88 protein-coding genes, 5 tRNA genes and 4 pseudogenes (2 of these 97 only partly in view) are annotated in these 115343 nt (G+C 47.8%); 41 read left to right on the top strand and 56 right to left on the bottom strand.

Annotated elements, in window-relative coordinates:
* Together tamL and Tanf_RS04710 are read right to left on the bottom strand one after the other, a co-directional pair.
* On the bottom strand, positions 1-891 hold the beginning of the coding sequence (gene tamL, locus Tanf_RS04715; RefSeq protein ID WP_046825050.1) for a translocation and assembly module lipoprotein TamL. Its footprint begins 1419 nt before the window's first position; only the first 891 of its 2310 coding nucleotides appear in the window; its start codon is at positions 889-891; its stop codon lies beyond the left edge, outside the window.
* Entirely contained in the window at positions 884-5593 is a 4710-nt protein-coding gene (locus tag Tanf_RS04710) for a translocation/assembly module TamB domain-containing protein (protein WP_052449002.1), read from the bottom strand. Before Tanf_RS04710 ends, tamL begins: the two co-directional genes overlap by 8 nt.
* A 106-nt stretch (positions 5594-5699) precedes the next feature.
* Here Tanf_RS04710 and Tanf_RS04705 point away from each other — a divergent pair, with 106 nt between their 5' ends.
* The 7 genes and pseudogenes from Tanf_RS04705 to Tanf_RS16335 form a co-directional block, all read left to right on the top strand.
* Positions 5700-6443: a glycosyltransferase family 2 protein gene (locus Tanf_RS04705; protein ID WP_046825049.1), complete on the top strand. Its 744-nt coding sequence runs from the start codon at positions 5700-5702 to the stop codon at positions 6441-6443.
* A gap of 5 nt (positions 6444-6448) precedes the next feature.
* Positions 6449-8425 carry an ArnT family glycosyltransferase gene (locus Tanf_RS04700; RefSeq protein ID WP_140230702.1) on the top strand — a complete coding sequence of 659 codons (1977 nt, stop codon included), beginning with the start codon at positions 6449-6451 and terminating at the stop codon, positions 8423-8425.
* 16 nt (positions 8426-8441) lie between these two features.
* Complete coding sequence (locus Tanf_RS04695; RefSeq protein WP_046825047.1) at positions 8442-9275, top strand: deoxyribonuclease IV; 834 nt, start codon at positions 8442-8444, stop codon at positions 9273-9275.
* Between the two features lie 35 nt (positions 9276-9310).
* A complete protein-coding gene (locus tag Tanf_RS04690; RefSeq protein ID WP_046825046.1) occupies positions 9311-10255 on the top strand; it encodes an alpha/beta hydrolase in 945 nt (314 codons plus the stop codon).
* Positions 10256-10425: 170 nt separating this feature from the next.
* Positions 10426-10509 (top strand) — tRNA-Leu (locus Tanf_RS04685).
* A 227-nt stretch (positions 10510-10736) separates the two neighbouring features.
* Positions 10737-11051: pseudogene (locus tag Tanf_RS14170) on the top strand (Fic family protein); the annotation flags it as partial.
* A gap of 266 nt (positions 11052-11317) precedes the next feature.
* A pseudogene (locus Tanf_RS16335) lies at positions 11318-11413 on the top strand (IS4 family transposase); the annotation flags it as partial.
* A gap of 464 nt (positions 11414-11877) precedes the next feature.
* On the opposite strand, the gene Tanf_RS04675 reads toward Tanf_RS16335, so the two are convergent.
* The 6 genes and pseudogenes from Tanf_RS04675 to Tanf_RS04650 all read right to left on the bottom strand — a co-directional run bounded on the left by Tanf_RS04675 (position 11878) and on the right by Tanf_RS04650 (position 20925).
* The gene (locus tag Tanf_RS04675; protein ID WP_080948549.1) at positions 11878-15066 is read right to left on the bottom strand and encodes a type I restriction endonuclease subunit R; all 3189 of its coding nucleotides are present in this window, start codon (positions 15064-15066) and stop codon (positions 11878-11880) included.
* Between the two features lie 182 nt (positions 15067-15248).
* Complete coding sequence (locus tag Tanf_RS04670; protein WP_046825044.1) at positions 15249-16412, bottom strand: DUF3800 domain-containing protein; 1164 nt, start codon at positions 16410-16412, stop codon at positions 15249-15251.
* A 10-nt stretch (positions 16413-16422) separates the two neighbouring features.
* A complete protein-coding gene (locus tag Tanf_RS14165) occupies positions 16423-17517 on the bottom strand; it encodes a restriction endonuclease subunit S (protein WP_080948548.1) in 1095 nt (364 codons plus the stop codon).
* A 71-nt stretch (positions 17518-17588) separates the two neighbouring features.
* Positions 17589-18059 (bottom strand): annotated as a pseudogene (locus Tanf_RS04660) (virulence RhuM family protein); the annotation flags it as partial.
* Positions 18046-19611: a type I restriction-modification system subunit M gene (locus Tanf_RS04655; RefSeq protein ID WP_046825043.1), complete on the bottom strand. Its 1566-nt coding sequence runs from the start codon at positions 19609-19611 to the stop codon at positions 18046-18048. The gene Tanf_RS04655 and the pseudogene Tanf_RS04660, both read right to left, overlap by 14 nt.
* Positions 19612-19701: 90 nt before the next feature.
* Positions 19702-20925, bottom strand: coding sequence for a site-specific integrase (locus tag Tanf_RS04650; RefSeq protein ID WP_046825042.1), 1224 nt, complete (start codon positions 20923-20925; stop codon positions 19702-19704).
* Between the two features lie 428 nt (positions 20926-21353).
* On the opposite strand from Tanf_RS04650, the pseudogene Tanf_RS04645 reads away from it, so the two are divergent.
* Positions 21354-21980 (top strand): annotated as a pseudogene (locus tag Tanf_RS04645) (TonB-dependent receptor); the annotation flags it as partial.
* Between the two features lie 479 nt (positions 21981-22459).
* Here the strand turns inward: Tanf_RS04645 and Tanf_RS04640 are convergent.
* From Tanf_RS04640 to rpsU, 21 genes are all read right to left on the bottom strand, one after another.
* On the bottom strand, positions 22460-23524 hold the full coding sequence (locus Tanf_RS04640) for an AMP-binding protein (protein ID WP_236684387.1): 1065 nt from the start codon (positions 23522-23524) through the stop codon (positions 22460-22462).
* Positions 23493-24602: an o-succinylbenzoate synthase gene (locus Tanf_RS04635; protein ID WP_046825040.1), complete on the bottom strand. Its 1110-nt coding sequence runs from the start codon at positions 24600-24602 to the stop codon at positions 23493-23495. The genes Tanf_RS04640 and Tanf_RS04635 overlap by 32 nt, the downstream gene beginning before the upstream one ends.
* The gene (gene menB / locus Tanf_RS04630) at positions 24602-25426 is read right to left on the bottom strand and encodes a 1,4-dihydroxy-2-naphthoyl-CoA synthase (RefSeq protein WP_046825039.1); all 825 of its coding nucleotides are present in this window, start codon (positions 25424-25426) and stop codon (positions 24602-24604) included. Before menB ends, Tanf_RS04635 begins: the two co-directional genes overlap by 1 nt.
* Positions 25427-25444: 18 nt before the next feature.
* Positions 25445-27181, bottom strand: coding sequence for a 2-succinyl-5-enolpyruvyl-6-hydroxy-3-cyclohexene-1-carboxylic-acid synthase (gene menD / locus Tanf_RS04625; protein ID WP_236684386.1), 1737 nt, complete (start codon positions 27179-27181; stop codon positions 25445-25447).
* Positions 27178-28323 (bottom strand): isochorismate synthase, encoded by a 1146-nt coding sequence (locus Tanf_RS04620; RefSeq protein ID WP_236684385.1) that lies wholly within the window; start codon positions 28321-28323, stop codon positions 27178-27180. The genes menD and Tanf_RS04620 overlap by 4 nt, the downstream gene beginning before the upstream one ends.
* Before the next feature lie 395 nt (positions 28324-28718).
* Complete coding sequence (locus Tanf_RS04615) at positions 28719-30254, bottom strand: helicase HerA-like domain-containing protein (RefSeq protein ID WP_046825037.1); 1536 nt, start codon at positions 30252-30254, stop codon at positions 28719-28721.
* Between the two features lie 24 nt (positions 30255-30278).
* Complete coding sequence (gene rpoC / locus Tanf_RS04610; protein ID WP_014225277.1) at positions 30279-34556, bottom strand: DNA-directed RNA polymerase subunit beta'; 4278 nt, start codon at positions 34554-34556, stop codon at positions 30279-30281.
* A gap of 28 nt (positions 34557-34584) precedes the next feature.
* Positions 34585-38397: a DNA-directed RNA polymerase subunit beta gene (gene rpoB, locus Tanf_RS04605; RefSeq protein ID WP_014225276.1), complete on the bottom strand. Its 3813-nt coding sequence runs from the start codon at positions 38395-38397 to the stop codon at positions 34585-34587.
* Between the two features lie 116 nt (positions 38398-38513).
* The gene (gene rplL, locus Tanf_RS04600) at positions 38514-38888 is read right to left on the bottom strand and encodes a 50S ribosomal protein L7/L12 (RefSeq protein WP_014225275.1); all 375 of its coding nucleotides are present in this window, start codon (positions 38886-38888) and stop codon (positions 38514-38516) included.
* A gap of 42 nt (positions 38889-38930) precedes the next feature.
* Entirely contained in the window at positions 38931-39458 is a 528-nt protein-coding gene (rplJ, locus tag Tanf_RS04595) for a 50S ribosomal protein L10 (protein WP_014225274.1), read from the bottom strand.
* Positions 39459-39480: 22 nt separating this feature from the next.
* Positions 39481-40176, bottom strand: a complete 696-nt coding sequence (rplA, locus tag Tanf_RS04590) for a 50S ribosomal protein L1 (protein WP_014225273.1) — start codon at positions 40174-40176, stop codon at positions 39481-39483.
* Between the two features lie 14 nt (positions 40177-40190).
* Positions 40191-40637 (bottom strand): 50S ribosomal protein L11, encoded by a 447-nt coding sequence (gene rplK, locus Tanf_RS04585; protein WP_014225272.1) that lies wholly within the window; start codon positions 40635-40637, stop codon positions 40191-40193.
* Positions 40638-40698: 61 nt separating this feature from the next.
* Positions 40699-41241, bottom strand: coding sequence for a transcription termination/antitermination protein NusG (nusG, locus tag Tanf_RS04580; protein ID WP_014225271.1), 543 nt, complete (start codon positions 41239-41241; stop codon positions 40699-40701).
* Positions 41242-41252: 11 nt separating this feature from the next.
* Positions 41253-41441: a preprotein translocase subunit SecE gene (gene secE, locus Tanf_RS04575; protein WP_014225270.1), complete on the bottom strand. Its 189-nt coding sequence runs from the start codon at positions 41439-41441 to the stop codon at positions 41253-41255.
* A gap of 16 nt (positions 41442-41457) precedes the next feature.
* A tRNA-Trp gene (locus Tanf_RS04570) sits at positions 41458-41530 on the bottom strand.
* A 48-nt stretch (positions 41531-41578) separates the two neighbouring features.
* Positions 41579-42766: an elongation factor Tu gene (tuf, locus tag Tanf_RS04565; RefSeq protein WP_014225269.1), complete on the bottom strand. Its 1188-nt coding sequence runs from the start codon at positions 42764-42766 to the stop codon at positions 41579-41581.
* Between the two features lie 59 nt (positions 42767-42825).
* Positions 42826-42897 (bottom strand) — tRNA-Thr (locus tag Tanf_RS04560).
* Between the two features lie 119 nt (positions 42898-43016).
* Positions 43017-43090 (bottom strand) — tRNA-Thr (locus Tanf_RS04555).
* Positions 43091-43182: 92 nt separating this feature from the next.
* On the bottom strand, positions 43183-43482 hold the full coding sequence (hpf, locus tag Tanf_RS04550; RefSeq protein ID WP_014225268.1) for a ribosome hibernation-promoting factor, HPF/YfiA family: 300 nt from the start codon (positions 43480-43482) through the stop codon (positions 43183-43185).
* Positions 43483-43493: 11 nt separating this feature from the next.
* On the bottom strand, positions 43494-44393 hold the full coding sequence (locus tag Tanf_RS04545; RefSeq protein ID WP_046825036.1) for a tyrosine-type recombinase/integrase: 900 nt from the start codon (positions 44391-44393) through the stop codon (positions 43494-43496).
* Between the two features lie 75 nt (positions 44394-44468).
* Complete coding sequence (gene rpsU, locus Tanf_RS04540; RefSeq protein WP_014225266.1) at positions 44469-44660, bottom strand: 30S ribosomal protein S21; 192 nt, start codon at positions 44658-44660, stop codon at positions 44469-44471.
* Positions 44661-44838: 178 nt separating this feature from the next.
* On the opposite strand from rpsU, the gene Tanf_RS04535 reads away from it, so the two are divergent.
* A complete protein-coding gene (locus tag Tanf_RS04535; RefSeq protein ID WP_046825109.1) occupies positions 44839-45360 on the top strand; it encodes a gamma carbonic anhydrase family protein in 522 nt (173 codons plus the stop codon).
* Entirely contained in the window at positions 45357-46493 is a 1137-nt protein-coding gene (locus Tanf_RS04530; RefSeq protein WP_236684384.1) for a CapA family protein, read from the top strand. The genes Tanf_RS04535 and Tanf_RS04530 overlap by 4 nt, the downstream gene beginning before the upstream one ends.
* A 3-nt stretch (positions 46494-46496) precedes the next feature.
* On the opposite strand, the gene Tanf_RS04525 is transcribed toward Tanf_RS04530, so the two are convergent.
* Positions 46497-47729, bottom strand: a complete 1233-nt coding sequence (locus Tanf_RS04525) for a 3-deoxy-D-manno-octulosonic acid transferase (RefSeq protein WP_046825035.1) — start codon at positions 47727-47729, stop codon at positions 46497-46499.
* On the bottom strand, positions 47729-49249 hold the full coding sequence (gene gltX / locus Tanf_RS04520) for a glutamate--tRNA ligase (protein WP_046825034.1): 1521 nt from the start codon (positions 49247-49249) through the stop codon (positions 47729-47731). The genes Tanf_RS04525 and gltX overlap by 1 nt, the downstream gene beginning before the upstream one ends.
* A 276-nt stretch (positions 49250-49525) precedes the next feature.
* Between gltX and Tanf_RS04515 the strand changes: the two genes are divergently transcribed.
* The 6 genes from Tanf_RS04515 (at position 49526) to Tanf_RS04490 (ending at position 56311) form a co-directional block, all read left to right on the top strand.
* A complete protein-coding gene (locus Tanf_RS04515) occupies positions 49526-50527 on the top strand; it encodes a hypothetical protein (RefSeq protein WP_140230701.1) in 1002 nt (333 codons plus the stop codon).
* Between the two features lie 121 nt (positions 50528-50648).
* A complete protein-coding gene (gene recO / locus Tanf_RS04510; RefSeq protein ID WP_046825032.1) occupies positions 50649-51377 on the top strand; it encodes a DNA repair protein RecO in 729 nt (242 codons plus the stop codon).
* A gap of 147 nt (positions 51378-51524) precedes the next feature.
* Complete coding sequence (locus tag Tanf_RS04505) at positions 51525-52109, top strand: superoxide dismutase (RefSeq protein WP_014225258.1); 585 nt, start codon at positions 51525-51527, stop codon at positions 52107-52109.
* Positions 52110-52176: 67 nt separating this feature from the next.
* Positions 52177-52248 (top strand) — tRNA-Arg (locus Tanf_RS04500).
* Positions 52249-52660: 412 nt separating this feature from the next.
* Positions 52661-53941 (top strand): serine hydroxymethyltransferase, encoded by a 1281-nt coding sequence (gene glyA, locus Tanf_RS04495; protein ID WP_046825030.1) that lies wholly within the window; start codon positions 52661-52663, stop codon positions 53939-53941.
* Between the two features lie 36 nt (positions 53942-53977).
* On the top strand, positions 53978-56311 hold the full coding sequence (locus Tanf_RS04490; protein WP_046825029.1) for a family 20 glycosylhydrolase: 2334 nt from the start codon (positions 53978-53980) through the stop codon (positions 56309-56311).
* A 155-nt stretch (positions 56312-56466) separates the two neighbouring features.
* Here Tanf_RS04490 and Tanf_RS04485 read toward each other — a convergent pair whose 3' ends face one another.
* On the bottom strand, positions 56467-59376 hold the full coding sequence (locus tag Tanf_RS04485; protein WP_161794938.1) for a hybrid sensor histidine kinase/response regulator transcription factor: 2910 nt from the start codon (positions 59374-59376) through the stop codon (positions 56467-56469).
* 308 nt (positions 59377-59684) lie between these two features.
* On the opposite strand from Tanf_RS04485, the gene Tanf_RS04480 reads away from it, so the two are divergent.
* From Tanf_RS04480 to Tanf_RS04425, 13 genes are all read left to right on the top strand, one after another.
* On the top strand, positions 59685-59888 hold the full coding sequence (locus Tanf_RS04480; protein WP_046825028.1) for a hypothetical protein: 204 nt from the start codon (positions 59685-59687) through the stop codon (positions 59886-59888).
* Positions 59889-60194: 306 nt separating this feature from the next.
* Positions 60195-60515: a hypothetical protein gene (locus Tanf_RS15465; RefSeq protein ID WP_046825027.1), complete on the top strand. Its 321-nt coding sequence runs from the start codon at positions 60195-60197 to the stop codon at positions 60513-60515.
* A gap of 7 nt (positions 60516-60522) precedes the next feature.
* Positions 60523-60789: a hypothetical protein gene (locus tag Tanf_RS15055; protein ID WP_161794937.1), complete on the top strand. Its 267-nt coding sequence runs from the start codon at positions 60523-60525 to the stop codon at positions 60787-60789.
* Between the two features lie 220 nt (positions 60790-61009).
* On the top strand, positions 61010-61189 hold the full coding sequence (locus Tanf_RS15050; RefSeq protein ID WP_161794936.1) for a hypothetical protein: 180 nt from the start codon (positions 61010-61012) through the stop codon (positions 61187-61189).
* Between the two features lie 250 nt (positions 61190-61439).
* Positions 61440-62630 (top strand): TMEM43 family protein, encoded by a 1191-nt coding sequence (locus Tanf_RS04460; RefSeq protein ID WP_080948546.1) that lies wholly within the window; start codon positions 61440-61442, stop codon positions 62628-62630.
* A gap of 22 nt (positions 62631-62652) precedes the next feature.
* A complete protein-coding gene (locus Tanf_RS04455) occupies positions 62653-64092 on the top strand; it encodes a bifunctional metallophosphatase/5'-nucleotidase (RefSeq protein WP_052448998.1) in 1440 nt (479 codons plus the stop codon).
* Between the two features lie 135 nt (positions 64093-64227).
* Complete coding sequence (locus Tanf_RS04450; protein ID WP_014225246.1) at positions 64228-64449, top strand: hypothetical protein; 222 nt, start codon at positions 64228-64230, stop codon at positions 64447-64449.
* Positions 64449-66278 (top strand): DUF2207 family protein, encoded by a 1830-nt coding sequence (locus tag Tanf_RS04445; protein ID WP_046825022.1) that lies wholly within the window; start codon positions 64449-64451, stop codon positions 66276-66278. The genes Tanf_RS04450 and Tanf_RS04445 overlap by 1 nt, the downstream gene beginning before the upstream one ends.
* Positions 66279-66431: 153 nt before the next feature.
* Positions 66432-66974 (top strand): LemA family protein, encoded by a 543-nt coding sequence (locus Tanf_RS04440; RefSeq protein ID WP_014225244.1) that lies wholly within the window; start codon positions 66432-66434, stop codon positions 66972-66974.
* A gap of 57 nt (positions 66975-67031) precedes the next feature.
* Positions 67032-68120: an Ig-like domain-containing protein gene (locus tag Tanf_RS14155; RefSeq protein WP_236684383.1), complete on the top strand. Its 1089-nt coding sequence runs from the start codon at positions 67032-67034 to the stop codon at positions 68118-68120.
* Positions 68121-69078: 958 nt separating this feature from the next.
* Positions 69079-69204, top strand: coding sequence for a hypothetical protein (locus Tanf_RS15780; protein WP_256122214.1), 126 nt, complete (start codon positions 69079-69081; stop codon positions 69202-69204).
* 304 nt (positions 69205-69508) lie between these two features.
* A complete protein-coding gene (locus tag Tanf_RS13770; RefSeq protein WP_052448997.1) occupies positions 69509-70639 on the top strand; it encodes a YARHG domain-containing protein in 1131 nt (376 codons plus the stop codon).
* On the top strand, positions 70626-72041 hold the full coding sequence (locus tag Tanf_RS04425) for a hypothetical protein (protein ID WP_046825021.1): 1416 nt from the start codon (positions 70626-70628) through the stop codon (positions 72039-72041). Before Tanf_RS13770 ends, Tanf_RS04425 begins: the two co-directional genes overlap by 14 nt.
* 119 nt (positions 72042-72160) lie before the next feature.
* On the opposite strand, the gene hflX is transcribed toward Tanf_RS04425, so the two are convergent.
* The 6 genes from hflX to Tanf_RS04395 form a co-directional block, all read right to left on the bottom strand.
* Positions 72161-73396 carry a GTPase HflX gene (gene hflX / locus Tanf_RS04420; RefSeq protein ID WP_046825020.1) on the bottom strand — a complete coding sequence of 412 codons (1236 nt, stop codon included), beginning with the start codon at positions 73394-73396 and terminating at the stop codon, positions 72161-72163.
* 42 nt (positions 73397-73438) lie between these two features.
* Positions 73439-74320, bottom strand: a complete 882-nt coding sequence (locus tag Tanf_RS04415; protein ID WP_041590805.1) for a helix-turn-helix domain-containing protein — start codon at positions 74318-74320, stop codon at positions 73439-73441.
* 115 nt (positions 74321-74435) lie between these two features.
* Positions 74436-75179, bottom strand: a complete 744-nt coding sequence (locus tag Tanf_RS04410) for a CDP-alcohol phosphatidyltransferase family protein (RefSeq protein WP_014225235.1) — start codon at positions 75177-75179, stop codon at positions 74436-74438.
* Positions 75180-75183: 4 nt separating this feature from the next.
* Positions 75184-75858 (bottom strand): phosphatidylserine decarboxylase family protein, encoded by a 675-nt coding sequence (locus Tanf_RS04405; RefSeq protein WP_014225234.1) that lies wholly within the window; start codon positions 75856-75858, stop codon positions 75184-75186.
* 54 nt (positions 75859-75912) lie between these two features.
* Positions 75913-79137, bottom strand: a complete 3225-nt coding sequence (locus Tanf_RS04400; RefSeq protein ID WP_014225233.1) for a UvrD-helicase domain-containing protein — start codon at positions 79135-79137, stop codon at positions 75913-75915.
* Positions 79131-79466 carry a translation initiation factor gene (locus tag Tanf_RS04395; RefSeq protein WP_014225232.1) on the bottom strand — a complete coding sequence of 112 codons (336 nt, stop codon included), beginning with the start codon at positions 79464-79466 and terminating at the stop codon, positions 79131-79133. The genes Tanf_RS04400 and Tanf_RS04395 overlap by 7 nt, the downstream gene beginning before the upstream one ends.
* Positions 79467-79639: 173 nt before the next feature.
* Here Tanf_RS04395 and ruvA point away from each other — a divergent pair, with 173 nt between their 5' ends.
* The 4 genes from ruvA (at position 79640) to Tanf_RS04375 (ending at position 90983) form a co-directional block, all read left to right on the top strand.
* Positions 79640-80230 carry a Holliday junction branch migration protein RuvA gene (ruvA, locus tag Tanf_RS04390; RefSeq protein WP_046825019.1) on the top strand — a complete coding sequence of 197 codons (591 nt, stop codon included), beginning with the start codon at positions 79640-79642 and terminating at the stop codon, positions 80228-80230.
* Positions 80230-87678: a T9SS outer membrane translocon Sov/SprA gene (gene sov / locus Tanf_RS04385; RefSeq protein WP_046825018.1), complete on the top strand. Its 7449-nt coding sequence runs from the start codon at positions 80230-80232 to the stop codon at positions 87676-87678. The genes ruvA and sov overlap by 1 nt, the downstream gene beginning before the upstream one ends.
* A 133-nt stretch (positions 87679-87811) precedes the next feature.
* Complete coding sequence (locus Tanf_RS04380; RefSeq protein WP_087879691.1) at positions 87812-89791, top strand: DUF349 domain-containing protein; 1980 nt, start codon at positions 87812-87814, stop codon at positions 89789-89791.
* Positions 89775-90983 carry a hypothetical protein gene (locus Tanf_RS04375; protein WP_046825017.1) on the top strand — a complete coding sequence of 403 codons (1209 nt, stop codon included), beginning with the start codon at positions 89775-89777 and terminating at the stop codon, positions 90981-90983. Before Tanf_RS04380 ends, Tanf_RS04375 begins: the two co-directional genes overlap by 17 nt.
* Before the next feature lie 38 nt (positions 90984-91021).
* On the opposite strand, the gene Tanf_RS04370 is transcribed toward Tanf_RS04375, so the two are convergent.
* A complete protein-coding gene (locus Tanf_RS04370) occupies positions 91022-92056 on the bottom strand; it encodes a FecCD family ABC transporter permease (RefSeq protein ID WP_014225227.1) in 1035 nt (344 codons plus the stop codon).
* Between the two features lie 375 nt (positions 92057-92431).
* The gene (locus Tanf_RS04365; protein WP_014225225.1) at positions 92432-93643 is read right to left on the bottom strand and encodes an ATP-binding protein; all 1212 of its coding nucleotides are present in this window, start codon (positions 93641-93643) and stop codon (positions 92432-92434) included.
* 966 nt (positions 93644-94609) lie between these two features.
* On the opposite strand from Tanf_RS04365, the gene Tanf_RS04355 reads away from it, so the two are divergent.
* The 3 genes from Tanf_RS04355 to Tanf_RS04350 all read left to right on the top strand — a co-directional run bounded on the left by Tanf_RS04355 (position 94610) and on the right by Tanf_RS04350 (position 97277).
* Positions 94610-95743, top strand: coding sequence for a Fic family protein (locus tag Tanf_RS04355; protein WP_046825016.1), 1134 nt, complete (start codon positions 94610-94612; stop codon positions 95741-95743).
* 81 nt (positions 95744-95824) lie between these two features.
* On the top strand, positions 95825-96043 hold the full coding sequence (locus tag Tanf_RS14150) for a hypothetical protein (RefSeq protein WP_060827879.1): 219 nt from the start codon (positions 95825-95827) through the stop codon (positions 96041-96043).
* A 106-nt stretch (positions 96044-96149) separates the two neighbouring features.
* Positions 96150-97277 carry a metallophosphoesterase gene (locus Tanf_RS04350; protein ID WP_046825015.1) on the top strand — a complete coding sequence of 376 codons (1128 nt, stop codon included), beginning with the start codon at positions 96150-96152 and terminating at the stop codon, positions 97275-97277.
* A 113-nt stretch (positions 97278-97390) separates the two neighbouring features.
* Here the strand turns inward: Tanf_RS04350 and serS are convergent, their stop codons facing one another.
* The 4 genes from serS to rplU form a co-directional block, all read right to left on the bottom strand.
* On the bottom strand, positions 97391-98662 hold the full coding sequence (gene serS, locus Tanf_RS04345) for a serine--tRNA ligase (RefSeq protein WP_014225221.1): 1272 nt from the start codon (positions 98660-98662) through the stop codon (positions 97391-97393).
* Positions 98663-98735: 73 nt separating this feature from the next.
* Positions 98736-99278, bottom strand: a complete 543-nt coding sequence (locus Tanf_RS04340) for a C40 family peptidase (protein WP_046825014.1) — start codon at positions 99276-99278, stop codon at positions 98736-98738.
* 150 nt (positions 99279-99428) lie between these two features.
* Positions 99429-99707: a 50S ribosomal protein L27 gene (gene rpmA, locus Tanf_RS04335; protein WP_014225219.1), complete on the bottom strand. Its 279-nt coding sequence runs from the start codon at positions 99705-99707 to the stop codon at positions 99429-99431.
* Between the two features lie 20 nt (positions 99708-99727).
* On the bottom strand, positions 99728-100045 hold the full coding sequence (rplU, locus tag Tanf_RS04330; RefSeq protein ID WP_014225218.1) for a 50S ribosomal protein L21: 318 nt from the start codon (positions 100043-100045) through the stop codon (positions 99728-99730).
* A 282-nt stretch (positions 100046-100327) separates the two neighbouring features.
* Between rplU and glmM the strand changes: the two genes are divergently transcribed.
* The gene (glmM, locus tag Tanf_RS04325) at positions 100328-101716 is read left to right on the top strand and encodes a phosphoglucosamine mutase (protein WP_046825013.1); all 1389 of its coding nucleotides are present in this window, start codon (positions 100328-100330) and stop codon (positions 101714-101716) included.
* Between the two features lie 129 nt (positions 101717-101845).
* Positions 101846-102388, top strand: coding sequence for an RNA methyltransferase (locus Tanf_RS04320; protein WP_046825012.1), 543 nt, complete (start codon positions 101846-101848; stop codon positions 102386-102388).
* On the opposite strand, the gene Tanf_RS04315 is transcribed toward Tanf_RS04320, so the two are convergent.
* From Tanf_RS04315 to pheT, 5 genes are all read right to left on the bottom strand, one after another.
* Complete coding sequence (locus Tanf_RS04315; RefSeq protein ID WP_046825104.1) at positions 102365-102979, bottom strand: DUF4294 domain-containing protein; 615 nt, start codon at positions 102977-102979, stop codon at positions 102365-102367. The genes Tanf_RS04320 and Tanf_RS04315 overlap by 24 nt on opposite strands.
* A gap of 4 nt (positions 102980-102983) precedes the next feature.
* Positions 102984-103658, bottom strand: coding sequence for a peptidylprolyl isomerase (locus tag Tanf_RS04310; protein ID WP_046825011.1), 675 nt, complete (start codon positions 103656-103658; stop codon positions 102984-102986).
* 53 nt (positions 103659-103711) lie between these two features.
* Positions 103712-104617 (bottom strand): glycosyltransferase family protein, encoded by a 906-nt coding sequence (locus Tanf_RS04305; RefSeq protein WP_046825010.1) that lies wholly within the window; start codon positions 104615-104617, stop codon positions 103712-103714.
* A 248-nt stretch (positions 104618-104865) separates the two neighbouring features.
* Complete coding sequence (locus Tanf_RS04300) at positions 104866-105588, bottom strand: YebC/PmpR family DNA-binding transcriptional regulator (protein ID WP_014225212.1); 723 nt, start codon at positions 105586-105588, stop codon at positions 104866-104868.
* Between the two features lie 27 nt (positions 105589-105615).
* Positions 105616-108159, bottom strand: a complete 2544-nt coding sequence (pheT, locus tag Tanf_RS04295) for a phenylalanine--tRNA ligase subunit beta (protein WP_369057627.1) — start codon at positions 108157-108159, stop codon at positions 105616-105618.
* An 85-nt stretch (positions 108160-108244) separates the two neighbouring features.
* Between pheT and trmD the strand changes: the two genes are divergently transcribed.
* The 3 genes from trmD to susR all read left to right on the top strand — a co-directional run bounded on the left by trmD (position 108245) and on the right by susR (position 111572).
* Positions 108245-108919 (top strand): tRNA (guanosine(37)-N1)-methyltransferase TrmD, encoded by a 675-nt coding sequence (gene trmD, locus Tanf_RS04290; protein ID WP_046825103.1) that lies wholly within the window; start codon positions 108245-108247, stop codon positions 108917-108919.
* A 47-nt stretch (positions 108920-108966) separates the two neighbouring features.
* Entirely contained in the window at positions 108967-109869 is a 903-nt protein-coding gene (locus Tanf_RS04285; protein ID WP_046825008.1) for a CPBP family intramembrane glutamic endopeptidase, read from the top strand.
* A 98-nt stretch (positions 109870-109967) separates the two neighbouring features.
* The gene (gene susR, locus Tanf_RS04280) at positions 109968-111572 is read left to right on the top strand and encodes a SusR family glycan utilization regulator (RefSeq protein WP_169746454.1); all 1605 of its coding nucleotides are present in this window, start codon (positions 109968-109970) and stop codon (positions 111570-111572) included.
* 10 nt (positions 111573-111582) lie between these two features.
* On the opposite strand, the gene Tanf_RS04275 is transcribed toward susR, so the two are convergent.
* The 7 genes from Tanf_RS04275 to Tanf_RS04245 form a co-directional block, all read right to left on the bottom strand.
* Positions 111583-112023 carry a nucleoside deaminase gene (locus Tanf_RS04275; protein ID WP_046825007.1) on the bottom strand — a complete coding sequence of 147 codons (441 nt, stop codon included), beginning with the start codon at positions 112021-112023 and terminating at the stop codon, positions 111583-111585.
* Positions 112023-112250: a hypothetical protein gene (locus tag Tanf_RS04270; protein ID WP_046825006.1), complete on the bottom strand. Its 228-nt coding sequence runs from the start codon at positions 112248-112250 to the stop codon at positions 112023-112025. Before Tanf_RS04270 ends, Tanf_RS04275 begins: the two co-directional genes overlap by 1 nt.
* Before the next feature lie 30 nt (positions 112251-112280).
* Positions 112281-112862, bottom strand: a complete 582-nt coding sequence (locus tag Tanf_RS04265) for a hypothetical protein (protein ID WP_046825005.1) — start codon at positions 112860-112862, stop codon at positions 112281-112283.
* Between the two features lie 238 nt (positions 112863-113100).
* The gene (locus Tanf_RS04260) at positions 113101-113562 is read right to left on the bottom strand and encodes a hypothetical protein (RefSeq protein ID WP_140230699.1); all 462 of its coding nucleotides are present in this window, start codon (positions 113560-113562) and stop codon (positions 113101-113103) included.
* Between the two features lie 31 nt (positions 113563-113593).
* Positions 113594-114403 (bottom strand): hypothetical protein, encoded by an 810-nt coding sequence (locus Tanf_RS04255; RefSeq protein ID WP_046825003.1) that lies wholly within the window; start codon positions 114401-114403, stop codon positions 113594-113596.
* A gap of 105 nt (positions 114404-114508) precedes the next feature.
* The gene (locus tag Tanf_RS04250; RefSeq protein ID WP_080948545.1) at positions 114509-114913 is read right to left on the bottom strand and encodes a barstar family protein; all 405 of its coding nucleotides are present in this window, start codon (positions 114911-114913) and stop codon (positions 114509-114511) included.
* 242 nt (positions 114914-115155) lie between these two features.
* Positions 115156-115343, bottom strand: the 3' end of a protein-coding gene (locus Tanf_RS04245) for a DUF8192 domain-containing protein (protein WP_046825001.1). It continues 283 nt past the right edge of the window; the window shows 188 of its 471 coding nt (coding positions 284-471); its start codon lies off the right edge, out of view; it ends in the stop codon at positions 115156-115158.

The raw sequence follows: 115343 nt of genomic DNA, 5'->3' as shown, positions 1-115343 counted from the left end.
TAACACGGAAGGTTTTACGCGCAATCTATTCTCATAATAAATGGTAAGGTCTTTATAAGAGATGCTGTCGGTGGGCATCTCGTTATCGTAGCCACTCAGATAAATGGAGATGCGGCCGATATACCACGGACGCAGCAAGGTTTCCGGAACGCCCTGTTTCAGTCCGACCCGAAGATCGACCTTTTTTTCGCGCAACGACGAATCCGCCTGATAAATGATGTATTCGGGACGAAAGAAATAATATCCGTTGTTTCGCATAATCGTGGCGAGACGTTGTCGCTCAGCTTCCAACGTCTCTATGCTAAAACGGTCGCCTTTGCGCAGAAGTCGCTTATCTTCCTGCAGCTTCAGCAGTGTGTCACCCCGATTTTGCATGCGCCGGTAAAAGATCGAATCGAGCGTATAAGGTTCGTTGAGGGTAATCTCGTAACGCACACCGGCCTTAAGCGAATCTTTTTTATTCGGTACGATCTCGCAGGATGCCGTCCCTGTAAAATAGCCATTCTCACGTAGCAGATTCTGCGCCACACGTGCCCGCGTAGCCGGCGTAACCGTTGAGATAAAGACCGGTTTTGCGGCAAGCCAGCGAAACATCCATTCATGAAACGCTCCCTTCTTGTTGACATGCGCATTATACATCCACAGCCCCAGCGGAAACGGGGTACGCTTCGACGAACTGCCCAGTAGCGCATTGTTGGGCGGATATGCGAGCGCTTCTTCCACCTTGCCCAATACCTCATCGGCTTCACGGACATGCTCCCGATCGGTCACTGTAATACTCTCGATGCCGGTATACAATACCTCGCCCTTCGGCAAGTTCTTCGTCGTCGAACATGCACACAACCCGCCCAAAAGCAACCCTACAATTCCCGTGCCGATCCAGCTATTCATCTTTTTCCTGCTCCTCTTCATTTTTCTCTGACGAATCATTGTCCGGCTCATTCCTGTACGAATCATCTTCCCTTCGGATAGCCGGTTGTCTGCGAAAATCAAACAGATCCCCAAACCGTCTCGTTTTACGACGGAAGATCACCTCCACCCCTCTCTTTCGGATTTCTCCTTCAAACAGGTTCTCGTAATCTTTCTGACTGAATATTCGGATGAAACGGGATCCTTCGGTATCGAGACGATATTCGAGCGATGCATCATCGACATAAAACCGGTCGCCAGTCACCGGATCATTAGTCGAATACCTCATCCCCAGCGTGGTGTATAAACGATCGTTCATAAAACCTTTATAAAAACGTCCGAGATAATCGATTCGCCGGCCTTTTCCGTCGGTACCGTCATACGTATTCACATCGAAAGAAAAAGGCACTTCTCCCAGCAAACTGCCAAGCATATTATTGATTTCGCGCTGCAACAAACTGCTCAAGGCAGCCCCGACATCCATTCGCTCTGTTCCAGCACCGTCACCGGCCAAGTAAACCCCCGTCACCAGCAAACTGATCGCCTGCTTACTGCGTTCCTCTTCTCCCATGGCAGCCAACTGGTTCTGCACGGCGCCATTGTTCGGCGCTTCCAAAATAAATTTCAACGCCATCTTTTGCAACTCCTGCCGCACCTGAATGCCGGTATTGAAATCGACCATCTGCGACTGACCATCCAAATTGACCGACGAACGTAACCGACTTAAAGCGGTAAGGTTCAGGAACGGATTCATCGGATTGCCTCGCCATTCGACATAACTGCCATCACGAATCGTAAAATCGGTCAATGGAATGACCGGAATGCTGTATCGAACCAGTCCGTCCGATATCGTATAACGTCCGTTCAGCCTCATATCACCCAGTGAAGTGTACTGAAACGACAGATCGCCGCCTCCTTTCAGTTCGATACGGTTCGACTGTTCACCGCCCAAATCAATCTTCAGACGGACAACGGGGTCGATGCGAACAGTCATGAGCATATCCATACTTCCCACCGACGGAAGCGGCTGAACAGTCTCAGCCGTGCTCAAGGTCTCGCCCCACCGACGACGCTTGGGAATCGTATCGGAGAAATACGTAAACGTGACGAGATCGGCAAAGTTATCACGACTCTCCAGTTTAGACTCCGGAACTACATACGTCAGGTTTGTACTGCCGAGCACATGCAGATCGCCTCGCATGTACATGGCACGCAACGGCCCTTTCAGAGTGGTATTCAGATCGACCAGCATCTTGCCATAAATCATACTTCCCGGCTCTTTGCGGGTGTCCAGCAGCTGCATGTTGTTTGCAGTCAGCCTTAAATTAACGGTCTCGTGCATCGGACGACTGATATCTACTATTCCATTAATGATAAACGGATTGTTTCCATTCGTATAAATACTGTATTTATTAAAACGAATCTTGCTGTTTTTCATTTCTATTTTACGGTCGTCGAAACGGAGATCCGTTCCGGCAGCCGTCACGTATGCAAATGCCGAGTCCAATTGCAGATGACCGTTCCATGAAGGTTTTTTGTTTGTTCCGGCCAAAGTCATTCGCCCATTCAGCCATCCCTGCATACGGCCTGTTTCGCCCAGAAAAGGATTCAACATCTTCAATGGCAGCTGGCTGAGAGTCATGGTGCCGCTTACCTGGTGATTTTTTGACGGCTGATAAAGAGCGGAGAGCATGGCGATTTCAGCTTGATTGTGGAAGAAGTGTGCGTCAAACTGATGTCTGTCGTTATCAAGCGGCAGATATACCCCGTTCAACAACAGCTCTCCCATGCTCCCTCCCTGATAAACGAGATCATCGACGCTGGCATCGGTCGCCACCATAAACGATTTTTCCATCGGCACATAGCGCAGTGCCACGTTGGCTAACCCTCCCATGACAGGGATCGGGGCGAAGTGCGACACTTTCTCTAAATTTATCTGACTGATTTCGACGGATAGTTCATCCATTTTTCCGTTTGTTTCCGTCGAATGAATCCACAAGGAGGCATTCTGTTCACCGATCAGCTTCAGGTTGGCCGATATATCTTTCAGAGTGCGTATCTCCATGTAATTGTCTTTGTTGAGTATAAACGGCATAAAACCCAGCACGGGATTTTCGGGGAAAAACTCAAAGCGGAAACCTTCAGGTTGTTTGGTGGCGCGAGCACCGAACCGGAGTCCCGTCTCCCCGCGGGCATCCCGATAACTGGCTTCGATATCGGCCATTCCGGTTTGAAGCCGGCCGTGTACACCGGCCGTAAACGGTTTCTGCCGTCGAAATCTGTTTTTCGTCACATCACAAGTGTAGCGCAATCCATCGATCGAATCTTGCCGGATGCTCAAACGTACCGTATCAATCTTGATCGTGTCTTTCATGAGCGAAAGCAACAGTCCGTTCGCATTGACCCCATCCTGCGGAGATGTCGAAGCCCGAAACGAAAAACGATCGAAAGAGAGATCATTCTCCTGCAAATAATTCTGCAACGGGTTATCATGCCCTGCTTCAACCTGTAAATCAAGCTCGGGCAATAAGGGTGTCAGATGCTGCAAATATGCGACGGTATCTTTCTTCATTTGCTTCTGGAAATCATCCGACACCTCCGTCAGTTTGCCGATAAGAGCTTCCAAATCGGTATTTCCTGTCAACACCATCCCAAGGTCGCCCGCATGGAATGAAACGCGCGTCGTATCTTCGTTGCACGCCGCATGCAGAGTCAGCGTTTTCGGCCTTACCTTCTGTTTCTCCATTGCCATCTCCCAGTTACCGAGCGTCACGTCCAGTCGATGTCGCTTCTTCAAGTCCGTATCGATTTCCGAGAAAAGTTGAAACGAATTGGATAGAGGTTTTTCCGTTACGTTCAACCCGTGCAAATCCAATGTATCCATGTCGACAATCAACATCCCTGCAATTTTGTCTTTACGTATATTTCCATCGAATGTGACCGTTCCCTTCAGATACGGATAAGCGCTCGCCATCCGGGCATTTGCCTGATGATTGCGATAAGTACCTTCTACCGAGATGCCCGAAATATACCGATCTTTGTATTGCAACCCCTTCAGTTCTCCATCAAATATAAGATGGGTCGCTTTCGAGAAAAAGTCCGTCCCTTTTCCCTCGGCACGTAACGAGCCTGTCACATGGAATATCGAATCTTCAGGCAGGAAACGTATCAAATTCAGACTGTCAATCATCAGATCAGCTGCGTAAGCCTTCTGAAAAGCATGATACTTTCCTGAAAAACGAGCCGATCCATTTCCTTCGGAGAGCAACATATTCGCCTGATAAACCCCGCGAGTTAATGTCGCAGCCATCTTCAGTCGCAAACTGTCCGGAATATTGATGCGTCCTCCGGATAAGGCCGGCAGCCATGTTTTCAGCCATTGCTTGTTTTGCATCTGCACACTCAGAGACAATTCTCCGGAACGATATACGTCATCCGTCAACCGTTCTGCCGCGCCATGTGCATCTATCCGGAACGCGCCGGGCAAGGCGCCCTGAAACCGGTGAACATACAACTGCCGCATATTACCCTCGACGGCCGCATGAAAAGTCAGTAACGTGTCGGGATATTTTTCTTCTAAAAAGGACACATGTTGGCCCATCGGCACGAAAACATCTTGCAAATGGACTGATGCCTTAAGTTCAGCCTGCAGACGACCCAGCGGGTCTTTGGCCAGAGAGTTCCAGGGAACCATCGCTCGCAGTTCAACCAGCGAACGAGGTAAGCGCAGTTCGCAATACGGGACGGATAATGCGATGTTGTCGCTCCATACACGGCCGGTAAAGGAAGTAATTTGCAAGCCCGAACGTTCGTTCATCGAACACGCGCGAAGATGAGCTCTGATATCCGGCTCACGGTAAAAGACTGAGTCCAACTCCAGATTGATTTGAGAAAGTAGCAGATGCGACGGATCAAAGCCTTCGGCAGGAGGTCGGTCGCTGGCATCATAAGAGACAAAGCTGTCTGACAAATCCAGTTTTGACACGCTATACTGCCCCGCACCCAAATCGACGGCGCCATTTGTAAGTGTCGCTTCCCCGATGAGAGTCTCTAAACGGAGAGAATCTGAAGGCATGCGTAACCGGAATGCAATCTGTCGGAGACGAAGGCGATTGGCCAGAATCGTCCAATTGACTTGCGTATCTGTCGTATCCGATGACGCTGAAAGCGAATCAATTTGCAACGTTATATCGGCATCAGTAATCGAAAGCTGGTTTAACATGGCTTTTTCTTTCGACAGATACACCCGCCCTCCATAGGTCATAAGCTCGCCGATGTGACCTTCAACACTCATGCCTTCGAGCCATTGCTTCGTACGGACGGATACATCCGTTATCAACACGGATGATACCCAAATTTCCTTGTCGAGTAAGGGCAACGGACGAATTTTCACGGACAGTTCACCGACAGAAAACAACGTGTCTTGCGATGCATCTTGCACCGATACCTTCTGTAGCGTCAGGTTCAATGGGTACGACAAAAGAATGCGACCTGCACCGATCTTCGTGCCCAAAGCCTCGGAGGCGTATTGCGTTACATGCTTCAAGGCGAAGTTTTGAACGGCAGGGACATACAAGAGTAATGAGAGAATCGACACCAGCAATACGGGCGTCAGCAGCAGCCAGGCAATTCCTTTTACCCACTTATTTCCCCCTTTATTCTTGTGCTCCGTTGTCGTCTCCATCCTTTAAAACCTTGCAAAAATACATGGAAAAAACAGATATTCATAGCATGCACGATTGTTTTTCCAGCGTAAAGTCGTAATTTTGCGTCCGCTATTAAAACAACAAATGATACGAGGAAAAGTTATAACCGTAGTCATGCCGGCTTATAATGCCGAACAAACATTGCGACAGACCTATGCAGAAATTCCTTTCGATATTGTCGATCATGTCGTATTGGTTGATGACGCCAGCTCGGATCATACGTCCGATGTCGCTCGTGAGTTAGGGATACGGTACGTCATCAAACACAAAAAAAACAAAGGCTACGGAGGCAATCAGAAGACTTGTTACGACAAAGCACTCGAGATCGGTTCCGATATTGTGGTGATGCTTCATCCCGACTATCAGTATACACCGCTTCTGCTAACGTCCATTTGCTATATGATCGCCAGTGGACTGTATCCTGTAGTCATCGCTTCGCGTATCCTCGGCAAAGGAGCCCTTGCGGGAGGAATGCCGCTTTATAAATACGTTGCTAACCGTTTTCTGACCTTCATACAGAATTTGTTGATGGGGCAGAAACTGAGTGAATATCATACCGGGTACCGGGCCTTTACAAAAGAAGTATTGCTGGCGGTTCCCTATGAGAGAAATTCGGACGATTTCGTTTTCGACAACCAGATGCTGGCGCAAATTTTCTACTGGGGATTCAGTATCGGCGAAGTCAGTTGTCCGACCAGATACTTTGAGGAAGCCTCGTCCATCAACCTGAGGCGAAGCATCACATACGGCTGGGGCGTATTGGGCGTATCGTTCGCTTACCGTCTCCAAAAGATGCGGCTTGCTGATTTTAAATTATTCAGACCTTGAACGCGATGAACAAACTAAAAAAGCACAAACAGACAGAGGTACACCAACACGAAAATAAGGTGTACAAGCCTCGTCCCGATCAGGGAACATACACCCGAATCAACCGTTTTTTTGAACGGCACGAACGTATATTCTTTGTCATTTCGATGATTTTGGGAGCGTTGATGAGCATCCTGCTTTTCGATATCAAAGTCAGCCTCAGCGGCGACGACTGCGACTATATTATAAACGCTCAAAACTTCTGGCGAGACTTCCGGTTTCCGGGATTCCGCGGGCCGCTGTATCCGATCGTCCTTGCTCCGTTCGTCGGCGTGTTCGGGATCAAGCTGATCCTGCTTAAATCGCTGTCGGCCGTTTTTATTCTGCTTTCACTCTGGCTCACATATAAAAGTTTCCGGGGCATCGTTCCCGCACTTGTACTGATGCCTGCGCTATTGCTTACAAGTCTTTGCTCGTTCGTCTTCTTCTATGCAAGCCATACGTACAGCGAACCGATGTTTATGCTGACTCAGGCGCTTTTTCTCTACTTCTTTTCCAATTATTTTTTGCGTAACGGCAATGTGTCCTACACCCTGAAAACAGACTGGGAAAAATACCTCATCCTCGGCATGCTGGCACTGTGTATGGGGCTTACACGCAGCATCGGATATGCTGTTATAGGAGCCGTAGCTCTCTTCTTCATGGTAAAGTTACGATGGAAAGACTTGTTGTATACGGTTGTTGCCACTGTGCTTGTCTTCGCGGCGTTTCAACTCTTCAAAACCGTTGTTTGGCCTGAAGCCGGTAGCGCTTACGATATCCGAAACTATTTAGCGAAAGACTACTACGCTCCGAGCCAGGGAATGGAAGATTGGGCAGGTTTCATGAACCGCTTTCTCATCAATTCGCAAATCTACCTTTCTGCTTTCTTATGCCAGATGATGGGAGTCATTCCGGAAACTCCCAGCAACCTGCCCCAAACAGATGTATGGCGCACCGTGATCATATACCTGCTCTATTTTTCGGGACTTGCCATCGTATTCAGACGGAATATGGCGCTACTGTTCGTGGGAATCTACATCGGCGTGATGAACTTTGCGAGCTTTGTACTGCTCCAAATCATCTGGGGACAAGACCGGCTGATCATGATTTATTATCCGTTGATCCTTCTGTTCCTGCTCGGAGGACTGTGCTACCTGTTTCAATCCAAACCGTTAAGAAAATTTTTCTTTATCTACCCGGTGTTATTGTTTGTCGTATGCGGAGGTACACTCATCATATCAAAGAATCGGGTGGCGCGCAACATCCCCGTCTTGCAGCAGAATATGCTTGGCGAAACACTTTACGGCCTCACGCCCGACTGGCAGAATTTTATCAAGGCAAGTCAGTGGGCTGCCCACAATCTGGAGAAAGATGCCGTTATCGTCAGCCGTAAGGCGTCGATCTCAAAGATTTATGCCGACCGTGATTTTACAGGACTACCGGCAACATTGACGGTCCCGCTCGACACCCTGGAATATCTGAAAAAGAATGAAAAAGCCCCGTTTATTATCGCTGTCGATAAACATGCATTTTATGGAGAACAACTTCAATACGTCATCACTTCCGTGACCCCTGTAAACATCGGGGGAAGAGAGGTCCATCAGATAGGCATCTATCTGATGGACGACAGTTTAAAAAACCAGACTTCAGAAATGTTGAGAGATGCAGGTGCGACATACACGAACGACCTGGAAGATTTTATACGGGAATGCCGAAAAGTTGATCTTGTAACCCTGCGTATCTATGATCCTGATATGATGAATCGCTACCTTGTAGAAAGAGGCATCGATTATCTGCTATTGCCCCAACTCCGTCAAGATCCGACACAGAATAACGGTATATATATCAATAGCATCCATCGCTATGTATGGTTTATCTCTCAAAAGTATGAAGGACGGTTTCAGACCGTGAAAACGTTTGGTACGTCGGAGCCATGCGAGATCGTAAAATTTATTCATTAAAAAGAACAGAAACAGCATGTTTAGAATCGGTTGTCATTTATCGGCCTCCAAAGGATTTCTGGCCATGGGCAAAGAGGCCGTGAGTATCGGAGCCAATACCTTTCAGTTTTTCACACGCAATCCAAGGGGAGGAACGGCCAAACCTATCGATGAGAAAGATGTAGAGGCCTTCCTTCAACTGGCTAAGGAGCACGATATTTCTTCCATCGTGGCACACGCGCCTTACACCCTGAATGCCTGCGCTGCCGACGCTGGTCTGCGAAAATTTGCGACGGAAACCATGGCTGACGACCTGCGACGGATGGAATACGTACCCGGGAATTTCTACAACTTCCACCCCGGAAGCCATGTAAAACAGGGGGTAGAAATCGGCATCGACTACATCGTCGAAATGCTGAACCGGATCCTGAAACCGGAACAACGTACAACCGTTCTGCTGGAAACCATGGCCGGCAAAGGAAGCGAAATCGGCCGTTCGTTCGAAGAGCTGCGTGCCATCATCGACAGGGTCGAGCTGGCGCATCTCTTGGGAGTATGTCTCGATACATGCCACATCTTCGACGGCGGATACGATATCATCCATCAGCTTGATGAGGTGATAGACGAATTCGACCGAATCATCGGGCTGGATAGACTGCGTGCTATTCACCTTAATGACAGCCTTAACCCAATGGGCAGCCACAAAGATCGCCATGCCAAAATCGGAGAAGGAAATATCGGCCTCGAAGCTATCACCCGTATCATCAATCATCCGGCACTGCGTGATTTGCCATTCAATCTTGAAACGCCGAACGAATTAGATGGCTATGCGGCCGAGATTAGGTTACTGAAATCGTTGCGAAAAGACTAAAATAAAGAGACTTTATCGTACAAAATACAAACGCGATGAAACGTGCGCTTTATCTCTTGTCCGGGATACTGATCCTGCTATCCGCCGCGATTGCAGGAGGAAGTTTTTACATGCTTGACTATTCGCTCTGTCCCGCCAATAACTCGGGCAAAGATACCGACGGATCGTATGCGTACATGTTTACCGAGTATCCGTTCATCAAGCCTTGGGCTGACAGCCTGAAACAAACCGGCGCCTTACGCGATACGTTTATCCTCCGCAACGGCATCCGCCTTCATGCGCTTTATGCAGAGGCGCCCCAACCGACCCGACGCACCGCCCTGATCGTTCACGGATACACGGATAGCGCCGTGCGGATGCTGATGATCGGCTATCTTTATCATCACGATCTCGAGTTCAACATCCTGTTGCCCGATTTATATGGCGGAGGAGAAAGCGAAGGAGAACATATCCGTATGGGATGGCTCGACAGACACGACGTGAGGCGTTGGGCGGAAGTAGCCCATACAATGTTCGGCGACTCAACACAAATCGTTGTGCACGGAATCTCAATGGGAGCGGCAACGGCGATGATGATGGCCGGCGACGCGCAACCCGACTACGTGCGATGCTTCGTCGAAGATTGCGGGTACACAAGCGTCTGGGACGAATTCTCGAAAGAATTGAAAGTCGGCTTCGGACTGCCCGAAATACCGATGCTATATACAACGAACCTGCTGTGTAAGTGGCTTTACGGTTGGGACTTCCGCGAAGCCTCCGCACTGAAACAGATCGAAAAAAGCCAATACCCGATCCTCTTTATCCACGGCGATGCGGACGATTATGTCCCTACGTGGATGGTTTATACACTATACAAAGCTAAAAAACAAGGTGATAAAGAACTGTGGATCGTTCCCTGCACTGCTCATGCCGTCTCTTACCGTGACAACCGCGAGGAATACACCCAACGGGTCAGTGCATTTGTCGGGAAATATCTTTGACAGCAACAACGATCACATCTTCTTTGCAAGCACACTGATTACCTTATAGATACATCGATAAAATATCAGAGAATGTTGAGCCAGTCAAGCCTGCACACTGCATTACGACCTTTTTTTATTCATGAATTTTATTTTTTCAAAAAATATTCTCTACCTTTGCACCCGCAAATGCCCAGATGGCGGAATCGGTAGACGCGCTGGTCTCAAACACCAGTGGAGTAACATCCATCCCGGTTCGACCCCGGGTCTGGGTACTACAAAAAGAGTTAGATTGCTTATTTTCAAGCATTTAACTCTTTTTTCTTTTTAAAATTGTTCCCAGCCATCCCATTATGGAAACATGAAAATATAAACTTTACTTGGTGGAACAAAGCAAAAACAGTCCTTTTGAATAAAAATAAAGCCAACTAAATAACAATTAATGGAACAAGGCATATGGCAAGAGATAGAAGCAATGCACTAAAAGTTCACGAAACTTGGTATCAGTGAAGCGGTGGACTATGAAAATTACTACCTCTATTCCCTTATTATCCACTCTACCGCCATTGAGGGCTCTACACTAACAGGAGTAGAAACTCAGTTGCTGTTTGATGAAAGTGTGGTGACTAGTGGCAAACCATTCGTGTATCATTTAATGAATGAGGATTTGAAGAATGCCTACGAACGGGCTAAAGAAGAAGCAAGGCATCAAACACCCATTACCTCTTGTTTCCTGCAAACACTAAACGCAACCTTGATGCGTCCTACCGGGAGCGTTCATAATGTAACATTGCTGTCCGATAAAAGTTATTTTCGAAAGAAAGACTGTCTCTTTTATCGGACAGCATTGATAGCCAAACCGATTTTCACCCATTATTATTGCATAAGCTAATCATAAACAATCACTTAAAGACTGAGCAATTCAACAAAGCAGCGTTTTAAAGTCGTTTTTCTTACATCAATCGCAGGGAAGAAATTTTATCAAAAAGCAATGATAAACAATAGCTAAAGGGGCTATCTTACTTTTTGGACAGCCCCTTTTTCGATAGATAGACTGGTCTGTTTTGGTTCATCCCCGAATTGCGTTGGCAGATAAAATTGCTGTTTAAACAGTTAAAACAGAATTTTCCGTTGAAGTATTTTCTTGGCGACAATGAGAATGCCATCAAAATACAAATGAATATCCGTGTTTGTACCTAAAAGCTCCATTAAACTATTTAATAACAATAATTTGGATGTATGGATTGGAGCAAGAAATAAATTTCTGTATATCAGTAATATATAATTAATTTTAGGCATATATACGGACATTCATAAAATACAAATATACTGCGCTCTGATAGTGAATTTGCTCTTAACAGTGGTTCAAAAACAGTTAAAACGCTCTTGGTCTTTCTCCTATTTGGTAAGTTTTTTTGAGAATACATCTGTTTAACTACCTCCATTTAATGCGTTTTCTGGAAAATCCGGAGAAGGATTGGCTGAGAAACCGGCAAAAGTTGGAACAGCAAAACTTATTCGATCGGCAGGGCTTGCTTTTTGAATATGAATATGGAAAATAATGAAGCCTTGTTTATCAGAGATATATAATATGAATTACGAGATTAACCGATTTTTATCGGACAACAATGTTTCCAATTATATCATTCAAAGGGTTCGGCTGCCATCATAAGCCTACCTTCTTCGAAATGCGGATACATCTTAACTTGTTGATTCACTCTTGATTTGTCAACAGTATCAGTTTCCGACTCATATTTCTTGAAATTTTCAGCCTGCTCAAAGATTTCTTTAAACACTTCATCTTGTGGTACAGGCGGATATCCATGTTCTGCAAGAATAAGTATTAAGTCCATTTGTAGTTCGGCCTTAATGTCCGAACGATTAGCCCAATCAGTATATTTTGATTTGTCGTCCACCATCTTTTTCACTGCAGCAGCTAACGTAAGTAACTTGTCTTCTGGATATTCAAAGCCAAACTTATGGGCAATACATTTCAGAATATCGTAGAAAGCCTTTTCTTCATAAGTTATTCCCAAGTCTTTAAACGATTTCTTTTCCTCGTTCACTTCTTTCAATAGTTCAGCCATCTTGCTAGCCACCTCGTCAAGCACCTCTTGGGCAAACACGGCATTGTCGCTTCTGTCATTATACTTATTCACCAACTCGTTCAGGCGTTTCGTAAAATCCACACCTTTCATCTTGTTCACCTTCTTAAATTCAGTAATAACCGTACGTAGCAACTTCTCCATTAATTTCACCTTCGTATTGGGCAACTGTAGTCTTTCGAGCCTCGCCATGTATTCCTCGCTCAATAAGTCTAGGTCTTTAGTGTCGGCATTCACCTGTGCCACTTCTTCTACACCTTCCGACTGCAACGCTTCACGAAGCATTTGGCTTACCCTATGGTTCATCTGCGTTACATCGGGGGCATCTCCTTTCGTTATCTTATAAACAATTGCACGCACGCCCGTGAAGAAATGTATGTCTTCGTGTTCTTCTTGATTAATTTCATCGTGGCTTGAACAGAGATTAAATGCAGATTTCAATTTCCTCACGTGTCCCATGAAGAGCGTCTGTGTCTTTTCGGTACGCTGTACAAACTCGGCGGCGCGCTTTAGGCAATCAAGTTGTTGTAAAGGTGTGCCTATGGTGAACATTGAATAGTCAAACTCGGCAAACATTCTGCGCAGAATGTCCAGTTCGTCCTTTACCATCGTTAGCGATTCTTCGATGGTTTCCACATTACTATCCATGTTGCCCCCACCAGCATACTGTTTCAACGCGTTATTCATACTGCTTTTAATGCCGATATAGTCTACAACCAACCCCTTGTCCTTGCCTTCATACACGCGGTTTACACGAGAAATGGTTTGAATGAGTGTATGCTTTTGCAAAGGCTTGTCGATATACATTGTGTCGAGACAAGGCACGTCAAAGCCAGTAATCCACATGTCCACCACGATGGCAATCTTAAATTCCGACTCAGAATCTTTAAATGCTAGGTCTAGTTTCTTTCTGTCGTCATCACTACCCAGTAGATTATAAAGCGTTTCTTCATCATCTTTCGAACGAGTCATCACCATCTTGATGCGTTCTGCCTCCCATGTTGGTCGCAGCGATATAATATGTTTATAAAGGTTGTAGGCTATCTGGCGATTAGAGCATACAAACATCGCTTTACCGCATACGGTGCTACCTTCCTCTATGCGTTTCTCATAATGGTCAATAAAGTCTTTGGCCACAGCAGCCAATCGCTTTGAGTCGCCAATGATTTTATCCATCTGTGTCACAGCTCTCTTGCTCTCTTCAATCTGATATTCGTTGGCGCCTTCCTCAGCGCATTGCTTATAGTAGTTCTCAATCTCTTGCAATTGCTTATGGTCGGCAAACACCTTGGCAGCACGACCCTCATATACAATGCGGCGAGTGATGCCGTCAATCACCGATTCTGTCATTGTATACGAATCCACCACACTTCCAAACACGTCTATCGTAGCATCGATAGGTGTTCCTGTAAATCCAACATACGTGGCATTGGGTAGCGAGTCGTGCAGATACTTTGCAAAACCATAACTGCGCTTCACACCTTTGTCTGTAATCGAAATGTTTTGAGAGATATTTGTTTGCGAGCGATGTGCCTCATCAGAGATGCAGATGATGTTGGCACGGTCAGATAGTAAGTTGATATCTTCAGAAAATTTATGGATAGTGGTTAGGAAAACGCCACCGCTCTTTCTTCCTCTTAACAGTTCGCCCAGCTCCTTGCGTGTTTCCACATTGATAATTGTCTCATCACCAACAAATAGTTTGGCATTTACAAACTGTGCAGCCAATTGGTCGTCCAGATCGGTGCGGTCGGTAATCAATACAATTGTGGGCGAGGCCAAGTGGCGGCTTCGCATCAACATTCTCGTCAGGAACAACATCGTCATACTTTTTCCGCATCCCGTAGCCCCAAAGTACGTTCCACCCTTTCCGTCGCCCTTGATATTGATGTGCGAGTGTCCTAAAATGTTCTCGTAAAGCAAATGCGTTGCAAAAAACTGCGGATAACGGCAAACAATCTTTTGTTCTCCTTTTGAATTGTCGGGGAAGAACACAAAGTCTTTCATTACGCTCAACAGACGCTCCCGTCTAAACAATCCTTCCACCATCGTGTGCAGCGAGCCAATGCCGTCATCCGATTTGTCCGTACTCTCCACCTTACGCCAAGCATAGAAAAAATCGTAAGGCGTAAACAGTGTGCCATACTTATTATTAACGCCATCGCTAATCACCACGAAGGCATTATAACGGAATAAGTTGGGGATGTCTCTGCGATAGCGTACCGTCAGTTGCGTGAAGGCATTCATAATGGTTGTGTCCTCCTTCACCGCACTCTTAAATTCCATCACCACCACGGGCAAACCATTTACATAGACAATACCATCAGGTATGCGTTTCTCCTGACCCACTATCTCCAGTTGATTTACAATTTTGAAGATGTTGCGGTCGGTATGTTCAAAGTCAATCACTTCAACAAACAAGTCTGGCTTTGATGCATCCTCACGTTTAATGGCAAAGCCTTCCGTCATCAGTCTATATATTTGTGCATTCTGCGCATAAAGCGAATCCCCATTGTCTGCTTTCAGTCTAGCTATTATACGTTCCGCCTCTAATGCAGTTATGCCCTCTTCGGCATAACGTTCCATCAAAAATAGTCGTAGGTCGTCCAACAGCAGAACCTCAGACAACTCTTTATGAATTGTCTCACCATTCTTATACACATATCCCTGCTGCTCCAGCAGTTCCATGATGGCCATTTCTAATGCGTGTTCGTTGAAGTGTGACATAAGTATTATCTATTAATCATTTTTTTTAAGCAATCACTTTAAACCCAATTGCTTTTTCTAAAAACCAACTATAAGCTTTTGACCAAGATTCTCGTTTGTGTAGATTTCGTGAAATCATTTGCCTCATGAGGCCACGCAGATCTCAGATCAATTATTCTTGTCATTATGTATAACTTGTCCATCTATTTATTATTATCTTGAAACATGTTTGCTAAAATTTGGTATTCAGTTTTTTGGAACAGATCAACGTTTCCAGACGTTCCCAACTTGATAATGTCGTTGCACTTCTTTAAGCGCGAAAGCATTGGAAGAATAATAGTTATACCACGATTAATAAAATCATTTAACTCTTTTTCCGAAGAAGGTATTTTATAGCCATCAGGACTACTAGAAATAATCACTCCGCTATCTCTAAGTTTTGCTATGATTTTTGCCCGAAATACATGAATAGTCATCTTGTCAAACCCTAAATAGCAGAGTTGGTTTATTAACTCCTTTGTTGGAATATACTTGCGTGGAGACCTGTTCATAAAACGGAACAACAAATACTCAAGAACTGCAATCTTTTGCTTTTCTTCTACATTATCAGAACCTTTATGAGTTTCGATATAAAATTTAGCTTTCCGATAACAAATGTCTGCAATTTGAGCATTATATAGAGGATCTAAATCATTATGTTGAATATCAAAGTTCGCAAAGGTTTGCGGAAACTCCTTAATCATAAGAATTTTAGACGACAATATTGATTTATAATTATTACCATTTGCCCTTTTCTTCTTATGCTCATCATAATTATAGGCAAGTGAACCTGCAACAATATCAGCTACCTGGATTATCAAATTGTCTTTGCTGTCTTCAAACCGGAAAAGACTTTTATCAAAAAAAGTCAATGGAACTTCACGTTCTCTTATATATCTGGCAAAAGACTGTAAGTATTCATTTTGTCCTACCTCATCTGCAACAATAACTAAATTACTGAAACTAGTTCTCAATTCTTGGTAGACAAGATTATTGATAAACTTATAGAAAGAAGGTTTAAATCTCAACCCTGATTGTTCGTGAATCTTTCTTTTATCACATACTAATACAAGTATTTTAAAAGGCAACGCTTTCAGTTCATTTAATATCGAAATACGCTTGCGATGATCTTTTCCTATGCGGCTTGATTTAATCTCACCATTAGGAAAATATTTATTTCGGATTGTTTCAACATTTTCTTTTACCACTGGAATATCATTTTCATCTACAATGATAGCAGTTATGATAAAATGTGTAGTGCAACCTTCATTCTCAAAATTATAGCCGAAGGCACCAAACTCATCTACATAAGCATATTTTGTAATCATAAACAATATATTATTGCACCATCTTCGCTAAAAGCAAAGACTGTAACTCGGTTAGTTTTTCGTTTTCTTGTTTATACAAGATTATATTTTTATATAGTGTATCAACTTTATGAGAGAAGTCAATGCAAATATCTATTTCGGGTATCATTACTTCAAACGATTCAATATTGTTAATCGTTATCTGAGCTTGTGCTGAGCCTGAGCGTAATGCCATTGTATCTGAAACCAGCAAATGATAGTACAAGTATTCTTTTATGAATCGCTCTTTTGTCTCAATGGAAATAGCAAGATTTGATAGGAAACATTCTTTGGGGGACATATAAATTTTACCCGCTCCGGCATCACCACGAGCAATAATTACGATTGTTGGCTCTTTTAATGAGTATTCGTTTGTGTATCCTGTTATGCCATAACCGCTAAAAACAGGATATGGAAACTCAACACTTTTTGTATGCTTGACTGCGAGTCTCCCATACTTAAATGTAGCAACCTCCCCCAACGTCCCCATTCTCCATCCATCAGGCAGATTTTCTTTATCTATGTTGTCGACAAACATTTTACGATAGAGGGCTTGGGCTGTTTCTTCTAGCGTTTTGATCATCTGCTCATTTAGGCGAATGCGATGGGATAGCGTTTTGTATTCATTTACGATTTCACATTGGCGTTCGATGGTGGGGATTGGGAGCCGCACTTCACACAATTCATTCCAATCGAAAATCTCACGAGCGCTACCATGCGAATGAAAACGGGCATAACGGTCGAACTCTGGACGGCGAAACCACATCAACAAATATTCAGGCAACAGTTGTTCGTGGTCAATTACCTCAAAAACAGTATAAGCCTGAGAGATTATAGCGTTATCATAAGCATCCAACAAGGCAATCGCAATTTTATCCCCGCGGCGTGAAGTGTCGGAAATATACACAAACTGTCCTCGCTCTACAATTTTGTAAGCAGACATATCTGTGCCAATGATATTGGCAATAGATGGCATAAACTCCTTTGATATGCTTACGCCCAGTAAGTTCGTCACCTTCAACTCCCGATTACGAACATTCACCTCTCTGATAAAATCGCCTAAACGTTTATACTCCGCTTTACTCATAGTTGTTTTTGTTTATCAGGTTAACCACAACTTTCACCATAACGTCCTTTTCTTCTGTTCGGCTCTCGGCAATCATCAGCGTGAGCGCAACAAGGGTGCTGTATGGTGCGCCCAAGCATACCAACCAGTTGGCGCAACTCGCCAATCTGCTCCTTGCGCATACGCTCGTTCACGGCATAGCCCTTAATGAGATATTGCTTTAACACATTGTTGGCCCAGATGCGGAAAGCAGTACCGCGTTTGCTTTTTACACGGTAGCCAACGGAAATGATGACGTCAAGGTTGTAGTATTTAACCTTACGCGAGACTTTTCTTTCTCCTTCATTTTGAACAGTCAAGTATTCCTTGACAGTTGACTCTTGCTCCAGTTCGCCCTCCCTAAAAACATTACCGACATGCAGACTTACATTCTGTTTGGTGGTTTGAAAAAGCTCCACCATCTGAGCCTGTGTAAGCCACACCGTTTCGTTCTCCAGGCGTACATCCACCTGCGTCTGCCCGTCCTCAGACTGGTATATCATGATTTGATTATTCGAGTGCATAGCCTAATGAATTAAATAGTTCCTTCAACTGCAATTTGTTCTCTTCCTCCTGTTGCAACAGGTCGCGCATTTCTTGTTGCAATTGCTTCATCTTGGTGTCAAAGTCCACTTGCTCATCGCGATTACAAAACTCGATATATTTGCTTGGTACAAGGCTCCAACCTTTCTGCTCTATCTCTTCCGTAGTGGCAGAGTAGCAATATTCAGGTTCATTGCGATAAGTCTCTTTATGGCCTTCGCGTTGCCAGTTGTGGAAATTCTTAGCTATCTGGCCTATCTGTTCAGTAGAGAACTGAATATATTTCTTCTCAAACGGCTCGCCCCATTGGCGCAGGTCGATAAACAGCACTTCGTTCTCGCGATTACGATAACGTACCAGCTTACCATTCTGTTCCACCATGCGCGCTTTCTTATTGTTGTTAAGAATCCAAAGCGTAACGCTGATGTCGGTAGAATAGAACATGTTACGAGGTAAAATCACAATCGCCTCCACCACGTGGTTCTGGATAAGCTGCTTACGAATAGCCAACTCTGTTCCATCGCCACTCAATGCACCATTCGCCAACAGAAAGCCAGCCGTGCCATTGGCAGATAGTTTACTTACAATGTTCAATATCCACCCATAGTTGGCATTGCTAGTTGGGGGCGTATCATACCCCAACCATCTAGAATCGTCCACCAACTCGTTATCTGCCCGCCAACCTTTCTGATTGAAGGGTGGATTTGCCATAATAAAGTCGGCTTTCAAGTCCTTGTGTTGGTCATTGTGAAAGGTGTCGGCAGCCATCTCGCCCAAATTACAGGCTATACCGCGAATGGCGAGATTCATCTTTGCCAGCTTGTAAGTGGTGTTGGTATATTCTTGCCCATAGACAGAGATGTCGCGCTTGTTGCCATGATGCGCCTCTATAAACTTCATACTCTGCACAAACATGCCACCAGAGCCACAACAAGGGTCGTAAATCTTTCCACGATAAGGCTCTATCATTTCGGCAATCAGGTTTACAATGCTTTTAGGGGTGTAGTATTCTCCTTTGCCCTTGCCTTCGGCTATGGCAAACTTGCCAAGAAAATATTCGTAAACCCTACCAATGAGGTCGTTTTCTGGGTCTTTCAGCGTGTCAAGCTTGTTAATTTCATCGAGCAAGGCAGCAAGTTTAGTACGGTCAAGTGAAAGTCCGCTGTAATAGTTGTTTGGAAGAGCACCTTTTAGTGTTGCGTTGCTCTGTTCCACTTTTGCCAAAGCCTTGTCTATTTTGATGGCAATATCGTTCTGTTTAGCATTCTCAATAAGATAATCCCAACGACTTTCTGGTTCTAGGTAAAACACATTCTTGGCATTGTAGAACACCGGGTTGTCGGTAAAAGCCTCTTTCCCCTCTGCTATCAATTCATTGCGTCGCTCCATAAAGCGGTCGTAAGCATACTTCAGGAAGGTGAGACTCAACACTACATGCTTATATTCTGAAGGCTCAACAGAACCACGTAACTTGTTCGCTGATTCCCAAAGCGTTTCTTCGATTGTCTTGGACTTTATCTGTTTCTTCGCCATTGTTTTTTTGCTTATTTACCACCCATAACATGGATGTTTGCAGGTATGCAAAAATAATCATAATTTGTTAAATAACGACAAAAGTTATAGCTATAATTTCAATTCTGGCAAACTATTGATAGCCTCCGACTTCAACTTATCCACAGCACGAGTATATTTTTCGGTGTGTTTCAACCCACTATGCCCTAATAAACTGGCGACAGTTTTGATGTTAGCGCCATTGTTTAGTATGTTCACTGCAAAGCTATGGCGAGCGCAATGCCAACTGATGTGTTTATTGATGCCTGCACGTTTTACCCACCGTTTCACAGATTTGCAACAACTCTCATAAGATGGAAGATTGAATATGGAGGTATTCAAATCGTCAGGTGCCTCACCAACCAATGACAATAATCCATCATTCAGAGGAATGACCACACCACTATGTGCTGAATGCCCTTTAGTTTTGTTCTGCTCAAATTTCAAAAGACGATTAGTGTAATCTATGTTCTTATAAGTCAAGTCTTTCACATCGCAGAAGCGTAGCCCACAATACAGACAAAGGATAAAGGCTCGCCTGACATTGGGATTTTCATTATCATAATGGCATTGAATCAGTGATTGTATCTCATCCATTGACAACACATCTTTGCGCAAAATCTGTTCATCTACTTTGCAAACCACCCCCTTGCAAGGGTCTTTCAACATCACTTCGTGGTCGATAGCATAACGCACCACTTTCTTGAAACGCTGGTAAATACTCTTTGCTCCCTCACCCACACTTCTTGATTGCAGATATTCAACAAAGTGTTCCATCATATCTTTGGTTATCAAGTCGGGCTTAATGCCAAACTCATAGAGTGGGTATTGCTCTTTCAGAAAATCCTTAAAACGATTCAAGGCTATCTTTATCATTCGCAGGTCTTTCTTGGTGTAACTGTCAATATAAGCCTCATAATAGTCCAAGAAATTGATATTTCTATCCTTCTTCAAACGATAGCCAAGCATGCTCTCCTTAAACTGCTGTTCACGCTCTGCACGGATCTTGGCAGCCAGTTCAAGCGTTTCTTTGTTCTGTTGCCGTTCCACAGGGGTACGGGGCTTAGCTATCAAATACAACTGCAAATTCTCTTTTCGCCTGTTGTGTTTAATGTGAACTTTGGGCTTACCTGTCATTTTGCCTGTTTCGTACAAAACGGGATTGCTGTTGTCATCTAAAACTGGTGTTTCTTCTCTACCGAGATAATACTCCAGATACAGACTTATCCGACCATCAGAAAGCACATTTTGCTCCAATTTCGGGTTTTCCTTTGCTTTATTTTCTAACTTTGCCATAATTGATAGTTATGTACCTGAATGAGTATAGAACCGAGTAAAATCATTAACTCATTTATTTTCAGATGTTTTCTTATTTTGCAAAGATACTAAAAAGTTCCGAATATCAAAGTGTACTAAAAGTGTACTATTCAACCAAAAACAGGTAAAAATGAGCAAAATTGCCAAATATAAGAAAATTATAAATAACTGATTGTCAGCATAATATATTCTTTTTGTTTCTCTTATTATACATACTTTGTACCGGGTCTGGGTACGAAACAAATATCTAAAAAGTTGATTATTAAACGATTGATTTTTTCTTGTTTTAGGGATATTCCCAAATAGTTTCCAGCTATCCCGCGATCCATGGGTACATGAAAGTATAGACTTTGCTTGGTGGAACAAGGTAAAAACAGTATCTTTGAATCAATAAACAAGAACAATTTCTTTCAGAGCAAGTGCCCGGATTATTCACTACCTCGCGTGGGGTCATGGGTTACGGTGTATCGAACGGTGCGGCAGGTGGTATATCACTACGCGGACTTTCCGGAGATAACGCAAGACTGATGGTGCTGATAGACGGACATCCGCAGTATGCCGGTATCTTTGGACATCCGATAGCCGACGCCTATCAAACCTTGTTGGCAGATCAGGTGGAAGTGCTTCGCGGTCCGGCCTCCGTGCTCTATGGTTCCGATGCCATGGGAGGCGTTATTAACATCGTTACCCGTAAGATGCACGAAGACGGTGTGCGCACCCATCTACATACCGGCTACGGTTCTTACAATACGCTGGAAACGGAACTGACTAACCGCATCCGCAAAGAACGTTTCTCCGGCGTCCTTTGCGGTTCGTACAACCGGACCGACGGGCATTGTGAAAACATGCCCTTTGAACAGTATAGCAGTTACGTCAAGTTGGGCTATGAACTGAACGACAACTGGAATACTTATGCCGATGTGAACGTGACGCACTTCAATGCCACCTATCCCAGTCCCGCATCCGCCCCGTTGTTGGAAGGCGACCAGCACATTACACGCGGTGTGACCTCCTTTGCTTTGAAGAACCGTTACGAAGGGTGGCTGCCCCCGAACATAAGCTCTACGCCGGAGCTGCATTCTCGAAAGACCGCTGGAATGTATCGACTGGACTTCAGCACATCGCAGGACTTTACACTTCTACTGCCCCTGTCGCAACGGAAAATTTCGTTTTGTGGAATCTTTGCGCTTCGTTCCGTGCTGCTCAATGGCTTGGTTTCTGGGTAAGAGGTGAAAACCTGCTGGCACAAACATATGAAATGAACGCCGGATACCCGATGCCCCGCGCTACGGTGATGGCAGGTCTTAATATTAACTTCTAAAACATTAGGTAACCAAAAATATGAATTGGTCAGACTGGATTGATGGTTTTGATGAAGATTGCCGCCGTAGCTGTGGCGTTTGGCGCGGTGGCTTTTCTCTTCAAAGAAACGTTATTTGCTGTCATCCTTACGCCCCCAAAAACCAGGTAGGTCCCTGTACCGATTGTTGAATGAAATTAAAGCACTACAACCTCAAGAGTTATTCTTTCGGAAACGGATAATCTTTCCGGATTTCGTCCTCGGAATGCGTTCCCTATATATAATCTCCCGGGGGATGGCATGACGGGGCAACAGTCTCCTGAAAACCGCATCCATCCTCCTGCGCTTTTCCGGTGACCACTCCATATCCTCCACCACCATAACGATACGTTCCCCGAGACGTTTATCGGGCAGAGAACTGATATAAAAAGGGACTTCCATCTCCCGGAAAACGAGGTCTTCCAGTTCCTCGGGGGAAAATTTGATCCCCCCGCTATTGATTACGTAATCCAAACGCCCTTTCCACACGAAATGCCTCTCATCTACGAACTCCACCATGTCCCGGGTGCAAAACTCCGAGTCCCGAATATGGGGAGCATGTATGCAAAGACATCCGGATTCGTCCCGGCGGAAACGCACTCCTTCCAAAGCCTCGAAACAAGCGGAAGCTCCCTCTCCGTTCAATCGCATAAGAGCCGTATGGGATGCCGTTTCCGTCATTCCGTAAGTAGCGAAAAAACGGGTGGGAATATCCGCCAACCGCTCTCTCGCAGTCCGTGCCAGGGGGCCTCCTCCTATCAAAAGATTTTCTACCTTTTCGAACCGGTGGTATTCCCCCGAAGACAGGATGTCCTCCACTTGCAGGGGTACGAGCGCTCCGAGTTTGACCTTCGTATGCAGGGAGGAAAGAGGCAAAGAAGAGGGAGATTCCGGCAACAGAACGGCCCCTGCTTCGAATGCCCTCACCACCATCATTTTACCGGCTATATAAGAAAGCGGAAGAGAGAGCATCAGTACGGAATCCCGGGATATGTCGAAAAAAGCATTGGTCAGCCGTGCCGAAGCCGCCATCGCTTTTTTAGGCAGACGGATAAGCTTGGGCATACCCGTAGAGCCGGAAGTACGCACCTCTATAAAATTCCGGGAATCGCACCATTCCGATACGAATGCACGCAATGCGGATTTCCACGGAACATCATCTCCCAAGGCACCGGCGGCTATCTCCCGCAAACCGAAATACCTGTCCTCATACAGAATTTTCATAAGTCCCTGTTCCATATCCGTTTACAATCCCCCCGTTCCCGTATCTTTCCCGGAACAAGGCCTCGACATCGCAACGGGAAGGTCTCTTCCCTGCGGCATATCTCAAATAACCGCCTTCCGTATAAAGAGGCGTATCCGTATTATTCGTAAACAAAGCGCCCGTACCCAATCCCTGAGGCAGGGGATTCCCATGAATATAGGTCCACTGGGCAATGGCATTCAGGCCTATATTCGACTCCAGAGCGGAAGTGATCCACCACGCTATCCCCATGGATTCGGCAATCCTTATCCATTGCTCCGTGCCGTAAAAACCTCCGACAAGTGAAGGCTTGAGCACGATACAGGCCGGACGGATATAAGCTAACATCTCCCGTTTGGAAGTTTCATCGTATAAGCCTATCAATTCCTCATCCAAGGCCACGGCAACAGGGGCATTCGCCGCAATCCTGCGCATAGCCCCGTAATTCCCGGCCCTGACGGGTTGCTCCACCGAATGGATACCGAAGGCGGATAAACGTTCCAATTTATACATCGCCTCCTCTTCTTCGAAAGCCCCGTTCGCATCGAGACGGATAACGGCATCCTTCCCGAATTTCTCCCGGACCATCCGTACCAAAGCGAGTTCCGATTCGAAATCGATAGCCCCGATTTTAAGTTTTATACAGCGGAAGCCCTCCTCCAGTTTCTCCTCCACACGCCTTCGCATAGCTTCGAAGCTCCCCATCCATATCAAACCGTTTATGGGAATCCCCGCCTCGCCGGAAGTGAAAGCCGAAGGAAAAAGCAATCCCCCGCCCTCGAAGTCGGCAAGCGCCGTTTCCATCCCGAAACACAAAGAAGGATATGCCTGCCAGGCGTCGGGAGTAAACTCGCAAACGCCGTTGCAAACCTCCGCCAGCCGCTCTTCGTAATCCGCTCCCTCTTCCGCACTCAATCCCCGGAATAAAGCCGCCTCGCCGTAACCTGCCCGAGAGGGGAAAGCATCGTCGTATACCCTCACGAAATAAGTCTGCTTGGTATGCAAAACGCCCCGCGACGTCCCTGCCGGCTCCTTGAATTTCAAGGTATAGGGGATATAATCGGCCTTAAGCATCAACCCGGGAATTTAGGGAACTTGTCGAAATCCGGAGTCCGCTTTTCCAAAAAGGCATTTTTCCCCTCCTGAGCTTCTTCCATAAGATAATACATAAGGGTGGCATCCCCTGCAAACTCCATCAATCCTCTCTGACCGTCGAGCTCCGCATTCAAAGCCCGTTTAATCATCCGGATCGCCATCGGACTCCGGCTCAATATCGTCTTGCACCAGTCCACCGTTTCGTCCTCCAACCTCGCGGCAGGTACCACCCTGTTTACCATCCCCATAGCTTCGGCCTCCGCAGCGGTATACTGACGGCATAAAAACCAGATCTCCCTCGTCTTCTTCTGACCTACACAACGGGCAAGATAAGAAGAACCGAAACCTCCGTCGAAACTCCCGACCTTGGGGCCGGTCTGTCCGAAACGCGCATGCTCGGCCGCTATCGTCAAATCGCATACCACATGAAGCACATGCCCTCCTCCTATGGCATAACCGTTGACCATGGCAATGACGGGCTTGGGCAGAGAACGGATGGCCTTATGCACATCCAATACATTCAATCGGGGAACTCCTCCTCCGTCGATATATCCTCCCATCCCTTTCACATGCTGATCTCCTCCTGAACAAAAAGCCTTATCGCCGGCTCCGGTCAAAACGACTACGCCTATATCCGGACGCTCCCTGCATATATCCATGGCATCCAGAATTTCGGCATTCGTCTGCGGCCGGAAAGCATTATAAACCTTAGGCCGGTTGATGGTTATCTTGGCTATTCCCTCGAAATACCCGAATAAAATATCCTCGTATTTCTTTATTTCCTTCCATTCTCTCATATTCATCTATTTTAATTGTAAGTTCTATCGGTTTACGGGGTAAGACTCCCCCGAAATATATGTAAAATACGATTTCAATACAGGGGCGTTTTCAAACCTCGGCGTTTCCACCTCGAGCAGGACCGCCCTGTCGCCGGATGCGAAAAACGAAGGCAACACCGTTTCCAGTTCTTCGGCGGAAGCGGCCTTCATATACCTCCATCCGTAAGCTCCGGCCATTTCCCTTACGGGAACTTCGAGCGGAGTCTCGAAACAGGTCTCCAATTCCTTCAAAGAATCCGGCCCGGGAATAAAACGGAATATCCCGCCGCCGCCGTTACGCATCACGATCACCCGTATCCGCCCGTTTACATAAGGCATCCACAAAGCATTGGAATCGTACATAAAACTCAGATCTCCCGTAATCAAAAGGGTGGTCCCGGAATATACTTCGGAAAACCCCATTGCCGTGGAAGTGGCCCCCTCGATTCCGTTGGTTCCGCGATTGCTCCATTCTCCTCCCGCATAATGCGCGTGTTCGAATAATTGGAGATAACGTACGGGCGTGGAATTAGCCGCATGCAAAGCAGCATCATGGGGAATATGCCGTAAAATCACTTCGAAAGCCTTGAGGTCGCTCCATCCCGCATCCGCCATAAAAGTGCGGTGCAGAAGGTCTGCCTTCCGTTTTATCCTCTGCCACGAACCGGCATAGGAAACTCCTTCCGGTGAGAGGAACTTCGGCGCCTTGTCTATTAACCGTCCGGCAAATTCCTTCCAAAAGCCCGAAGCTCCCGTACATATATGATGGGTAAGCGCACAGAAAGTGTCCGGAGCCGGGAACCTCTCGTCTATCCCCCAATGCTCCGCCGGTTTCGCCCTCCGTAAAAAAGTTTTCAACATACGGGAAACCAACGAGCCTCCGAAAGAAATAAGGAGTTCCGGATAAAGCGATTCGTCTTCTCCGGCTACAGCCAATACCCGGTCTACCGTACATATCCCCGTATCCGTATGGATATTGGAGAGACTCTCGGCAAACAAAACCGTATGGGGAAATTTGCATATATCCTGCAATGCGACGGACACGTCTTCGTCGGGAGGATAAAAACCGGCGACGATCATCACTCTGGGAGCTTCCAAAAACCGCCTTACGAGCATATCCCATACCTCTTCCGGCAATTCTTGCCGTTCCCTGACCAGCGTTATCGCCCGCTCTTTTCCGGAATATCCGGAAGAAATCCCGTATAGCGGTTCGCAAAACGACATATTGATGTGCACGGGTCCTCGCCGGGGCATCAGCGCATGGTTCAACACCTCATTCAAACGGCGATTGGCATACCATGCCGAGGCGGAGGTATCGAATTCCGCTCTCAGGCTGCAATACGACTTAACGAAACCGGCCATAGCTCCCTCCTGTCGAATCGTCTGTCCCTCGTCCTGGTCGATCCATTCGGCCGGACGGTCGGCCGTTACCGCGACCAAAGGAATCCCCCTGTAAAAAGCCTCGGCAACGGCAGGAGCATAATTCAACATGGCCGTCCCCGAAGTACAAACCAATCCTACGGCTTCACCCGAGGCCAAAGCCAATCCGAGAGCGAAAAAACCGGCGGAACGCTCATCCGCAATCACGTATTTCTCGAAAGCGGGATTCCGGGAGAAAGAAAACAGAAGAGGTGCATTTCGCGAACCGGGCGACATAACGAGTTTACGTATGCCCTTCATCGCGAATAAATCCATCAATACGCTTACGCCTTTCTTATCCGAATAACCCGAATCCATCATCTTGCATTATCATTAAAATTCGCCTTATCTCCGACGGAATGTATTCCAAGCACATTCAAAAGAGTAGCCGCCTTATCCGAGGTCTCTTCCCATTCGTCTTCGAATACCGAATCTCCGTTTATACCTCCTCCCACATAAAGCCGGAATGCTCCGGGAAACAGTTCCATTGAGCGGATGTTCACATACAATCTTGCAACATCCTTACCCACAGGCCCCAAATATCCTCCGTAAAATTTGCGTTCATGCACCTCGACCTCCCGGATACACGCCAAAGCTTCCTTACGGGGGAATCCGCCGAGTGCCGGGGTAGGATGAAGCACCTTGGGCAAGCTTTCTAAGCCGTCTCCGGTCAAAGCCGTAAAATCCGTACACAAATGGCAAATATTCCCGGCCATAAAGGTGCGGGTCTCCGACATCTCTACGCTGCGACAACGATTTTCAAGCACTTCCCGGATATAGTCCCTGACCACTCCCTGCTCTTTTATCTCTTTTTGTGTCCACGGCTTAAGCAACTCGCCTTCGAAAGATACGGGCCTGGTTCCGGCCAAAGCCATCGTCTTCACGCGTCCTTCCGCATAATCCAACAGGAGTTCCGGACTCGCTCCCGCCCATACTCCCTTTCCCGGAATAAAATAGAGAAAAACGAAAGCATGGGGATAAGCCCTCCGGAGCAACTCCCAATAAGAAAAAACGTCGGAGAATCCGGAATCGCCCTTCTTAAGGGTCAAGGTGCGGGATAAAACCACCTTTTCCAATACCCCGGAATCTATCCGGCGCATGATTTCCTCAAAAGCCGTACGGTAAGCTTCCTTATCCATATCTCCGGATTCCGGACAAGGCATACGGATACCGGAGAATACGGCATCCTTCAAATCCCGCACCGCCTTATCCGTCAAATCTCCCCCGCATTCGAATTCCCCGGGAATGAAGTAAGCCTCTTCTTCCGAATCGAAAGGAGCCGTAACAAAACCGGGAACGGAAAAATCCGCCGTCTTACGCTCTATTCGTCCGCTCAGCGAAACTCCGAAACCAAGCCGTCCTCCCTCCCGCTCGGGCAAACGATATAAATAAAACGGCACGAAAGAATCCAGACAATGAGTCACCGCCTCTTTCATACCCACAGGAAGATATTTCTTACACATACTGCAAACATAGAAAAAAGCTGAATTTCCCCGAAAAAAAAATGACAAAAAATACGGATTAATTAAAGAGGATGCGCCCCAACATTACGTTTTGACACATCCTCTTTTATGGGAGGCCGCACTGCCGATATGAACAAACTCCGTATGACAGGTTTTGAGTGCCTTTGACGCCTTTGTAATCTGCTGTGCCGAAGCATTCACAAGGAATTGCAGCCCGCCATCAGCGCCAAGAGCGTGTCTCGGAATTGTATTTTATCTGATGAGTTTCCCAATCTAACAATGCGGCTTTACTCATTCTTCTTTGTCTGCAAATATAATAGATTTTTTAAAGAAATCCAAATAATCTCGAGAAAAAAGAGCAAAAAACAACATTGGATATCAAAACAAGAAGAGGATCACTTCATCAATGATCCCAGCAGGCCGCGACCAAACTTAAACAAAGCATTGACTACCTCGCGTTTAGCCTTAGTCGAAGCCATCTTGGTCAAGCTACCCATCACGCTATTATCTTTTTCACGCTTGCGCTGACGCTCCAATCGCTCACGTTCGACACGTGCTGCGCGTTGTTGACGCTCTAACTCCTTTTGTTGCCTGATCTCCTCTTTCTGACGCACGGCTTCTTCCTGCGCCTGCCGTGTCCGGGCCAATCGACCGGATAAAATCTCAAAAGCCGATTCACGGTCTACCGATCGTTCATATTTACCGAATACGAGCGAGGTCTGCATCATTCGTCGACGTTCGTCCGGAGTGACAGGGCCGGCCTGTCCTTCCGGAGGAAGGATGACCGCACGTTCAACCATTGTCGGGCTGCCTTTTTCGTCAAGAAACGAAACGAGGGCCTCTCCTACCCCAAGCTCCGTAATGACCTTCTTCGTATCGAATGCCGGATTCTGTCGGAAGGTCGATGCAGCCGTAACCACCGCCTTCTGATCGCGAGGCGTAAAAGCACGTAACGCATGCTGCACACGGTTCCCCATCTGTCCCAAAATCGTTTCAGGCACATCAAGCGGATTTTGCGTACAGAAATATATACCTACCCCTTTCGAACGGATCAGACGGACCACCTGTTCGATTTTCTCCAACAACGCTTTCGAGATATCGTTGAAGAGCATATGCGCTTCATCAAAGAAGAAGACAAGTTTAGGCTTGTCCGGATCGCCAACTTCGGGCAGCTGCTCGAAAAGTTCGGAAAGCAGGTATAATAAAAAAGAAGTATAAATTTTAGGCGAGCGAATCAGTTTATCGGCTGCAAGTATATTGATGACCCCGCGTCCGCCCTGCGTCTGCATAAAGTCGAATATATCAAACGCCGGTTCTCCGAAGAATACGTCGCCCCCCTGTTCCTCGAGTGCCAACAGTCCACGCTGAATCGCTCCGATGCTGGCCGGCGAAATATTGCCATACGATACCATATATTTACCTCGTTCCGTACCGAGATGTTCGAGCATTTTACGCAAATCCTTCAGATCGATCAACAAGAGCTGCTCATTGTCAGCGATGTGAAAGGCGATCGTGAGCACACTGCTCTGTATGTCGTTCAAATCAAGCAGACGGCTGAGAAGCACGGGTCCCATCTCGGAGACCGTCGTACGCAACGGATGTCCCTGCTCTCCGAAAATGTCCCAGAAACATACTGGAAAGCCGCGGTATTCGAAGCCTTTCTCTGCAAGACGATTCCGGTCGACACTTTTTTGCAGATGCGGATTGCTGCCTCCCGGCCTGCTAACCCCGGAAAGATCGCCTTTGATATCCGTGGCAAACACGGGAACCCCCATACTACTGAAGGTTTCAGCCATATTTTGCAAGGTACACGTCTTTCCCGTACCTGTAGCTCCCGTAATCAGCCCATGACGATTCGCCATTGGGGGGAGAAGACAGATATCCTGCCCTCCCGCAATGGCAATAAGCGCTTTTTGATTCTTCGCCAACATAAGAGTGCTATTAGGAATGAACCTTTACTTATCCATCTCTACCTCCGAAAGATCGACCACATTGGCACGGCTGGCCGCAATCCGGTCGAATTCCTCCTTGGCGCCAACGGTCAGTTTTTCATATTCACGCTGCCCGGTTCCGGCCGGGATCAAATGACCGCAAATCACATTTTCCTTCAACCCCTCGAGACGATCGATTTTTCCACAGATCGCCGCTTCATTCAGCACCTTGGTTGTCTCCTGGAATGAGGCGGCCGACATAAAGCTGGAGGTCTGCAGAGCTGCGCGTGTGATTCCCTGCAGGATCTGATTCGTTGTTGCAGGAACGGCATCCCGCGCTTCTACCGGTTTTTTGTCACGACGTTTGAGCATACTGTTTTCGTCACGAAGTTTACGCGCCGTGACAATCTGTCCCGCATTAAGCGTTCCCGAATCACCGGCATCCGTCACCACTTTCTTACCCCAGATGCGGTCGTTCTCTTCCATCACTTCGAGCTTGTCAACGACCTGCTGTTCGAGAAAACGAGTATCTCCCGGATCCACGACTTCGACCTTGCGCATCATCTGACGAACGATCACCTCAAAATGCTTGTCGTTAATCTTCACTCCCTGCAGACGATAAACATCCTGTACCTCGTTCACGATATATTCCTGAACGGCCGTAGGGCCTTTGATCGCCAGAATATCGGATGGAGTAATCGCGCCGTCGGAGAGCGGCATGCCGGCGCGTACGTAATCGTTTTCCTGCACCAGCAACTGTTTCGACAAGGGAACCATGTACTTCTTCACCTCTCCAAGCTTCGAAGTTACCATGATTTCACGATTACCGCGTTTGATTTTTCCAAAACTGATCTCACCGTCAATCTCCGAAACAATCGCCGGATTAGACGGGTTACGCGCCTCGAACAACTCCGTAACACGCGGCAATCCACCTGTAATATCACCGGTTTTACCCACCGCACGCGGAATCTTTACTAACACCTCACCCGCTTTGATCATGTCGCCTTCTTCCTTGACCACATGAGCACCCAAAGGCAATGAATAATTCTTCAATAGCTGATTCTCAGCATCCAAAACATGCGCAGCCGGTACCTTCGTCTTATCTTTCGACTCGATGATGATCTTCTCTTTCAATCCGGTCGTTTCATCACTTTCAATCTTATACGTCACATTTTCATCCATGCTTTCGAAAGTAATCTTTCCTGCAACTTCGGAAACAATCACCGCATTGAACGGGTCCCATTCGATAATCTTATCTCCCTTCCGAACGGTTGCTCCATGCTCGAAGAATAGCTTCGAACCGTAAGGGATATTATGATTATGCAAGATAATTTTCGTATGAGGATCTACGATACGCAGCTCCGCCAAACGACTGACTACGATCTTGCACTTTTCCGTTTCCGAATCGACGGCACGCAGCTCATCAATCTCAAGTACTCCGTCGTATTTCGAAACCAAACTGTTCTCCGTCGCAATATTCGATGCGATACCGCCGACGTGGAACGTACGAAGCGTCAACTGTGTTCCCGGCTCACCAATAGACTGTGCGGCAATGACACCAACGACTTCACCTTTCTGCACCATTTGTCCCGTTGCCAGGTTACGCCCATAGCACTTCGCACAAACGCCCTTCTTCGACTCACAAGTCAGTACCGAGCGAATTTCTACACTTTCAATCGGTGAGTTTTGAATTTCCATTGCTTGCTCCTCTCGAATTTCCTCGCCCGACTTAACGATGGTTTTTCCCGTAATCGGGTGAATAACATCGTGAACCGATACACGACCGAGGATGCGTTCGTAAAGCGATGCAATCACTTCTTCATTGTTTTTCAATTCCGTACAAGTCAGCCCGCGCAATGTGCCGCAGTCCTCCTCATTGATGATCACATCATGTGAAACGTCGACAAGACGACGGGTCAAGTAACCGGCGTCAGCTGTCTTCAGCGCCGTATCCGCCAACCCTTTCCGGGCGCCGTGCGTCGAGATAAAGTACTCCAGCACCGACAATCCCTCTTTAAAGTTCGACAAAATCGGGTTTTCAATGATTTGTCCGCCCTCACTTCCGCTCTTCTGCGGCTTGGCCATCAATCCGCGCATTCCCGAGAGCTGACGAATCTGTTCTTTCGATCCGCGTGCCCCGGAATCCATCATCATATAGATGGAGTTGAATCCGTCATCGTCAGCGCTGAGTTGCTCAATCAGGGTCTTCGACAAACGGCTGTTGACGTGTGTCCACGTATCGATAATCTGATTATAACGTTCGTTATTCGTGATGAAGCCCATGTTATAGTTCGCCGTAATCTGTTCCACTTCATCATACCCTTCTTTCACGATCTCGTCCTTTTCCGGTGGGATCAGCACATCGGCCAGATTGAATGACAAACCGCCTTTGAAGGCCATATAATACCCCAGATTCTTGATGTCGTCAAGGAACTGCGCCGTACGCGCCACACCGCACACTTTGATCACACGGCTGATGATATCGCGCAGGGCTTTCTTTCCCCAAACCTCATTAATATATCCAACTTCATCCGGTACATATTCATTGGCCATCAAACGACCGACAGACGTTTCCACCATCTTTCTGACCATTCCGCCTTCCTCATTCAAGTCGTTCACATAGACCTTAATCGGCGCATGAATATCCAACTTTTTCTCGTTGTATGCGATCATTGCCTCCTCAGGTCCGTAGAAAACAAGTCCTTCGCCTTTCGCTCCATGCCGAAGTTTTGTGATATAATACAAACCGAGCACCATATCCTGAGAAGGTACCGTAATCGGGGCCCCATTGGCGGGATTCAGAATATTATGTGAAGCGAGCATCAGCATCTGCGCTTCAAGCACGGCTTCGTTACCGAGCGGCAAATGGACCGCCATCTGGTCACCGTCAAAGTCGGCATTGAACGCCGTACAAGCCAGAGGATGCAACTGTATTGCCTTCCCTTCGATGAGCTTGGGCTGGAAGGCCTGAATACCCAAACGGTGCAATGTCGGAGCGCGGTTCAGCAATACCGGATGTCCTTTCATCACATATTCCAGAATATCCCATACGACCGGCTCTTTGCGATCTACGATTTTTTTGGCGGATTTGACCGTCTTAACAATGCCCCGTTCGATCAATTTACGAATGATGAACGGCTTATATAACTCAGCAGCCATGCCTTTCGGCAGACCGCATTCGTGCATTTTCAACTCAGGTCCGACGACAATCACCGACCGTGCGGAATAGTCGACACGTTTTCCCAACAGATTCTGACGGAATCGTCCCTGTTTTCCTTTCAGACTGTCTGAAAGCGATTTCAGCAGACGGTTGGCATCCGTTTTCACAGCGCTCGACTTGCGCGAGTTGTCGAACAATGAATCGACAGCCTCCTGCAACATTCGTTTTTCGTTTCGAAGAATGACTTCCGGGGCACGGATATCGATCAACCGTTTCAGACGATTGTTACGGATGATCACACGACGATACAGATCGTTCAAATCGGAGGTGGCAAAACGGCCTCCATCGAGCGGAACAAGCGGACGCAATTCCGGCGGGATAACGGGAACCACCTTAATAATCATCCACTCCGGCTTATTCCGACCTTTCGACGCACGGAACGATTCAACGACCTGCAAACGTTTCAACGCTTCATTCTTTCGTTGCTGCGAAGTGTCTGTTGTTGCATGATGACGCAGATCGTAGGATAAGGTATCCAAATCCAAACGAACAAGTAAGTCGTAAATCGCTTCTGCCCCGATCTTTGCGATAAACTTGTTCGGGTCGGTGTCCTCAAGCATCTGATTTTCTTTCGGTAAAGTATCGATGATATTCAGATATTCTTCCTCGGACAACAGGTCCATGTCATTGACACCTTCCGCGGCCCCTTTCTGAATCACGATATACCGTTCATAATAGATGATCGAATCCATTTTCTTGGTAGGCAGTCCCAACAGATAACCGATCTTATTCGGTAAAGAACGAAAATACCAGATATGCGCCACCGGAACAACCAACTGAATATGTCCGGAACGCTCGCGGCGCACCTTCTTTTCCGTCACTTCCACACCGCATCGATCACAGACAATCCCCTTATAACGAATACGCTTATATTTTCCGCAATAACATTCGTAATTTTTCACCGGGCCAAAAATCCGTTCACAAAACAAACCGTCGCGTTCGGGTTTGTATGTACGGTAATTGATCGTTTCCGGCTTCAATACTTCTCCGTACGAGTTTTCGAGAATCTCTTCCGGCGAAGCCAATCCGACGGTAATCTTCGTGAACTCACTCTTTATCTTATTTTCTCTTCTAAAAGCCATATTTTTCTATTTTATAAAGAGTTATCTTTTAATCTAATGTAAGACTTAAACAAAGGCCTCTCAATTCATGAAGCAAAACATTCAACGACTCGGGAATACCCGGTTTAGGCATATTCTCTCCTTTCACAATCGCTTCATACGCTTTCGAACGGCCGACCACATCGTCCGATTTGATCGTCAGGATTTCTTGCAAGATATGAGCGGCACCGAAGGCCTCAATTGCCCAGACCTCCATCTCTCCGAAGCGTTGACCGCCAAACTGTGCCTTACCTCCTAAGGGCTGCTGCGTAATCAACGAATAGGGGCCGATGGAACGAGCGTGCATCTTATCGTCGACCATGTGTCCCAGCTTCAGGAAGTACGTGACTCCCACCGTTGCCGGCTGATCGAAACGCTCTCCCGTACCGCCGTCATACAAGTAAGTCTTACCATAACGCGGGAGGCCTGCTTTATCAGTCCATTCATTCAAATCGTCGATCGACGCCCCGTCGAATATCGGCGTAGCAAATTTCACATCGAGTGTCTTTCCTGCCCATCCTAAGACGGCTTCGAAGATCTGTCCGAGGTTCATACGTGAAGGTACACCCAACGGATTCAAACAAATATCCACCGGTGTGCCATCCTCAAGGAAAGGCATGTCTTCCTGACGTACAATCTTCGAAACGATGCCTTTGTTCCCATGACGTCCAGCCATCTTATCGCCGACCTGAATCTTACGTTTCTTGGCAATGTAAACTTTTGCGATCTGCACGATTCCCGTAGGCAACTCGTCTCCAATCGTGAGATCGAACTTCTTCCTGCGCAACTCGGCATCTAATTCTTTATACTTCTTCAGATAATTAACAATCAGCTGCTTGATCAACTCATTTTTATGGGCGTCGGTCGTCCATTTACTTACTTGCACCGTGTTATAGTCCAATTCTTCCAAGGCTTTACGCGAAAACTTGGCACCACGGGCAATCACCTCCGTATTCAGATAGTCCTTTACGCCCTGCGAGGTCTTACCGTTTGTGAGCTCCTGCAACTTATCGACAAGCAAACTTCTCAATGTGCCCATCTTCTCTTCGTATTCTTCGTCCAATTTCGGCAGCACCGCCTTATCGGACATACGAGAATTGCGTTTTTTTATCATCTTCGAGAACAGGCTCGTTTCGATAACGACTCCTTGCAACGAGGGCGTTGCCTTCAACGAAGCGTCTTTTACGTCGCCGGCCTTGTCTCCGAATATTGCACGTAACAATTTTTCTTCGGGAGAAGGATCGGACTCTCCTTTCGGGGTGATCTTTCCGATCAGGATATCCCCGGGTTTAACGTGTGCGCCTACACGAATGATACCGCGTTCGTCAAGGTCTTTGATGGCCTCCTCACTCACGTTGGGGATATCGGAAGTCAATTCTTCCATACCACGCTTCGTTTCACGTACCTCCAAAATATACTCATCCACATGAACCGACGTAAAGAAATCCTCACGTACCATGCGTTCATTCAGCACTACAGCGTCCTCATAGTTATATCCCTTCCAGGGCATATAAGCGACCTTGACGTTGCGTCCCAAGGCAAGTTCCCCGTTTTGCGTCGAATAGCCTTCCGTCAAGATGTCTCCGGCTTTTACCCGTTGACCGCAACGACAAATCGGACGCAAATCGACCGTTGTACTTTGGTTCGTCTTCCGCCATTTCGGAATGGTATACGTCTTCACCGCATCTTCAAAACTTACAAATTCTTCGTCTTCCGTACGGTCATATTTAATCTTGATACAGGTAGCATCAACAAAGACGATTTCGCCCTCTCCTTCTGCGATAATCTGGGTACGAGAATCACGGGCTACCTGCGCTTCAATACCGGTTCCGACAATCGGGGCATCGGTACGAATCAACGGTACGGCCTGACGCATCATGTTCGATCCCATCAAGGCGCGGTTCGCATCGTCATGTTCAAGGAAAGGAATCAGCGCCGCCGCAATCGAAGCGATCTGAGTCGGAGCAACGTCCATCAAGTCGACTTTCTCCGGCTCTACCACAGGAAAATCGGCCTCATATCTCGATTTCACCTTATCACGCACAAAACGTCCGTGATCATCCAGCGGAGCGTTTCCTTGTGCTACGATTTTGCTTTCTTCTTCTTCTGCGGTATAATACTCCAAGGCCTCCTCCGAAAAGTTTACCCTTCCTTCTTCGACCTTACGGTAAGGAGTCGAGATGAATCCCAACTCATTGATTTTCGCATACACACAAAGCGAAGAAATCAATCCGATATTCGGGCCTTCCGGCGTTTCAATCGGACAAAGACGTCCGTAATGCGTATAGTGAACGTCACGCACCTCGAATCCGGCACGCTCGCGCGATAGGCCTCCGGGACCTAAGGCCGACAAACGACGCTTATGGGTAATCTCTGCCAACGGGTTCGTCTGATCCATAAATTGCGACAGCGCATTCGTCCCGAAGAAAGAGTTCACAACCGACGAAATCGTTTTGGCATTGATCAGATCAATCGGTGTAAAAACCTCGTTATCACGAACATTCATCCGTTCACGAACCGTACGCGACATACGCGCCAAACCGATTCCGAACTGGTTGTATAGCTGTTCACCGACCGTCCGGACACGACGGTTACTCAAATGGTCAATATCATCTACCACCGCCTTCGAGTTGATCAATTCAATCAGATATTTGATAATCTCAATAATATCTTCTTTCGTTAGAACCCGGATGTCTTCGCCGGTGGTCAATCCTAACTTACGATTTATACGGAAACGCCCCACATCTCCCAAATCATAACGCTTTTCGGAGAAGAACAGGTTCGTAATCACTTCTCGAGCACTGGCTTCATCCGCCGGCTCCGCATTACGTAATTGACGATAAATATACAATACGGCTTCCTTCTCGGAATTGCTCGGATCTTTCTGAAGCGTATTGTAAATGATCGCATAATCAGCCAGATTCTGATCTTCACGATGCAACAGGATATATTGCACCCCAGAATCTATAATTTCCTGAATACTGTCTTCGCTTAATTCCGCTTCACGGTCGATAACAACATCATTTCGTTCGATGGAAACAACTTCACCCGTATCTTCATCGACAAAATCTTCCACCCAGGTCTTCAACACGCGAGCCGCTAACTTCCGCCCGACATATTTCTTTAAGTTCGTTTTGGTTACTTTGACTTCTTCTGCCAGATTGAATATTTCGAGAATATCCTTGTCACTCTCGAAACCGATTGCACGCAACAACGTCGTTACGGGTAACTTTTTCTTACGGTCGATATACGCATACATGACATTGTTGATATCCGTTGCAAACTCGATCCATGAGCCTTTAAACGGAATAATACGGGCAGAATATAATTTCGTTCCGTTGGCATGCGTACTTTGTCCGAAAAACACACCGGGCGAACGGTGCAATTGTGATACGACGACACGTTCGGCTCCGTTTATCACAAACGTACCCCGATCAGTCATATAAGGTATCGGTCCCAGATAGACGTCTTGAATCACCGTATCGAAATCTTCATGCTCCGGATCGGTACAATACAATTTAAGTTTAGCCTTTAACGGAACACTGTATGTCAGTCCGCGTGCAATGCATTCATCAATGGAATACCGAGGCGGATCTACATAATAATCCAAAAACTCCAGCACAAAATTATTTCGTGTATCGGCAATCGGGAAGTTTTCGGAAAACACTTTATACAAACCTTCCTTTTTTCTTTTTTCGGGCGGCGTATCAAGTTGTAAAAAGTCTTGAAATGACTTCAATTGTACTTCGAGGAAGTCCGGATAAGCAAGGAAGTTCTTGATCGAAGCAAAATTTATCCTTTGAGTTTGAGCTGCAGAAGACATTTAGTTAGTAGTTAGGAATTGTTTTTGAACTTGTAATGAAATAGACGCAAAAAGGTTAAGAATCCCCGACGTACGGGGAGACTTAACCATATCACCTGTTTATCAGGCCATAGACACTATTTAAGCTCAACTTCTGCTCCTGCTTCTTCCAACTTTTTCTTCAAATCTTCAGCTTCGGCCTTAGCCACACCTTCTTTGACGTTGTTCGGAGCACCGTCAACCATATCTTTTGCTTCTTTCAAGCCCAGACCGGTCAATTCTTTCACTAATTTAACGACTGCCAGCTTATTAGCACCGGCGGATTTCAGTACCACATCAAAAGAAGATTTCTCTTCGGCGGCGGCGGCACCGGCAGCCGGACCGGCTGCTACCGCTACGGCTGCCGCAGCCGGTTCAATGCCGTATTCTTCTTTCAAAATCGTCGTTAATTCGCTCACTTCCTTTACGGTAAGATTTACCAATTGTTCTGCAAAAGCTTTCAAATCTGCCATTTTTGTATGATTTAAATGATTATTATTCTATTAATTAAATTTTTATCTCTTCTCGAGCGTTTGTAAAATACCATGAATTGCCTGTCCGGATGAAGATTGCAAAGCAGACATCACATTCTTGATCGGCGACTGCAACAATCCAATCACATCTCCAATCATCTCTTCTCTGCTCTTCAGATTGACCAAAGCATCCAAATTTTCTGCCCCAATGTAGAAACTTTCCTGTACATAGGCAGCTTTCAGTTGAGGCTTAACCTCTCCTTTCATGCCTTTCGTAAAATCCTTCATCAAGCGAGCCGGAGCATTCACCACGTTCGAAAACATAACGGCCGTATTCCCCTTGAGGGTTTCATACAATGCCGAGTAGTCCGTGTCCATGGACTCCAAAGCTTTTTTAAACAAAGTATTTTTTACAACGACTAACTTCACATTTTCCTTGTAACAAACCCTTCTCAACGCACTCGTCTTCTCCGCATCCAAGGCTTCGATGTCCGTCAAGTAGAAGTTTCCATACGCTTTCAATGTTTCGGCCAGCCGTTCAACAACGATACCTTTATCTTCCTTTTTCATCTGTTCCTAAACTTTAAAGTAATTAATCTTCAAGCGTTTTCGGGTCAACCTTTATTCCCGGACTCATTGTACTGGAAAGATAAATGCTCTTTATATAAGTACCTTTGGCTGCCGACGGTTTCAATTTGATAAGCGTTGAAATAAATTCTTTCGCATTTCCGCTTATCTGCTCCGGGCTAAAAGATACTTTACCGACAGAAGAGTGAACGATTCCGGCTTTGTCGACTTTAAAATCGATTTTACCTTGTTTCACCTCTTTCACGGCGTTCCCAATTTCATTCGTTACGGTTCCGCTTTTAGGATTCGGCATCAAGCCGCGAGGGCCCAAGACACGTCCTAATGCACCAATTTTACCCATGATAGCGGGCATCGTGATGATAATATCGATATCGGTCCATCCGCCTTTGATTTTTTCGATATACTCATCCAGTCCTACATAATCGGCTCCGGCCGCTTTTGCCTCGGCTTCTTTATCAGGAGTACACAATACAAGAACCCTTGTTTCTTTACCTGTCCCGTGAGGAAGCGATACTACCCCTCTCACCATTTGGTTGGATTTACGGGGGTCAACACCGAGACGAACATCCACATCTACCGAAGCATCAAACTTAGTTGTCGTGATTTCTTTGACTAATGCCGAAGCTTCCTGCAATGTGTACATTTTCCCTTCTTCAAGCTTACCCGCCGCCAATTTCCGATTTTTCGTTACTTTACTCATCTTCCAATCGACTTTTAATGGTTCGTTTCCGGGAATGTTCCAGTGACCGTAATCCCCATGCTTCGCGCTGTACCGGCGACCATCTTCATCGCAGATTCAACGGTAAAGCAGTTCAGATCGACCAACTTGTCTTCAGCAATGGCCTTCACCGTATCCCAAGTGACTTGCGCCACTTTCTTACGGTTAGGTTGTGCCGACCCGCTCTTTTGCTTGCTGGCCTCAAGCAGCTGCACAGCAACAGGCGGTGTCTTTACAACGAAGTCAAACGTCTTATCCGCATAATAGGTAATTACCACAGGCAACACCTTACCGGCCTTGTCTTGGGTCCTGGCATTGAATTGCTTGCAGAACTCCATGATATTTATCCCTTTGGAGCCCAATGCAGGTCCAACAGGAGGAGAAGGGTTGGCTGCTCCTCCTTTTATCTGTAATTTAATTTGTCCAGCAATTTCTTTCGCCATCTTTTTTTAATTTAATATTTAATTCATATCTTGAAAAAGAACCCATCATTCGTAACCACGACTATTCTTTCTCTACTTGTACATAACTTAATTCAAGGGGCGTTTTACGTCCAAAGATTTTAACAATCACCTTGAGTTTCTTTTTCTCCGCATTCACTTCTTCAATGATACCGCTGAAGCCGTTGAAAGGGCCATACGTCACTTTCACGGTCTCACCTACATCATACTGAACATCGAGTTCTTCCGGTTGCTCCTGTAATTCATCCAGTGTCCCTAACACACGACTCACCTCCGACGGACGCAAAGGAATAGGGTGTTCCACCCCACCCAAAAATCCGATCACATTGGGTATCTCGCGCAAACGATGGATCACCTCGCCCACCAGATTGGCCTCCACCAATACGTATCCCGGCAAATAGGCGCGCTCTTTGACGACCTTTTTGCCATTACGCATGGTAAACGTCTTCTCTGTTGGAATAAGCACTTGTGAAACATAATTTCCCAAGTCCGAATTTCTCATTTCAGCCTCCAGATATTCACGCACCTTATTCTCCTTCCCGCTGATTGCGCGGAGAACATAGAATTTTTGTTGAGAATCTGACATTACAAAAAAACCTATAAACTGTAGATGAATTTCATCACAGCCTCAAATCCGAAGTCAATGGCGCCAATAAGTACTGCTATGATAAGGGAAGCAAACATAACAACGACAGCACTATTTGACAGCTCGGCTTTCGTCGGCCAAGAAACCTTATGTACAAGCTCGTTATACGAGTCTTTGATATAAGCTATTACTCTCTTCATTATTCGTTATTTATTGCACGGAAGGAGAGGCTCGAACTCCCGACACCTGGTTTTGGAGACCAGTGCTCTACCGACTGAGCTACTTCCGTAAAGCACAGTCGACCGTTATGAACCAATCGACTGTATGCTGTTAAAACTTAATCCAACAATTCCGTAATCTGACCGGCACCTACCGTACGGCCTCCTTCACGGATGGCGAAACGCAAACCGATATTACATGCTACCGGATAGATCAATTCCACCTCGATTGTCACGTTATCACCGGGCATAACCATCTCCACGCCACTCGGCAGAGTGATCTCACCCGTCACATCCAGCGTACGGATATAGAACTGCGGACGATATTTATTGTGGAACGGCGTATGACGGCCGCCTTCTTCTTTCTTCAAGATATAAACCTCCGCCTTAAACTTGGAGTGAGGCTTAACCTGCCCCGGATGGCAAAGCACCATACCGCGCTTGATTTCATTCTTGTCAATACCACGGAGCAACAGACCCACGTTATCTCCGGCCTGACCTTCGTCCAGAATCTTACGGAACATTTCAACCCCTGTTACCACGGATTTTTTTCCGTCAGCACCCAGACCAATAATCTGCACTTCATCTCCCGTGTGGACCACTCCCGTTTCGATACGTCCCGTAGCTACTGTACCACGTCCCGTAATCGAGAACACGTCTTCCACCGGCATCAAGAACGGTTTATCCACATCGCGCGGAGGCAGCGGAATCCAAGAATCGACGGCATCCATCAACTCCATGATCTTTTCTTCCCATTTAGCATCTCCATTCAAGCCACCCAAGGCAGAACCCTGAATAACAGGAGTATTATCGCCATCGAAATTATAGAACGAAAGCAGTTCGCGCATTTCCATTTCTACAAGCTCCAGCATTTCAGCATCGTCCACCATATCGCATTTGTTCATAAACACAACCAAACGAGGAACGTTCACCTGGCGAGCCAACAAGATATGTTCGCGAGTCTGAGGCATCGGACCGTCGGTAGCAGCCACAACGATGATAGCGCCATCCATCTGAGCAGCCCCCGTTACCATATTCTTCACATAGTCGGCGTGACCCGGACAGTCTACGTGTGCATAGTGACGGTTTGCCGTCTCATATTCCACGTGCGACGTATTAATGGTAATACCTCTTTCCTTTTCTTCCGGAGCGTTATCGATCGAATCGAACGAACGCAGCTCGGAAAGACCTTTCTTCGCCAAAACAGTTGTAATAGCAGCTGTCAAGGTCGTTTTACCATGGTCAACGTGACCGATCGTACCGATGTTTACATGCGGTTTTGTCCTGTTAAAATGTTCTTTTGCCATAACTCAAATTGTCTTTTATGTAATAATTAATAATTTCCTTCTTCTTTTCTATTTATCCGAGCCGGTGCCGAGACTTGAACTCGGGACCTCTTCCTTACCAAGGAAGTGCTCTACCGCTGAGCTACACAGGCGTTACACATCCGTTCATAAACGCACCATTATTTTCTAATGTACGCACGTACTATAATTATAATAGCCATTCGTTCAAAAACCATCTTTTCCATTCACTTCACCCCCCTCTTCTCTTTCGAGCCTCTTGTCGGATTCGAACCAACGACCCCGAGATTACAAATCACGTGCTCTGGCCAACTGAGCTAAAGAGGCCTTTAGCATAAAATGAGCCGCTTCGTGGTAAGCGAAACGGCTGCAAATTTAGACATTATTTTATTACGTAGCAAATTTCTACTTTCTTTTTTTTACTTTGCCCTGCTTTTTTCTTTTACTTTAATCAATTGCTTCTCTAAAGCAACAACAGCATCATCAACCGCCTCCTCGAATGTATCATTGACTTTCTCGGCAAAAAGGTCGTTGTTCTTTATTTTTAAACGAACACCAACCTGTTTGTTTTGAGCCGATTCCGGCTTCACGACACGCAAGGTCACCTCTGCGTCCAAAATACCGTCATGATACTGATTCAGCTTCGAAACTTTTTTCTGAATAAACGCCTCCAAACGTTCGGTTGCGTCAAAATGAATTGCTTGAACTCTAATTTCCATAATTTACCTCCTTACTTTTTCGCTCTCGGATGAGCATGATACATTTTTTTTAGTTCTTCAAAAGTGATATGCGTATAAACAGAGGTAGAAGCCAGACTGCCGTGTCCGAGCAGCTCTTTCACGGCATTCAACTCCGCTCCGTCATTCAACATACTCGTTGCAAATGAATGCCTGAGCACATGCGGACTGCATTTTGCCAACATCGGGATACCGGACAGCCGCTTTCGAACTATATGATAGACGATGGACCCCGTCAAAGGTTCGCCGTTTTTTCGCACAAAGAGATACCTTGCATCATCGGTAGAAATCACTCTCTCTTTCAACGAGATATAATGAAGTATCATCTCTTTCAAACGCCCTGCAAACGGAATGATACGTTGCTTATTGCGCTTGCCGTTTACCCTGAGTTGCATGGCTTCCATATCAATATCGGCATACCGAATTCCGACAAGTTCCGAGCGTCGCAGACCTGTTTGATACAACATTTCAAGCAGAAGACGGTCACGCCTGCCTTCAAAATCAGAGTCGAAAGATGGACCGTCAAGCAAATCAGCCATCTCTTTCTCTTTCACAAAGAAAGGTAACGGACGAGACTGCTTGGGTCCCACCACCAAACGTACGGGACTTTCAGACAATACCCCCTGCTTCAGCAAAAACTTAAAGAATGATTTCAGCGAACTCAATTTGCGGTTGACTGATCCGGGAGCCATTGACTTGTCTAAAAGAGAAACCATCCACGAACGAACACAATCAGCATCGATCAACCGAACGTCAATCACTGCTCCTTCCGCATTCGCATGGACAAACGACTCAAACTGAAGCAAATCATGCTCGTATGCCATTACAGTATGAGCCGAATACCCCCTCTCATAGCGAAGGTAACTTAAAAATGGCTTAATAAAAACATTCACGTCGCATTGTTTTAATGCGACGAATATAAGGAGATTTTTTTATTAAACCAAAAAAAGGAGTAAAAAAACGAATGATTACTCTTCGGCTTGCTGTAATTGCTGCACGTAAATCGCACGAATACGTTCTTTCCTTTTTTCAACGGAAGGTTTGGTAAAAGCCTGACGTCTTCTTAGCTCTTTTACAACCCCTGTTTTTTCAAACTTTCTTTTGAACTTCTTCAATGCTCTTTCGATGCTTTCGCCTTCTTTTAATGGAACTACAATCATAAACTCTTATTTTAATGCTTATTTTATTTCATCCGTAAAAATCGGGCACAAAAGTACGGATAGTTTTATTACTTACAAAACATTCCGATATATTTTTAACCGAATAAACAACTTCCGTTCTTTTTATCTATCTTTGTACCCAATCCATACAGACAAATTCATCCATAACAATAAAACAATGGCACTTATAAAATCAGTTCGGGGCTTCGTACCCTTGATCGGGAAAGACACTTATCTGGCAGACAACGCAACCATTATCGGAGATGTGGTGATTGGCGAAGGATGCAGTATCTGGTTCGGTGCGATATTACGCGGCGATGTAAACTCGATCCGTATCGGGAACGGGGTCAATATACAGGACGGCTCGGTACTGCATACCTTATATGAAAAATCGACGATCGAGATCGGCGACAATGTATCCGTCGGACATAATGTCACCATTCACGGCGCCAAGATATGTGACGGTGCGCTGATCGGGATGGGCGCCGTAGTGCTCGATCACGCAGTGATCGGTGAGGGTGCCATCGTGGCAGCAGGATCGGTCGTACTAAGCCATACTCAGGTAGAGCCGGGGAGTATTTATGCCGGAGCACCCGCGAAGTTCGTGAAGAAAGTAGACCCCGAGCAATCGAAAGAAATCAATCAGAAGATCGCACGGAATTACCACATGTACGCTTCCTGGTATAAATTGGAAGAATGATGCATCCTTTTTCCAGGAATCTTCTGATTCCGGCACTCACATTCATTGCATCCGTTACGGGCTATGTAGCATGGCATGCTCTGACTCGAGAGAAGAGCTCCGCATTGCCCGAGGACACAGTGCTGCAGATCGGCGAACCGCAACGGGCAAGGCTCGTCTTTGCCGGTGATCTGATGCAACACATGCCACAGGTTCGTGCGGCCCGTCGGCCGGACGGGACCTTCGACTATTCGGAAACGTTTCGTTACGTCAAACCGATCTTCGAAGAGGCGGACTTTGCCATGTTAAACTTCGAAACAACACTCACGCCTACTTCCCGTTATACAGGCTATCCGATGTTTCGCTCTCCGGCACAACTGGCGGATGCCCTTCACGATATCGGCATGGACGCCGTGGTGATGGCCAACAACCATATTTGTGACAACGGGCGAGCAGGAATCGGGTACATGACGGCGCGTTTCGACTCGCTGGGTATCGTTCACACCGGTGCGTTTATCGACAGTACGCGATATCGGATGAACCACCCGTTGCGCTTCGAGGTCAAGGGTATCCGGTTTGCCCTGCTCAACTATACATACGATACCAATGGCGTCCCCATCCCTGAAGGAACGATCGTGAACCTGATCGACACGACAGTCATTCAAAACGATTTAAAGGGAATCGACCGCTCCGAAACGGATTGTATCATCGTGTTCTTTCACTGGGGAGATGAGTACGTACGAAAACCCAACAATACTCAACGGATGCTGGCGGAGCTATGTCATCGCTATGGGACGGAAATCGTGATGGGCAGTCATCCGCACGTGATCCAGCCTTTCGAAGCCGGATACGATACGGACAGCACCATCCGTTCCGTGACAGTCTACTCGCTGGGCAACTTCGTATCGAACCAGCGTGACCGATACAAAGACGGGGGACTGATCGTTACGCTCAATATTGAAAAGAGAAATGGACAAATCTCGATTTGTCCGTACTATACGCCGGTATGGGTTTCCATGCCGAACTATCGCATTCTTCCCCCCTCGGTAGCCGATACGCTTCCGCTACCATCCGGACAACGGGAAAATTACCTCCAATTTATTCAAGACACCCGCACCCTGCTCGATAATGACCGGATATTCAGGGAGAAGTAACGGTCATAAACGCATTTCCCCAAGGATTCGGTCGGTTACACCGCTGTTCCGCCGGACATAATCACCGACGATTTGTCCGGCTTTCGCACGTTGAGCCGGATTACGGATAAATTCATCCATGCGGATTATAAACGCGGCTTCATTCTGTAAAGAGAATCCTCCTCCGCAGGCAATCAGTTCATGCGCTTCGCGAAATTTCTGATATCTGGGTCCGAACAACACCGGGATACCGTAAACAGCCGCTTCAAGCGTGTTGTGGATCCCTTTTCCGAACCCGCCCCCCACATAAGCCACCTCTCCGTAACGATAGATGGACGACAGCAAACCGAAGCTGTCGATAATCAGACAGTCCTTACCGGACACCGGCTGATCGTTCGTCTCGGAGAGACGAATGGAAGGACGATGGAGCAGTGATTCGATATACAGCAGATGTTCCCGTGGAATTTCATGCGGCGCAATGATCAGTTTCACTTCCGGATGCGTATTAAAATACGGAATAAGGATCGACTCGTCTTCGGGCCATGAACTGCCTGCGACCAGAATCAGCGAAGTTCCGTCTCCTGCAAATTCTTTCACCGCGGGAAGCTCGCGTGCCTGCCGCTGCACGGCCATCACCCGGTCGAAACGCGTATCTCCGCACACCTGAACGTTCGTAATCCCGAACTCCGCCAGCAGGCTTCGCGAGGCTTCGTCCTGCACAAACAGACGCTCGAAACAGGTAAGCGCTTTCTTGTACCAGCTTCCGTACCATTTGAAAAACAGCTGTTCACGCCGAAAAATACCGGAGACGAGGTACGTCGGGATCTTTCTTTTTTTCAACTCCGTCAGATAGTTCAGCCAAAACTCGTATTTGATAAAGACTGCCACCGCCGGATTGGCCAGATGCAAAAACTTCCTCACCTTATACGGCGTATCGAAGGGCAAATAACAGATCACATCCGCCCCGTCGTAATTCTTACGCACTTCGTAGCCGGACGGCGAAAAGAACGTCAACAGAATTTTATAGTCGGGATAACGCTTGCGAATCGCCTCCATCAAAGGACGCCCCTGCTCAAACTCACCGAGCGAGGCGGCATGAAACCAGATATATCGGGCATTTCGATCGATCTTCTTCCGAAGGATGCCGTTGGTATGCCACTGCCCCACGCGGGTCATCCGCGCCTTACGATGGAAGAACGAAGACAGTTCGACGGCAAACGCATACAGATGCAATGCCAGTGTATAAACGTGACGCATCAACCTAACACTTCTATCGCACGGCCGATTCTCCGAATCGTCTCTTCCTTACCGATCGCTTCGGTGATATGAAACACTTGCGGCCCGATGCCCTGCCCCACAAGCGCCAAACGTGCGGCATTCATGATATTCCCGAGATTGTACCCTTTCCCTGCAATCCATGTTTTCACATATTCTTCGGTACCCTCTACATCAAACGGCTCACGAGGGCGTAACACCTCGATCAGTTCCGTCAACTGTGCGGCACTGTCTTCCTTCCAGCGTTTCCGGCGCGTCTTCTCGTCGTATGTTTCCGGAGCGACAAAGAAATAATACGTCTGCTCCCACAGCTCGGGCACGAAACTCACGCGCTCTTTCATCAGTCCGACGACTTTTTCGACATAAGCCTCATCCGTACCGACAACACCGTGCTGCTCGAGAACAGGGCGAAACATGGCGGCGATATCTTTATCGCTGCGCTTACGGATATATTGATGATTGAACCATTTGCCTTTCTCGTAGTCGAATTTCGCACCGCTCTTGCTGCAATGGGCCAGGTCAAAAAGTGCGGTCAGTTCGTCCATCGCCATCAGTTCGCGATCATCTCCGGGATTCCATCCGAGCAGTGCCAGAAAATTGATAACGGCCTCGGGCAGATAGCCGCTCTCACGATATCCCGATGACACTTCGCCGCTCTTCGGGTCATGCCATTCGAGCGGAAAGACGGGAAAGCCCAAACGGTCTCCGTCGCGCTTGCTCAGCTTCCCTCCCCCTTCGGGTTTAAGGAGCAATGGCAGATGTGCAAAGCAAGGCATCGTATCGGCCCAACCGAGATAACGATAAAGCAAGACATGCAACGGAGCGCTCGAGAGCCACTCCTCCCCGCGAATCACGTGAGTAATCTCCATCAAATGGTCGTCCACGATATTCGCCAGATGATACGTCGGCAAATGATCGGCCGATTTATACAGCACCTTATCGTCAAGGATCGAACTATTGATAACAACTTCACCACGTATCAGATCGTTCACATGGATGTCTTCGTCCGGTTCGATTTTCGTACGCACCACATAACGGTGTCCCGCATCGATCAGAGACTTCACTTCCTCAGCCGAAAGTGTCAGGGAGTTACGCATCTGCATCCGGGTCGAGGCATCGTACTGGAAGTTCGGAATCTCCTTTCGCTTGGCTTCCAGCTCTTCGGGCGTATCGAAAGCGATATAAGCCCGTCCCGCATTCAGCAATCGGTCTACATACTGTTTGTAAATCTCTTTCCGTTCGCTCTGACGGTAAGGGCCAAACTTTCCTCCATAACCCACACCCTCGTCGAAAGGAAGGCCAAGCCATTGAAACGACTCGATGATATACTCTTCCGCACCAGGCACAAAGCGCTGTGTGTCCGTATCTTCGATACGAAGAATCATCTCCCCGCCATGCTGTTTGGCAAACAAATAATTATACAGGGCTGTACGTACACCGCCGATATGAAGCGGCCCCGTTGGACTGGGTGCAAAACGCACTCTTACTTTTCGTTCCGACATATATTTAGACGAATTTGAATACTTATTACGAATGTGCAAAAGTAAGCAATTTCCACATAATGCCGTCATATCGGAAAAAGTATTTGCCCGACAAACCCATGAAGAGAACTCAACAAATTTATATAGACATGATTTTATATATATAAATAGTTTGTAGCAAGAGCATCTTATTTTTAAACATACCCTAAAAATAAAAGAATAACATATGTATTAGATAAATAAAACTCCATATATTTGTGGCATTATAAGTAAGCACAAAAAAATAAATAGTAGAAAATGAAAAAAATAACATTTTTTCTAATGGTGTATTTAAGTTCACTCTCTTTTGCTTATGGACAAGATACCCCTAAGATGAGGTACGAAGATAAAATCAGAATTAGAGAAGCCATCAATATTTCCAAACAAATGGGAGAAAAAATCTGGAATGGAATAAATAAAGTTCCTTTTGTGATATTACTTGTAACAGACAGCCTTGAATTTTTGGTTAATCACCCTTATCCATCAGATGATTTTAAACTATCAGAAGATGATAAAATATTGAACACAAAAATTCTATACAGGAAAAGACTATTTCCCGATTTCTATTTAGCTACCTTTCCAGCAGTAAATGGGGTGAATTGCATCGTTGTTGGAACACCTGAAAAAACAAACAAGAACTCATCTGATTGGACAATTACCTTATTACACGAACATTTCCATCAATATCAATTTACTTCACAGCACTATTATGACAAAGTAAATGCATTGGATTTATCTGGTGATGACGAAACCGGAATGTGGCAATTAAATTACGCTTTCCCTTATGACAATTCAAATGTTATTGAACAATTCAAAAAATACACTTCCGCATTACTCAAGGTGATTTCTAGTATAGAAAAGAAGTCTTTTAAGAAAGATTTTAGAAACTACTTAACACAAAGGAAAAGACTTAAAAACGCACTAAGTCCTTCTGATTATCGCTATTTTTCGTTTCAAATATGGCAAGAAGGTATTGCAAGATATACTGAATATAAATTCATAAAAGCGTTAGATAATTATATTCCGACGCCCGAAATGGCACAGATAGAAGACTTTACACCTTTTAATAGTTTGAAGGACAAGTTTTATTTATCTGAGTTAAACTCTATAGCGACTTCAAAATTAGAAAAAGATAAACGCGTTAGTTTTTATGCTATCGGATTTGCAGAGGGTATTCTACTTGACAAGCAAAATCCAATGTGGCAGGAAAAATATTTGACTGATAAATTCTATATAGAAAATTACTTCAACAATGAATAGACAGCCTTCTGCCATCACAGGCTAATCGCATCAAAATCTCAAAACAAACACAGCTTCATAAAAACAAACGATTTAAACCAACAGACATCCACATCCGTTTTTTTACTATTTTTGCATCGGGATGCTGTATAAGACAAAGGGAATTGTATTACACACTCTTCCGTACAACGACAAGTACATGATCATCACTGTGTACACGGAAGAATTCGGACGTATTGCTTACATGGTGACGAACTCGCACCGTAAGAAAACAAAGATTCCGCATGCTTTTCTGATGCCTCTTTCCGTCCTTGACATGGAAGTGGAACATCTGAACAACAGAGAGATTCAACGCATATGCGAAGCCCGGCCCGCCTTTCCGGCGATGCAACTCCATCAGCACCCTGTAAAGAACGCCGAAGCCTTGTTCCTGTCCGAAGTTCTCTACCGGGTTATCCAGGAAAAAGAAGCGAACAGACCCTTGTTCAACTACGTGTATCATGCCATCCGATGGCTCGAAATTGCCGACGAAGGCGTCGCCAACTTTCATCTCGCATTTCTATTCCGCCTCTCGAACTACCTTGGCATCCATCCCAATAAAGAACTGTATGCCGAAGGACAATATTTTGATCTGTTGAATGGTACATTTTCGAGTACTCTTCCCGAACACAATCATTATTTAAGCAGGGAGGAGAGCCTCGTCTTCGCCCGTTTGTTAAAAATGAATTTCCAAAATATGTCGGTGTTCACTTTTTCCCGAACAGAACGTACGCGTATCATCCGCCATATTCTCGACTACTACCGCCTCCATCTATCTGATTTTCCGGAGATAAAGTCACTTGAAGTCATGCAAATCCTTTTTGATCAATAAAAAATATCCAACTCTTTAAAGATATCCGAGTCGACATTTGGTTTTTTATCCGAAAGTGCGTATCTTTGTAACGGATAAATTTATAAATTCACTTGTATGAAAGCGATTTTATCAACATTAGTTTTTACATTTTTAAGCATTACACTTATGAGTTTTGAAACACCAAAGCTTCCCTATGCACAGAATGCATTGGAACCTGTAATCAGCCAGCAGACAATTGAATATCATTACGGTAAACATTTACAGAACTATGTAAATACATTGAACAAACTTATAGTAGGTACGGAATACGAAGGAAAAAGCATTGTGGAGATTGTTAAAACAGCCCCCGACGGTGCTATTTTCAACAATGCCGGTCAAGCGCTGAATCATGAACTTTACTTCCTGCAATTCAAGCCTCAGACAGAGCATAACGCTCCTAAGGGCAAACTTGCCGAAGCCATCAATCGCGATTTCGGTAGCTTCGAGGCTTTCCAAAAGAAGTTTACGGAGGCATCCTTAACCTTGTTCGGATCGGGATGGGCTTTCTTATCCATCGATAAAGAAGGTAAATTAGTGATCACACAGGAAGCCAACGGCTCCAATCCGGTACGGAGAGGATACACTCCGATCTTCGGTATCGACGTGTGGGAACACGCTTACTATCTGGATTACCAGAACAGACGTGCCGACCATATCGAAGCGGTATGGAGCATCATCGACTGGGAAGTGGTAGAGAGCAGAATGAAATAAAGACAGGTCGCATCAGTAGGGACTACCGGCCGACGGTTAAAGCGGTTGGCCGGTCCTTTTAAGAACCGGTTCTGTAGTTCAATGGATAGAACGGAAGTTTCCTAAACTTTAAATCCGGGTTCGATTCCCGGCGGGACTACTTTCAGAAGTTGCAGAGCAACAAAAGAAAATCATAAAACGTCTTGGCTTTTTCTAGCCGAGACGTTTTTTTATACTCCGTATCGAAACGATTTTCCCAACATACATGCCAACCGACGCATCGTTTGCAAAGGCTGAACTATACCTACAAATGCACCCTTTCTACCCCTCCTATGGCATGGACGAAATAAAAGAGACTGGGCCTTCCTCAAGGTTCATTTATGAGTGTGTCATGCCAGTCGTATATGTAACGTATGCGAAATAACTTTTTAACAGAGAATCCCCCGCAATCATTCGGTATATTCATAAAAAAACAATACCTTTACGCCTCTAAAATAAAAATGAAAAACAAGTGATTATAGCAACAGACGGAAGGATAAACAAACATATAAATCTTTAACAAATATATTTCTATGAAACGAGACAGTGTAATTTTTGAAATTATCGAACGTGAACATCAACGCCAGTTGAAAGGTATCGAGTTGATTGCTTCGGAAAACTTCGTGAGTGAACAGGTGATGCAGGCCATGGGCAGTTACCTTACCAACAAGTATGCCGAAGGATATCCCGGGAAACGTTATTACGGGGGCTGCGAAGTGGTAGACGAAAGCGAGAATCTGGCCATCGAACGGCTGAAAAAGCTCTTCGGGGCCGAATGGGCTAACGTGCAGCCACATTCTGGAGCACAGGCAAACGCGGCCGTCTTTCTGGCAGTCCTGAATCCGGGCGATACGTTCTTAGGCTTAAACCTCTCGCACGGAGGGCATCTTTCGCACGGTTCGCCGGTAAACAGCTCAGGTATCTTGTATCGCGCCGTCGAATATAATGTAAAAGAAGATACGGGACGCGTGGATTACGAACAGATGGAAGAAGTGGCATTGCGCGAGAAACCGAAATTAATTGTCGGAGGAGCTTCCGCTTATTCTCGGGACTGGGATTATGCCAGAATGCGTGCGATTGCCGACAAAGTCGGCGCATTGCTGATGATCGATATGGCACACCCGGCCGGCCTGATTGCTGCCGGTTTACTGAACAACCCGCTGCCACACGCCCATATCGTCACTTCAACGACGCATAAGACCCTGCGCGGCCCGCGCGGTGGTGTGATTTTGCTGGGCAAGGATTTTGAAAATCCATGGGGCAAGAAAACACCGAAAGGCGAAATCAAAACCATGTCTCAGCTGCTCGATTCGGCGGTATTCCCCGGTATTCAGGGTGGTCCGCTCGAACATGTGATTGCCGCCAAAGCCGTGTCATTCGGCGAAGCGCTTGAACCCGAATACAAGACTTATCAAACACAGGTAAAGAAAAATGCAGCCGTGATGGCACAAGCCTTTATCGATAAGGGCTACAAAATCATTTCGGGCGGAACGGACAACCACAGCATGCTTATCGACCTGCGTACCAAATTCCCCGAGTTGACAGGTAAGGTAGCTGAAAAAGCGCTAGTTGCCGCCGATATTACGGTGAACAAGAATATGGTACCGTTCGACAGCCGTTCGCCGTTCCAAACATCGGGCATCCGTATCGGTACGCCGGCCATCACCACACGCGGAGTAAAAGAGCCGCTGATGGGTGAGATTGTCGAGATGATCGACACCGTACTTTCCAATCCCGAATCGGAAACAACGATCGCTTCCGTGCGCAGCAAAGTGAATCAGACGATGAAAGACTATCCGTTGTATGCATGGTAATCCTCCGGAACACAAATTCAATTATTATATTATTATATGAAGAAATTATTTTTATCCGCAGTGATCGGCGCATGCTGCCTGACGGCGTGCGACAATAAGCAACCGGTCACGAATCAGCAAAGTTACAATCAGGGAATCAACATCATTCCTCAACCGCAAAGTCTGGAGCAGGGCGAAGGTTCTTTTCAGCTGAAAAAGAACACCGTTTTTTATGCACAGGACGCCGGTGCCCGGACGGTCGCCGAGTTTATCGCCGGCAAGCTCAACCTCTCAACCGGTTTTACGCTGCAAGTGACCGACCAGGAAACGGCATCGAATGCGATCGCGTTACTGATCGACGAATCGGTAGAGCATGAAGAAGGTTATACACTGGAGGTAACGAAAGACAAGGTCACGGCCAAGGCGCGCACCCCACAAGGATTGTTCTACGCCATGCAGAGCTTCCTGCAACTGCTGCCCGCCGAGGTGGAAAGCAGCACAACCGTCGATGGTATGGCATGGGTGGCTCCGTGCGTAAACATTCAGGACGCCCCCCGATTCGGCTACCGCGGAGTCATGCTCGATCCGTGCCGTCACTTTATCCCGGTCGAGAATGTGAAGAAGCATATCGATGTTTTAGCCCTCTTCAAGATCAACCGCTTGCACTGGCATCTGACCGAAGATCAGGGCTGGCGTATCGAGATCAAGAAGTATCCGAAACTGGCGGAGATCGGGTCGAAGCGTATCGACGGAGAAGGTACGGAGTACGGCGGTTTCTACACTCAGGAAGAGATCAAAGAAATCGTAGCCTATGCTGCCGAGCGTTTTATCACCGTCGTTCCCGAACTGGAAATTCCGGGACATGAACTCGCAGCCATCGCAGCCTATCCGGAACTTTCGTGCAAGGGCGATTCCATCACGCCGCGTATCATTTGGGGCGTCGAAGACATTGTCATGTGCCCCGGAAAAGAAGAGACTTTCCGGTTTCTTGAAGACGTAATCGCCGAAATGATCCCGCTGTTCCCCGGCACCTATTTCCACATCGGCGGAGACGAGTGTCCCAAGAGCAGCTGGAAGCAATGTCCGCTTTGCCAAAAGCGTATCCGCGAAGAAGGTCTGAAGAACGAAGAAGAGCTGCAGAGCTACGTAATCCGTCGTATCGAGAAAGTGCTGAACGGACACGGCAAGCGTCTGATTGGCTGGGACGAAATTCTGGAAGGCGGTCTGGCACCATCGGCCACGGTAATGTCGTGGCGTGGCGAGGCCGGCGGCATTGCCGCGGCTAATATGGATCACGACGTGATCATGACGCCCGGATCGGGAGGGATGTATATCGACCACTATCAGGGCGATCCGAAAATCGAGCCGGTAGCCATCGGCGGCAACGCGAAGTTAGAGAAGACGTACAGTTACAACCCGACACCCGACACCCTGATCAAGCTCGGCAAAGACCACTTCGTCAAAGGCGTTCAATGTAATTTGTGGTCGGAATACCTGTACACGACCGACATCTTGGAATATCGCGCTTATCCGCGTGTGCTGGCGCTAAGCGAGATTGCATGGACACAGCCCGAGAAGAAAAACTATAACGACTTCTTGCGCCGGTTGGACAACGCCTGCGTGCGTCTCGACGAACATAAGGTTAACTATTACATTCCTCAGCCCGAACAGCCGAACGGATCATGCAATTTCGTGGCGTTCACCGATAAGGCATCGCTCGAGTTTACGACGAACCGCCCTGTCAAGGTCGTTTACACGACAGACGGCAACGATCCCACACCCGAATCGGCCATATACGAATCGCCGCTGGAATTTACGGAATCAGCCACGTTGAAAATCCGTTCCGTACTGCCTTCGGGAAAGATGAGCCCCGTGCGCACCATCACCGTAGAGAAGCAGGCACTGGCACCGGCCAAAGAAGTAGCTGCGGCCAAGCCGGGTTTGAAGATGCAGGTAACGGACGGCATGTTCCTCGAACCGTCGAAGTTGGCGGATGTTACCGACTGGAAAGCATCGACGATCAAGAGCCTTGCTGAAATTACAAAGGTCGTTAAAAGCAGCGAATCGATGCGCGGAGTGAAGCAATATGCCGCCATAGCCGAAGGCTATGTAGACATTCCCGAAGACGGCGTCTACTACTTCTCGTCCGACCTCGAAGAGGTATGGGTCGACGGTCGGAGGCTGATCAGCAACACCGGCGAAACGAAACGCTTCTCGCGTCGCGACTGTTCGGTAGCGCTGGCCAAAGGACTGCACGAGTTTAAGGTCGTCTTCCTCGGACACATCATCGGCGGATGGCCTTCAAACTGGGGCAACGGTAGCGTAAAAATCCGCAAAGCCGATGCCGAAAAATTTGAAGCGATCGCTGAGAATCAGCTGTTCCACGAGTAAATAAACAGTGAGTTACTTTGCCGGAATCACATTGCACGTTTCGGCAGAGCAACCGCATCAAGTTTCCTGAAAAGAGAGCCGACTCAAAATGAGTCGGCTCTCTTTTTATCCGTATGGGCTTTCAGATTTTCAAGGTTCGGCCAACAAATCCGGAATTACTCCGCTCCTCTTCGCCTGTATTGCGAAGGAGAGATGCCGAACATTTTCTTAAAAGCGTGATAAAAGCCGGAATAGTGATCGAATCCGCAATGTTCGGCCACCTCGTCGATGCTCCATTCGGGCTTGGAATCGAGCAATTGCTTTGCCCGTTTCATCCTTATTTGCATGACAAAAGCCATGGGTGTCTCTCCCGTCAATCCGGTTATTTTGCGATGAAACTGGCGCGGACTCAGACAAAGTTTGTCGGCCAGCGCATTCACGTCCAACTGCTGCTTGTCCATCAGCAGATAGACGGCATCGACCGTTTTGGAGAGGAAACGGTTGTCGGCATCGGTGTGCTGTACTTCGGCCTCCTTGCCTTCGGCCAGCGCCTTCGAGAACTTTTCGCGCAAGAAGCGACGCTGTTCAAGCAATTTTCGGATGCGCACACGCAGTTCGTCGCCATTGAACGGTTTTCCGAGATAGGCATCCGCCCCGGCCTCTAATCCTTTCACACGGTCGGCATCCGTCACTTTGGCCGTAATCACAATGATAGGCACGTGACTGATCAGTTCATCGGCACGTACGCTCCGGCACACTTCAAGTCCGTCCATCTCGGGCATCATCAGGTCGGTGATCATCAGGTCAGGCACAATTTCGCGCGCTTTTTCCAGCCCGTGCCTACCGTCGGATGCAAAGAAAATATCGTATTCGTCGGAGATTTGACTGCCGATGTAGCGTGCTACATCGTTATTATCTTCAATAATGAGCAGACGTGTACGATTCTCTTCGCCGGTCACACGATCTTCTATACCGCTTTCCTCCGTCGTTAGGGCAAAAATCGGTTTAGGTTCTCTTGTCTCCAATGGTTTCCATTTACCATCGCCATGCCGTTTCGGCAACCGCACGGTAAAGGCGCTGCCCTTGTCCGGTTCACTCTTCACGCTCACTTCTCCGTCGACCGACCGAACAATCTGCCACACCAATGCCAGTCCCACGCCGGTACCGATATTACCTCCTTCGTATTCCCCCTGATAGAACGGATCGAACACATGGGCGAGGTTCTCCTTGGGGATCCCCTTTCCGGTGTCAGCCACAGTGATGGTTATGTCATCGCCATCAGAGGTGACATTCACACGCACCCTCCCGTTGGCCGGAGTAAATTTGAACGCATTCGAAAGCAAGTTATTGAGTATCTTGTTCACATAATCAGGCACAAAGTCGGCCTCCACCGGTCTGTCGGTTACGTATTGAAGATCGATCTCTTTCTCGCGAGCATATTCGCGGTATCCGTCGATGATCATCCCGATGAATGCCGTCATGTTGCCATGCCGCCAGTCCGGTTCGCCAAGTGCCGATCTCACTTTCGAGATGTCGAGCAGCTGGTTAATGAGCGTCAGCAATTGATTGCCCTGCCGTTCGACGGCGCTTCCCTCAAGACGTGTCTTTTCCGGCAAGCTCTCGTCTTCACTGATGTTTCGGCTCAAGCCGAGGATCACCGTGAGCGGTGTACGCAATTCGTGGGTGATGTTCGTAAAGAAGCCGGTGCGCAATTTTTCCACCTGCCGCATCATTCGCGAGCGCAGCCGTTGGAGGTATACAAGATATATCAGGAACAGCACGATAGCGAGCAGCACGACGGCTACAATCGCTCCCACGAAGATGGAGACCCGCAGGCTTTCCCTGTGTTTCTCACTCTCCTTACTGATCTCTTCCGTTTTGTAAAGAGCGTAGTACTGTTCGATCATCTGCTCCGATTCGTGCCGGTACATCGAGTCGTTCAGTTCGGTATAACGTTCCAGTTGCAGCAGTGCGCCGGGATCGTTCATGTCGCGCATCACCTTATAAGCCGCGTATCGAGCGTTTTTCTCCACATAACGGGCATGTACCTGCACGGCGTCGGAAATGGCTTGCCGGTATGCTTCGAGGGCCTGCTTGCGGTTACCGAGCGCTTCGTGCACTCCGCCGAGCTGTAACGATGCAATAGCCAGCGACGGACGGTTACCGCTTTCCGTGAGTACGGGGATGGCTTCGTCAAGCAGCTGGCGTGCGCGGTCATATTCCTTCAACTGATAGTAAGCGCTTGCCATCTGACATTGGCGGACGGCAGCCTTGTGCGGACGGTTGCCTCCCATGTCGAGGCGGTATGCTTCTTCCGAAAATTCCAACGACTTACGAGGATCGTCGAGCTTCAGATACACTTCCGAAGCGATGCCTAACCGGATGGCGAGCACGCGGTCGCGGTTCAGTTCACGTTCTATGCCGATCGCTTTAAGGATCATATCCTTGGCCAGCTTCGGCTGTTTCATGGCAAGATAGAGAGCAGCCATATTGTTGAGCGAGGTGCTAATGCGTTCCTTGTCGCCCGACACCTCATCAAGGGCGTAGCTCTCTTTGACAGCTTCCAGCGCCCGGTGAAATTCGCCCTTGCGTTGAAGGCATACGCTCAGCGATGACAGCAAGTCCGACAAAGCCTCCTCCCCTACGTATTTTTCGGAGTAAAAACTCCGTGCCCATTCGAAGCTGCGGATGCTCTCATCAAAACGGTTGAACAGAATAAAATATTCGCCCATATAGTAATGAGCATAAAATTCCAACCTTTCAAGGTTTTCACCGGGAGCAAAAACGATCAGTGAATCGATCGAACCGTCTTGATACAACGTCTCGAACAACTGATTGGCAGCCATGATTTTCTTCTCCGTATCTCTTGTTTTCAGGAAGGCATCGTAAGTCTTTTCGATTTCCGAGGTGTTTATCCGCAATGATACGGCTAAGGAGTCGCCTGTGTAAGCCTGTAGCATAAGGGAATCTGTCGCTGCATGTCCTTCCCGATCCGATCGTTCGTAAATCTTATCGCACGAAAGAAACATAAAAAGAAACACCGATAAAGCGGTGAATAAAAAAGTGACGTTACTGTTGAACGGCATATCGACAATATCTATAAAATTTAGGATAATGTTGTTTGTCCGCATCAAAAGTCGTAAATCCTCTCCTAAAAAACAAATTTTATCGAAGAATAATTTTTTCTTCCAAATACCATTATGAGGTGCTATATCCCCCGTTGTTTCTACATAAAAAACTATTATACTGCCGTTTGAGAACCATCGATGTCCGATTTAAGCAAGTCGGGGGTGATAAAAAATGTCCGATTTGAGCAGGTTTTTGTCCGATTTGAGCAAGTCCGATCGCCCGAACAGAGGCTAAATTTGCAACAGAAAAAAAAGATTCCGGCATAATGAAAAGGAAAAAAGAAAAACATGAAAAGAAGATCGACAAGGCGCTGCATCTTGCAGAAGAACGCATGGAGTTACTTGATACCATCAAGGAGATGGTGGAGACAGAAGTAGACAAGCAAATGAAGAAAGTATGCCGAAGAGTGAAAAGTGAAAAAAACAGCAAAATAATCAAGGTAGCTAAAACAGTAAAGGACGAACAATGAATAGTGAAAGACGAATAGTGGAAAAAGAGATTCTTCGCTTCGCGCTGAATGACAAATTAATGGTTAATTGTTATGCAGGGTACACGGTATCCGAACGCAAATTTCGCAAATGACGCGAATGGACGCAAATAACCCCCTTTGTCATTCCGAACGCCACCCTTTGTCATTCCGAACGTAGTGAGGAATCCCGTGGGGAAGAGGAAAGAGATTCTTCGCTTACGCGCTGAATGACAAATTAATGGTTAATTGTTATGCGTGGTACACGCCGAATCATGTATTTAGAAAATAACCATTGACAATTAACCATTGACAATTAATTTCGTCCTTGGGCCTCGGGCGGTGAGCCGACGGAGCAGCGAGCGGGGCGAAAGAAAATCAGGCTGTCCGAGCGAAGCGAGTTACCTGATTTTCCGACCTGCGAGCGTCGCGAAGGCGTGTGAAGCGCACGAAGCCTTGACTTTTTGGTTACTTTTGGGTCAAGCCAAAAGTAACGGAAAGAGCGCTCTGAATGACAAAAGACCGAACGCAGAGGAACATCCCCCCTCCCCCCCCCTTCAAAGGGGGGAATGCGGAAGCGAAGCGTTGGGGAAAAAGGGCGACCCCCTCGGCGGAGGGCTGAAAGCCTGAATGAATAATGATTTGGATGCCGCCCTTTGTCATTCCGAACGCAGTGAGGAATCCCGCCTCGAACGCTTCGGTGTTCGTCAAAGGGCCTCGGGCGGTGAGCCGACGGAGCAGCGAGCAGGGCGAAAGAAAATCAGGCTGTCCGAGCGAAGCGAGTTACCTGATTTTCCGACCTGCGAGCGTCGCGAAGGCGTGTGAAGCGCACGAAGCCTTGACCTTTTGGTTACTTTTGGGTCAAGCCAAAAGTAACGGAAAGAGCGCTCTGAATGACAAATGACCGACCGCAGAGGAACATCCCCCCAGCTCCCCTTCAAAGGGGGAAAAGCGGAAGCGAAGGGGGGATGTTATCCCTTCGGAAGGGGGAATGCAAGGGACTGAAAGCTGACCGCTCTGTAACAGCCCTGAAAGGGCGCATTAATTCAGCCCAATGCGAAGCGTTGGGAAATAGGGCGACCCCCTCAGCGGAGGGCTGAAAGCCTGAATGAATATGGATTTGGATGTCCCTTTGTCATTCCGAACGCAGTGAGGAATCTCGCCTCGAACGCTTCGGCGTTCGTCCCCTCGGGCCTCGGGCGGTGAGCCGACGGAGCAGCGAGCAGGGCGAAAGAAAATCAGGCTGTCTGAAGCGAAGCGAGTTACCTGATTTTCCGACCTGCGAGCGTCGCGAAGGCGTGTGAAGCGCACGAAGCCTTGACCTTTGGGTTACTTTTGGGTCAAGCCAAAAGTAACGGAAAGAGCGCTCTGAATGACAAAAGACGATGTCCCGAACGCAGAGGAACATCCCCCCCCTTCAAAGGGGGGGAAGAGCGAAGCGAAGGGGGAAATGCTGACGGCTGACGGCTGAATGACAAAAGAAGTGAAGAGTGAAAAATGATTTGAACAACAGAAAAGGAACAATTAATATAAACAATTTAAACATGTAACATTATGGCTTATACAGAAACAACAAACACAAGTTACGGACAACGGTTGTCCGGTTCAATGAAAGGAATCGTAAGCGGTTTGCTGATGTTCATCATCGGTACGTGCCTGCTTTGGTGGAATGAAGGTCGCGCCGTGAAAACCTCGAAAGCGATCAAGGAAGCGGAATCGGTGGCGGTACATGTCGACGACGTCTCGACGGTCGATGCGTCGCTCAATGGCAAGCTGATCCATGCCTCGGCCTTTGCCGATACGAAAGATACGCTTTCGGACGAACTGTTCGGTGTGCGGACATTGGCCATCAAGTTGAATCGCAAGGTCGAATATTATCAATGGATCGAAAACTCGAAGAGCGAGACGCGCGACAAAATCGGCGGCGGACAGGAAACGGTCACTACCTATACATACGAATCGAAATGGGTAGACAAGCCTGTTAAGTCGTCGGAATTTAAAGACCCTGAATATAAGAACCTGAACTTTGTACTGACTACCATAGAAGAAAAAGATCAGTTGGCAGACAACGTGACCTTCGGAGCCTACACGCTGCCGGAGTTCATCAAACGATCGATCAGCGGAAACGTGCCGGCGGATGTACAGATGACCGACGAGCAGGTGCGCGAATGGAACAAGGCGTTGCACACGTCCGTATCGGTGAGAGACAGCGTGTCGCTGGTACATTCGGATAAAAATACGGTCTATTTCGGGCAATCGCCCAACAGTCCGCACGTTGGCGACGTCCGCATCACCTTCTACAAAGTAATGCCGGCTGATATTTCACTTATTGCCAAGGTAAACGGTGAGACGTTTGAAGACTATAAAACCCAAAACGGAGAATCATTCTCACGGGTCGAAATGGGTACGGTAAGCGCCGATAATATGTTTCAGAATGCACAAGACGAGAATAATATGCTGACGTGGATTCTGCGTATCGTAGGATTATTGCTTGTCGTTTTCGGAGTAAAATCGATGTTCAGCCTTTTGCCGACGCTCTTTAAAGTGCTGCCCTTCCTCGGTAACATCGTCGATGCAGGCGTAGGACTTGTATGTTGGATTTTCGGCTTGGCATGGTCACTGATCGTCATCGCTATTGCATGGCTCGTTTATCGACCCGTCATCGGCATCCTGTTATTGGTGGCGGCCGTAGCGGGAATTATCTTCCTCAAGAGCAGAAGTAAAAAGACCGTACCTCAATCATAAGTTTAATTATAAAAATCAAATCATGATGAAACGTTTTTATTTATCCTTACTTGCCGCCGTTGCACTGACCGCATCGGCACAGACAAAAGAAATAACCATTCTTTCCGTAAACGACATCCATGCGGCTATAGAACGGTTTCCTCAATTCGCGGCGCTGGTAGACAGCGCACGACAGGTACACCCCGATTTGCTGCTGCTCTCCGGAGGCGACAACCGTACCGGCAATCCGCTCAACGACATGTATCCAGTCACCAGCTATCCGATGGTTGCACTGATGAACAGCGTGCGATTCGACCTCTCGGCCGTAGGCAACCACGAGTTCGATTCCAAGCCCGCCGGACTGCGCGAAGTTATCAATTTGGCGAACTTCCGTCACGTGTGCGCCAACATGTATCCGGCAGATACGCTGCGGATGCATGTCGAACCGTATAAAATGTTTGAACGCAACGGCGTACGTATCGGTATACTCGGATTGATACAAGTCAATTCGCAAGGGATTCCCGATGCTCATCCCCTTGCCGTGAAAGGCATCACATTCCGTCCTCCGGAAGAAGTAGCCCGCGAGTATGCATGGCTGCGCGAACGGTGCGACGTGCTGATTCTGCTGACCCACAACGGCTACGAAGCGGATATACAATTGGCGAAAGCCTTTCCCGAAGCCGATGTCATCATCGGCGGACATTCGCATACGGCCGTCCATGGTTCCAAGATTCACAGCGGCGTGCTCGTCACACAGGCCGAACGCTGGCTTAAATACGTGACGGAAGTAACCCTCAAGTTGCAAGACGGCAAAGTGATCGACAAGCAAGCCCGCCTGATAAAAGTAACCGATTTTCCGCGTAAAGACGAAAAAGTGCAGGCGCTGGTCGATGAGTTCAGCCGGAACGAAACACTCACCCGTGTCGTAACACGGGCCGACGACGACTTCATGTGCAAGCAGGAACTGGGCTGTATGATGGCCGATGCGCAACGCGCTGCAGCCGAAGCCGACATCGCCGTGCAAAACAACGGAGGAGTACGATTCGAATCCCTGCCCAAAGGAAACATCACGGTGAACGACATCTACCGTCTCGATCCTTTCGGCAACGAACTGATCGTATACAACCTCACCGGCGAAGAGGTTAAACGCCTGCTTGCCGCTATATGCCGCGCTGATGATTACGGACCGGCCTTCGTGTCTGGGATTCAGTATAAGATCGCACTCGGAAAGGACAACAAAGAAGTAAAAAAGGTAGAAGTAAAGATGCCCGACGGCTCGAAGTTCGACGAAAAACGAACGTATAAAGTCGTTGTGAACAGCTACGTCGCCTCTGTCAGCAACTACGAAAAAGCCGATGAAGGGCAAAACCTTTTTGTTACCAGTGCCGACGAGATGATCAAATATCTCGAGAAGCAACCGTCGGTCAATTACAGGAATGTTGTCCGTATGACCTACACCGGAGGCGAGAATATTGAAAAGTAACCGGGGCTCTACAAAACAGCCAATCATCTCATGGACATCCGGAAATCGCATATCCTGCTAACGATAAACGAAGACCGGCTTTGGGCAATGACTCGGAAATACGGCTCGGAGTTTTAATCTTAATGGTAAGAGAATATGAAAGTTTTTGTAAACGACATCGAAGTAGACATCTTTCGAGGCGGACGGGCCAAAGATGCCATTCTGAAATATTACAGTCAATCAGGTCAACGTTTCAAAAAACGGAACCTTGATATTCGTGACGAATGGCAGAATACGATAGCCGAAGACAGTCCGATGAGCGAAAACAGGAAGATTTATCTCAAACAGGCAATGTCCGGAAATAAAAAAACGACCTGATGAAACGATGGATTTTCATATCGACTCTGCTCCTGCTGTCGGCTTCGCTGTCGATAGCGCGAGAGACATTTGTGCACAATGTTGATATCACCGTGCGGCTCGACCGCTCCGGCACGGCTCATATCACCGAGATATGGGACGTGGACGTACAGACGGGCACCGAATGGTATCTTGTGCAGGGCAACCTCGGCGCCATAGAGATACGAGACCTCGCCGTCAGCGACGAGACCGGCAAGACTTATCTCCGCGAAGACGTCTGGGACACCCACCGTACGATCGAAGCAAAAGCCGGCCGCTGCGGGTTGATACACAAGGGCGACGGCGATTATGAGATCTGCTGGGGTACGGGCTCCTACGGCCATCACCGCTTCACTGTCTCCTACATGATGACGCACTTCGTCAAAGGCTTGTCTGACGCCAACGCCTTCAACCACCAATTTGTGGCCGAAGGACTGAGCAGTCCGCCGCAGCACGTGCGCATCGTCATAGAGAAAACGGCGGAGGGCGACTCCGCAACGGCCTTCACGCCGCAGAACACCGGCGTATGGGCCTTCGGCTTCGAGGGCGATATCCATCTGGTCAACGGACAGATCGTAGCCCAGACACGCATGCCGCTCGACGATGACGAATCCGTCATCGTCATGGCACGCTTCGACAACGACCTGTTCATGCCGACGGATCAACGTGACGAATCGTTTGAAGTCATGAAGAATCGTGCCCTCGAAGGCAGCAGCTACAAAGAGGGCGGTGACGAAACGGTCACGCTCGTCGGGCTGACCCTGCTCATCGGGTCCGGCCTCCTTTTCTTCATCTTCACCCTGTTGAACGGGAGCACGTGGAAACGTATCCTTTACACCGCCCTGCTCTCGCCCGTCTGCATGACGATCATCTATTTCAGTGTCAAGTGGTGGGAATATTTGTTGGCCGGCATCGTCGTGTTATTCGTCGTCGGGGCGGTCGTTTACGTCATCCTCGAGCTTGCGGGTGTCACGTCCGCCCGCCCTGTCTACGGCGTGCGCCGTGTGACGGGCTGGTGTCGCGATATCCCGCTCGGCGGCGATCTCATTGCAGCTCATTATGTGCTCAACGAGGCTACCCCCTTGTGGGGACGCAGCGAAAAGCACCTCATCGAGGCGCTCCTGCTACGCTTCATCCACCTCGGACTGATCCGCATCTCCCAACGGCCGGACGAAAAGCGCCCCACCCTCTCGTTTGGCGACGAGAAGCCCTCCGAGAGTGAGTTTATGAGTGATGTGGAATACAGGCTCTACAAGATCATGCGCGCCGCCGCCGGCAAAGACCTGATCCTGCAGCCGCACGAGTTCTCGAAGTGGGCAAAGGACAAAGAAGAGAACGGCATGCGACTCTATCAGTGGATCAAAGCGACAAAGACTTACGGCGAAAAGACCTTCGATCGCAACGGGGCGGTGCTGAACAACCGCTTCACCCGCCGCGGCCGCGAGATGGCGCGCACGGTACCCGAGTTCCGGAATTACTTGAACGACTTCAGTCTCATCAACGAGCGACAAGCCCGCGAGGTGGCGCTGTGGGACGACTACCTGACGTTCGCTTCGCTCTTCGGCATCGCCGACAAAGTGGAGAACGAATTCAAAGCGCTCTCGCCCGAATACTTCCGCCAAAAGGAGCTGACCCAAGGCTACGACCGTACAACGGTGTCGATAATGAGTCGGGACCTCTCCGGTCGGTTCGTCAACGGATCCTTCTCGTACAAGGCAAAAGAATTCAGGGCTTCCGGAGGAGGAGGATTTGTTTCGCTCGGAGGAGGAGGAGGACATACCGGTGGCGGACGCGGAGGCGGAGCGCGATAACGGATATAAAAAACGTATCACCGTCTTCGACTCCCTCGTTCGAGGCTTGATACGATACGATTGTTTTTTATATGAAGATGTATTACCTGAAATCTCCTTGGAGGGAAGGTGGTTTCACTAAAAAACAAGTTTTAAATAAACAACAAAAAAAGAATGGAACTTGCAATTATTGTCGGAATTATCGCCGTGTTGCTTTTCTGGGCTATCTCGGTTCAGCGCGGACTGGTACAGCGGGAAGAATTGTGCACCAACGCCATGAACCAAATCGGAGTGCAACTGTCAAGCCGGTGGGATTTGATTACGGCCTTGATAGATATGGTCAAACAGTATTCCGAACATGAATATCAGACTCTGACCGACGTCATTTCCATGCGTCGGGATCTGAAACCCACTGCGTCGGCACAAGACATCGAAGAGCAGGAAGGACTTATCGGCAAATTAGTCGGCCGCATCAACATGTTAAGCGAAACATACCCCGACCTTAAAGCCGACCGGATTTACCTCTCGACGATGAACGACATGAAACAGTATGAAGAAAACGTACGCCACAGCCGAATGATTTACAATGACTCGGTAACGCGCTTCAACCGCGCCGTGCGTCAGATGCCCAACAATCTCGTGGCCGGAATGTTCGGGTTCCGCATCCGCGAATACTTGGAGGAAGACGCCAAGAAACGAAACTTCCCGACGATATAAACAAGGCAAAGAACATTACTAATCAATATGTATAACAATTTATTAAATTAAAAGGACATGAAAAAGATTTTTTGGATGACAAGAATAGCGGTACTGGCTATTGTAAGTGTGTTATGCTGCACGGCGTGCGACAAAGATGAACCTACCCCGACCCCCACTCCCGGAGGTGGCAGCGGTTCGGGAGGCAGCGGAGGTAGTGGCGGAAGCGGAGGTAGTGGCGGAAGCGGCGGAAGCGGCGGAGGCACCGTTGCCGTCACAGCCGTCAAACTTGACAAGACGACGCTCGAACTGCAAATCAACGGGCACGAAACGCTTACGGCCACGGTAGAGCCGGCCAACGCATCCGTTAAGATCGTCAGCTGGAGCAGCAGTAACGAAGGCGTAGCCAAAGTATCGACCTCGGGCGAAGTCACCGGTGTTGCTGCCGGTACGGCCACCATCACGGCCAAAGCCGGAGGCGCTTCAGCTACCTGTGCCGTCACAGTCAAAAAAGAGGAAAAACCGTTAGTCGCCCTCGATGTGAAGATTACCGGTAAGATCGACCATACCAACTACACCAAAGGGCAGAGCGGAACGGTCGAGTTCAACCGATTCCCCGCCACGGTCGATGAATTCAAGGCCGTGCGTGAAAAGATCGGTGGCGAGCCGCACGGCGCGGTAGCTCTGCAAGTGATGGCCATGGAAATGTACCGCCGCGACCGAAGCATCGGCCTCGAATGTATTAAACTCAACAATACATTGTCGAATGTGAACGCTGTTGTCAGCCGACTCAAAGAACTCTTCGGGGGCGATATCAACTACAACCGTCCTTACCAGATAGCTGCATACCTCAAAGGCGCCGAGCCGGGCAACGGATACAATCCGACCAAACCCTATACGGTCGAAGTCATCGTAGATCCGGCAAAGGCATATCAGCCTTCGGAAATCTTCCAGAGCAAATTTCTGTTCCTGAGAATAAAGACCAAGGGACGGGATAACGGTTCCAGCGGTCAGAATGGCACTTCCGACGGATTGTATGTACTCAAGACCAAAAAACCGGGAGAACCGGGAGAAAAAGGCAAATTCTTTATCGTCAATAACAGCGCCGGTATGCATTCGCAGGTGAAACCTATTTCGTTCGATCATGAGTTCAAAGGACTCGATTAAACGGAATAACTCATATTGAAACAACATTGTCTCTTTTTCATTTTCCTCCTCTCCCGCACAGACTTCCCCGTAGTAGCGCGGAAACCAAGGGAGAGGGGGTTTTTAAAAAGCAAGTATATTTTGATTCGATTGGATCGGCGGAATTATCGCTGACGCTCTGAATAACAAAAGAAGCGCTTTGAAAGAAAGTGAAAAGTGTATTGAACGACAGATGTAGCCTTAACTCGAAGCACGCATATACCATGCGAGGGAGTGCGCCCCCCTTTGTCATTCCGAACGAAGTAAGGAATCTCGCCTCGAACGCCCTCGGCGTTCGTCCCATGGGCCTCGGTCGAGCTAACCCCTTCGGGGCGTTGAGGTGTTTAGGTGTTGAGTTGTTGATCTGTTGAGGTGTTTGCTGACCGCTGTAAAAGCCCTGAAAGGGCACGTTAATTCAGCCCAATGTGCAGCGAAGCGAAGCGTTGGGAAAACAGGCAACCCCCTCGGCGGAGGGCTGAAAGCCTGACGTAATTCAGTTGTTAATTGTCAATGGTCAATGGTTATGCCGGGTACACGGAATCCGAACGTCACCCTTTGTCATTCCGAACACCGTGAGGAATCTCGCCTCGAAAAGGGAAAAGATTCTTCGCTTCGCTCTGAATGACAAATTAATGGTTAATTGACAATTAATTTTGTCCATGGGCCTCGGGCGGTGAGCCGACGGAGCAGCGAGCAGGGCGAAAGAAAATCAGGCTGTCCGAAGCGAAGCGAGTTACCTGATTTTCCGACCTGCAAGCCTCGCGAAGGCGTGTGAAGAGCACGAAGCCTTGACTTTTTGGTTACTTTTGGGTCAAGCCAAAAGTGACAGAAAAGAGTGCTCTGAATGATAGAGAACGCGAGCGCCGTCTCTTCGGCACCGACTGAATCATATCATTCATATTTTATTCATATAAGTATTATATTAAAAACAAGTAACAAGATGAAAGTAACCATTTTTATGATGACCGCACTGGCACTGATCCTGACGATCGGTAGCGCAAGCTGCAACAAGAAAGAGGGTAAAGGCGAAACACCTGCCGGAATGCACGGTATCCCGACGCGGTGATGAACTCCGTCAGAGCCATAGAATAAACAGGCTAAACGCAATGATAAACGTTTAAATTCAATTCATTATGAACAGAAGCCTTTTTATGATGATCATCATGACCGGTGCCTTGACCTTGAGTGCTGCATGCAGTGGAAAGAAAGGCGGCGAGGCAGCCGACTAACTAACAAGTGAAGCGCGAACGGGGGTGGGTTCGAACCTGCACGTTTGACCTGCCCCCGTTCCTTGTCATTCCGAACGCAGTGAGGAATCTCAAAAACGATTAAGGATAAACTGTTTAATAACAAATTCAAACAAAGAAACAATGATAAAACGAAGTCTTATCACACCGATCCTGCTGACGGTTGCCGGCCTGCAAGCCGACGCTACATCGCCGCCGACATCGCCCGACTTTCCTCCAGCCTGCCTGCCGACGGAAAAGACCGTCGTTTTCCTATCCGAAGAGGCGCCTTCGGATAGAACTTGGACTTATCGAACGTCCTCCCAATACCCGGCCGTGAAGCAGCGATTCCGCGAGTTTGAAGGCAAACAGTGGACCAACGGCTTCGACTTCTTCATCGCAATGCCCGCAGACGGTTACATCAACTTCAGCGGCGGATCGCTGCACGAAGGCGGCTCGAGCTTCGGATTAACGCCAGAAGACGATCATTACCGCCTGCGCGGAGGCTTTTTCGTAATCGACGAAGATACTCCTGAGGGCGATGGCTACATCGCCATTAACGGTTCGGCAGGCGACAGGGTCGAAGTCCGGCAGTTCGGGGAGACCGGAGTGTTCATGACGGTTTACAACGCAAAAGACATACCGACCGAGGTGCTTCATCCGACAAACGACCTGCGCGAAACAATCGAAACGGACATCGTGACGTACTGTTTTGCCGGCGAATACCGGACAGAAGACGGCCGTACCTTTACGTTCTTCCCCGACCGGAAAGAAGTAAAAGGCTTTGCCGAAGACGGAAAATCCCAGTCTTATACGTTTGGCAACGAATACGAAACACCCGTAAATATCATCATCCTCGACGACGGTCGCTCGTTCCGCATCGAAAAGTCTGATGACGGTCTCCTGATCCGGAAATGTACCTATTACAGCAGTGAAGATCTCTGGACAGACGGCAACACCTATGCCACCCCTCAGCGAATCCGCTATCTGTTCGAGGCCGGAAACATTTCAGGCGATTTCCCCTTCACGGCCCTGCAGCCGATGACATGCGGACAGATCGAGCACTTCACCCGTAAGGAACTGCGCCTGATGCGTAACGAAATCTATGCCCGACACGGCATGCGCTTCCGCTCGGCCGATCTGCAAAAACATTTCGAAGCCAAAGCATGGTATGCCCCCACGAGCGACGACGTCAGCAAGCAATTGAGCGAGATTGAACGTATCAACATCGAAATGATTCGACAGATAGAAAAAAGACACGATGAAAACAGATAAGTTAAAAAAGAATACAATGCAACATCCCATCATCCTCTTACTGACGGCCGCACTGCTCGCAGGTTGCGGAAGCAAAACCAATCCAACGCCGACCGACGCGAAGATTCAATGGGGCAAACAAGACGTGGCAGCAGTAGCCTTCGTCGGCTACTTCACCTATGCCTCCGACTTCCTCGCCTCGTCGACCTACAAAATGTATACGGAACAGTACGGACTGCAAGACGTACAGCTCGTCGAGAACAAGGGCGATGAAATATACCTCGTCATCCCGCGCGACCCGAAAGCTTCCGTCACGGTGAACGACTATCCGGAAGCATTGATGACGGACCCCGATAGCGACGACTACGGCCAAATCCTTTACAAAAGCGAAGACGGAAAGCCCTTCTTCATCAAATGCAGCAGTGCGGAAGGAAGGGTCAACACCGAGCTCCTTCTTATCGACAGCGAAGGGAAAGGCTTGACCTATCATCCGCAGATCAGTACAACGGACGGGACGCTGGCCTGTCCTTCCGCCATGCCCGAAGGTGAAGGAACGGTTATCGACATTACGCTGCCCGTACCTGCCTCCCAACTACCACAAGAGACGAACCGACCGGATGACAACCTCTCGGCTTTTATCCGAAACGGACGTGTCATGGTTTCCGTGAAACAAGCCGCAGGATCACGCAACGACGGCATCTATGCCATAGAAGGCATCAACGGTAAGTGCATCGGACTCTTTACGGGCGACATCGGACAGGAGACCAATCCCTTCCTCTGCATGCTCATGGACGACGGCGGTGTGGAACTGCTCAACTACCACAGCGTCATGGGATGGAGCGACATCGAACCCGGACACCTGCTCAGCAGCGGACGACTGCCGGAGATGACCGATATCGTGTCGTTCGTTCAGAAGCCTGTCTTCGATGTATTTGAAGGCGACACCATTGGCGGATACATCACCGTCTTCGCTGTCGACAAAGATGGTAAAGAGCACGAAATACAAGAATGTGCCCGCTCCTTCCCCTCCCTCTATCATTTCAATCCGTCCGGCGACGGCAGCACCGAAGAGCATGTGCTGACGATCTGGCCGGACTGGAAAATCGAATATTGCAACGGCTGGCACGAAAGCGAACGCAACGAAGATTACTTCGGACGTATCCGGCCGCTGAAGATGGACTACGAAAACGAAACGTACGAATACCAATACGAGATGCTGACACATACCCAATACCCCTCCGTCGAAGAAGATCCGGTGACGAAAAACGTATCCATCACCGGCTCGTTCCGCCTTAAGGAACGCCCCGGCGAATCCGGCTATGAGCTGACCGTACTCTCCGGTCCTCTTACCTTCGGCGCACCCGAAGATGGCAGCGTTCGCTACAGACGAGATCCCGAACCTCATGAAAGATGGCGGCTATGACTTGGGCCTCCTCGCAGGCCTCGAAGAGGTGTGCAAGATGCTCACCAACGAATCGACGTTCGAGGCCGATGAGAGAGTCGAAAAGATCAAGGAGAATGTGGAGGCGGTGGTGCCCTAGCTCACGCTTCTGAATGCATCTCTTCCTCGTCCGTTTCGTAATGCTGGAAAAGAAAATCGTTATACGGGAAACGCGTGATGTGAATCGCCTTGACACGCTCGTAAAGGACCGCCTTCAGAGCATCGATATTTGTGCGACCTCTGGCTGAGATAAAGACGGTATTGCCCGACCGTTTATTCATCCATGTCTCTTTCAGCTCGCTAAGGGAGAGGTTCTCACGTTGGCGCGGCGTCAAGTCGTCCTCCTCTTTCGGAACGAACGAAAAGGCATCGACCTTATTGAAGATCATGATCACCGGCTTCGATTCGCAGCCGATCTCGGCAAGTGTTCTGTCGACCACTTCGATCTGCTCTTCGAACATCGGATGCGAAACATCGACCATGTGCAGGAGCAAATCGGCCTCGCGCACTTCATCGAGGGTCGATTTGAACGATTCGACGAGTTCGACCGGCAACTTGCGGATGAATCCAACCGTATCGGACAATAAAAACGGAAGATTCTCAATGATCACCTTGCGTACAGTCGTATCAAGTGTGGCAAAGAGTTTATTCTCGGCAAACACCTCACTTTTACTCAACAGGTTCATCAAGGTCGACTTGCCGACATTCGTGTAGCCGACGAGGGCCGCTCGCACCATCTTGCCACGGTTCTTGCGTTGCGACGATTTCTGTTTGTCGATCTCTGCCAGTTCACGTTTCAACCTTGATATTTTATCCAGAATGATCCGCTTGTCCGTCTCTAACTGCGTTTCTCCCGGTCCACGCATACCGACGCCTCCGCGCTGCCGTTCGAGGTGTGTCCACAAGCGCGTCAGACGCGGCAACATATACCGGTATTGCGCCAGTTCGACTTGGGTCTTGGCATGAGCCGTTTGTGCCCGTTTGGCAAAGATATCGAGGATCAGATTTGTACGGTCGAGGATACGCACCTGCAATGCTTTTTCGATGTTTCGAAGTTGCTTGGCCGACAGTTCATCGTCAAAAACAACAATCCCGATTTCATGCTCAATGACGTACTCTTTGATCTGTTGCAACTTGCCCGAACCGACAAAGGTCACGGAATGCGGCATGTCCAACTTCTGTATAAACCGTTTGACGGGACGAACACCGGCCGTATCGGCCAAAAAATCAAGCTCATCAAGATATTCCTTTACTCGACGTTCATCCTGATCGGGAGTAACCAACCCTACCAATACAGCCTTTTCCGTTTGTTCCCGTGTGATGATAAATTCCTTCATACGTATGCAAAGATAATCAATTTCCGCTATCCGTATGTTCTTTTACTGTACGGTCAAGCGAAACTCTTTCGGCGTCTTGCCGGTCTTCCGCCTGAAATATTGCGTAAAGAACGAAGGGTTCGGAAAGTTCAGCCGGTCGGAAACCTGCTGAACGGTTAACGGCGAAGACAACAGCATCAGCTTGGCTCGTCGAACGACAAAATCATCGATCCATTGTGCAGCCGTTTTCTGTGAGAGTTTCTTGATGACCTGCGACAGATATTTGGATGTAATACAAAGTTTTTCCGCATAAAAATCGACACGTCTCTCCTGCTCGTAATGTTCAGTGACCAGACGAATAAACCTTCGGAACAACTTCTCCTGATACGTATCCGAAGGAATCGCAGCTTGCTCTCCGTTTTGATAAATCGCCGCAATCTCATGACAAAGCACAAGCAATAACTGCCGCGTAACATCAATCCGGTAAGGGAAATCTTTGCGTTCGTAGTTCATACGGATATAATCAAAATGCGCCAGCATGATTTTCTTTTCCCGATCCGAAAGAGCAACACAAGGCATTTTAGAGATCATCAGGTAAAGCATGGAGGCATGTGTCACCGGGAAATTGCGAATAAATTCAAGATCGCTGGCCAGTACGATACAATCCATGTCTTCACTTCGTGTAAGGGTCTGTACCATTGTGTTGGGAAAAATAACGCACAAATCATTCGACTTAATGGAATACACCTGCTCATTCAGTTTCAGACTTAACCCGCCTTTAAGACAAAGAACCACACAACCGGCCGTTAAGACAGCAGGGATATGTTCAAGCTGTAATACATTCGCCCGATTTCCTTCAAACCGGAAAAACTTCAGCAACAACTCCCGTTCCATCGCTTCGGGGTCATTGACAAAATGACGTATACTCAGACTGTTTGCTTTCATCGTTAAAAAAGAATCCGAATGCAAAAATAACGATTAGCCGATCAAACGGTGGGGGGGGGAAGCAAAAAATATCCTTTCCGAACAAAGCGGTATCTTGCGGCTATACCCATCGGCCTTATTTCGAACGAATCCCCGCAAAAGACAACAAGATATACAGCAGAATCGTCATGGCAATACCGGGGATGCCGAGCCATATCGTAAGAGCGACCGCTGCAAGAATCAACAAATAGCGCCGCTCGTTTCCTTTCCATGCCAGCGATTTGACTTTCAGCGAAAACATTGGTATCTCAGACACGAGAAGCAGAGAGGTAACGATCGCCGTGACGGCCGTGACCGTCAAGAGAATCGTCGGTGACAGATCGACGGCCATAGCGAACCCTGTTGAGTCGCAATCGGACGTGAGCGTGCAGATCAACGATGACCAGAAGATGGCATGTGCCGGTACGGGCAAGCCGATGAAGGTCGTCGTTTGCCGGGTATCGTTGTTGAACTTTGCCAGACGAAGGGCAGAGCAGACAGGAATGGCCAGCGCGGCGATGTAAAACAGGTAGAGAAGATATGGAGGGAGGGTGATCGATGGGTCGGCGATCCGTTCATGAATGAATCGAAAAAGCATCAACCCCGGAGCCACTCCAAAGCTGACCATATCGGCCAACGAATCCAAATCTTTTCCGATAGGTGAATAGGCTTTCAGCAAACGAGCAGCCATCCCATCGGCAAAATCGAACGCAACGGCGACAAAGATGTACATCATTGCATGAAGACTGTATCCTTCAAGCGCCGCGATACATGCCATGCATCCGAATATCAGATTGCAGCATGTTAATGTATTGGGAATATACCGGCCGATACGATTCATAAGCCTATGAATAGATGATTTTACCTAACCGGGCCACAGGCGTCTGATTGGCTGTCACTTTTTGTCCCAGCCGAACGAGCACATCCGCATTCAACGGAAGATACGTATCGACACGCGAACCGAACTTGATGAATCCCATCTGATCATCGACATGGCATGACTCTCCCTCCTGTGCATACGTGACAATGCGGCGTGCCAGTGCTCCCGCTACCTGACGTGTCAAAATATCCACTCCATAGCCGGTCGTGATGACGATCGTCGAGCGCTCATTATCGATACTGCTTTTCGGAAGATAAGCCGCCTTGAAACGTCCGGGCTGATGAGAGACATGTTTCACGGTTCCGTTCACCGGAAACCAGTTGGCATGCACGTTGAACACAGACATAAAAATAGAAACCTGCAACCGTTTTTCGTGAAAATATTCGTTTTCCATCACCTCTTCGATCGCAACGACCGTACCGTCGGCCGGTGCAATTACGAGTCCCTCGGAGTCATAAGGGAAATGACGGTTGGGACTGCGAAAAAAATTCAGCGCCAACAGAAAAAGAACAATCGTAAGGCACAATACGGTATAGAAGACTCCCCCTTTGTTTATCGCGTAGTATATCCCTACATCGACGATAAATAAAAAAGTAAATAGCGACAACAACAGCCCTGTTCCTTCTCTGTGAACTTTCATTCTTTCTTCAATAAACGTGGCAAAAGTAGTTTTTTTTATCGAATATTAAAAACGTCAATCGGAAACAGCCTCCATTTCTCCGAGTTCGACATACCAGAGAAACCCTTCGACATGAGCGAATCCCATCGCACGGAGCAATTGGATATACGTACTCATCTGACGGATATAACGTCTGTCTTTCCGGGTCCCGAACTTATAATCGACCCCTACGGCCCGTTTCCCGTCGAGCATGATCCGGTCGGGTCGACTCGAATGTCCGTTACCGACAAGGATATCCGTCTCATTCAAGATTTGCATCGAGCCGTCAAACCACGGCCGTACGGACGGTTCGTTCAACAGGGTTTGTAATCTTTCGATCAGGCCGTAAGCTTCTTCTCTGCTGATTTCACCAGCCGTTTCCTTGGCGGATACGGCTGCGGGAATATCCGTAGTGGTACGGATACGGCTCAGCAAGTCGTGCATCAGGATGCCGTAGCGGCGCGCCGGATCGTCGAAGAAGTCGCCCTGGCGATGCAGATGAAGAAACATCCGTTCATCGGGTCTGACGGACGGGATACGTTTCATCGGAAGCTCTTCCGTGCCGGATGCCGGGGTACTGTCCGGTTGCCAGGGTTTACCCCATTCAAAGACGTTCTCCTCGGGCCGGTAGCCGTTGGCAAGCGGACGCAACAGGTCGCCTTCCGCTGTCGCATGGCAGTCGGAGACAAGGGCTGCACGAAGCAGTTGCGAGATCACCTGCGTTCCGGACGCTTTATCGTCGGGAGTGAAGACGATCAGCTCTTCTTTTGCCCGAGTCAAAGCGACATACAGCGTATTCAGACCATCGATGTAAGCATGCAGTTTCTCGTGATAATAAGCCTCGGCAAATAAGGTACGACAGAGGTCTTTCGTATAATTCACCGGCACGACGTGCAAACGATTGAACGGTGGAGATGCCGGATGACACCATAGCATGGTACTGCTCTTCGAGTCTACCTCCCAGTCGCCGAAAGGAAGAATGACTGCTTTGAAACCAAGCCCTTTCGACTTGTGTATGGTCAAAATCCGGATGGCATTCTGCGTATCAGGCATCGCAATTTTCGACTGACATCCGGTTTCTTTCCACCATTTCAGAAAACGGCCGATATCGGACGTTTCACGCTCCCCATACTCGGCCGTCAGATCAAGAAATGCCTGTACAAAGACTTGTTCGTTCTCAGGAAAGTCGGCTTTGAAAAGACGATAAAGTCCCTCAACGGTTTCATAGAACGAACGGTGTGAAAGGCGTTGCAGTTCGGAAAGTATTTCCGGTGCAAACGCCGTTTCAGGCTCTTTCCAAATTGTTTGTGCGGATGTTCCGGCCGATGTTTTCATTTGCATCACGGCGTGTACCACCTCGACCGTACGAGCGGCTGTCCCCTCGTCCGGCCAGTTCAGATATTGAAGCATGCCGATCATGAAACGGACGGACGAAGCTTGCCCAATCAGCAAAGCATCTTCAGAGATGATATCATACCGAAACGGCGTATCGGCATGCGTCTCCTTATAATGAAGTAAAGTGTCGGCTACCCGGATGCCTTCGCTACGGGTACGGACGAGCACGGCAATATCTCTCAATTGATATCCGTTCTTCTGCAGCTGTTCAATAACCACCGGAAGGCGTTGCAGGGCTTCGTCTTTCCACGAATGTTCGTCCTCATCGGGTAACAGCTCAATGCGGACATGCCCCTCCTTTGCCCGAAACGGTGGCGCGACATCCTGATAGCTCCGACTGTAAGCCGACACAATCTTGCCGGCATACCGTTCGCGACTCTCCTGCGAAAGCGCAGCCTGATCGATCCCTTCATTATATAATACTTGAAGTAGCTGAGGGACAACGGAAAATAAAGCATTGTTGAATTCAACGACATTCCGACAGCTTCGCCAGTTTTCGGCCAGGGTTTTCTCCGTGAGCCAAGATGCGGGAAAATCACACCTGATCTGCTTGTCGAGCAGCGTCCAGTCCGAGTTGCGGAAGCGATAAATACTTTGCTTAATATCTCCCACAATCAGGTTGGCGCGTCGATAGGCCAGACTTTCTTTAAGCAACGGACGGAAGTTATGCCACTGCATGGCGCTTGTGTCCTGAAATTCGTCGATCATGTAATGTTCGATACGCGTTCCCGTCTTTTCGTAGATAAAGGGAATATCGCTGCCGTCGATGATCCTGTTCAGCAGCTCGGTCGTATCGGCAATCAGCATACGGTTCTTTTCTTCGCGCCACTGCCGGATTTGTTGTTCGATGTCGCTTAATATCCCCAATGTATAAAGGTTTCGGCTGATGGCCAACGCCGTATAGTAATTCATCAGTCCGTCGAAGAAGCGGCAAACGTCATGCACACATTCGTTCAGTCCCTCGGCGTAAGCCTGTTCAATGACCTGTCGACGTTCGGGGGGCGTCGTCTTGGTGTACCAGTTCTCCACATGGTCGGGCAGCGCTCTGAACGTGGCGGACGGCTCTTTCATGTTCCCTTCGGCCAGACGATCGAACAGGAAAAAAGCGGAACGTGCCCCTCCTTTAAAGTCCGACGGAAGCAACCCGTGCCATTCCATGACACGCCGTCCTTTTTCGCCGATCTGCACGGCCTGCCTTTCGGTGCTGCGCAGGATGGCATAGAGCATGTTTTTGTACTCCGCCAGTGCTGCTCGGTCCGCAATATCGCGGTTTACTTCGGAGTGGAAAGCCTTGTAATTCTCTTTAAACAATTCGTTGCTGAGCTTGCGGATTTCGGTACGCAAGTCCCATGTCTCACCTTTCTCCACCTTTTCTTCACTGAAACGAAGCAACCATTCGAGTAAATCTTTGTGTTCGTCATTGTCGAGATCGGAGAGCAGACCGTCAATCGCTTCGGAGAGCACAAGGTCTCTATCCATCTCGATGCGGTAATTCCCCGGCAACCCGATCTCGCAGACGAATGCACGCACCGTCTGCTGGAAAAAGTGATCGATGGTGCTGACGTTAAACGCCGAGTAATCGTGGAGGATGCGGATCAAGGTCGTACGTGCACGGCTTCGCAATTGCTGTTCGGTCAGACGGTAAGCCTCAGTGAGCATGCCGGTATAGTCGGACGATTGTCCCGAGGCCAGCAGATACAGCTCGCTTAATATACGGTTTTTCATTTCCTCGGTGGCTTTATTGGTAAATGTCACGGCAAGGATATGACGGTATGCGTCAGGGGCGGCAAAGAGCATGCGCAGGTAATCGCCCGTGAGTGTATGTGTCTTACCTGTTCCGGCCGAAGCACGGTAAATCGTCAGCATACGTGGTATCCTTCTTCCGTAAGAAGGTCGGTCACCTTCTGTCGCCAATCCCCCTGAATGATGATCTCACCGTCTTTGACCGATCCGCCCACACCGCAACGTGTCTTCAACCATTTGCCGAGTGCAGACCGATCATTGCCCGTACCGCGAAAACCGCTGACCAATGTGACAACCTTACCTCCACGGTTCCGCTTTTCGAGCGTGATATGCAACCGTTGTTTTTCCTTTGGCAAGGTCTCTTCTTCCGCTTCTTCATCCATCTGATACTTATAATCGGGGTTGGTCGAATACATCACCCCGAGACGGCTCTTCCAATCATTCTGTTTCATCTCATGTTACTTTTTTCCGAGGCAAAGGTAGGAGTTTTCGAGCAGGATATTTCTCTCTGCTTGAAAAAAGGCGATACCCATTCAAAAAAAAAATCAACCGCCCCAATATACGCTTTTGCTTTTTCCTACGTTATATCTAAATATTGGGTATAAATATCTAAACGGGTTAGGGAATGATCGAATATATAAGAGGCGAAATCGTCGAACTGTCTCCCGCACAGATGGTCATCGAATGTGCAGGGATCGGCTACGGGCTGAACATCTCACTCACGACGTACAGTGCGTTCGACAAATGCGGCGAAGGGAAAGTGTACGTACACGAAGTGATTCGGGAAGATGCGCATTTGCTGTTCGGCTTTGCCAGTCGTGAAGAACGCGAATTGTTCTTGCTCCTTACCTCCGTTTCGGGTGTAGGACCGAATACGGCGCGCATGATTCTCTCATCACTCAAACCCTCCGGTCTGATTGATGTCATCGCCTCGGGCGATGATGTGAGTCTGACAGCCATCAAAGGTATCGGGAGCAAGACGGCGCAACGCATCGTAGTCGATCTGAAAAATAAAGTCAGACCCGTTGAAGGACTCGACGAACGTAAAGCCTCCGCAGGAATGGGACGCCCGGCTACGGGTGAAGAAGCCGTAGCCGCGCTGGTGATGCTCGGTTTTCAGAAAGCGTCATCACAAAAAGCCATAGATTCCCTCCTGGAAAAGACGCCGGACATGACGGTGGAACAATTGATCAAAACCGCCCTTACAATGCTTTAATGAAGAAAAGTTTCAGACATAGTTTCCGGTTGTTTTTCGTAGGGATCGGCACGAGTGTCTGTATGCTCAGCCAGGGCCTGGCACAGCAGACAACAACACAGACAGCTCCGAACGATACGCTGCTGAAAAGCCGGTACCCGATCTCGAAAACCGTCCCGCAGGAATACAAGGAGCTTACCCGACAATCGCCCGCCGATCTGCGCGATCCGGAGAATCTGAAAACATCGATCGAATACGATCTGCATACAGGCATGTACATCATCCGCACTAAGGTAGGTGACATGGAACTGGGTACCCCCCTGACACTGACACCCGAAGAATACCAAGACTACAGCATGCAGGAATCGATGCGCGCCTATTACCGGCAAAAAAACGAAGAATCGTTTCGCGAATCGGCTAACGGACAATTCAATTTCATGGATATGCAGTTCAATATCGGAGACGCCGGCAAGATTTTCGGCCCGGGCGGTGTCCGCGTGCGGTCGCAAGGAACGGCCGAACTGAAATTAGGCCTCAAATCGAGCGGCACGAAGAACCCGTCGCTGCCCGAGCGTTCACGCAGCCGTACCTTCTTCAACTTCGATAACAACGTGCAACTTAACATGCAGGCCACGGTGGGAACGAAAGTCAATTTCGGACTGAACTACAATACACAGTCGTCGTTCGATTTCGACGCTTCACGCCTGAACCTCGCCTATGCCGGCGATGAAGACGAAATCATCAAAAACATCGAAGCCGGAAACGTCAGCCTCAACACCGGTAATTCGCTCATACGCGGCGGCGCAGCCCTCTTCGGGATCAAAGCCGAACTGCAATTCGGTAAATTGCGTGTCAATGCGTTGCTGGCACAACAGAACTCCGAGTCGAAAACCATCTCGTCGAAAGGAGGCGTTCAAATGACAGACTTCGAGATCAATATCGATGATTACGACGAGAATCGCCACTTCTTTCTCGCACATTATTTTCGCGACCATTACGACGAGGCCATGGCCAAACTCCCGTATATCTCGTCCAGCGTCAGCATCAAACGTATCGAGGTATGGGTGCTCAATAAACGCAGCAACTACAACGACGCCCGTAACATCGTGGCCTTTTCCGACTTAGGCGAACATCATCATATCTTCAACCCCAAAGTGCAGCCGTCAGGCTCCGTTTCAGTCCCTTACAACAAAGCAAACACACTCTATAATGATCTGATCGAGAATTATAAGGATGCCCGAAACATCAACAAAGTCGGGCAAACGCTTGAGGGATTCCTTGAAGGCGGAACAGACTTCGTCAAAATGGAAAGCGCCCGTAAGCTGAGCCCGTCGGAATACAGGCTGAACGAACAGTTAGGATATCTTTCGCTGCAGTCGCAATTACAACAGGATGAATGTCTTGCTGTAGCCTTCGAATATATGTACGGCGGTACCTCTTATCAGGTCGGCGAAATCTCGACCGACGATAAGGAAAATACGAGCCGGTGTCTTTATGTCAAGTTGTTGCGAGGTGTCAACATGTCGCCCAACATGCCCTTTTGGAACCTGATGATGCGAAACGTATACTGGCTCAACGCTTCGTCGGTACAAAAAGACAAGTTCAAGCTCGACGTCGTCTATCAAAGCGATACGACCGGTACCTACGTATATAGCATTCAGGAAGGTAACATTGCCGGAAAAACCTTGTTGCAAGTGATGAATCTCGACCGGCTCGACGCCAATAACGAACCCGTCCCCAACGGCAACGGATACTTCGATTTCGTTGAAGGCTACACTGTCAGCTCCTTCAACGGCCGTATCTTCTTCCCCGTCGTCGAACCTTTCGGTTCACACCTGCGAAAAGCTATCGGTAACGATGCCATCGCCGACAAATATGTTTTTCAGGAGCTGTACACCTTGACGAAAACAGCTGCGCAGCAGATCGCCGAAAAGAACAAATTCAAACTGAGGGGGAAGTACCGCGCATCTTCCTCATCCGAGATCAGCCTCGGCGCAACGAACGTAGCGCGCGGCTCGGTCGTTGTCATGGCAGACGGTGTCAAACTCACCGAAAACGTGGATTATACCGTTGATTATGTTTCCGGTACCGTAACCATCCTGAACGAAAGTATCATCGCCGGTAACAGGTCTATCAGCGTTTCACTCGAGAACCAATCCGTCTATAACATGCAGCGAAAAACGATGATGGGAGTCGATCTGAGCTACGAGTTTTCCAAAAACTTCACCATGGGAGCCACCCTGATGCATCTCTCCGAAATGCCGCTGACCACGAAAACCACCATCGGAGACGAATCGATCAAAAACACCCTGTGGGGCGCCAACCTTGCTTACAAAGGAGAGAGTCAGTGGCTCACCAACATGGTAGACAAACTTCCGCTGCTGAATCTGACCCAACCAAGCCAAATCTCGTTCAATGCCGAATTTGCACACTTGATCGCCGGACATTATGAGAATAAAAATACAGGCAAACATTCTTATCTCGATGACTTCGAATCGACACAAAGCAGCTTCGACCTGCTCAATCCCTATCCATGGGCTTTGGCCAGCGTGCCCTACGACAATACGGCCGGCGCACTCTTCCCCGAAGCCTCATTAGTCAATAATATCGAATACGGCAAAAACAGAGCGCTCTTTGCCTGGTACTATATCGACGGAATTTTCACACGGCCAAGCTCTTCATTACGCCCGCGCCACATCAGCGATGACGATATCTCGAACCATTATGTACGCGCCATCAGCTATTCGGAAATCTACCCGAACAAAGAGCTGGCCTACAATGAAAATAGTACGCTCTATGCCCTGAACCTCGCTTACTATCCGAATGAACGCGGCCCCTATAATCTTGATGCCGACGGAATAAACCCTGACGGGACATTGACGAACCCACAGAAACGATGGGGCGGTATGATGCGTAAACTCGAGCAGACGGATTTCGAAACCGCTAATATCGAATACATTGAATTCTGGCTGATGGATCCGTTCATCTATAACCGAGAAACGGCTAACGGAGGCGACCTTTATTTCAACCTCGGAGAACTGTCCGAAGACATCCTCAAGGACGAAAAGAAATTCTTTGAGAACGGTCTGCCGATCAATGGCGATCGGTCACAAGTCGACACGACCGTCTGGGGAAAGATTCCCATTCAGCAGAGTACGGTCTATGCGTTTGATAACACCGCCGGAGCGCGGAGGCTGCAAGATGTCGGCCTCAACGGTCTCACGACCGAAGAAGAAAAAACATTCCCGGCGTACCAAGACTACGTCGAAAAAGTGAAACGCAAAGTCTCTGCCGAAACGCTCCTCTCGTGGGAAAACAACCCGTTCTCCCCCATCAACGACCCGGCCGGCGATAATTATCACTATTTTCGCGGCTCGGATTACGATCACGATGAAGTCGACATCCTCACGCGTTACAAACGCTATAACGGCACCGAAGGAAACTCAACGGCGGCCGAAGATTCGCCCGAACGATACGATGTATCCTCCAAGACCGTCCCTGACGTAGAAGACCTGAACAACGACAATACCTTAAACGACCAGAACGAAAAGTATTATGAATATAAGGTATCAATCCGCCCGAAAGATATGGTGGTAGGCAGTAATTATATCGTCAACCAGCGCAGAGTGAAAGTAAAGCTACCGAACGGAAGGTCAGACACGACATCTACGTCGGTCACCTGGTATCAGTTCAAGATTCCGGTGAAAGAATATCAACGTAAGATCGGATCTATACAGGATTTCAGGAGCATTCGCTTCATGCGTGTTTACATGACCGGCTTTCAGGAGCAAACCGTTCTGCGCCTCGGTACATTCGAACTGGTTCGCGGAGAATGGCGCACCTACCTGCAAGACTTGTCGAACCCGAACGCTCCGCCCTCCATCAACGGGACATTAGACATCACCTCGGTCAATATCGAAGAAAACGGCGACCGACAACCCGTCAACTATATTTTACCACCAGGTATCACCCGAATGACCGATCCGAGCCAGCCTCAATTGCGCCAGCAGAATGAACAGGCGCTCTCAATGAAGGTGACGAATCTCGGCTCGCAAGACGCACGTGCCATCTACAAAAAAACAAATTATGATATGCGCCGCTACAAACGGTTGCAACTCTTTGTTCATGCCGAAAAATTCATCAACGATGTCACATCCTTGAACAACGGAGAGCTATCGGTCTTCCTGCGTCTCGGCTCCGACTATAAAAACAACTATTACGAATATGAAGTTCCTCTGAACCTGACACCGGCCGGACACTACAACAATAGCAGCGAGAACGACCGCCAAACCGTCTGGCCTGCAGAAAACATGATCGATTTCCGTATGGAAGTGCTGACCAACCTGAAGATGCGACGTAACCGCGCCCGGAGGGAAGGACAGAGCGATGTGAGTTTCGCAAGGCTCTACTCGGAATACGATCCTGATCGCCAACTGAACAAAATCAGTGTCATCGGTAACCCGAGCCTTGCCGAAGTGAAAACGATCATGATCGGAGTGCGTAACAATTCCAAAGACATCAAAAGCGGTGAGATATGGGTGAACGAATTGCGCATGACTGACTTCGACGAACAGGGAGGCTGGGCAGCCAACGGCGCCTTGAGCATCGCCCTGTCCGACTTCGGAACCTTTAATGCAACCGGACACATTGAAACAGCCGGCTTCGGACGTATCGACCAGTCCATCGGCGAACGAAACATGGACGACTATTTGCAATATGCCGTCTCTACCTCCATGCAATTAGGCAAATTCTTCCCCGAAAAGGCGCAAGTTCATCTGCCACTTCACTATGCTTATTCGCGTGAAACCGTATCCCCCCAGTATAATCCGCTCGATCAGGACGTGAAACTTAACGATGCCCTCGGCCTCCTGGATTCAAAAGCAGAAAAAGACTCATTGAAAAGTCTGTCTCAGCAGCAAGTAACAACTAAAAGCATCGCATTGAACAACGTGCAGGTGAACATCAAAAGTAAAAACCCGATGCCTTATGACCCTGCCAATTTTTCGATGAGCTATGCATACAACGAAAGAAAACGTACCGACCCGGAAACCGTCTACGAAACGACGAAAAACTATCAAGGCAACCTGAGCTATGTGTACACCCCGTACGCCAAACCGTTTCAGCCGTTCGAAAACATCGAAAAAAACAATGGCTATACACGTTATATCAAACAGTTTGCTCTCAACTACTTGCCTTCCAATATCAGTTTTCAGACCTCTATCCTGCGTAACTATTACGAGATTCAACTGCGTAATCTCGATCTCCTGAGCTCCGGAACAAATACCATCCCCGTATCATTCAGTCAACAGTTTTATTGGGACCGTTCTTTTAACATTCGGCTCAACCCGCTCAACAACTTAAGTATCGATTTCAGCGCCGGCACAAACGCAAGAATCGAAGAGCCCCATGTACAGGTCAACAAAAAACTGAATCCCCACGCATATGAAGTATGGAAAGACAGTGTTAAAAAAAGTATTGCCGAATTAGGTACACCGCTGGCGTATGATCAGACGTTCAATGTAACATACACACTTCCGTTGCAGTATATTCCCGTGCTCGACTGGATGGGAGGGAGCATGTCCTACAACGCAACATACAATTGGGAGCGCGGATCATTTGTAGACCGTGATATCAAAACCGGCAACAGCATCAAAAACCAGCGACAAGTGAACTTGCAGGGAAGTATGAATTTCCAGTCCTTCTATAACAAAAACAGATTCTTGAGAAAAATCAATCAAAAATACGGCTCCGCAGCGGAGAGCAATCGTCGAACACAAGAGGACAAGAACCGGAAAAAACAGAAGAAAAAATTTGAGACGACGATACAGCTCAGTCCCGATAGCGGAACAATCGTCAACCATGGCCTGATGATTCGGAAATTTACCCGTATCGTGGCACGACGAACCGATGACAGCACATTATACAAAATCGACTACAAGCCAGTGGACTACGCCCGTATCCGTATTAACAATCGCGACTCCGTCGAGCTGCACCTGACGATGTATCCTGCGCCCCCACAGGAAGAAACACCGGCATACAAGGCGCTCGAATATACAACGCGCTTCCTGATGATGGCCCGCCGTATCCATATCCAATACGGCCTGAGTGACGGCATGTTGATCCCCGGCTTCGAACCGATGATCGGCGACTGGGTCGGTCAAGCCAATACCCCCTTCGGAAATGCGCCGGGATGGGGGTTTGCATTCGGTGACGTACGCGAAAGCTATATCCAAGAGGCAGCAAACAAAAACTGGTTGATTATGGACAAAAATAATGTCAAACCTGCACGGATCAACAGCAGTAAAACGCTCACGGCGACAGCCACGCTCGAGCCGGCCCTCGGACTCAAGATCGATCTGAATACCACGCGAGTCGACTCACGCGATACGGAAATAAGTTATATGTTCGACGGCATGCCGACACTTTACGGCGGTACGTTTACCATGACGACCGTAGCCTTCGGAAATGCATTCGCAAGCCTCGGAAATGCATCTAACGGATATGAATCGAAAACCTTCCGCGAATTTCTGAACCATCGGAGCATAATCGCATCAAGACTGGAAGAAAAGTATGCCGCAACAAGGTACCCGAATGCCGGATTCCTCGCTAACAGTTCGTTAGCAGATCAACCGTATAACCCCGAGAAAGGAAATGTCAGTCGGAATTCCTCCGATGTGCTGATCCCTGCATTCCTTGCAGCTTACACCGGGAAGGACCCGAAAAAAATCGAATTGACTGCTTTTCCGAAAGCCCTCGCCAACCTCCTTCCGAACTGGCGTATATCGTACGACGGACTCATTCAACTACCCTTTATAAAGAAACATTTCAAAAATATGGTCCTTAGTCATCAGTACCGATGCGTATACAGCGTCGGGACCTATCAATCTTATCCGAAATGGGTAAGTGCCGGAAGTCATCATCTCGGTTATATTCCAGACACGCAAACGGACGCACCTATACCTTCTTCAGCGTTTGCAATCACATCCGTAAGTCTTACTGAAGGGTTTAATCCGCTCCTTGGCATCGATGCTACATTCTTGAATAATGTTACGACCGGACTGAAATATCAGAAAACCCGCAATCTCAACTTGAACATATCGTCCTATCAGATCGTAGAAGCGCACTCCAACGAATTTGTAATTAGCTTAGGATACAAATACGCAGATTTCAATAAGGTGTTAAAAATGCGGAAAAAGAACAACTTCAATAATGACTTGACTTTACGCTTCGACTATGCACGCCGAAAAACACAGGCGCTGATTCGCAAAATAGAAGACGGATATACGCAGATGACCAGCGGAGCCATGACACAAAGCTTGCAGTTTTCTGCCGACTATGCCCTCAGCAAATCGATTACCCTGCGTGCTTACTATGATCTGCAAATCAATACTCCGCTTGTTTCCAGCGCCTCCTACCCTACTTCGAATTCAGATTACGGCATCAGCATTCGCCTCTCGCTCACTCAATAATGTCAGCACAAGGAGAAAAGTTTGTCTTTTTTTATTATTTTTTCCTTCAAATAAAGCTCAAAGTCAAAAAAAATCGTTTACTTTGTACCATTGGAAGATAATGTATGGGAAAAACCCCATAAAAAACAGCGTAATGGAATTGACAAAAGACACAAACGAAACAGGCCAAACGGAAATGACCCAAATGCCTGATGCCCTTTCTGCCCAGCAGCCGTCTGAAAACGTCGCAGAGAGTTCTGAAATCGTGCAAGAGCAAGAAAATGCCATGGAAGAGAAGCCGGCAGAAGCTATGCATGACATCACCCTTGATGAAGCATCGGTACAAAAAGAGCCCGAGATGAAAGAACTCCCGACAACCCCCGACGACTTTTGCGGCGAACTGCAGGAGGCCATTGAAGTCGGCGCCATCGGTATGATCGACAAACAGGCGATTCTCGAAGAGTTGAAGACCTTGGTGGAACATGCCGAAGAAGCGCCCCGTGAACAACTGGAAAAGCTGAAAAAGGCATACCTCCAAACGGTAAAAGCCGAAGTCGATGAACTAAAACGTATCTTTATTGAAAACGGCGGAGAAGAAAAAGATTTTGATACGCCAGCCGATGACACCGCCGCAATCTACCGGCAACTGCTCGACCGGTATAAGGAAAAAAGGATCGCCTTGCAAAAAGAGCAAACGCGCATCAAAGAAGAAAATTACCTTAAGAAGTTACAGCTCATTGACCGGATGGGTGCCTTAGTCGACAGCAACGACAATTTCAACAAACGATATAACGAATTCAAGGAAATTCAGCAACAATGGAAAGAGTATAATCCCATACCACAAGAATATGCAAGGGAACTATGGCGGAATTTCCAGCTTCAAAGCGAGCGGTTCTATGATCTGGTTAAGATCAATAACCAACTCCGCGACTACGATTTCAAAAAAAATCTGGAAATGAAAACAGCGCTTTGTGAAGCCGCCGAGAAACTGACGGATGAAACGGACGCCGTCTCGGCCTACCATCAGCTACAGACACTTTTCCAGCAATGGCGCGAAATCGGACCGGTATCGCGTGAGTTACGTGAAGAGCTATGGGCGCGTTTCAAGAGGGCTTCCACCAGTATCAATAAGCGTCATCACAACTATATCGGAACATTGAGGGAGCAGGAAGAGGAAAATCTCAAAGAGAAGACAAGCCTCTGTGAAACGGTTGAGGGTATCGTTTATGACGATTTAAAATCATTCAAGGATTGGGAGAAAAAGACACAGGAGGTACTGGATCTCCAACAGAAATGGCGCACCATCGGCTTCGCTTCGAAGAAGAAAAATACGAAAATCTTCGAACGTTTTCGCAAAGCCTGCGACGAATATTTCCAAAGACGAAGTGAATTTCTCAGAAACACAAAGAAGGAGGCGGAAGCCAACTATCAGCTGAAAAAGGTGTTGGCCGAAAAAGCCGAAGCGCTGAAAGAAAGCACAGATTGGAAAGAAACGACAAGAGCCATGATCAAACTTCAGGAAGAATGGAAGAAAATCGGGCCGGTCAGTCGCAAACAATCCGATGCAATCTGGAAACGCTTCATCAAAGCATGTGACTATTTCTTTGAACAGAAAAATAAAGTCGTCGCCTCACAAAAAGGAGAGGAAACCACAAACCTTGAAATAAAAAAAGCGCTGATTGAGAAAATCAAGGCGGTAGACGAACGCCTGCCCGAATCGGAAGCAGTCGCGACCCTGAAATCGCTGATTGCCGAATGGAATGCGACGGGGCATGTTCCGTTCAGAAGCAAAGATAAAATCTATACGGCGTTTCGTGAGGCCATCGATCAACAGTTCGATCGTCTGAACATCGCTCAGACCGACCGCCGAATGCAGCAATTCCGTTCCACATTGACCGAAATGAGCGGGCAGGGTGAAAATAAACTGCATGACGAACGGGATAAACTGATGCGGATGTATGAGCGCATGAAGAATGAAGTGCAGACCTACGAAAACAATATCGGATTCCTGAACGTCTCCTCCAAAGGGGGAAGCGGCCTACTGAAAGAAATGGAACGTAAAATCGAACATTTAAAAGACGAAATGGCATTGATCGTTAAGAAAATTGACGCGATCGATGAAAACCTCGAATAAGGCACTTCATCTTTTTAATCCGGGACATGAAACGGCTATTGCGTCGGGAGTACGTAACTATACTCCCGACGCAGTCGTTCAAAAAATGATGTCCGACCTCTCTCTTCTCCCGTTATGGTATGGAAATGAGGGAGACTATGTTCTCACTTCCAAAGCAGAAACCGCCAAACGTTTCATCGAATCACTGCCTCCGGATTTACAACCGTCCCTACATCCCGTCTCCGACAAAGAAACCTGCCGGCTGACCGCATCTCCCGACGCTTCTCCGTGGGGACTTTCACCGCACAGCCTCCATCTTTTTGAAAAGCTTCGAAAACGAGGAGCTCCTCTTTCCATTCCTGCCTGGAAGGAGATATACCACACGTTAACACATCGCCGCGCGGCGGCATACGGTCTCCGGGAAACGTTACGACGACTGCCCGGACTACCTTCCATCTCGATTCCCTGTTTCTACGAAACCGGCGCGGCCGTCAAAACACATATCAAAACCCATCCCCCACCCTTCTTGCTAAAAACCCCTTTCTCGTGTTCCGGACGAGGTCTTTATCCGATCATGAGCACAATGGCAGACAAGAAAGCCATGCAATGGATCGAAGGGGCTTTGAGAAGACAGGGGGCTGTCAGCATCGAACCGATGTTGGAAAAAGTCTGTGATTTTGCCATGGAATTTTATGCCGATGGCGAAAATGGAATCAGCTATGAAGGATTGTCGATCTTTGAAACTCAAACGAAAGGTATGTTTTCCGGCGGATGGTTAGGACATGCCGAGTTCTTGCAGAAGTTCTTAACGACATATATTTCGGAAGAGACCTTGGCTGCAGTACGGGAAGCGGTTACATTGACATTAAAAGAGATACTCGGCAATGTCTATCGGGGGTATCTCGGCGTAGATATGCTTATCTTCAGACATAACAAAGCGTATGCCGTTCATCCTTTTGTCGAAATGAATCTGCGTTACACGATGGGGTTAGTGGCCTGTGAATTAAGTCGTCGCCTGATCCATCCGGCATCGCAGGGACGGTTCATGATCTCCTGCGAGAAAAAAGAAGCCGCCTTACGTACCGACGGGCTTTTAAGGCAGCAATACCCTTTGCAGCTTTCCGACGGACGAATCCGCTCCGGCTATTTCTCACTCTGTCCCGTTACCGCCGAGACAAGCTATCGTGCCGGCGTGCTGATCCATGCGGAATAATATCTGCCGGACTACTTCTATGAAAATCGTCAGAACGGTTAGTTGATAGATTGGATATTTTTCCGGTTCAGAATAACGTATATGATAACGGGTGCGCCAAGTACCGGCGTTACCGCATTGAGAGGAAAGACCGTCCCCATGCCGGGAACCACCGTGAGCAAGTTACAGAGCAACGCCATGCACGAGCCGGTCAGCATCGTCACCGGCAGCAACATGCGGTGATTCTCCATTCCCAAAGTCAGCCGGGCAATATGGGGCACAGCCAACCCGATAAACGAAACAGGCCCGCAGAAAGCGGTGGCGGTAGCCGTCAGCAGTCCTGTACAAAGCAATATCAGGATGCGGGTGCGTTTGATCTTTACGCCGAGATTGGCGGCATAACGCTCGCCAAGCAGCAAGGCATTAAGTGGCTTGACCAGCAGCAAAGCACATGTCAGTCCGATAAGCGTACAAAGAACAAAGAAAGGCAGGCGCTCGTTCGAAACGCTCGAAAAGTCGCCCATGCCCCACATCACGTAGGCATGGATACGGTCGGACGAAGCGTAGTAGTTCAACATCGAAATCAACGATGAAGCGATATAGCCAACCATGATCCCAATGATCAGCAGCATGATATTGCTTCTGACTTTCGTCGAAAAGTAGATAATCAAACCCAAGACGGAGCAGGCCCCGGCAAAAGCGGCCACGATCAGAGCCAGCGATCCTCCGACGGAAAAAACGGAAGACAAGCCGACCGCACCGCCTCCCAAAAGCATCACGAGGGCCACCCCAAGATTAGCCCCGTCACTGATGCCTAAAATCGAAGGACCGGCTAACGGATTCCTGAAAAGCGTCTGCAACAACAAGCCACTGACAGCCAACGACGCTCCCACAAGCAACGCCGTCACGGCCTGCGGCAACCGCGATTGCAGCACAATATGCTGCCAAGCCGTCTGCTCAACGGAATCGCCCAATAAAATACGAATCACCTCACCGAGTGGAATCGATACCGTGCCATATGCCAAATTGCCCGCCCATAACAAGACAAGCAGCAGCAAAAGCGCCGGATAGAACAATCTGCTTTTTCCGTTCATACGACAAATGTACGGTTTTTCCCGCAAAAGAAGCCTTATCACCCTAAAAAGCGAAAAGACGAGGTCATCACGACTTCGTCTTTCCATTGAGAGATTAACCTAAGTATTTAAACCCTATCAACCACACTTTACATATATGACGTATAACACCTCAAAAACCCTTAATCAAAAGTGTTAAAAAAAATTATTTCTCCAACTTTTATTCGTGGTAATGATCTTTTTTTATCGATACGGCAAAATAAAAATGGCCCTATTTTATTAGAAATAAGCACAGAACAAAAAAAAATGGATCTAATTATAAGTAAAACACTCTTCTTCGCTTATTTTGTTTCATTGCTGTCCGATAAAAGTTTATGCTTAGGTTCATACCGTCATTCATCCCAACAATGCCTCTATGTCGCACCTCAGAAAGTCTTCCAACGAAACGCCTCCCGAGCCCACAACAAAAGATTTCCTGGGATGAAATGCCTCCACAAAGACAGGAAGACCTGAGTTCATCCCGCGACGACCGCTTTTCACCTCAATAGCTGTCACCTCACCGTCGTTTACGATAATGAAGTCCACCTCTTTGTCCTTATCTGCCTTGTTCCTTGCAGGCTCTCGCCAGTAATACACTTGATAGTCTGCCTCCTCTGCCATGCCCAGCAAATGAACACCTATCGTACTCTCCACCCATCGCCCCCAAAGCGTCGTGTCCGTTCTGTCCGTAAGGAACGACCTGCCTTTATATGCTGTCAGCAAGGCGTTGTTGTACACTTGGTATTTGGGAATGGAGCCACGCTTTCGGGCATCATCATTGGCATACTTTTGCAATCCCGTCAGCAATGCACACTGGTCGAGTATCTCTAAATACGAAGCCAACGTGGTCACGTTGCCGGCATCTTGCAGTTGTCCCATCAGTTTTGTCAGCGAAAGTATCTCGGCAGAATAACCGCACCCTAACTCAAACAATTGTTTCATAAGGGCAGGCTTGTAGATGTTGGAGGTCATCAGTACATCCTTTTCGATGACAGGAGCCACCAACGAATCCTTGATATACTTACGCCAACGCTTTTCGTCACCAATCATGTGGGCAGCACCGGGATAGCCGCCAAAGTAGATGTACTCGTCAAGTGTCACTCCGAAAGCGTCGTGCATCTCCTGATAGCTCCAATGCCCGAGGCGAATAAGCTCAAAACGCCCTGCTAACGACTCCGTAAGTCCTCTCTTGAGCAACAGACGACTGCTGCCCAGCAGTACCACTTTCAGATTGAGGTGCTTGCGCGTGTCCTCGTCCCATTCTCTCTTGACCACCTCGCTCCAATTGTCAATCTTCTGAATTTCATCGATCACAAGCAGGCGTTCAGCCTCTCCACGGAGCGTCATGGTGGTTCGTGCTCCTTCCCACACTCGGCGTATCCAGTCACGGTCTTTCGGATCGATGGCATCTGCCACTTCTACCGAATATGGAATGGGTACTTTCTGCAGCACCTGCCCTACGAGAGTAGATTTGCCCACTTGTCTCGGACCTGCCAATACTTGCATAAAACGCCTTGGCTCCTGAATGCGTGCTTTCAGCGTGTGATATTGTTTGCGAATATAGTTCATGCTCAAATCTAATGATGGATTTACTCAATTATGATGAGAATCTTACTCAATTCTACTTGCAAAAGTACTCAATTTTCTCTGTTCGCACAAATAAAATCGCTGTAAACTTCAGGTAATAGACAAGTTAGAAGGTGAGACATCTCCTTTTTTATCCTCCCACCGCCGTGGGCGGGAGGAGAGGTTTTTATCGTCGGCCTATCGCGTCATGCCCGTTTCGGGCAAGGCAAATTTTATGGGCGGACGGGCAGCACCGTGAACCCGTAGTAGCGGTTGGTGTTGTAAAGTCGTGTTCGACCGAAACGAAGTAGAGGTAGCGGGCGTCGATGCTGTACGCCGTGATGAGCGAACTCGACCAGTAGACGCCCCAGCTGCCGGCACTGATGAGCTCGGAACCTTTGCGGCCGCCGGCGGCAGGCAGGAAGATGGAGTTGCCGTTCGGGCCATCTACCTACTTGAATTAAGATAAAAGAGTTAATGATATTGTCGTTTTGCCTCACATACCTTATTAAGACCTTTGCAAAAGTCTTTTTACAACAAAACACCACTATTACAATCAACAAGTTATACCCATAGATTCGACATTTGAATAGAGTTTTGCAGAGGTCTCTTAATTATAATAGGCAGCTTGTGAAGATACCCATGAGCCGTTGCCAGAAGGTGCGACAAGTCTGTTTTTTTGCTGCAAAATTAAAGGTGAAACGATGGGAGGGAACTATCAAAATCGGACATTTTAGTATAGTAATCATTTGTGTACAAATAAATTGTAGTGATATTTTTACACATGTTAATAATTGGTAATTTTTGGACATCGGATAGAGTTTCAAGGATGATTTCACAGACATATTCCTGATGAAAGTGGAGTGCCTTTTTCACCACCCTAAATGGTAGTCTATGAGAAAAAGGTGGTTATTTATTTGGGATTCGCCAAGACATTTTGTAACTTTGCGGCATCAAATATTCAAACGAATGAAACAGATTCCGGAACTCTATCAAAAGTGGTTGGCGATGCACCCCCTTTTGCCTGAAGACGAACAACGTCTCCAGCGCAAGTTTATGCTCGATTTCAACTTCAACAGCAACCACATCGAAGGAAACACGCTCACATACGGACAGACGGAAGTGTTGCTGTTGCTCGGCGAAGTGGTCGGTTCTGCCAAGATGAAAGATTTGGAGGAGATGAAGGCTCACAATGTCTGTCTGAAGATGATGGAGGCAGAGGCCCTGAACGGCCATCCCCTGACAGAACTCTTCATCCGCAACATGCATCAAACAATGCTCCGGGATGATTATAAGGTATTTGGACAGTTGCCCGGCGACATCCGTACAAGCTACACGGTACATGCGGGCTGCTACAAGACCCGTCCGAACTCCGTCATCACACCTACGGGAGAGCGTTTCGACTATGCCTCGCCCGAAGAAACTCCGGCCTTCATGCACGACCTCGTGACTTGGTACAACCGTGTGGCCGACACCGACGAGTATTCGCCCATAGAGCTTGCCTCGCTGTTCCATTACCGTTACATCCGCATCCACCCCTTCGAGGACGGCAACGGGCGTATTGCCCGACTGTTGGTGAACTTCATCCTGCTGCGCAAGAAATACCCGATGATTGTCATTCATAGCAGTGACAAGAGAACCTATCTCAATGCCCTCAGTCAGGCGGATGCACTGGTGGGGCCTGCCCCCTCGGACGGCGCGAATGCCACACCGGAACGGATAAAGCCCTTTTCGGCGTATATGGAAAAAGTGCTTGCCGGTGAACTGATGCAGAATATAGCCTTCGTCGAAGGCAATGCCGGTCATATATGGTGGTACAACGGCGAACTGATCTCTTTCCGAAGTCCGCGTACCGCCCAACTGTTGCAGATACTGACGGAGAATCCCAAGACAACCAACGCGGAGCTGTCCGCACTCCTGGGAATCAATACATCGGCAGTGCAGAAACAGTTGGCTACGTTATCCGCCAAAGGCTATATCGTCAGGGAAAGCAAGCCAAAGCGCTGGCATGTCGTGGCATTTCCGACCATCTCAAAGGGTGGCAATACAAAGGAAGGTGGGCAAACGGTTAGCATAAAAAACATCGTCTATGAACAAATATAAAACACCATACCTATGCAGCACCATAAACATGGACTTTGTGCGTTATACACAAGTATGTCGTATATATTTAAAACGGATTAGATGAACGTAAGATTAATAATTGGATTAATTCTTCTTTTTAACTGCTCTCAGAACCTTGCAATAGCAGAGGAAAAAAGATTTCCTTTGATAGTTAAATCGGGACATTTATTGTCCGAATGGAAATTAAATGATTCCATACAAGCAAAAGTAATGTTGGAAACAGGTTTTCCTAAAATTGTGATAAGTGAAAATTTTGCTCTTAAACATCTAAGTAAATGATAAATTTTAACCTCTATGTCTCGTCCGGTCTCTCCCTTTGGGGACCGCCCTTCCGGATCGGAACACACGGAGAGTTGGTCGTTTTTCACCTTTCATTTCGCCGGCCATGAAAGTGTTTCTGCAAGCCATCGTCGGACAAATCCTTTTCAACCTCTATATTTTTTACCGGGGTAAACAGGCGCTGCCGCCGCAAAAAAAGTGGAGCATACCTTTTGTGCTCTTTTTCCTGATTGAATGGACGACGTATTTCTATGGATTCTTCTTTCACGAAGACCTGCCGGATCACGTCATGATTCCGATCCTGTACTTCTGCGGCACATGGTACGTTGCATCCATCTATCTGATGCTCGGACTGCTGACCGCCGATCTCTTCCGGCTGACAAACCGTATCAGACCGTGGATTCCCGCATTCATCACCACCCGAAGCCTGCGTCTGAAACGCTTTTACTACGTGTTCCTGCTGGTCGTCACCGCCGGACTGATGATGCGCGGATATTATAATGTAACGCATCCCGTAGTGACCTATCAGAACATACACATCCCGAAAAACGTGGAAGGACGCGACAGCCTCACCATCGCTCTGATAAGCGATACGCATTTCGGCGAAATGATCGGCAAAAAGAGTGCGGAACGCTTTGTGACGCTCTGCAATGCGCAACGACCTGATATCATAATTATTAACGGAGATATCATGGATTACGAGTCGCGTTTTGCCGAACGCGCACATATTGAAGACAATCTGCGACAACTCCATGCTCCGTTGGGCGTTTATATCACGTTAGGTAATCACGAATACCGCGCCAACCGCTTCGCCAAACTGCGCTGGTTGCAGAAAACGGGCGGGGTATTGCTCATCGATTCGGTCGTCATGCCCGACAGTACGTTCTACCTCGTCGGACGCGATGATGCGACGAATAAAGGACGAAAGCCGTTGAGTCGCCTGCTTGAGGGCGTAGACAAGAGGAAGCCTGTGATTGTAGCCGATCATCAGCCGCGTTTCGACGAGATCGTGATGAACCGCTGCGACCTTGGGCTTCACGGTCATACACATAACGGACAGTTCTGGCCTTACAGTTGGATCATCAAGCTGGTCTACCGCTGCTCGTACGGTTATTACAAAGAAGGCGCTTCGCAGTTTTATATCTCGTCCGGCATCGGTTTTGCCGGGCCACCCTACCGCATCGGCACAAGATCGGAATTGGCCGTGATCCGAGTGACCTTTCATCGCAATTAAACATTAAGACGGTGTGCCAAACGTTTCGTTTCAACACACCGTCTTCTATTTGAATCGGACTTAAGATCGCCTCTTAAAAAACTCTTCGTGGAAAAATACGGTAGCCCCCCGTATCAGTCAATCAGTTCAAACCCTGTATAAGGAATGAGCGCTTGAGGAATCCGGATACCGTTCGGTGTCTGATTATTCTCCAGCAAAGCCGCAACGATACGAGGTAAGGCCAAAGCGCTTCCGTTAAGCGTATGACAGAGCTGAACCTTTTTATTGGCATCGCGATAGCGACATTTCAGGCGGTTGGCCTGATAATTCTCGAAGTTAGACACCGAGCTGACTTCGAGCCACCGTTTCTGCGCAGCGGAATACACTTCGAAATCAAACGTCAGCGATGAAGTGAAACTGAGATCACCGCCACACAACCGCAGGATGCGCCACGGGAGTTCTAACTTTTCAACAAGCGTCTGAACATAATCGAGCATCTCCTGCAAGGATTGATACGAGTGTTCGGGCTTATCGATACGGATGATCTCAACCTTGTCGAATTGATGCAAACGGTTTAAGCCCCGCACATCTTTTCCGTACGAACCGGCCTCGCGACGGAAGCAAGCCGAATAAGCCGTATTTTTGATGGGAAGATCCGCCTCATTTAAAATCACATCTCTGTAAATATTCGTAACCGGCACCTCTGCGGTCGGGATCAGATACAAATCGTCCAGACCGACATGATACATCTGACCTTCTTTGTCGGGCAACTGCCCCGTTCCGTAGCCCGATTCCGTATTTACGACGTATGGCGGTTCAATCTCAAGATAGCCGGCCTCACGCGCATTGTCTAAGAAGAAATTGATGAGTGAACGCTGCAACCGTGCTCCCTTTCCCTTATAAACGGGAAAGCCCGAACCGGTGATTTTAACGCCAAGTTCAAAATCAATAATGTCGTATTTTTTTGCCAATTCCCAGTGAGGCAGAGCATCGGCATGAAGTTCGGGCACCACGCCTCCTTTCTTTTCACACACGTTGTCTTCAGCGCCTTTACCCTCGGGCACAGATTCATGCGGCATATTGGGAATAGAAACTAAATATTCATGGATTTCATCTTCGGCCTGTGTCTTCGTTGCTTCCAACTCTTTATTGGTATCTTTCAGCCGGGCTACCTCGTTCTTAGCCTCTTCGGCTTCAGCCGTTTTTCCGTCTTTCATCAGCAAACCGATCATTTTTGAAATCCGGTTGACCTCGGTCAGGTTCGCATCTAAAGTTGTTTGTGCATTGCGCCGTATTTTATCCGCAGCGATAATCTTATCGGTGATTTCCTTGGCATCGTAATGCTTGACGGCCAGCCGGCGAATGACTTCGTCCTGATTTTCTGTGATAACTTTTATTGTCAACATATTCCTTCTCGTTTTTTTACAGACAACAAAGATACATAAGTTTACGGAATGTTGATTCGCCTGCCCCAAAAAACTACCGTACCACCCCTCCGGTAATCCAGCGTTTTTTGTAATAAGGCTCGTCTAAACTGCTAATGATAACTCCTTTTGAGGTGCTCGAATGAACGAACTTCCCGTCTTTCAGGTAAATGCCGACATGCGACGGACGCTTCGATTTTCGGCGGGTATAGAAAAAGACCAGATCGCCTTCGCACAAACTTTTTTTGTTGATGCGCTCACAATTCGTAGCCAACATGGCAGCCGAAGAACGTGCAAGAGTTTTGCCGTAGATATTCTTGTAAATGTTCGTAACGAATCCCGAACAATCGGTTCCTTTTTTCGTGCTCCTCCCCATCCGGTGCGGAGTACCGATCCACAGCGCAACCATCCGGTAAAGTTCCAGATTATCCTCATCCGTCAATGGTATTCCCAACCGGTACGAAAGATCTTCCGTAGCCTCCGAGACAGCGATCGTGCCCATTTTCCGGTGTGCCGCGCACGACAAAACCATAATGTTCATCAAACACAAGGCAAGCCACACGATTCTCTTTTGCCCAATACACCTGAAATAATTCATTGATCCGTTTTAAGAAATATATAAACAACCAACAGAGGCTGTCCTTCCGAGTTTATGACTCTTCTGGGCAGCCCCAATATTTTCTTGTACGGAAGAATCTGTCTATTCTTTCTTCTCGCTTACTGCAACTCAGCAGCCTCCTCTCGCCACTTACGAATTCTCTGCTACTGTTTCCGAGGTACTCTTGACCGAGATATACGAACGATTTTCCCTGCCTTTACTGAAAACAACGACCCCGTCGATCAATGCGTAAATCGTATGATCTTTGCCCATACCTACGTTTTTACCCGGATGAAACTCCGTACCCCGTTGGCGTGCGATAATATTTCCGGCTTTTGCCATTTCGCCACCGAATAGCTTAACACCTAATCGTTTGCTTTCCGATTCGCGACCGTTCTTCGAACTTCCGACTCCTTTTTTATGTGCCATTTTCTTCTACTTTTTAAACGTTAAGCAATAATTTGTTTGATATTCAACTCGGTAAACTGCTGACGATGACCGTTCAACTTGCGATGTCCTTTTCTTCTCTTCTTGTGGAATACCAGAACCTTATCTCCCTTTACCAACGGAGAAATGACTTCGCATACGACCTTTGCTCCTTCAATCGTAGGCGTACCTACCTGAACTTTACCGTCGGTATCGACCAACAACACTTTGTCGAACTCTACCGTTGCCCCACTTTCCGCATGACGCATGTGGTGAACAAATAATTTTTTTCCTTCCTCAGCCTTAAACTGCTGACCGTTAATTTCTACAATTACGTACATCTGTCTTCTTAATTATTAACAGGTTATTTCCCGGGGGTGGACGCCTTTTTACGCCTCTTGTTCTACCCTCTGCAGATTTTTTAGGGTGCAAAAATACGCATTTTTTTCGAACCGGACAAATTATCTGCTTTTTCAACTGCTGTATTTTCCGAATGGTAAGCGCAACTAACGGATAAAAACAGGTAGGAACAATGCGGATTTCGATTTCGATAATTTTATTCGAATATGCATAATTGCTGATTTTATGCTACCTTTGCGACTTATTAAAAATTTGTAAACACAATGACATTGATTAAATCGATTTCCGGTATCCGCGGGACGATCGGCGGTGCACCGGACGACGGACTTAATCCGTTGGCTATCGTAAAATTTACGGCGGCTTATGCCACGTTTATTCGTAAAAACACATCGGTAACGACGAACCGGATTGTCGTAGGGCGGGATGCCCGTATGTCGGGACTGATGGTAAAAAACATCGTGATTGGAACCTTGACGGGAATGGGCTTCGATGTGGTCGATATCGATCTGGCTACGACACCTACCACCGAACTGGCCGTAACCATGGAACAAGCTTGTGGCGGAATTATCCTGACGGCCAGCCACAATCCTAAGCAGTGGAACGCCTTGAAACTGCTGAATGAAAGAGGAGAATTTCTCAATGCCGAAGAGGGCGGGGAGGTTCTACGGATCGCCGAAGCCGAAGATTTCACATTTGCTCCGGTCGATGCGTTGGGTAAAGTAATTACGGACAACCGCTACAAGGAACGCCATATTAAGCATGTGCTCGGACTTGAATTAGTCGATGTCGAAGCGATTCGTGCAGCCAATTTCCGCGTCGCCATCGACTGTGTCAATTCGGTCGGCGGCATAGTTATCCCCGAGCTGCTGTATGCGTTAGGGATCAAGGAAATTTGCAAATTACACTGTAATCCGCACGGGAATTTTTCGCATAATCCCGAACCCATTCCGGAACATCTGACCGAGCTTTCGCAATTGACGAAGCAGGCCAAAGCCAATGTGGGCTTCGCAGTCGACCCTGATGTAGACCGCCTGGCCATTGTCTGCGAAAACGGTGACATGTTTGGTGAAGAATACACGCTGGTCGCCGTCAGCGACTATGTGCTTTCACACACGCCCGGCAATACGGTGAGCAACCTGAGCTCGAGCCGGGCGTTGCGTGATGTTACCCGCAAACACGGTATGGAATATCATGCGGCAGCCGTCGGCGAAGTGAATGTCGTATCGAAGATGAAAGAAACAAATGCCGTGATCGGAGGAGAGGGCAACGGCGGCGTGATTTACCCTGCCAGTCATTACGGGCGCGACGCGCTTGTCGGAATCGCATTGTTCCTTACTCATCTGGCGAAGAAAAAGATGAAAGCAAGCGAATTGCGAGCTATATACCCCAACTATTTCATTTCAAAGCAACGCGTCGACCTGAGTCCGTCGATCGATGTGGACGCCATACTGGCTAAGGTAAAAGAAAAATTCTCGCAGTACGACCTTACCGATATTGACGGAGTAAAGATCGACTTCCCCGATAAATGGGTGCATTTGCGCAAGAGTAATACGGAGCCGATTATCCGTATCTATGCAGAGGCACATACGATGGAGGAAGCCGATGCGTTAGGCCGTGAACTGATAGACATTATCAAAGAATGTGCGTCATAAACGGGAGATACTTGCATCTCATCCGTTTCCGAATATATCGGAGAGGCTGGACACAAAGATGATTTGGAGACAGCCTCTCTTTTTCGTTTCCCCAAAAACGTTTTCCTTTGTTTTTCAAATATTCGACGTATGCGCAAACTGAAAATAATCGAGCTGAACCGTCTGACGGCCGATGAATATAAAACCGTTGCCAAACTTCCTGTGGTGATCGTACTTGATGAGGTAAGGAGCCTGAATAATGTGGGCTCCGTATTCCGTACAGCCGACGCATTTCGTATGGAAGCCGTTTACCTGTGTGGCATCACGGCGACACCTCCGAGTGCGGAAATTCATAAAACGGCATTAGGTGCTGAAGAAACCGTCGAATGGCGTTACTATAAGGATACGGCCGATGCCGTTGCCGAGCTTAAACAGCAAGGATATGTGCTTTGCGCCCTCGAACAGGCCGAAGGAAGTATTTCCCTTCAAGACCTTTCACTTGATATCAATCAAAAATATGCTATCGTTGTAGGACATGAGGTAAAAGGGGTGCGACAAGCTGTGGTCGATACCTGCGATATGTGTATCGAAATTCCTCAATGTGGCACGAAACACTCGCTGAATGTATCTGTTGCGACAGGGATGGTACTATGGGAGATATTCAAGCAGTTAGATCGCCCCGCACTCCACTAACAAAACCACACGTTCGGTCATGGCGTCTTTGCCTTGGGGATCGTACTCCGATTTCAGGCTGGCCCCAAACATACCGGCAAAAATATTCCAAAAACCGGCACGAAAACCGCCGAGAAAAGCCTTGGCCAACTCATAGCTCGTCTGATTGCATTCGCGGTCGACAAGCCTGATCAACAACTTGCCCTGCGAAAGGGTCATCTTTTTCAGTTCGGGTTTATACTCGTTGAACAGTTCTTTTTCCATCCGTTTGAGGTGCGCTTTCTTTGTCTTCTCGTCCGGAAGGGTTTCGATGTACTCGTATGTTTCGATCAACGTCTCGTAGATCAGTTTAGCGTAAGGAAGTGTGCGTTTGACATCACGCACAAGTTTATTGTATTTCTGCCGCTCCTTCTCGTTCCGGAATTTCAGCTCGGGGAAGACGTACACATGCGGCAAGCGAACAAACGGAATCGTATCTTTGCCGTCTAAGACCCCTCTCACATACCCGTCGGAAACAGTCAGACGGATATCGGATGTGGCCGGGGCTTGCGCGAATCCGCTCGCACAACATAGAAAAAGCAATCCGGCAATCAGATATCCGTACCGTTTCATAGTCTCATTCGTCAAGGATTTTCATAGACCGTATCGCGATATTTTTCAACGGACGGTCGTTCGTATCGGTCGGTACGAACTGAATCTTATCGACCACTTTCATGCCTTTTACCACCTCGCCGAAGACGGTATAAGCACCGTCGAGATGCGGAGCGCCCCCTTCCGTCATGTAAGCCTCGCGCTGTTCGGGGGTGAGTTGTATGTTTTTTTCACGCTCCATCTTATCCAGCTCCATGGAAGTAAAGAACTTGCCTGTCACGATATAAAACTGCGAGGCCGACGAGGCGCGTTCGGGATTGACATCGTCGCCTGTACGTGCTGCTGCCAGCTGTCCGCGTTTATGAAAATATTTCGGATAGACGATCTCAGCCGGAATAGTATATCCCAGATCACCGTCGCCAAGTTTCTTCTCGGGCGGCGCATCTTTCGATGTCACATCCCCCACCTGAATCATAAACTGCTTGATCACCCGGTGAAACAGCAGACCATCGTACTGATGCTCATTCACTAACTTGATAAAATTGTCGCGATGTTGCGGAGTCTCGTTATATAATCTGACGGTGATTTTACCTTTGTCGGTATCAATCAGTACCATGGTTTCCTTTTCCTGCGCCTGAAGACGTATCGCACCGAACAGACACAAGCCGCATGCCAAAGCGATATGGATTATTTTTTTCATTCCGATTCTTCTGCAATATTCCACTGATATAACCATTCCGGCCTGCATCCGGTTCAACCGAACAGCTGAGCGGGATATTCGCCCGCATCGATCAGTGCTTGAATCTTATCAACGACCCCTTGACGATCAGCCGCATACGTTACACCAAACCATTTCGATGTCGTATCCAATACTTTAACACGCGCCTTCCCATCTATGATCAACTCGTTGACCATCAACGGAATAAAATATTCGGCTTTCGGATTGTCGATATTTTCTTTCAGAAACTCTTTGAAGAACGCTTCCGAATACGCAAAATAATCGGGTGTAAAGCCCCACATATTCATCGATACCGGCGTATTCTCTTCCAACGTAATGATCTGCCCGTGCTCGTCCGTGAACTGAATATTGCCGTCAATGCGCTCAATCGCTGTGCGCTCCACGACCGACGTGAGATAGTTCTCCTCGTTCGTTTCGCAAACGCCACGCGCCACTGACCCGCTTTCGCTCAGGGTATTGCCTACACGAAAACCAACCATGCAATACGTATTTTCTTTACCTTCCGATTTCAACAATTCCTCACCGATGACCGCAAAACTGTCACGCCCATAAAAATCGTCGGCATTAATCACCGCAAACGGTTCCCGAATAACCTCCTTACCCATCATGACCGCGTGATTCGTGCCCCATGGCTTCGTGCGTTCAGGAGGACAAGTGAAACCTTCCGGCAATTTGTCGGACGACTGGAAAACGACTTCCACCGGGATATGATTCTCGTATTTGGACAAAATTTTCGACCGGAAGTCGGCCTCAAAATCTTTCCGTATGACAAAGACCACTTTTCCGAATCCGCCACGAATCGCATCGAATATCGAATAATCCATAATCGTCTCGCCATTAGGCCCTACACCGTCTAACTGTTTCAAACCTCCGTAGCGGCTTCCCATGCCAGCCGCCAGCACAAATAATGTTGGTTTCATATTATTCTTTTGTTTTTTTGGGCAAAGGTAGAAATAAAAATCGAAAGGATGAAGCGTGGTAATCAGCTGCTATGAATCAAGTGGTTTATTGTGTATTCATCAAGTTATCACGGTTTCAGGAAACAGATTCTCTGCATCGTTTTTTGGAACCGTAAAGACGTATTAATCGCATGGATTACGGGGCTATATAAACATTCTCCAGCGGAATGTGATAGTCCCCGCCATACATACGACTTCTTCTAAAGCGCTTACTCGTCGATTTCCTTCATGTTATGAAAAACATTCTGGACGTCTTCGTCTTCTTCCAGTTTCTCAATCAGCTTTTCGATACTCTCACGCTGCTCGGGAGTCACTTCTTTCACGTCGTTCGGAATACGAAGGAATTCGCTCGTTGTAATCTCGTAGCCATTCTCTTCGAGGTATTTCTGAATGGCCGAATTTTGAGAGAAATCTCCATAAAGCACAACTTCGTCTTCCTCTTCATAAACTTCGTCCACTCCAAAATCAATCAGTTCCAACTCCAACTCATCCAGTGACATTCCTTCCTTTTTGGTGATATGAAACACACATTTATGATCGAAAAGAAACTCCAACGATCCGCTTGTGCCCAGCGATCCGCCGGCCTTATTGAAATAGCTGCGGACATTGGCCACGGTACGCGTCGTGTTATCGGTTGCCGTTTCCACAAAAATCGCAATCCCGAAAGGTCCGTAGCCTTCATAGTTCATCTCTTTATAATCGGTATAGTCTTTCGAGCTGGCTTTTTTAATGGCACGATCGACATTTTCTTTCGGCATATTTTCCTTCTTCGCTGTCTGTATCAACACACGAAGACGCGGGTTATTTTCCGGCTCAGGGCCACCGGCCTTAACGGCGATGGTGATTTCTTTTCCCAGCTTCGTGAATACGCGGGCCATATTTCCCCAACGTTTAAATTTCCGCGCCTTGCGGAACTCAAATGCTCTTCCCATAGCTTATATCCTTTTTTTGATTTGTTTTTATCTTAACTGCGCACCCAATTTCTCTTCCAAATTCTTTTGCAGGCGTGCCATAATACCATCAATTTGCTTGTCGTTAAGCGTCTTTTCCTCATCTTGCAGGTAGAAACTGACGGCATATGATTTTTTTCCAGGCAACAGCTTCGAGCCTTCGTACACATCGAACAAGGTAACTTTTTTCAGCAACTTACGCTCCGTTTCGAAAGCGATCCGCTCAATCTCCTCAAACGTCACGGACTGATCGACGAGCAAGGCCAGATCACGCTTCACTTCCGGAAATTTCGGAATCTCGACAAACACTGTTTCGGCCTTGCGTGTTTCCTTCATCAGGGTCGACCACAACAACTCGGCAAAATACACTTCATCGTCAATATCCATCTTCTTCAAGATCTTCCGGCTGATTACGCCGAACGTACCGAGCGTGCGTCCCGAAGCCGAGCTAATGGTCATGCCCGACGTATAAATATCATTCGAGAAAGTGCTCCACGTGAGCTTTTTCATGTTCACGCCCAGACGTCGCAAGATATTTTCGACATGCGCTTTGAGTTCATAGACCGAAGTCTTCTCGTCAGCATGCATCCAGCTATTTTCCAATCTATAACCACTCATCCATAAGCCCAGTCGATATTCTTCACTCAATCCGGACAAGGCCTCTCCCTCCTTTTTCTCGGCGGGCTGATAAGCATAGCAATTGCCGAACTCAAAAAAGCGAATCTGTTTTTGTTTGTGATTCAAATTGTACGCGATACTTTGCAAACCTCCGAACAGCAATGTCCGACGCATCACATTCAGGTCGGCGCTGAGCGGATTCATCAATGCCACACATCCGTCGGCGGGTAGCGAGGTCAGCTCTTCATAATACCCGCGTCGCGTCAGTGAGTTATTCATAATCTCATGGAAGCCTGCCCCACAGAGCTGCTCCGAGATCAACGTTTCCATGCGGTAGCTGCGATCGGCCGGCGCCTGATAGCTCAAAGTCGATTGCAGGTGTTCACTGAATCCCACATGATTATATCCGTAGATACGAAGAATATCCTCGATCACATCGACATCGCGGCGTACATCGATACGATATACCGGCACACGTAACGACAATCCTTCAGCCGTCTCCGAGACAATCTCCATTTCAAGCGATGACAAAATACTTTTCACCGTTTCCACGGGGATTTCCTTCCCGATTACCGTGTTGATCTTCCGGTACGTAATCTCGACCGGATACGGTTCTGCTTTCGTCGGATAGACATCCTGTACCTCCCCGACGACCTCCCCTCCGGCCACTTCCTGAATCAGCAATGCCGCACGTTTAAGCACATAGAGTGTCCGGTTCGGGTCTAAACCGCGTTCGAAACGAAACGATGCATCTGTATTTAAGCCGAAGCGCCGCGCTGTTTTGCGGATCCATGTCGGATGAAAACAAGCAGACTCAAGGAATACATCGGTCGTTTGCTCCGTCACCCCGGAATCCAGCCCGCCGAACACGCCGCCGATACACATCGCTTTCTCCGTATCACAGATCATCAGATCATTTGCGGTCAAGGTACGCTCCACTCCATCGAGCGTTACGAACTTCGCACCTTCCGGCTCGGTACGTACCACAACTTTATTTCCTTTGATTTTAGACACATCGAACGCATGCAGCGGTTGCCCCGTTTCATGCAATACGAAGTTCGTTACGTCTACCACGTTATTGATCGGACGCAAGCCGATGGCGGACAAACGGTTCTTCAGCCAATCCGGACTTTCTCCGACGGTCACCCCGCGGATCGTCAGTCCCGAATAGCGCGGGCAGGCCTCCGTATTAGCCACCTCGACAGTAATAGACGGCGACGGATCGTCAACCTGAAACGCTTCGACCGAAGGGAGTCTTAACTCGGCAGGCTGTCCCTGTTGCTTAAGGTAGGCTGCCAGATCACGTGCCACCCCATAGTGCGACGTCGCATCTACGCGGTTGGGAGTAATATCCACCTCGAGCACATAATCACTCTCCACGTGGTAATATTCTGCGGCAGGCATACCAACCCGCGCGTCGGCCGGGAGGACGATGATTCCCGCATGATCGTCACCGACACCGATCTCGTCTGCGGCACAAATCATGCCCAACGAGACCTCACCGCGTATTTTACTTTTTTTAATGACAAACTCTTCGTCGCCATGATATAGCTTCGTACCGACCGTCGCTACCACCACTTTCTGCCCTGCCGCCACATTCGGAGCGCCGCAGACGATGGACAACGGTTCGCCGGAACCGACATCAACCGTCGTCAGATGAAGATGATCCGAATTGGGATGCTCCGTACATGTCAACACTTCACCGATCACCAGTCCGGCCAGTCCCCCCTTGATCGACTGTACCTCTTCCACACTGCCGGTCTCAAGACCGATCGAGGTCAGCGCCTCCGCCACTTCGTCGGAGGTCAGATCAAACGGCAAATATTCTTTTAACCAATTATATGATATATTCATTTCTACGTATGAGTTTTTCTCAAAAAAAAAAGATGTGCAAAGATAAAAATTAATAGGCAACCGCCAATCGCCAACCGCCATTTTTTCCTACCTTTGCCGTCTACAGGTCGGTAACCGAACATGCTTGACGGCATCAGGAAGCGCCTGTACCCCAAACTTTTTTATGATGCGAATAGATATTCTGACCGTACTCCCCGAAATGATTGACGGCTGCATGAACTGCTCCATTCTGAAGAGAGCACAGGACAAGCAGCTTGCAGAGATACACCTGCATAACCTGCGAGACTATACAACGAACAAATGGCGACGGGTAGACGATTACCCGTTCGGAGGAGAAGCCGGCATGGTAATGCAGATCGAACCGGTCGACCGCGCGATCACGGCGCTCAAAGCCGCATGCGATTACGACGAGGTGATCTACACTTCGCCCGACGGGAAAATGTTTGATCAGCCGATGGCCAACCGCCTGTCGCTGCTGCAAAACATCATCATTCTTTGCGGGCATTACAAGGGGATCGATTTCCGCATACGTGAACACCTGATCACCCTGGAAATTTCGGTCGGCGACTACGTACTGACAGGAGGCGAGTTGGCGGCAGCCATCATCGCTGACGCGACGATCCGGCTCATTCCGGGAGTCATCGGCGACGAACAGAGCGCGCTCTCCGATTCGTTTCAGGACGGATTGCTTGCGCCGCCCGTCTATACACGGCCTGCAGAATACAAAGGCTGGAAGGTGCCCGACATCTTACTCTCGGGACACGAACGCAAAATCGCCGAATGGCGTCTCCAACAAGCTCACGAACGTACGGAGCAGCTGCGCCCCGACTTGCTCAAATAAACAATAAACAAATGTATTATAACTCATAAACATCATAATTTATCCTTATGATTCGACTCCATTTGAACGATCATCCGCTCGTCGCGGCAGCCCGGGAAAGCCGGTTCAAACCACACCCATTGTTGCAGATACCCATTTTTATCGGCATTTACATCGCCTCACTGCTCCCTACGATTCTCCCATACGTTCTTTTCCTGCTGCTGAAAGATGCTAACGTCCCCGGTGATTCGGCGATGGATACCGAAAAGTTGATCATTCTGTTCAGTTGTGCGCTTAGCGCTCTTGTCGTTGTGCTCTACTGTCGTTTTGCCGAAGGACGCAGCTTGTTCTCGATGGGATTTGTCCGTAAAGACGCATGGATACATTATTTGAAGGGAATAGCCGTCGGATTCGTCTTTTTCAGTACGGTGTACTTGACGCTTATCGCCACCGGCTCCGTCACGTTCGACGGGCTGAATAGCAAAGCAAGCCTCGCCATGCTTCTTCTTTTCTTCTTCGGGTTTGTTATTCAAGGCGCTCAGGAAGAAATCCTGACACGCGGTTACTTTATGATGAGTCTGTCGACACGGCTGCCCGCGATCGCCGCGATCCTGATCAGTTCCTTCACCTTTTCCGTGCTGCATCTCTTTAACAGCGGTTTTGGTCTTTTAGCGTTCGTCAATCTCGTGCTATATGGTGTTTTCCTTGCCGTATACATGCTCAAAACCGGCAATATATGGGGCGTATGTGCCATCCATTCGGTCTGGAACTTCAGTCAGGGTAATTTGTACGGTATGCCTGTGAGCGGAATGAACATCCTGGAGACAAGCCTCTTCTCTTCGAGCCTCGTTGAAGGGAAAGAATGGCTTAGCGGCGGAGCATTCGGACCGGAAGGGGGCGTGATCACAAGCGCCGTCTCCATCCTGGCCATCGTGCTGACCCTGCTGCTCGGGAAACGTTCTTCCGAATGAAACGAAAAGGGTTGACTGTCTTTTTTTCACTGCCCTTCGGGCATATATCCCAAAAATTTCTTACTTTTACAGATGAAATTTGACAGCCCCTGATGCACATGAGACGATTTTTACAGATCATCCTGCCTTTATGTTGCCTGACGCATCTTGTGCAAGCGGCAGGTTCTTTGGCCGAGCATAGCGGTCGGTTGAAGCATTTAGACCGTATGATCAGCGATCGAGGCCGCTATCATATCGAGAAGGAAAAGGAAATCGACAGCTTGAGAAACAAGCTCCGGCAAGCCGTTTCGGATCAGGAACGGTTCGGATGGTGCTGCCGGCTGTACGAAACGTACATCGTCTACCAAACCGATTCGGCGCTGAGATATGTCCTTGAGAGCGAACGTCTCCTCCGGCAATTGCCCGACGATGCTTTCCGTTACCGGGCACAACTGAACCGTGTCGGGGTGATGACCGTCACAGGGATGTATAAGGAAGCCCTCGACGCGCTGAATCAAATCCCCCGTCATGCGTTCTCGGGCGATCTGCTGCAAAGCTATTTCCATCACAGCCGTACGCTTTACGGACACATGGCGGACTACGCGCTGACGAACGACGAGAAGAACGCCTATCAGCAGTCTGCCGACCGCTACCGCGACTCGCTGCTGTTCATTATGCCCCATGGAGAGATAAACACCCTGATCGTCGAGGCCGATCGCTTCAACACTCACGGGCAGTTTGATGCGACCATCGCCATGCTGAAACCGGTGACCGACACATGCCGCAACACCGAGCGCATGCGTTTTCTGGCTTACACGCTCTCCGAAGCATACGCCCTGAAAGGCGATCGCGAGAACCAAAAATACTACCTGACCCTTTCAGCCATTGCCGATCTGAAGACATCGGTAAGAGAATATATCTCGCTGCGCAAACTCGCTTTCCTGCTGTATGAGGATGGCGACATCGACCGCGCTTACGAGTACATGAAATGTTCGCTCGAAGATGCTCAGTTGTGCAACGCCCGCTCACGCACCATCGAAGTGGCCGAAATCTTCCCCGTCATCGATAAGGCGTACCGTCTGAGAAGCGAACGGAAACAACGTACCATCACCCTGCTGCTTGCCAGCGTCAGCCTGCTGGCTCTTTGTCTGGTCGCCGCCATTATCTACGTCTATCGACAGATGAAGAAGCTGGCCGTGGCTCGACAGGCGCTGGCCGATGCCAACCGGCAACTGCAAACCATCAACAACACCCTCAAAGAAACCAACCTGATTAAGGAAGAATATATCGCACAATACATTAACCGCTGCTCGGCGTATATCGACAAGCTCGACCACTACCGCCGAAGGTTGACGAAGCTGGCTTCAACCTCCAAGCTCGAAGAACTTTTCAGGGCCATCAAATCGGACGAGTTTATCGAGGCGGAGCGCAAAGAGTTTTATAACGAATTTGATCATACGTTCCTCAGTCTTTTCCCCCACTTCGTGACCGACTTCAACAAGCTGCTGAACGAGAAAGACCGCATCACTCCCAAACCGGGCGACCTGCTCAATACCGAACTGCGTATCTTCGCCCTGATCCGCCTCGGCATTACGGACAGCACACGCATCGCCGAGTTTCTGCAATACTCGTTGACAACGATTTACAACTACCGGAGTAAGGTGCGCAATAAAGCCGTCGGAGATAAAAACGAGTTCGAGGCCGCCGTGATGCGGATCGGTTGAAGGGGAAACGTTATCGGCGCTTACGGAAGAAGGCTTGCATCTCGGCTGCACATTCTTCTTCCAGAACTCCGCCGCGCACTTCCGTTTTGGGATGGAAAGCCTGCGGAGCATAGCGTGAAAAGCCGCGCTTCTCGTCCGGCGCGCCGTAAACGACTACGGCCAGTTGCGCCCATCCGATGGCTCCCGCACACATCACACACGGCTCGACGGTCACATACAGCCGGCAATCCGTCAGGTACTTCGCGCCTAACGCCGACGTTGCCGACGTTACGGCAAGCATCTCGGCGTGCGCCGTCGGGTCGTTCAGTCGTTCCGTCTGATTGTGGGCACGCGCAATGATCCGGTCGCCGCAAACAATCACGGCTCCCACCGGCACCTCTCCTTCCGAGGCCGCCTCGCGCGCTTCGAGCAGCGCCTGCTTCATAAAATACACGTCATCGAACAAGTTCATTACCGGCGCATTTCGTTTTCGTTGAAAAGCGTCGGATAATCTTCTTCCATCACACGGAGGACATGGCTCAGAATCGTCTTCCGATACCAGTTCGATTTGTTCGTAATCTTGTATTTCGACAGATGACGTTCCACGGCCTTATACTCGTCTTCGTTGAGCAAAAACGAAATACGGTGTGTCCGATGATTCTTTTCGTGCGTTTCTGTTTCTTTACGACGCGTTTTCATTCGGGCAAAGATAGAAAGAATCGGGCATTATCACAAAGACGCGTCGAGCCATTTTTCGAAAGCTTCTTCCTCAGCAGGAGCCTGATCGACAAAAGACGGGTCCATGTGCATCAGGAAATGCCAATCGCCGCCTTCGTTGTTTTGGTAGACGATCGCTTCGCCGTCTTCCGAACCATGAAACGAACGGTCTACCCGATAGCCTCGCTTTTCAAGAAGCGTTTTCACCCGCCGGAACGTGTCTTCCCTTTTGGTGATATACGCTTTCAACTCATGATTTCCTACGACGTACGCATCGACAAGCGTCTGACTGTCTACAAGTCCCTGACCGGGTTGATCGAGAGAAGGAATCTCGCGCCAGATAATCTCCACATCGTCTTCGTCGCGGAACATAAACTTCGTAATCGGCACACGGTTTCCGTTATACGAAAGTTCCATATAATCAGGCAATCCCGAAGGGCTGAAAGCCTCGTATTCCCATCGCGCATCGTCCGATACCTCTTCCCACCTCCGATAATCGGGGATGGATTGCACAAATTTTCGCCCATCCTCTATCCGTTCAAACAACGCCAACGGCGTTTCGTCGTTATTCTGAATCAATACAAGCAAATACATCTTATCCGTCTTTTTTTGATGACGCAAAAATAGAAATAAATTTCTCAAACGCTATGTTATATACACGAAATGAAACTCTTTTCTCGATAGATACATCACCAAGACCAAGGCGAATATTTATATTTGATGTTGATACTATCTAAAAGCATTCAGAAATATTGTTCTTAAATGAAGACTGGTTAAACGAGTGAATTTATAACTTAAGGATAATCCACACATCTCTATATCACTGGAAGGCCTAATCTTTTTTAAAGACCAATCTCTTTTCATTACCTTCATTTCCTATTGCTTGATAACAATACCAAGGTTTATTTAATCCGAAAAACACTTGTCTTTCGATAAATAACTCTTCACCGTGCAATTGTTTTTTATACGTATTATCTCTATGGTCAAAATATATATTGCAATCTATTTCCGGCTCATAAAAAATAAGTTCTAATCTAAAAGTCTTACTAAACTTAATTACTCTCCAAATACCTTTTCCATCTATTCTTTTGGTTTTATCATCAACTGTATTAATAATAAAATTCTTAGCAATAAAAGAACTATCAGACTTTATATATAATTCCGTTTCATAATCGGACGAAGTCCATTTACCTATAAAATACTCTCTATATGGCTCTTTGCATGCAGATATCAAAAAGAGTATTAGCATAAAACATAGTGTATAAATAATTACCAGCGGATTGTCTTGCTTCATATGCATATTTGTTTTATTGACGACACCGAATTTAAAAGGTAATTGTTATTTTATTAGAGTAAAAATTGCCGGAATATAATGTATACCCACCCACGATTCGAGGTAATAAGGCCTTTCCTTCAACGTATTGCGATTGATGACTGTCCCAAATCGGAGCAGTATAGACATAGGGCGGCAAATGTGGACGTACATAGAAAGTAAAAGAGCCTTTTAACAATTTAAATCCGATAAGGTTATACGTATCCGTACAGCTCTCTCCCGGTTTCAAAAAAACAAATTTGTCTTTATACTTAGTTAATATGACCTCCGGCGCCATATCCGATATCGTGTAATACAATTTGAACTCGTCGCGAGCATCCATTGGCTTGTAATTCTCACGATATATATATTCATAAATATTCTGCAATGCAGAGTTTATCATGTCAATTTCGTGTTCAACTTCTATATTACATGTGTCATTTATAGCAATCCAGCCTTTAGAAAATAAATTACCTCCAATTTCTACTTTGTAATGTTCACCTGTGCAATCACCATGCATTTTTGCCCTTTTGAAATAATTAGGATTCAAAAATTCTTCAATTGGGTATTGTAATAACCCAGCTACAGGTAAAGAGGGTAATCCATAACGACCATCTGAGACTTTCTGAAAATAAAAACTCGTATCCGATATATTTCTATACGTGATCATTAGTTCTGGAAAGTATATGATCGAATCTTTTTTGAAAATATCGTATCCTTTGACCCATTTTGCCGATAATTCAATACTTACACCCTGGGATGATACAAGTGCATTAAAGCCTAAAAACATGCACAAACCAATATATAACCTTATCGCTTTCATATTAAAATGGATAAATAAAAATGCATCGTTTCAACGCACAAATGCAACACTTGAACGCAAATTAAAGAAAAAGATTTCATTCATTAGTTGAAACCACACCGCTATCTATCCAAAACGAGAATTTATATTTCTCAGAATTCCTTGAATAATACTTTTGTATTCAATAGGAAAATAGACCTTAAACTCTAAGATATCGGGATGTTTTGCCCAAAATTCACACACATCGTATAGTACAGAAATATAGATTTTAAAATCTTTTTCTCCTAGCTGAGGAAGTTTCTTATGAATGACAATAATCTTTTTTTCTAACAACCAAGCATCTAAATAACACAAAGAATCCGTCAACGCATCCCAATTAAATCCAAAATAATCGGGGAACTTAAAAGATTGATAATATAGACTGAGAATCTCCGTCTTATTTTTTATATCATCCACATACATAGAACAAGAATTACTTGAGTCAATTTCAGAAAGGCAGCTGTGGTACAAAAAGTATTCATTTTTCTTCATTATATTTCAAGGCTTAAATCGAATAAAAGTTTTAAATGATCAGGAGAATAATACCATTCATTACCTCCTCAACTATACGTTGCGCCCCTGGTCCCCTAATTCCTGGAGCAGGATGAAAAAACCGTAGGTGGAATTCAAGAACATGCCCCCGGGTATCGATTGAGACTTTATCCCTTCGGAACAAAAGATAGAGAAGTGTTTTCTCTTCCTTTGTCCGAAAAAATCAATGCCTGCCAATTCTGTTAATAGTTGCATTTGCTACTTGAATTTACGCCGTTCAATCTCTTAATTACATCTTTTGCAGAAAGCAATCTTTTACTTGAAGAAACAATAACAGCATCATATACAACCTGCTTTACTTCATCGTCATTAAAAATTATCAACTGAACCGAACCCGCAGGAAAAAAACCTTTTATTTCTATAAAATATT

The organism is Tannerella forsythia (genome assembly GCF_001006485.1).
GTDB lineage: Bacteria > Bacteroidota > Bacteroidia > Bacteroidales > Tannerellaceae > Tannerella > Tannerella forsythia.
This window is presented reverse-complemented; position numbering and strand designations above follow the sequence as displayed.

Bases quoted from the DNA above. Each gene is read 5' to 3' on its own strand.
- Tanf_RS04710 (WP_052449002.1), bottom strand. From the start codon at position 5,593: ATGGAGACGACAACGGAGCACAAGAATAAAGGGGGAAATAAGTGGGTA.
- Tanf_RS04705 (WP_046825049.1), top strand. From the start codon at position 5,700: ATGATACGAGGAAAAGTTATAACCGTAGTCATGCCGGCTTATAATGCC.
- Tanf_RS04700 (WP_140230702.1), top strand. From the start codon at position 6,449: ATGAACAAACTAAAAAAGCACAAACAGACAGAGGTACACCAACACGAA.
- Tanf_RS04695 (WP_046825047.1), top strand. From the start codon at position 8,442: ATGTTTAGAATCGGTTGTCATTTATCGGCCTCCAAAGGATTTCTGGCC.
- Tanf_RS04690 (WP_046825046.1), top strand. From the start codon at position 9,311: ATGAAACGTGCGCTTTATCTCTTGTCCGGGATACTGATCCTGCTATCC.
- Tanf_RS04675 (WP_080948549.1), bottom strand. From the start codon at position 15,066: ATGTCACACTTCAACGAACACGCATTAGAAATGGCCATCATGGAACTG.
- Tanf_RS04670 (WP_046825044.1), bottom strand. From the start codon at position 16,412: ATGATTACAAAATATGCTTATGTAGATGAGTTTGGTGCCTTCGGCTAT.
- Tanf_RS14165 (WP_080948548.1), bottom strand. From the start codon at position 17,517: ATGAGTAAAGCGGAGTATAAACGTTTAGGCGATTTTATCAGAGAGGTG.
- Tanf_RS04655 (WP_046825043.1), bottom strand. From the start codon at position 19,611: ATGGCGAAGAAACAGATAAAGTCCAAGACAATCGAAGAAACGCTTTGG.
- Tanf_RS04650 (WP_046825042.1), bottom strand. From the start codon at position 20,925: ATGGCAAAGTTAGAAAATAAAGCAAAGGAAAACCCGAAATTGGAGCAA.
- Tanf_RS04640 (WP_236684387.1), bottom strand. From the start codon at position 23,524: ATGGAACAGGGACTTATGAAAATTCTGTATGAGGACAGGTATTTCGGT.
- Tanf_RS04635 (WP_046825040.1), bottom strand. From the start codon at position 24,602: ATGCTTAAGGCCGATTATATCCCCTATACCTTGAAATTCAAGGAGCCG.
- menB (WP_046825039.1), bottom strand. From the start codon at position 25,426: ATGAATATGAGAGAATGGAAGGAAATAAAGAAATACGAGGATATTTTA.
- menD (WP_236684386.1), bottom strand. From the start codon at position 27,181: ATGATGGATTCGGGTTATTCGGATAAGAAAGGCGTAAGCGTATTGATG.
- Tanf_RS04620 (WP_236684385.1), bottom strand. From the start codon at position 28,323: ATGTGTAAGAAATATCTTCCTGTGGGTATGAAAGAGGCGGTGACTCAT.
- Tanf_RS04615 (WP_046825037.1), bottom strand. From the start codon at position 30,254: ATGTTGGCGAAGAATCAAAAAGCGCTTATTGCCATTGCGGGAGGGCAG.
- rpoC (WP_014225277.1), bottom strand. From the start codon at position 34,556: ATGGCTTTTAGAAGAGAAAATAAGATAAAGAGTGAGTTCACGAAGATT.
- rpoB (WP_014225276.1), bottom strand. From the start codon at position 38,397: ATGTCTTCTGCAGCTCAAACTCAAAGGATAAATTTTGCTTCGATCAAG.
- rplL (WP_014225275.1), bottom strand. From the start codon at position 38,888: ATGGCAGATTTGAAAGCTTTTGCAGAACAATTGGTAAATCTTACCGTA.
- rplJ (WP_014225274.1), bottom strand. From the start codon at position 39,458: ATGAAAAAGGAAGATAAAGGTATCGTTGTTGAACGGCTGGCCGAAACA.
- rplA (WP_014225273.1), bottom strand. From the start codon at position 40,176: ATGAGTAAAGTAACGAAAAATCGGAAATTGGCGGCGGGTAAGCTTGAA.
- rplK (WP_014225272.1), bottom strand. From the start codon at position 40,637: ATGGCGAAAGAAATTGCTGGACAAATTAAATTACAGATAAAAGGAGGA.
- nusG (WP_014225271.1), bottom strand. From the start codon at position 41,241: ATGTCAGATTCTCAACAAAAATTCTATGTTCTCCGCGCAATCAGCGGG.
- secE (WP_014225270.1), bottom strand. From the start codon at position 41,441: ATGAAGAGAGTAATAGCTTATATCAAAGACTCGTATAACGAGCTTGTA.
- tuf (WP_014225269.1), bottom strand. From the start codon at position 42,766: ATGGCAAAAGAACATTTTAACAGGACAAAACCGCATGTAAACATCGGT.
- hpf (WP_014225268.1), bottom strand. From the start codon at position 43,482: ATGGAAATTAGAGTTCAAGCAATTCATTTTGACGCAACCGAACGTTTG.
- rpsU (WP_014225266.1), bottom strand. From the start codon at position 44,660: ATGATTGTAGTTCCATTAAAAGAAGGCGAAAGCATCGAAAGAGCATTG.
- Tanf_RS04535 (WP_046825109.1), top strand. From the start codon at position 44,839: ATGGCACTTATAAAATCAGTTCGGGGCTTCGTACCCTTGATCGGGAAA.
- Tanf_RS04530 (WP_236684384.1), top strand. From the start codon at position 45,357: ATGATGCATCCTTTTTCCAGGAATCTTCTGATTCCGGCACTCACATTC.
- Tanf_RS04525 (WP_046825035.1), bottom strand. From the start codon at position 47,729: ATGCGTCACGTTTATACACTGGCATTGCATCTGTATGCGTTTGCCGTC.
- gltX (WP_046825034.1), bottom strand. From the start codon at position 49,249: ATGTCGGAACGAAAAGTAAGAGTGCGTTTTGCACCCAGTCCAACGGGG.
- Tanf_RS04515 (WP_140230701.1), top strand. From the start codon at position 49,526: ATGAAAAAAATAACATTTTTTCTAATGGTGTATTTAAGTTCACTCTCT.
- recO (WP_046825032.1), top strand. From the start codon at position 50,649: ATGCTGTATAAGACAAAGGGAATTGTATTACACACTCTTCCGTACAAC.
- Tanf_RS04505 (WP_014225258.1), top strand. From the start codon at position 51,525: ATGAGTTTTGAAACACCAAAGCTTCCCTATGCACAGAATGCATTGGAA.
- glyA (WP_046825030.1), top strand. From the start codon at position 52,661: ATGAAACGAGACAGTGTAATTTTTGAAATTATCGAACGTGAACATCAA.
- Tanf_RS04490 (WP_046825029.1), top strand. From the start codon at position 53,978: ATGAAGAAATTATTTTTATCCGCAGTGATCGGCGCATGCTGCCTGACG.
- Tanf_RS04485 (WP_161794938.1), bottom strand. From the start codon at position 59,376: ATGCCGTTCAACAGTAACGTCACTTTTTTATTCACCGCTTTATCGGTG.
- Tanf_RS04480 (WP_046825028.1), top strand. From the start codon at position 59,685: ATGAAAAGGAAAAAAGAAAAACATGAAAAGAAGATCGACAAGGCGCTG.
- Tanf_RS15055 (WP_161794937.1), top strand. From the start codon at position 60,523: ATGATTTGGATGCCGCCCTTTGTCATTCCGAACGCAGTGAGGAATCCC.
- Tanf_RS15050 (WP_161794936.1), top strand. From the start codon at position 61,010: ATGTCCCTTTGTCATTCCGAACGCAGTGAGGAATCTCGCCTCGAACGC.
- Tanf_RS04460 (WP_080948546.1), top strand. From the start codon at position 61,440: ATGGCTTATACAGAAACAACAAACACAAGTTACGGACAACGGTTGTCC.
- Tanf_RS04455 (WP_052448998.1), top strand. From the start codon at position 62,653: ATGATGAAACGTTTTTATTTATCCTTACTTGCCGCCGTTGCACTGACC.
- Tanf_RS04450 (WP_014225246.1), top strand. From the start codon at position 64,228: ATGAAAGTTTTTGTAAACGACATCGAAGTAGACATCTTTCGAGGCGGA.
- Tanf_RS04445 (WP_046825022.1), top strand. From the start codon at position 64,449: ATGAAACGATGGATTTTCATATCGACTCTGCTCCTGCTGTCGGCTTCG.
- Tanf_RS04440 (WP_014225244.1), top strand. From the start codon at position 66,432: ATGGAACTTGCAATTATTGTCGGAATTATCGCCGTGTTGCTTTTCTGG.
- Tanf_RS14155 (WP_236684383.1), top strand. From the start codon at position 67,032: ATGAAAAAGATTTTTTGGATGACAAGAATAGCGGTACTGGCTATTGTA.
- Tanf_RS15780 (WP_256122214.1), top strand. From the start codon at position 69,079: ATGAAAGTAACCATTTTTATGATGACCGCACTGGCACTGATCCTGACG.
- Tanf_RS13770 (WP_052448997.1), top strand. From the start codon at position 69,509: ATGATAAAACGAAGTCTTATCACACCGATCCTGCTGACGGTTGCCGGC.
- Tanf_RS04425 (WP_046825021.1), top strand. From the start codon at position 70,626: ATGAAAACAGATAAGTTAAAAAAGAATACAATGCAACATCCCATCATC.
- hflX (WP_046825020.1), bottom strand. From the start codon at position 73,396: ATGAAGGAATTTATCATCACACGGGAACAAACGGAAAAGGCTGTATTG.
- Tanf_RS04415 (WP_041590805.1), bottom strand. From the start codon at position 74,320: ATGAAAGCAAACAGTCTGAGTATACGTCATTTTGTCAATGACCCCGAA.
- Tanf_RS04410 (WP_014225235.1), bottom strand. From the start codon at position 75,179: ATGAATCGTATCGGCCGGTATATTCCCAATACATTAACATGCTGCAAT.
- Tanf_RS04405 (WP_014225234.1), bottom strand. From the start codon at position 75,858: ATGAAAGTTCACAGAGAAGGAACAGGGCTGTTGTTGTCGCTATTTACT.
- Tanf_RS04400 (WP_014225233.1), bottom strand. From the start codon at position 79,137: ATGCTGACGATTTACCGTGCTTCGGCCGGAACAGGTAAGACACATACA.
- Tanf_RS04395 (WP_014225232.1), bottom strand. From the start codon at position 79,466: ATGAAACAGAATGATTGGAAGAGCCGTCTCGGGGTGATGTATTCGACC.
- ruvA (WP_046825019.1), top strand. From the start codon at position 79,640: ATGATCGAATATATAAGAGGCGAAATCGTCGAACTGTCTCCCGCACAG.
- sov (WP_046825018.1), top strand. From the start codon at position 80,230: ATGAAGAAAAGTTTCAGACATAGTTTCCGGTTGTTTTTCGTAGGGATC.
- Tanf_RS04380 (WP_087879691.1), top strand. From the start codon at position 87,812: ATGGAATTGACAAAAGACACAAACGAAACAGGCCAAACGGAAATGACC.
- Tanf_RS04375 (WP_046825017.1), top strand. From the start codon at position 89,775: ATGAAAACCTCGAATAAGGCACTTCATCTTTTTAATCCGGGACATGAA.
- Tanf_RS04370 (WP_014225227.1), bottom strand. From the start codon at position 92,056: ATGAACGGAAAAAGCAGATTGTTCTATCCGGCGCTTTTGCTGCTGCTT.
- Tanf_RS04365 (WP_014225225.1), bottom strand. From the start codon at position 93,643: ATGAACTATATTCGCAAACAATATCACACGCTGAAAGCACGCATTCAG.
- Tanf_RS04355 (WP_046825016.1), top strand. From the start codon at position 94,610: ATGAAACAGATTCCGGAACTCTATCAAAAGTGGTTGGCGATGCACCCC.
- Tanf_RS14150 (WP_060827879.1), top strand. From the start codon at position 95,825: ATGAACGTAAGATTAATAATTGGATTAATTCTTCTTTTTAACTGCTCT.
- Tanf_RS04350 (WP_046825015.1), top strand. From the start codon at position 96,150: ATGAAAGTGTTTCTGCAAGCCATCGTCGGACAAATCCTTTTCAACCTC.
- serS (WP_014225221.1), bottom strand. From the start codon at position 98,662: ATGTTGACAATAAAAGTTATCACAGAAAATCAGGACGAAGTCATTCGC.
- Tanf_RS04340 (WP_046825014.1), bottom strand. From the start codon at position 99,278: ATGAATTATTTCAGGTGTATTGGGCAAAAGAGAATCGTGTGGCTTGCC.
- rpmA (WP_014225219.1), bottom strand. From the start codon at position 99,707: ATGGCACATAAAAAAGGAGTCGGAAGTTCGAAGAACGGTCGCGAATCG.
- rplU (WP_014225218.1), bottom strand. From the start codon at position 100,045: ATGTACGTAATTGTAGAAATTAACGGTCAGCAGTTTAAGGCTGAGGAA.
- glmM (WP_046825013.1), top strand. From the start codon at position 100,328: ATGACATTGATTAAATCGATTTCCGGTATCCGCGGGACGATCGGCGGT.
- Tanf_RS04320 (WP_046825012.1), top strand. From the start codon at position 101,846: ATGCGCAAACTGAAAATAATCGAGCTGAACCGTCTGACGGCCGATGAA.
- Tanf_RS04315 (WP_046825104.1), bottom strand. From the start codon at position 102,979: ATGAAACGGTACGGATATCTGATTGCCGGATTGCTTTTTCTATGTTGT.
- Tanf_RS04310 (WP_046825011.1), bottom strand. From the start codon at position 103,658: ATGAAAAAAATAATCCATATCGCTTTGGCATGCGGCTTGTGTCTGTTC.
- Tanf_RS04305 (WP_046825010.1), bottom strand. From the start codon at position 104,617: ATGAAACCAACATTATTTGTGCTGGCGGCTGGCATGGGAAGCCGCTAC.
- Tanf_RS04300 (WP_014225212.1), bottom strand. From the start codon at position 105,588: ATGGGAAGAGCATTTGAGTTCCGCAAGGCGCGGAAATTTAAACGTTGG.
- pheT (WP_369057627.1), bottom strand. From the start codon at position 108,159: ATGGCGGTTGGCGATTGGCGGTTGCCTATTAATTTTTATCTTTGCACA.
- trmD (WP_046825103.1), top strand. From the start codon at position 108,245: ATGCGAATAGATATTCTGACCGTACTCCCCGAAATGATTGACGGCTGC.
- Tanf_RS04285 (WP_046825008.1), top strand. From the start codon at position 108,967: ATGATTCGACTCCATTTGAACGATCATCCGCTCGTCGCGGCAGCCCGG.
- susR (WP_169746454.1), top strand. From the start codon at position 109,968: ATGAGACGATTTTTACAGATCATCCTGCCTTTATGTTGCCTGACGCAT.
- Tanf_RS04275 (WP_046825007.1), bottom strand. From the start codon at position 112,023: ATGAACTTGTTCGATGACGTGTATTTTATGAAGCAGGCGCTGCTCGAA.
- Tanf_RS04270 (WP_046825006.1), bottom strand. From the start codon at position 112,250: ATGAAAACGCGTCGTAAAGAAACAGAAACGCACGAAAAGAATCATCGG.
- Tanf_RS04265 (WP_046825005.1), bottom strand. From the start codon at position 112,862: ATGTATTTGCTTGTATTGATTCAGAATAACGACGAAACGCCGTTGGCG.
- Tanf_RS04260 (WP_140230699.1), bottom strand. From the start codon at position 113,562: ATGAAGCAAGACAATCCGCTGGTAATTATTTATACACTATGTTTTATG.
- Tanf_RS04255 (WP_046825003.1), bottom strand. From the start codon at position 114,403: ATGAAAGCGATAAGGTTATATATTGGTTTGTGCATGTTTTTAGGCTTT.
- Tanf_RS04250 (WP_080948545.1), bottom strand. From the start codon at position 114,913: ATGAAGAAAAATGAATACTTTTTGTACCACAGCTGCCTTTCTGAAATT.